The organism is Stenotrophomonas sp. STEN030 (assembly GCF_056759995.1).
This window is the reverse complement of record NZ_JBRREB010000015.1, coordinates 1-85,877: the sequence shown is the minus strand read 5'-3', so window position 1 is coordinate 85,877 and position 85,877 is coordinate 1. Positions and strand designations below refer to the sequence as shown.

General features: G+C 64.1%; 81 protein-coding genes. 25 read left to right on the top strand and 56 right to left on the bottom strand.

All coding sequences use genetic code 11. The annotated features are described in order from the left end of the window. Nucleotides 1-113: 113 nt before the first annotated feature. Both zapE and ACVOLR_RS07365 read right to left on the bottom strand, forming a co-directional pair. Entirely contained in the window at nt 114-1,208 is a 1,095-nt protein-coding gene (gene zapE, locus ACVOLR_RS07370) for a cell division protein ZapE (RefSeq protein WP_481535861.1), read from the bottom strand. Between the two features lie 2 nt (nt 1,209-1,210). Continuing rightward, the gene (locus ACVOLR_RS07365) at nt 1,211-1,882 is read right to left on the bottom strand and encodes an alpha/beta hydrolase (RefSeq protein WP_481535860.1); all 672 of its coding nucleotides are present in this window, start codon (nt 1,880-1,882) and stop codon (nt 1,211-1,213) included. Nucleotides 1,883-1,944: 62 nt separating this feature from the next. Here ACVOLR_RS07365 and ACVOLR_RS07360 point away from each other — a divergent pair, with 62 nt between their 5' ends. Beyond that, complete coding sequence (locus ACVOLR_RS07360) at nt 1,945-2,805, top strand: EamA family transporter (RefSeq protein ID WP_481535859.1); 861 nt, start codon at nt 1,945-1,947, stop codon at nt 2,803-2,805. A 153-nt stretch (nt 2,806-2,958) separates the two neighbouring features. Here the strand turns inward: ACVOLR_RS07360 and ACVOLR_RS07355 are convergent, their stop codons facing one another. From ACVOLR_RS07355 to ACVOLR_RS07345, 3 genes are all read right to left on the bottom strand, one after another. Beyond that, nucleotides 2,959-4,692 carry an ExeM/NucH family extracellular endonuclease gene (locus ACVOLR_RS07355; protein WP_481535858.1) on the bottom strand — a complete coding sequence of 578 codons (1,734 nt, stop codon included), beginning with the start codon at nt 4,690-4,692 and terminating at the stop codon, nt 2,959-2,961. Between the two features lie 107 nt (nt 4,693-4,799). Then, complete coding sequence (locus tag ACVOLR_RS07350; RefSeq protein ID WP_481530376.1) at nt 4,800-5,318, bottom strand: c-type cytochrome; 519 nt, start codon at nt 5,316-5,318, stop codon at nt 4,800-4,802. 136 nt (nt 5,319-5,454) lie between these two features. Continuing rightward, nucleotides 5,455-6,072: a TetR/AcrR family transcriptional regulator gene (locus ACVOLR_RS07345; protein ID WP_481535857.1), complete on the bottom strand. Its 618-nt coding sequence runs from the start codon at nt 6,070-6,072 to the stop codon at nt 5,455-5,457. A 143-nt stretch (nt 6,073-6,215) separates the two neighbouring features. Here ACVOLR_RS07345 and ACVOLR_RS07340 point away from each other — a divergent pair, with 143 nt between their 5' ends. The 3 genes from ACVOLR_RS07340 (at nt 6,216) to ACVOLR_RS07330 (ending at nt 11,654) form a co-directional block, all read left to right on the top strand. Continuing rightward, nucleotides 6,216-7,379 (top strand): isovaleryl-CoA dehydrogenase, encoded by a 1,164-nt coding sequence (locus tag ACVOLR_RS07340; RefSeq protein ID WP_481535856.1) that lies wholly within the window; start codon nt 6,216-6,218, stop codon nt 7,377-7,379. 372 nt (nt 7,380-7,751) lie between these two features. Further along, entirely contained in the window at nt 7,752-9,362 is a 1,611-nt protein-coding gene (locus ACVOLR_RS07335) for a carboxyl transferase domain-containing protein (protein WP_481535855.1), read from the top strand. 321 nt (nt 9,363-9,683) lie between these two features. Then, nucleotides 9,684-11,654: an acetyl/propionyl/methylcrotonyl-CoA carboxylase subunit alpha gene (locus ACVOLR_RS07330; RefSeq protein ID WP_481535854.1), complete on the top strand. Its 1,971-nt coding sequence runs from the start codon at nt 9,684-9,686 to the stop codon at nt 11,652-11,654. A 14-nt stretch (nt 11,655-11,668) separates the two neighbouring features. On the opposite strand, the gene ACVOLR_RS07325 is transcribed toward ACVOLR_RS07330, so the two are convergent. Next, complete coding sequence (locus ACVOLR_RS07325; RefSeq protein WP_481535853.1) at nt 11,669-12,838, bottom strand: putative peptide maturation dehydrogenase; 1,170 nt, start codon at nt 12,836-12,838, stop codon at nt 11,669-11,671. Between the two features lie 169 nt (nt 12,839-13,007). Here ACVOLR_RS07325 and ACVOLR_RS07320 point away from each other — a divergent pair, with 169 nt between their 5' ends. After that, on the top strand, nt 13,008-13,316 hold the full coding sequence (locus ACVOLR_RS07320) for an NHLP-related RiPP peptide (protein WP_481535852.1): 309 nt from the start codon (nt 13,008-13,010) through the stop codon (nt 13,314-13,316). 14 nt (nt 13,317-13,330) lie between these two features. Here the strand turns inward: ACVOLR_RS07320 and ACVOLR_RS07315 are convergent, their stop codons facing one another. The 4 genes from ACVOLR_RS07315 to aceB all read right to left on the bottom strand — a co-directional run bounded on the left by ACVOLR_RS07315 (nt 13,331) and on the right by aceB (nt 20,033). Then, a complete protein-coding gene (locus ACVOLR_RS07315) occupies nt 13,331-15,799 on the bottom strand; it encodes a putative peptide modification system cyclase (protein ID WP_481535851.1) in 2,469 nt (822 codons plus the stop codon). 13 nt (nt 15,800-15,812) lie between these two features. Next, entirely contained in the window at nt 15,813-16,850 is a 1,038-nt protein-coding gene (locus ACVOLR_RS07310) for a GGDEF domain-containing protein (protein ID WP_481535850.1), read from the bottom strand. Between the two features lie 171 nt (nt 16,851-17,021). Further along, on the bottom strand, nt 17,022-18,353 hold the full coding sequence (aceA, locus tag ACVOLR_RS07305; RefSeq protein WP_481535863.1) for an isocitrate lyase: 1,332 nt from the start codon (nt 18,351-18,353) through the stop codon (nt 17,022-17,024). Nucleotides 18,354-18,389: 36 nt separating this feature from the next. Continuing rightward, entirely contained in the window at nt 18,390-20,033 is a 1,644-nt protein-coding gene (gene aceB / locus ACVOLR_RS07300) for a malate synthase A (RefSeq protein WP_481535849.1), read from the bottom strand. Nucleotides 20,034-20,141: 108 nt separating this feature from the next. Between aceB and ACVOLR_RS07295 the strand changes: the two genes are divergently transcribed. Beyond that, complete coding sequence (locus tag ACVOLR_RS07295) at nt 20,142-21,110, top strand: LysR family transcriptional regulator (RefSeq protein WP_481535848.1); 969 nt, start codon at nt 20,142-20,144, stop codon at nt 21,108-21,110. A gap of 189 nt (nt 21,111-21,299) precedes the next feature. Here the strand turns inward: ACVOLR_RS07295 and dld are convergent, their stop codons facing one another. The 5 genes from dld to lepB form a co-directional block, all read right to left on the bottom strand. After that, nucleotides 21,300-23,006: a D-lactate dehydrogenase gene (gene dld, locus ACVOLR_RS07290; protein WP_481535847.1), complete on the bottom strand. Its 1,707-nt coding sequence runs from the start codon at nt 23,004-23,006 to the stop codon at nt 21,300-21,302. Beyond that, on the bottom strand, nt 23,003-24,142 hold the full coding sequence (gene lldD, locus ACVOLR_RS07285) for an FMN-dependent L-lactate dehydrogenase LldD (protein ID WP_282268288.1): 1,140 nt from the start codon (nt 24,140-24,142) through the stop codon (nt 23,003-23,005). The genes dld and lldD overlap by 4 nt, the downstream gene beginning before the upstream one ends. A 3-nt stretch (nt 24,143-24,145) precedes the next feature. Beyond that, on the bottom strand, nt 24,146-24,910 hold the full coding sequence (gene lldR, locus ACVOLR_RS07280) for a transcriptional regulator LldR (protein ID WP_481535846.1): 765 nt from the start codon (nt 24,908-24,910) through the stop codon (nt 24,146-24,148). 54 nt (nt 24,911-24,964) lie between these two features. Next, nucleotides 24,965-26,623, bottom strand: coding sequence for an L-lactate permease (lldP, locus tag ACVOLR_RS07275; protein ID WP_481535845.1), 1,659 nt, complete (start codon nt 26,621-26,623; stop codon nt 24,965-24,967). Between the two features lie 370 nt (nt 26,624-26,993). After that, nucleotides 26,994-27,614 carry a signal peptidase I gene (gene lepB, locus ACVOLR_RS07270; RefSeq protein WP_481535844.1) on the bottom strand — a complete coding sequence of 207 codons (621 nt, stop codon included), beginning with the start codon at nt 27,612-27,614 and terminating at the stop codon, nt 26,994-26,996. A gap of 193 nt (nt 27,615-27,807) precedes the next feature. On the opposite strand from lepB, the gene ACVOLR_RS07265 reads away from it, so the two are divergent. From ACVOLR_RS07265 to ACVOLR_RS07240, 6 genes are all read left to right on the top strand, one after another. Next, complete coding sequence (locus ACVOLR_RS07265) at nt 27,808-28,221, top strand: hypothetical protein (protein ID WP_481535843.1); 414 nt, start codon at nt 27,808-27,810, stop codon at nt 28,219-28,221. Nucleotides 28,222-28,224: 3 nt separating this feature from the next. Then, the gene (locus tag ACVOLR_RS07260; RefSeq protein ID WP_481535842.1) at nt 28,225-28,674 is read left to right on the top strand and encodes a 3-dehydroquinate dehydratase; all 450 of its coding nucleotides are present in this window, start codon (nt 28,225-28,227) and stop codon (nt 28,672-28,674) included. 1 nt (nt 28,675) lies between these two features. Next, complete coding sequence (locus ACVOLR_RS07255) at nt 28,676-28,882, top strand: hypothetical protein (RefSeq protein WP_481535841.1); 207 nt, start codon at nt 28,676-28,678, stop codon at nt 28,880-28,882. A gap of 174 nt (nt 28,883-29,056) precedes the next feature. Further along, complete coding sequence (locus ACVOLR_RS07250) at nt 29,057-29,401, top strand: hypothetical protein (RefSeq protein WP_481535840.1); 345 nt, start codon at nt 29,057-29,059, stop codon at nt 29,399-29,401. A 75-nt stretch (nt 29,402-29,476) separates the two neighbouring features. Then, nucleotides 29,477-29,908, top strand: a complete 432-nt coding sequence (locus ACVOLR_RS07245) for a hypothetical protein (protein WP_481535839.1) — start codon at nt 29,477-29,479, stop codon at nt 29,906-29,908. Further along, nucleotides 29,905-30,342 carry a hypothetical protein gene (locus tag ACVOLR_RS07240; RefSeq protein WP_481535838.1) on the top strand — a complete coding sequence of 146 codons (438 nt, stop codon included), beginning with the start codon at nt 29,905-29,907 and terminating at the stop codon, nt 30,340-30,342. The genes ACVOLR_RS07245 and ACVOLR_RS07240 overlap by 4 nt, the downstream gene beginning before the upstream one ends. 44 nt (nt 30,343-30,386) lie before the next feature. Here ACVOLR_RS07240 and ACVOLR_RS07235 read toward each other — a convergent pair whose 3' ends face one another. The 8 genes from ACVOLR_RS07235 to ACVOLR_RS07200 form a co-directional block, all read right to left on the bottom strand. Then, nucleotides 30,387-31,247: a PA4780 family RIO1-like protein kinase gene (locus ACVOLR_RS07235; RefSeq protein WP_481535837.1), complete on the bottom strand. Its 861-nt coding sequence runs from the start codon at nt 31,245-31,247 to the stop codon at nt 30,387-30,389. Between the two features lie 277 nt (nt 31,248-31,524). Continuing rightward, on the bottom strand, nt 31,525-33,081 hold the full coding sequence (locus tag ACVOLR_RS07230; protein WP_481535836.1) for an FAD-binding oxidoreductase: 1,557 nt from the start codon (nt 33,079-33,081) through the stop codon (nt 31,525-31,527). Nucleotides 33,082-33,095: 14 nt separating this feature from the next. Next, nucleotides 33,096-34,676 (bottom strand): alpha/beta hydrolase, encoded by a 1,581-nt coding sequence (locus ACVOLR_RS07225; RefSeq protein ID WP_481535835.1) that lies wholly within the window; start codon nt 34,674-34,676, stop codon nt 33,096-33,098. Nucleotides 34,677-34,685: 9 nt separating this feature from the next. Further along, nucleotides 34,686-35,693, bottom strand: a complete 1,008-nt coding sequence (locus ACVOLR_RS07220; protein WP_481535834.1) for an NADP-dependent oxidoreductase — start codon at nt 35,691-35,693, stop codon at nt 34,686-34,688. Next, nucleotides 35,693-36,865 carry an acyl-CoA dehydrogenase family protein gene (locus ACVOLR_RS07215; RefSeq protein WP_481535833.1) on the bottom strand — a complete coding sequence of 391 codons (1,173 nt, stop codon included), beginning with the start codon at nt 36,863-36,865 and terminating at the stop codon, nt 35,693-35,695. The genes ACVOLR_RS07220 and ACVOLR_RS07215 overlap by 1 nt, the downstream gene beginning before the upstream one ends. Nucleotides 36,866-36,920: 55 nt before the next feature. Continuing rightward, nucleotides 36,921-38,285: a flavin monoamine oxidase family protein gene (locus ACVOLR_RS07210; protein WP_481535832.1), complete on the bottom strand. Its 1,365-nt coding sequence runs from the start codon at nt 38,283-38,285 to the stop codon at nt 36,921-36,923. 207 nt (nt 38,286-38,492) lie between these two features. Then, nucleotides 38,493-40,928 (bottom strand): TonB-dependent receptor, encoded by a 2,436-nt coding sequence (locus ACVOLR_RS07205; protein ID WP_481535831.1) that lies wholly within the window; start codon nt 40,926-40,928, stop codon nt 38,493-38,495. A gap of 89 nt (nt 40,929-41,017) precedes the next feature. Continuing rightward, entirely contained in the window at nt 41,018-41,869 is an 852-nt protein-coding gene (locus ACVOLR_RS07200; RefSeq protein WP_481535830.1) for a DUF1838 family protein, read from the bottom strand. Nucleotides 41,870-42,312: 443 nt separating this feature from the next. Here ACVOLR_RS07200 and ACVOLR_RS07195 point away from each other — a divergent pair, with 443 nt between their 5' ends. From ACVOLR_RS07195 to ACVOLR_RS07185, 3 genes are read left to right on the top strand one after another with little or no spacing between them, the layout of a single operon-like run. Beyond that, a complete protein-coding gene (locus ACVOLR_RS07195) occupies nt 42,313-43,500 on the top strand; it encodes a class I SAM-dependent methyltransferase (RefSeq protein WP_481535829.1) in 1,188 nt (395 codons plus the stop codon). After that, a complete protein-coding gene (locus ACVOLR_RS07190) occupies nt 43,497-43,856 on the top strand; it encodes a hypothetical protein (RefSeq protein WP_481535828.1) in 360 nt (119 codons plus the stop codon). Before ACVOLR_RS07195 ends, ACVOLR_RS07190 begins: the two co-directional genes overlap by 4 nt. Nucleotides 43,857-43,901: 45 nt before the next feature. Next, the gene (locus tag ACVOLR_RS07185; RefSeq protein ID WP_481530408.1) at nt 43,902-44,408 is read left to right on the top strand and encodes a hypothetical protein; all 507 of its coding nucleotides are present in this window, start codon (nt 43,902-43,904) and stop codon (nt 44,406-44,408) included. Between the two features lie 97 nt (nt 44,409-44,505). On the opposite strand, the gene ACVOLR_RS07180 is transcribed toward ACVOLR_RS07185, so the two are convergent. Next, on the bottom strand, nt 44,506-44,757 hold the full coding sequence (locus ACVOLR_RS07180; protein ID WP_481535827.1) for a hypothetical protein: 252 nt from the start codon (nt 44,755-44,757) through the stop codon (nt 44,506-44,508). Between ACVOLR_RS07180 and ACVOLR_RS07175 the strand changes: the two genes are divergently transcribed. After that, a complete protein-coding gene (locus tag ACVOLR_RS07175) occupies nt 44,747-45,889 on the top strand; it encodes a nitrilase-related carbon-nitrogen hydrolase (protein ID WP_481535826.1) in 1,143 nt (380 codons plus the stop codon). The genes ACVOLR_RS07180 and ACVOLR_RS07175 overlap by 11 nt on opposite strands. Before the next feature lie 123 nt (nt 45,890-46,012). Continuing rightward, complete coding sequence (locus ACVOLR_RS07170) at nt 46,013-46,639, top strand: methyltransferase family protein (protein ID WP_481535825.1); 627 nt, start codon at nt 46,013-46,015, stop codon at nt 46,637-46,639. A gap of 5 nt (nt 46,640-46,644) precedes the next feature. Here ACVOLR_RS07170 and ACVOLR_RS07165 read toward each other — a convergent pair whose 3' ends face one another. Beyond that, nucleotides 46,645-47,400, bottom strand: a complete 756-nt coding sequence (locus ACVOLR_RS07165; protein WP_481535824.1) for a hypothetical protein — start codon at nt 47,398-47,400, stop codon at nt 46,645-46,647. Nucleotides 47,401-47,540: 140 nt separating this feature from the next. On the opposite strand from ACVOLR_RS07165, the gene ACVOLR_RS07160 reads away from it, so the two are divergent. The 5 genes from ACVOLR_RS07160 to ACVOLR_RS07140 all read left to right on the top strand — a co-directional run bounded on the left by ACVOLR_RS07160 (nt 47,541) and on the right by ACVOLR_RS07140 (nt 51,968). Then, entirely contained in the window at nt 47,541-48,917 is a 1,377-nt protein-coding gene (locus ACVOLR_RS07160; protein WP_481535823.1) for an amino acid permease, read from the top strand. Nucleotides 48,918-49,010: 93 nt separating this feature from the next. Further along, on the top strand, nt 49,011-49,595 hold the full coding sequence (locus ACVOLR_RS07155) for a YdeI/OmpD-associated family protein (RefSeq protein WP_481535822.1): 585 nt from the start codon (nt 49,011-49,013) through the stop codon (nt 49,593-49,595). 63 nt (nt 49,596-49,658) lie between these two features. After that, nucleotides 49,659-49,925, top strand: a complete 267-nt coding sequence (locus ACVOLR_RS07150) for a hypothetical protein (protein ID WP_282272864.1) — start codon at nt 49,659-49,661, stop codon at nt 49,923-49,925. 349 nt (nt 49,926-50,274) lie between these two features. After that, nucleotides 50,275-51,456 (top strand): NO-inducible flavohemoprotein, encoded by a 1,182-nt coding sequence (gene hmpA / locus ACVOLR_RS07145; protein WP_481535821.1) that lies wholly within the window; start codon nt 50,275-50,277, stop codon nt 51,454-51,456. 131 nt (nt 51,457-51,587) lie between these two features. Then, nucleotides 51,588-51,968, top strand: a complete 381-nt coding sequence (locus ACVOLR_RS07140; protein WP_481535820.1) for a DUF1761 domain-containing protein — start codon at nt 51,588-51,590, stop codon at nt 51,966-51,968. Nucleotides 51,969-52,937: 969 nt separating this feature from the next. Here the strand turns inward: ACVOLR_RS07140 and ACVOLR_RS07135 are convergent. The 4 genes from ACVOLR_RS07135 to aroE form a co-directional block, all read right to left on the bottom strand. After that, the gene (locus ACVOLR_RS07135) at nt 52,938-53,366 is read right to left on the bottom strand and encodes a hypothetical protein (protein ID WP_481535819.1); all 429 of its coding nucleotides are present in this window, start codon (nt 53,364-53,366) and stop codon (nt 52,938-52,940) included. A gap of 71 nt (nt 53,367-53,437) precedes the next feature. Then, nucleotides 53,438-55,537, bottom strand: a complete 2,100-nt coding sequence (gene dinG, locus ACVOLR_RS07130) for an ATP-dependent DNA helicase DinG (protein WP_481535818.1) — start codon at nt 55,535-55,537, stop codon at nt 53,438-53,440. Between the two features lie 74 nt (nt 55,538-55,611). Beyond that, nucleotides 55,612-55,959 carry a hypothetical protein gene (locus ACVOLR_RS07125; protein WP_481535817.1) on the bottom strand — a complete coding sequence of 116 codons (348 nt, stop codon included), beginning with the start codon at nt 55,957-55,959 and terminating at the stop codon, nt 55,612-55,614. Nucleotides 55,960-55,977: 18 nt separating this feature from the next. Then, complete coding sequence (gene aroE, locus ACVOLR_RS07120; protein WP_481535816.1) at nt 55,978-56,826, bottom strand: shikimate dehydrogenase; 849 nt, start codon at nt 56,824-56,826, stop codon at nt 55,978-55,980. Nucleotides 56,827-56,878: 52 nt separating this feature from the next. On the opposite strand from aroE, the gene ACVOLR_RS07115 reads away from it, so the two are divergent. Beyond that, complete coding sequence (locus ACVOLR_RS07115) at nt 56,879-57,757, top strand: TolB family protein (protein ID WP_481535815.1); 879 nt, start codon at nt 56,879-56,881, stop codon at nt 57,755-57,757. A gap of 184 nt (nt 57,758-57,941) precedes the next feature. Here the strand turns inward: ACVOLR_RS07115 and ACVOLR_RS07110 are convergent, their stop codons facing one another. From ACVOLR_RS07110 to ACVOLR_RS07095, 4 genes are all read right to left on the bottom strand, one after another. Then, entirely contained in the window at nt 57,942-58,223 is a 282-nt protein-coding gene (locus tag ACVOLR_RS07110) for an SHOCT domain-containing protein (protein WP_481513883.1), read from the bottom strand. Between the two features lies 1 nt (nt 58,224). Beyond that, nucleotides 58,225-59,214: a porphobilinogen synthase gene (gene hemB, locus ACVOLR_RS07105; RefSeq protein WP_481535814.1), complete on the bottom strand. Its 990-nt coding sequence runs from the start codon at nt 59,212-59,214 to the stop codon at nt 58,225-58,227. A 30-nt stretch (nt 59,215-59,244) separates the two neighbouring features. Then, a complete protein-coding gene (locus ACVOLR_RS07100; RefSeq protein WP_481535813.1) occupies nt 59,245-60,159 on the bottom strand; it encodes a bestrophin family protein in 915 nt (304 codons plus the stop codon). Nucleotides 60,160-60,269: 110 nt separating this feature from the next. Next, complete coding sequence (locus ACVOLR_RS07095; protein ID WP_481514937.1) at nt 60,270-60,518, bottom strand: hypothetical protein; 249 nt, start codon at nt 60,516-60,518, stop codon at nt 60,270-60,272. A gap of 143 nt (nt 60,519-60,661) precedes the next feature. On the opposite strand from ACVOLR_RS07095, the gene ACVOLR_RS07090 reads away from it, so the two are divergent. Beyond that, a complete protein-coding gene (locus ACVOLR_RS07090; RefSeq protein ID WP_296248354.1) occupies nt 60,662-61,090 on the top strand; it encodes a hypothetical protein in 429 nt (142 codons plus the stop codon). Nucleotides 61,091-61,156: 66 nt separating this feature from the next. Here ACVOLR_RS07090 and ACVOLR_RS07085 read toward each other — a convergent pair whose 3' ends face one another. The 21 genes from ACVOLR_RS07085 to ACVOLR_RS06985 all read right to left on the bottom strand — a co-directional run bounded on the left by ACVOLR_RS07085 (nt 61,157) and on the right by ACVOLR_RS06985 (nt 82,026). Next, nucleotides 61,157-64,498, bottom strand: coding sequence for an ankyrin repeat domain-containing protein (locus ACVOLR_RS07085; RefSeq protein WP_481535812.1), 3,342 nt, complete (start codon nt 64,496-64,498; stop codon nt 61,157-61,159). Next, complete coding sequence (locus ACVOLR_RS07080) at nt 64,491-64,766, bottom strand: YcgL domain-containing protein (protein ID WP_481514940.1); 276 nt, start codon at nt 64,764-64,766, stop codon at nt 64,491-64,493. Before ACVOLR_RS07080 ends, ACVOLR_RS07085 begins: the two co-directional genes overlap by 8 nt. A 457-nt stretch (nt 64,767-65,223) precedes the next feature. Further along, entirely contained in the window at nt 65,224-65,661 is a 438-nt protein-coding gene (locus ACVOLR_RS07075) for an excinuclease ATPase subunit (RefSeq protein ID WP_481535811.1), read from the bottom strand. A 32-nt stretch (nt 65,662-65,693) separates the two neighbouring features. Beyond that, nucleotides 65,694-66,935 carry a beta-ketoacyl-ACP synthase gene (locus tag ACVOLR_RS07070; RefSeq protein ID WP_481535810.1) on the bottom strand — a complete coding sequence of 414 codons (1,242 nt, stop codon included), beginning with the start codon at nt 66,933-66,935 and terminating at the stop codon, nt 65,694-65,696. Further along, nucleotides 66,935-67,666, bottom strand: a complete 732-nt coding sequence (locus tag ACVOLR_RS07065; protein WP_481535809.1) for a 3-ketoacyl-ACP reductase FabG2 — start codon at nt 67,664-67,666, stop codon at nt 66,935-66,937. Before ACVOLR_RS07065 ends, ACVOLR_RS07070 begins: the two co-directional genes overlap by 1 nt. After that, entirely contained in the window at nt 67,663-68,118 is a 456-nt protein-coding gene (locus ACVOLR_RS07060) for a hotdog family protein (protein WP_481535808.1), read from the bottom strand. The genes ACVOLR_RS07065 and ACVOLR_RS07060 overlap by 4 nt, the downstream gene beginning before the upstream one ends. Then, a complete protein-coding gene (locus tag ACVOLR_RS07055) occupies nt 68,111-69,301 on the bottom strand; it encodes a beta-ketoacyl-[acyl-carrier-protein] synthase family protein (protein WP_481535807.1) in 1,191 nt (396 codons plus the stop codon). The genes ACVOLR_RS07060 and ACVOLR_RS07055 overlap by 8 nt, the downstream gene beginning before the upstream one ends. After that, a complete protein-coding gene (locus ACVOLR_RS07050) occupies nt 69,298-69,786 on the bottom strand; it encodes a DUF3261 domain-containing protein (protein WP_481535862.1) in 489 nt (162 codons plus the stop codon). The genes ACVOLR_RS07055 and ACVOLR_RS07050 overlap by 4 nt, the downstream gene beginning before the upstream one ends. Before the next feature lie 47 nt (nt 69,787-69,833). Beyond that, nucleotides 69,834-71,075 (bottom strand): NAD(P)/FAD-dependent oxidoreductase, encoded by a 1,242-nt coding sequence (locus ACVOLR_RS07045; RefSeq protein ID WP_481535806.1) that lies wholly within the window; start codon nt 71,073-71,075, stop codon nt 69,834-69,836. A 36-nt stretch (nt 71,076-71,111) separates the two neighbouring features. Next, nucleotides 71,112-73,478, bottom strand: coding sequence for an MMPL family transporter (locus ACVOLR_RS07040; protein WP_481535805.1), 2,367 nt, complete (start codon nt 73,476-73,478; stop codon nt 71,112-71,114). Further along, nucleotides 73,456-74,088 carry an outer membrane lipoprotein carrier protein LolA gene (locus ACVOLR_RS07035; protein WP_481535804.1) on the bottom strand — a complete coding sequence of 211 codons (633 nt, stop codon included), beginning with the start codon at nt 74,086-74,088 and terminating at the stop codon, nt 73,456-73,458. Before ACVOLR_RS07035 ends, ACVOLR_RS07040 begins: the two co-directional genes overlap by 23 nt. Further along, entirely contained in the window at nt 74,085-74,507 is a 423-nt protein-coding gene (locus tag ACVOLR_RS07030) for an acyl-CoA thioesterase (protein WP_481509198.1), read from the bottom strand. The genes ACVOLR_RS07035 and ACVOLR_RS07030 overlap by 4 nt, the downstream gene beginning before the upstream one ends. Further along, nucleotides 74,494-76,044 carry an HAL/PAL/TAL family ammonia-lyase gene (locus ACVOLR_RS07025; protein ID WP_481535803.1) on the bottom strand — a complete coding sequence of 517 codons (1,551 nt, stop codon included), beginning with the start codon at nt 76,042-76,044 and terminating at the stop codon, nt 74,494-74,496. Before ACVOLR_RS07025 ends, ACVOLR_RS07030 begins: the two co-directional genes overlap by 14 nt. Then, nucleotides 76,034-76,972 (bottom strand): LpxL/LpxP family acyltransferase, encoded by a 939-nt coding sequence (locus ACVOLR_RS07020; RefSeq protein WP_481535802.1) that lies wholly within the window; start codon nt 76,970-76,972, stop codon nt 76,034-76,036. The genes ACVOLR_RS07025 and ACVOLR_RS07020 overlap by 11 nt, the downstream gene beginning before the upstream one ends. Further along, complete coding sequence (locus tag ACVOLR_RS07015) at nt 76,972-77,739, bottom strand: glycosyltransferase family 2 protein (protein WP_481535801.1); 768 nt, start codon at nt 77,737-77,739, stop codon at nt 76,972-76,974. Before ACVOLR_RS07015 ends, ACVOLR_RS07020 begins: the two co-directional genes overlap by 1 nt. Continuing rightward, on the bottom strand, nt 77,732-79,414 hold the full coding sequence (locus ACVOLR_RS07010; RefSeq protein WP_481535800.1) for an ApeI family dehydratase: 1,683 nt from the start codon (nt 79,412-79,414) through the stop codon (nt 77,732-77,734). The genes ACVOLR_RS07015 and ACVOLR_RS07010 overlap by 8 nt, the downstream gene beginning before the upstream one ends. Continuing rightward, complete coding sequence (locus ACVOLR_RS07005) at nt 79,407-79,958, bottom strand: COG4648 family protein (RefSeq protein ID WP_481535799.1); 552 nt, start codon at nt 79,956-79,958, stop codon at nt 79,407-79,409. The genes ACVOLR_RS07010 and ACVOLR_RS07005 overlap by 8 nt, the downstream gene beginning before the upstream one ends. Before the next feature lie 21 nt (nt 79,959-79,979). Continuing rightward, complete coding sequence (locus tag ACVOLR_RS07000) at nt 79,980-80,237, bottom strand: acyl carrier protein (RefSeq protein WP_282271713.1); 258 nt, start codon at nt 80,235-80,237, stop codon at nt 79,980-79,982. A 17-nt stretch (nt 80,238-80,254) separates the two neighbouring features. Continuing rightward, nucleotides 80,255-80,512, bottom strand: a complete 258-nt coding sequence (locus ACVOLR_RS06995; protein ID WP_282271712.1) for a phosphopantetheine-binding protein — start codon at nt 80,510-80,512, stop codon at nt 80,255-80,257. Beyond that, a complete protein-coding gene (locus ACVOLR_RS06990) occupies nt 80,499-81,299 on the bottom strand; it encodes a lysophospholipid acyltransferase family protein (RefSeq protein ID WP_481535798.1) in 801 nt (266 codons plus the stop codon). The genes ACVOLR_RS06995 and ACVOLR_RS06990 overlap by 14 nt, the downstream gene beginning before the upstream one ends. Beyond that, a complete protein-coding gene (locus tag ACVOLR_RS06985) occupies nt 81,292-82,026 on the bottom strand; it encodes a beta-ketoacyl synthase chain length factor (protein ID WP_481535797.1) in 735 nt (244 codons plus the stop codon). The genes ACVOLR_RS06990 and ACVOLR_RS06985 overlap by 8 nt, the downstream gene beginning before the upstream one ends. 181 nt (nt 82,027-82,207) lie before the next feature. Here ACVOLR_RS06985 and ACVOLR_RS06980 point away from each other — a divergent pair, with 181 nt between their 5' ends. Further along, entirely contained in the window at nt 82,208-83,212 is a 1,005-nt protein-coding gene (locus tag ACVOLR_RS06980; protein WP_481535796.1) for a chorismate transformation FkbO/Hyg5 family protein, read from the top strand. Between the two features lie 50 nt (nt 83,213-83,262). On the opposite strand, the gene cydB is transcribed toward ACVOLR_RS06980, so the two are convergent. Beyond that, nucleotides 83,263-84,276 (bottom strand): cytochrome d ubiquinol oxidase subunit II, encoded by a 1,014-nt coding sequence (gene cydB / locus ACVOLR_RS06975; protein ID WP_481535795.1) that lies wholly within the window; start codon nt 84,274-84,276, stop codon nt 83,263-83,265. Nucleotide 84,277: 1 nt separating this feature from the next. Next, nucleotides 84,278-85,672 carry a cytochrome ubiquinol oxidase subunit I gene (locus ACVOLR_RS06970; protein ID WP_481530437.1) on the bottom strand — a complete coding sequence of 465 codons (1,395 nt, stop codon included), beginning with the start codon at nt 85,670-85,672 and terminating at the stop codon, nt 84,278-84,280. Between the last annotated feature and the right edge of the window lie 205 nt (nt 85,673-85,877).

The following is an 85,877-nucleotide window of genomic DNA, read 5'->3' as shown; positions in this document are numbered from 1 at the left end:
GCCATGCTCGGCAGGGGCTCTACCGGCAATCCCTCTTGCCGAGCATGGCTCGGCACTACATTGGCATTGCTGGGAATGCCCCTGCCGAGCATGGCTCGGCACTACCAATGGCATCAATTCCTGTGCGCGGTGCCCAGGTACTCGGCGCTCTGCATCTCGATCAGACGGCTGGCGGTGCGCTCGAAGGCGCCGGCCAGGCGGGTGCCGCTGTACAGCAGCGGCGGTGCGTCCTGGGCGGTGCAGACCAGGTTGACCTGGCGGTCGTACAGCTCATCGATCAGATTGACGAAGCGGCGCGCGGCATCTTCGTTGAGACGATCGAAATGCGGGATGCCACCCAGCAGCACAGTGGTGAACTCGCGGGCGATCTCGATGTAGTCCGCCGGCCCGCGCGGGCCTTCGCACAGTGCAGCGAAATCAAACCAGGCAATACTCTTGCCGCGACCACGCACCGGGATCTTGCGCCCCTCGATCTGGATGTTGCCGCCGCGCGCTTCTTCGGCACCGCTCAGCTCCTTCCAGCGCCCGGCCAGCCACGCATCACTCTCACCATCGAGCGGCGCGCGGTAAACCGGCGAGCGGGTCAGCGCGCGCATGCGGTAATCCTCGGTGCCTTCGGCATACAGTTCGACGCAGTACTTCTCCAGCAGGGCAATTGCTGGCAGGAAGCTGTCACGTTGCAGGCCGTTGAGGTAGAGGTTCTCCACCGCCGTATTGGAGGTGGTCACCAGGGTCACACCTTCGGCGAACAGCCGCTCCAGCAGGCGTCCCAGCAACATCGCATCGCCGATATCGGTGACGAAAAACTCATCCAGCACCAGTACCCGCAGCTTGTCGCGCCACTGCTGGGCGATCTTGGCCAGCGGATCGCTCTGCCCCTGATGCAGGTGCAGCTGTTCGTGGATGCCGCGCATGAAGCGGTGGAAGTGGGTGCGGTACTTCTGCTCGATCGGCAGGCCGTCGTAGAACAGATCGACCAGGAAGGTCTTGCCGCGGCCGACGCCGCCCCAGAAATACAGGCCCTTTACCGGCTCGGGCTTCTTCCAGAACGCCGACAAACGATCAAGCCAGCCGTCCTGCGCACTGTCGACAATGGCCAGATGGATGCGATCCAACTCGGCCAGCGCGGCATGCTGGGCAACATCGTCGCGCCAATCGCCGCGGGCTACGCCGGCGGCGTAGCGTTGTGAGGGAGTCAGTGCATCCATGCTCAGTTACTGCCGTCGGGCAGCCAGCGCCGCACTTCATGCTGGATGGCGCCACGCAGATCGATCAGCTTGCGATGGAAGAAATGCGAGGTATCCGGCATGCGCACCAGCTGCGGCGGATTCGGCAGCGATTCCAGCCACTGGTACACGCCCTGTGCGTCGACCACTTCGTCAGCATCGCCCTGCACTACCAGCCAGTTGGCCGGCGGCTGTACTTCGGAGAAATCCCAGGTGCGGCGGCCAATCGGCGGTGCGATCGAGATCAGGGCCTGTGGCTGCAGCTGGCCGGCAGCACGCAGCGTTACATAGGCACCGAAGCTGAAACCGGCCAGCCACAGCGCGGCGTCCGGGCGTTCGCTGCGCACCCAGTTGACCACCGCGCGCAGGTCGTCGGCTTCGCCTTCACCGTTGTCGTAGGTACCAACCGAAGCTCCGACGCTGCGGAAATTGAAGCGCACGGTGGTAATGCCGAGGTCGCGCAGCGCGCGCGAGACCATGGTCACCACCTTGTTGTGCATGCTGCCGCCCTCGATGGACAGCGGATGGCAGATGACGGCGATGATCGGACGCGCGGCGGACTCGCCATCAGGCAGGTCGACGCCGACTTCCAGCGGACCGGCCGGGCCGTCCAACATCAGCGTCGCCGATTCGTGGGGGAATGGGAGAGTTTGCATACGGCCATAATAGCGGCCCCGTCCGGCGGCTTCACGCCCGCCCTTCACAACTGCCCAAATCCATGCATTTCCTTGTCCTGAGTGTGATCTGCAGTGTTCTGGTATCGGTGCTGCTGAAACTGGCACCGCGTCGTGGTGTCGATATCGCCCAGGCGGTGACCTGGAACTACCTCGCCGCCAGCGTGCTGTCGCTGTTGTTGCTCAAGCCGTCGCTGCAGTCACTGCAGAGCGGGCATACGCCGTGGCTGGCGCTGCTCGGACTGGCCGTGGCCCTGCCCGGCATCTTCCTGGTGCTGGCCCGCGCGGTGCGCGAGGCCGGCATCGTACGCAGCGACGTGGCCCAGCGTCTTTCCTTGTTGTTGTCGCTGGCCGCCGCCTTCCTGCTGTTCGGCGAACAGGCCAATGGCTGGAAGCTGGCTGGGTTGGGGCTGGGCTTGTTGGCCATCGTCGGTGTGACCGCGCGCGATGGCGGTACCGCAGAGCGTTCGCGCTCCAGCTGGGGCTGGCTGCTCGGGGTCTGGGCCGGCTTTGCCTTGATCGACATCCTGCTCAAGCAAGTTGCAGCGGCCGGCACGCCGTCCATCGCGGCCCTGCTGGTGAGCTTCGGCATCGCCTTCGTGCTGATGCTTGTGTGGCAGCTGCAGCGGCATTTCAGTGGCAACAGCCGGCTGACGCTGGGCAATCTCGGCTTTGGCCTGCTGCTCGGGCTGCTCAACTTCGGCAACATTCTGTTTTACGTGCGTGCGCACCAGGCACTGCCGCATAGCCCGGCGACGATTTTTGCCGGAATGAATATTGGTGTTGTGTGCCTGGGTGCGCTGGTTGGCGTGCTGATGTTCGGTGAGAAGACCAGCGTGTGGAACCGGGTGGGTCTGGCGCTGGCGGTGGTGGCGATTGGCTTGATCGCGCGCGGGACGTTTTGAGGTTTTCTGCTGGCTTTTAGCAAAAGCAAAGGCCCCCCTCCCCGGCCCTTCGCTGCGCGAAAGGGAGGGAGAAAAACTGCCCCCTCCCTTTGCCGCAGGCAAGGGGAGGGTTGGGGAGGGGTGCTCTTAAGCTTCTAGCTTCTAGCCCTCACCTTACGGCTCAAACCCCAGCAACAACGGATCATGGTCCGAGCTGCGCCACGGCCCCGGCACATTGCGGCCCTGATAACCAATCTCGTCCGCCTCATCGGCATTGATATGCCACTCGGCCGCGCCCTTCAGCCGCGCGGCCATGCCCGGGCTGAGCAAGGCGTGATCCAGACGACCGGTCATGCCGTTGTAGACGTAGCTGTAAGGCTGCTGCACGCCGGCAACCTTGAACGCGTCCTGCCAGCCATCAGCATTCAAGGTACGGATCGGGTCTTCCATCGCATAGGCGTTGAAGTCGCCCAGCAGCACCGCGTCACGGCTGCCGGTGTCGGTCGGATCTTCCTGCAGCCAGCTGTGCAGCAGCTTGGCCGATTCCACGCGGGTCGCGTTCCAGCAGCCCTGGCCGTCATTGCGATCGGCATTGTCACCGCTCGCTTCCGAGCAGCCCTTGGACTTGAAATGGTTGGCCACCACCACGAACGGGGTGCCCTTGCGGCCCATGCGGAAGGCCTGCGCCAGCGGTACGCGGCTGCGTTCGCCAAACGGCTCGCGCTCCAGCACCGCCGGCTTGCCGACCGGGCTCACCTTTGACGCGCGGTAGATGATGCCGACCCGGATCGGGTTGTCGCCCGGGCCCTTGCCGGCATCGACGAAGCGCCAGTCACCATCCTTGCCCTGCGCGGCATTGAGTGCGCGCACCAGCTGGTCGATTGCCGAGCCCGGGCCGTAGCCGTCGTTCTCCAGCTCCATCAGCGCGGCGACGTCGGCGTTGAGGCTGCCGATGGTGGTGATCAGCTTGGCCTGCTGTGCTGCCTGCTGCTCGGCGGTCTTGGCGCCACGCAGGGTCGGATAGCCACCGCCCTTGCCGTCGCCGTTGAAGTAATTCTCCAGATTGAAGGCGGCGATGCGCAGGCCGCCGGCCACGGTCGGTGGCTGCTGCGGACGCTCGGCATCCACGACCACCGGTGCGGTCAGCTGCAGGCGATAGCCGCCATCGAAACGCTGGTCGACGATGCCCTGCACGTCGCGCAGCTGCGCGCCGCTGCGCAGCAGCTGGTCCGCAGCCAGATAGGGCACCGCGCCCGGATCGCGCTTGCCGCTGGCATCGTCCAGACGCAGGCGACGGCGGTTGTTGTCGGCGATCACTGCAGCTTGTTCGGGGCTGCCGGCGGCGGCCACTTCGCTGGGCTGCCATAGGCGGCCACCGAAGGCAGCGGTCAGTTCGCCATAGCGCGACAGTTGATCCTGCCCGGCCACGGTCAGGCCGCTCGGAATCCGCACCTGCATGCCTTCCAATGCTTCCCAGTTGGCCGGTACATCGGTCAACACCAGCGGCGCCGGCAACGGCCGCGCTGCGGCCGGGCTGACGGTCTGCACCTGCAGCGTGGTCAGGCCCTGCTCGCTCTTGCCAGCGGCCTGCTCCTCGACCGTCCCGGTGATGCGCAGCCACTGGCCAACCTGTACGGCCTGCTCCTTGGGCAGGCGCACGAACAAGGCGTCGGAAGTGGCGACATCGCCATCACCTGCGTCCTGCACGAAGATGCCGCCCAGGCCGTCACGCATATCGGCGGTCACCGCGCCCTCGATGGTGACGGTCTTGCCCGCATACGGGCTGTGGTCTGCCGAGCCCTGCACGCTGCCGATCGGCAGTACGACGGGCTTGGAGGGGGCAGCCAGCGCCGCGCCGGAACAGGCGGCAGCCAAGGCCAGGGCAAGCAAGCTAGGGGTACAACGCATGGACGCACTCCGGGAAGACGGAAACACAAAGCGCCGCCCTGGTGGGGCGGCGCCGGCTATTCTGCAGCAATCGGGTCTATTGCCAGCTGCGTGAGTCTGGCGGCTTTCTATTTCAGATTGGCCAGCATCCAATCCACGGTGGCGTGGATCTGCTCCTCGCTGAGCCCGGCATTGCCACCCTTGGGCGGCATGATGCCGCCGTCCGGGCCGGTATAGCCCTCGATGGCGTGCTTGTAGAGGGTGTCCTTGCCCTGCGCCAGGCGCTTGTCCCAGTGACTGTGGTCCAAGGTCGGCGCGTTGCCCACGCCGGTGGTGTGGCAGGCGGTGCAGAGGCTGTCGAAGATGGTCTTGCCGTCCAAGGTGCCACCGTAGGCACCGCTGGCGGCTGCAGCGGCTGCAGCCGCAGCGGAGGCGGCAGCCTGCGCCGACGCACCGGTCGCGCCGGCATACACCGCACCGATGGGTGCAATGCGTTCCTCGATGCGCTTGGTCGCGGTCGGCGACACTTCTTTGGGAATGACGTGCTGCAGGTAGGACGCGAAGATGATCAAGCCAATCGTGATGATGGCCAGGATGGCGATCACGATGGAAAAGCGTTTCAGAAACTCAAGGTCGTAATTCCGCACGTCTCATCACCCCGGGCGAGTTGTCGGTGGACCAGCAGCTGCTGGGCGAGTATAGACCAGCGTCCGCCCGCTCCCGCAATGCCCATGAACACGCGCAAAAGTGCGGCATTGCAGCATCCCAAGGTGGTTACAGCACTCAGTGCGGCAGCGACGCACCGGCTGCGCGCAGGCACAGCGCACTGATCGCGCTGACCAGATGTTCGCCATCGCGCAGGCCATCGCGGCTGGGCGCGGTCGGCCCGACCAGGGCTTCAGTGAAGGCACCGACGATGCAGGCCGCGCTGATGTCCAGATCCTGCGCTGGCAGCTCGCCAGCGCGCACGCCGTCTTCGAGGATGCGCTTGAACACATCACCGAACAGGCGCCGGCAGCGGATGCGCTCGGCCTCCACTTCCGGGTCCACCGGCTCGGCGATGAAGGCATAGGCCAGGCCGGGACCGGCCATGGCACGACGCACGAATGAGGCCACCGCCAGCTGCAGCCGCTGCGGCGCCGGCAAGGGCTCATCGGCAATGGCGGCAAGGATCTCCAGCTCGTGCTCGACAGCGAAGGTCAGCACCTCCACGAACAGCTCGGCCTTGGAGGGGAAATGCCGGTAGATCAGCCCGGTCGACACCCCCGCCTCGGCCGCCACGGCGGTGATCGGCGCATTGCGGTAACCGCCTGCGGCGACCAGCCGGCGGGCCGCGACCAGGATCCGCTCGCGGTTGCCCGCAAGCCGTTTTTCCATCAATTCCGAGCGCTTGTAAGCCATTTGTTGATTCTATGTTCAATTTTTGAATTTGTATTCACTTTTTTCCCGGGAGCCGCTAGGCTGCGCGCAAACGCCCGTGCCGACGGCCCGCCCGTCCTCCCACCCGGTGCGCCCCTTATCGCCATGCAGTACCGGAGCCAGCCATGCACGTCCCCACCCTGAATTTTGATCTGGGCGAAGAAATCGACATGCTGCGCGAAAGCGTGGCGCAGTTTGCCGCCGCCCATATCGCGCCGCTGGCCGCCGAAGCCGACGCCAGCAACCACTTCCCCAACCAGCTCTGGCGCCAGCTTGGCGAACAGGGCCTGCTGGGCATGACCGTGGAAGAAGAATACGGCGGCAGCGGTATGGGTTACCTGGCGCATGTGGTGGCGATGGAAGAGATCTCGCGCGCCTCCGGCGGTATCGGCCTGTCCTACGGCGCGCATTCCAACCTGTGCCTCAACCAGCTGCGCAAGAACGCCAGCGAAGCACAGAAGCACAAGTACCTGCCCAAGCTGTGCAGCGGCGAACACGTCGGCGCGCTGGCGATGAGCGAGCCGGGTGCAGGTTCTGACGTGGTGTCGATGAAGCTGCGCGCCGACCTGCGTGGTGACCACTACGTGCTCAACGGCAACAAGATGTGGATCACCAATGGCCCCGATGCCGACGTGCTGATCGTCTATGCCAAGACCGACGCCAATGCCGGTTCGCGCGGCATCACCGCCTTCATCATCGAAAAGGGCATGAAGGGCTTCTCCACCGCGCAGAAGCTGGACAAGCTCGGCATGCGTTCGTCCAACACCTGCGAGCTGGTGTTCCAGGACTGCGAAGTGCCGGTAGAGAACGTGCTGGGCAGCGTTGGCGGCGGCGTCAAAGTGTTGATGTCCGGTTTGGACTACGAGCGTGTGGTGTTGTCCGGCGGTCCGCTCGGTTTGATGTCGGCCGCGCTGGATGTGGTTTTGCCGTACGTACATGAGCGCAAGCAGTTCGGCGAAGCAATCGGCACCTTCCAGTTGATCCAGGCCAAGCTGGCCGATATGTACGTCGGCCTCAATGCCTGCCGCGCCTATGTCTATGCGGTGGCCAAGGCCTGCGACCAGGGCCGCACCACGCGTCAGGATGCGGCTGGCGCGATCCTGTACTCGGCCGAGAAGGCGACCTGGGCAGCCGGTGAAGCGATTCAGATCCTTGGTGGCAATGGCTATATCAACGAATACCCAGCCGGGCGCTTGTGGCGTGATGCCAAGTTGTATGAGATTGGTGCGGGCACTTCGGAAATCCGCCGCATGTTGATTGGGCGGGAGTTGTTCCAGAAGACCGCATAAATGCCGCTTAAGCCCCTCTCCCGCTTGCGGGGTGAGAGGGGCAGCTTGCGAACCACTGGTTCGCTGCCCGTCGAACGACCTTGCGCCAGCGCAAGGGCCGGGGCGCGGAGCGGGGGTTGGGGTGAGGGCAGCTCCTAGCAAGCAGACCCAATGCTTTAAAAGCTCCCCTCATCCGCCCCTACGGGGCACCTTCTCTCGCAGGCGGGAGAAGGGACGCAACAGCAGAGCAAAGCAACGGCAAAAGCAAAAAGCCAAGCAAAAGCCAAGCAAGAGCAAAGCAAGAGCAAAGCAACAGCAAAGCAACAGCAAAAGCAACAGCCCTGCTGCCATGTTTCCGCGCGCAGACCAGCTCCAGAATCCAGGACTTCGGCCATGACCGTAATCACCTCCCAGCTGCAACCCGGCAGTGACAGCTTCGAAGCCAACCGCGCCGCGATGCAGGCCCAGGTCGATGATCTGCGCGCAACGCTCGCAGCCACCGCACGCGGCGGCAGTGACGCAGCGCGGGCCAAGCACAGTGCACGCGGCAAGCTGCTGGTGCGCGAGCGCATAGACGCCCTGCTCGATCCCGGCAGCCCGTTCCTGGAAGTCGCACCGCTGGCCGCGCATGGCATGTATGCCGATCCTGTGCCCGGCGCTGGCATGGTTGCTGGCATCGGCCGCGTCTCCGGGGTGGAATGCCTGATCGTCGCCAACGATGCCACGGTCAAGGGCGGCACCTATTACCCGGTGACGGTGAAGAAGCATCTGCGTGCGCAGGAAATCGCCCAGCAGAACCGCCTGCCCTGCATCTATCTGGTCGACTCCGGCGGCGCTTTCCTGCCGCTGCAGGATGAGGTCTTCCCGGACCGCGATCATTTCGGCCGCATCTTCTACAACCAGGCCAATCTGTCGGCGCAGGGTATTCCGCAGATCGCCTGCGTGATGGGCAGCTGCACGGCGGGCGGCGCCTATGTGCCGGCGATGAGCGATGAAACCGTCATCGTCAAGGAACAGGGCACCATCTTCCTCGGCGGCCCGCCGTTGGTGAAGGCCGCAACCGGCGAAGTGGTGAGTGCCGAAGAACTGGGCGGTGCCGATGTGCATACGCGCATCTCCGGCGTTGCCGACCATATGGCCGACAACGATCTGCAGGCGTTGGCACGGGTGCGCTCCATCATCGCCAACTTGAACTGGCGCAAGCCCGATGCCGGCGTCGCCTTGCAGGCCAGCGAGGCGCCGTTGCTTGATGCGCATGAGCTTTACGGCGTGATTCCAGCCGATACGCGCAAGCCCTACGATGTGCGCGAGGTGATCGCGCGCATCGTCGATGGCTCACGCTTGGATGAGTTCAAGCCGCGCTACGGCAATACCCTGGTCACCGGCTTCGCGCATGTGCATGGCCATCCGGTCGGCATCATCGCCAACAACGGCATCCTGTTCTCGGAGTCAGCGCTGAAAGGCGCGCACTTCATCGAGCTGTGCTGCCAGCGCAATATCCCGCTGCTGTTCCTGCAGAACATCACCGGCTTCATGGTTGGCCGCAAGTACGAGCATGGCGGTATCGCCAAGGATGGTGCAAAGCTCGTCATGGCGGTGGCCAATGCACGTGTGCCGAAGTACACGGTGGTGATCGGTGGTTCGTTCGGTGCCGGCAACTACGGCATGTGCGGGCGGGCCTACTCGCCGCACTTCCTGTGGATGTGGCCGAATGCGCGCATCGGGGTGATGGGCGGTGAGCAGGCGGCCAGTGTGTTGGCCACGGTCAAGCGTGATGGTATCGAGGCCAAGGGTGGTGCGTGGTCGGCCGAAGAGGAAGATGCGTTCAAGCAGCCGATCCGTGATCAGTTCGAGTTGCAGGGTCATCCGTATTACGCGAGTGCGCGCTTGTGGGATGACGGTGTGATTGATCCGGCGGATACGCGGCGGGTGCTTGGGCTGGCTTTGGCTGCCAGTCTCAATGCGCCGGCGCAGGACACGCGGTTTGGCGTGTTCCGGATGTGATGGCGTGAACGCCGCAGCAGCAGTAGCAACAGCAAAGGCTTTCACGCTCCTTCGGAGCGCGAGTCACTTTTCTTTGCTTGTGCAAAGAACAAGTAACCAAAAGAAAGCACACCCGGACGCACGCCCGACCCGCTACGCGGCTCGGGTCCGCAGTCTGGCTGGACATTTTTCGACGGCACATCCATGTACCGTCGAAAAACGACGCGCGTCCTGCGCGTCGCCCTTCGGGTATTCGTCCATCCAGCCTGCCGCGCTCTACGGGGCCCTGAAAATCCAAATCAACAGCAAAACCGTCAACTTCGGCATGCAGCGGGGAACACCATGTTCAACAAGATCCTGATCGCCAATCGCGGTGAAATTGCCTGCCGCGTTATTGCTACCTGCCGTCGTCTTGGCATCGCTACCGTCGCGGTGTACTCCGATGCAGATCGCAATGCGCGGCACGTGCGTCTTGCTGACGAAGCTATCCATATCGGTGCCGCGCCGGCTGCCGAGAGTTATCTGCGCGCCGAGGTCATTCTCGAAGCCGCGCGGCGTAGTGGTGCGCAGGCCATCCATCCGGGTTATGGCTTTCTTTCCGAGAACGCTGGCTTCGCGCGTGCCTGTGATGCTGCGGGCATCGTCTTCATCGGGCCGCCGGCCAGTGCCATCGATGCGATGGGTGACAAAAGTTCGGCCAAGGCGCTGATGCAGACTGCGAACGTGCCTCTAACACCGGGTTATCACGGCGAGCGGCAGGAGCCGGAGTTTCTGCGCGCGCAGGCCGATGCGATTGGTTATCCGGTGCTGATCAAGGCCAGTGCGGGTGGCGGCGGCAAGGGCATGCGCAAGGTTGAGGCCAGTGCTGATTTCGAGGCTGCGTTGGCCAGCTGCCAGCGCGAGGCGCAGGCTTCGTTCGGTAATGCCCATGTGCTGGTGGAGAAGTACGTCGAGCGTCCGCGCCATATCGAGATCCAGGTGTTCGGTGACAGCCACGGCAACGTGGTCTATCTGTTCGAGCGAGACTGCTCCGTGCAGCGCCGCCATCAGAAGGTCTTGGAAGAAGCACCTGCGCCTGGCATGACTGCCGAACGTCGCGCTGCGATGGGCAAGGCCGCCACCGACGCCGCGCGCGCGGTTGGTTACGTCGGCGCCGGCACGGTGGAGTTCATCGCTGGGCCGGATGGCGATTTCTACTTCATGGAAATGAATACCCGCCTGCAGGTCGAACACCCAGTCACCGAGCTGATCACCGGTACCGATCTGGTCGAATGGCAGCTGCGCGTGGCCGCTGGCCAGCCGATGCCGAAGACGCAGGAACAGCTGCAGATCCACGGCCACGCCATCGAGGCACGGCTATACGCCGAAGACGCCGACCGCGGCTTCCTGCCTTCCACCGGCACACTGCGCCATCTGCGCCTGCCACAGCCCAGTGCCAATGTGCGCGTGGACGCCGGTGTCGAGCAAGGCGATGCAATCACCCCGTACTACGACCCGATGATCGCCAAGCTGATCGTCTGGGATGTGGACCGTGCCAGCGCCCTGCAGCGCATGCAACAGGCCTTGGCGCAGTGCCAGGTCGTCGGCGTGACCACCAATGCCGCCTTCCTGCGTCGACTGGTACTGACCGACTCGTTCCGCACCGCCAATCTCGATACCGCGCTGATCGAACGCGAGCGTGAAGCGCTGGATATCCATCACGTTGCAGCCAGTGACAATGACTGGGCGCTGGCCGGCGTGCTTGCCGTAGCCAACGAAGCTACGCACGACAATGATGCATCACCGTGGGCAATCGCAGACAGCTGGCGCCTTACTGGCCCGGCCGCACGCTTGGTGACGCTGGAACACCTGGATCAGCGCAGGCAGCTGGAGGTTCGCGACAGCGCCAACGGCTGGCAGGTGCAGGTCGGCGACGCATCGATCGCCGTGACAGGGAAGACCAGCAGCGCTGGTTACACCCTGCAGCTGGGCCAACGTCTGCAGCGCGGCAACGCGATCCGCGAAGGCAATACGCTGTACGTCTTCGGCAATGAACAGCAGCAACGCTTCCACATCCACGACCCGGTCGCCGAAGCCGAAAACAGCAGCGACCACGGCGGCAGCCTGCTGGCACCGATGCCAGGCCGCGTCGTCACCTTGCTTGTGCAACCCGGCACCACCGTCAGCCGCGGTACGCCGCTGCTGGTGATGGAGGCAATGAAGATGGAGCACACCTTGCAGGCGCCGGCCGACGGTACCGTGCATGGTTTCCGCGCCAAGGCCGGTGATCAAGTGGCCGATGGCGCGGTACTGGTGGATTTCGAGGCGGGCTGATTGCCCGCCGCACCTCAGCCCACCGACTCCCAGACCGCCTGCGCAGGGTCGAATTCGGTGGTTTCCATCACCTCCGCGCGCCATCCAAAGCCGCAGATTGCCAACGGGCTCTGCGCCATTGGATCGAACCCCAAGGTCTGTTCGATCTCCTTTTCATTGATCGCCGCGGTTACATAGGCGCCGAGCCCCATCTCGGTCGCGCAGCTCAGCAGCAGTTGCGAGAGATGGCCGACATCCAGTGTCACGGCACGGTAGGCTTTGGCATGGCCCCTGTATTTCCAGTGCAGGCGATCAAAACGCGGGGCAAGCACGATCATCACGTGTGCATTGGCGAACCAATGCTGGCCTGCCACGAACTGCGCTGTGATATCCACCGGAAGCTGCGCTGCATCAGACATCAACGTGAGTGCATGCTCGATCGGATGGTAGTGATACAAGCCGGGAAGCATCCCTTCAACGTTCTGCACGATGAGATAGCTTTCAGTGGGGTGCAACCCACCTGCTGAAGGCGCGTTTCTTTTCAGGAATACGCTCTGCTCATCCAACCGATAGCTACCGGTCGCAGCGAAGCAACGCCCCATCAAGCGTGAGAAAGCTGCCATTGGCAGCGGCTTTGAAACATCGAAGTTGCGGCAGGTGCAACGCATCTGCAGACGCCGATCAAGCTCGTCCTCAGGCTCACGTGGCAACATGAGCGTGGGGCCTTCCGGTGCTACCGTTGGTGGCGGCGGCGCACCAAAGCGCTGGCGCAGCCCAGCCGCTGTCTGGATGCCCACCGAATCAATTGCAGCGACGCTATCCTGCCCTTCCCAGCGCGCCTGCCAATGCGTCATCGCTGCAGGTCCCCACCAGCCAAGCTCCCGGATCCGCTCATCCGAACGGGCAAGGCTACCTTTGTCACGGTCGCTGAACAGCAATCCCTTCTCAAGCAGCTCAAGCTGTGGCGAACTCAACGGCAGCGCAACTTCCACCCAGACATCTGCGTCAAATTCTCCCAGGATCTGCACCGCCTCCAGCGACACTTCAACTCCCTCGGACAAATGCGGAGCCAAGGCCATCCAACAGCTACGTGACACCATGCCAGCGCGACCAGCCAGGACATCGTCCAAGCTGAAGCGATCCACCCGCCTTGGCTCGATGAAAAGGTGTTTGCAGCGACGGACCAAAGCCACGGTGGAGGACATGCAGTGCTTCTTGCGAAAAGGGAAATTCTAGCGGACGTGAAACAATATGGAGGCAATCCGTCCTTGCAAAGGCCGCTAAAGTTATCGCGCCTTTTACCGCTATGTTGACCGAGCATACTCAGCCATCATCCGTGGCTGATCCCCAAAACTACCTTCTGGATCGAATGCCATGAGTAACGAAAAAAGTCCTCTCTCGCAAGAAGACGCGGTAAAGCTTCTGGACCTGCTCAGCACCGACGATGCATTCCGCGACTTGTTCGCAAAAAGCCCGTCCCAGGCACTGCTGCAGATCAGCGCTGCCGCTGCCGCATCAAGCAGCGCCTGCGAAACCACCGGTCCGCTGGCGAGCAAGGAGGAGTTCACGCGCTCGCGCGACGCACTGCTTGGCCATCTGGCCGCGAACGCATCCTTCTACACCCCGCATTGCTTTGTCTCGGGCGAAATCGACAGCTCGCTACAGCGCAAACCACAGATCTAAGGGCGTCGTGCCAATCACCGACGTGCTTGCCGCACGTCTGCCACGTTACGCGCCTTGAGCGCGTACGTGCCAGAGTTCTCCGCATAGGAAAGCCCGCGCTGACGCGCCAGCCACTGGCGCTCAGCCTCGGCCAGCTCCGGCCTGCCAAGCTTGGTGTACAGGCTCGCAAGTACTACATGAAGCTGAAGTAGTTCCGATCCATCCACCTGTTTTTTCAGGCGCGCCACTGCCTCTTCGATACGCAGCCCATCAACTTCCTGGCCCGCGTATAGCAGTTGCACAAGCTGGCGGCTGCGGGGGTCGTTTATGCGTTTGAGCAAGTCATCCAGGCGCGGCAACCACGATGCCACCAACGCCTGATGGCCTGCCCGCTGTGCCAGGTAGAGAGTCGATGCCGTCATGAACATCCACTCAACCCTGTCAACACCATCGGCCTGGATCGTTTGTTGCTGCAGACGCTGCAGTTCCTTTTCAAATACTGCATCGGCTACTGGCGAGCCCGTCTCGGGCAGAACTGCAAGCTCCTGCAACCGGAACACACTGCAGACATGGCCTTGGACCTTGCACTGGCTTGAACCTGTCCGCGCCTCGGCGAGCGCTTCTCCCGGCCTCCCCGCATCCACATTGATCGCTATGCGCTGCAGCCAGCCGGCCAAGTCATCATGCGGCAGGGCATCGAGAACCGCCCGAGCTCCTACAAAATCGTCCTGCGCCGCCAACGTGGCCGCAAGCTCACTGTCGTTATAGCGTTCGTCAGACGCCCTTATCTCCAGGAAATTCCGCTTGGCGTCATCGAGCTTGTTCTGTGCAAGCTGCGTTCGCGCGAGTTGGCGCTGCGCAAGAAGGCGCAGCGAGTTCTGTACCACCACCGCCCCGTGCGCCGCACGCTCGGCTTCCGGGTAGAGACCAAGGGTGAACAATGCATGGGAGCGATTGGAATAGGCTGCGTGATAGTCAGGGTACAGATCACCCAGCAACTTCCACTTATAGGAACTCTCTGCGGCACCTGCACCATTGATCTCGGCAGCCCACGCGTCCAGGTACAAGCCTTCGCGCGGCGTCAGGTCATCGCGGTGCGCAAGCGCTTCTGCGAGAAGCTCACGCGCGCGGATGTTATTGCCCTGCGAGTATGCGATTCGCATCTGCGCCAGATAGGCCGCTGCGAAATCCGGATCAAGGTGCTCTGCCTGCTCCAGATAGGCCAGCGCATCATCGTGCCTGTTTTCCGCATAGGCATCCACGCCCATCGCGTAGGCGTGCAGGGCATCCAGATTGCTGGTGGCGACCCGAGGCAACGGCAAGGACGTGCGTCCCAGCTCATCGTTTGCCTCACCAAGCTTCAGTCGAATGGCAGCTGCAACCTTATCCAAGGAACCCAAGGCCGAATCCAGCCCATCACCGTCCGCATATGCGGAGTACACAACCCTGCCGGACTCGGGATCCAGCACTTCCATGATGATGCGCAGCTTTCCGTGCAACTCCAGCACACCAGGCATGATCACGGCCCGCGCGCCATCGCGGATGGCGACCTCCTTGGCTGTGTCGCGATCCAGCGGCTTGGCCGGATCCCTGCGCATCTGCCGCAGGGTCTCACGCACCTTCAGGTCACTGATGACATTCACATGGCGAGATTGCTCGAGACTGATACGCAGCGCCTGCTGCAATGCATCGTCCAGCACCAGATTGCCGGTCTGGTTGCTGAAGTCGCCAACCACCACCCAATCACGCTCGACAAAAGCGATAGCTGGCTCAGGGCGTACCAATACCCACGCCACTGCGCCCACAGCGACCACCAGCAGCAACTCAGCGACCAACGCCGCCGGTCGCCGCCATAGCGGTAGACGCCGCCACGCTTTGTTCGAACGGGCCGGCATGCGCAGTGGAGCACTGCCCGCTGCGCCTATCTCAAACACTTCCTGCGGCGTCGGCAGGCCCTTGAAATACCAGCGACCGTGCGACTTCCATTGCAGGTTCGCTCCGCGTTCGCCCAGCTCACGCTGGCTTGGGCGCAACAGCGCTTCGGCGACTGATGACAGCAGAATCTGATTCGGGCGCGCCAACGCCATCAAGCGGGCCGCGGTGGGCTTGGCCACGCCTTCCACATCCACTGGCTTGGCGCCAGCAGCAACTGCATCCTCATCGTTGCGCCAGAACAGCACGTCGCCTACATGGATGCCAATCCGCGCCTGCAGCGGCAGCTTGCGCTGCTCGCCGATCTCGGCCAGCGCATCCAGGTAGTCCAAGGCAAAACCCAGGCCTTGGGTAGGCACGTCGAACAGCAGGAACATGCCATCGGAGCGATCGATCAGACGCCCTTTCCAACGCTGCAACAGCTGCAGCGCGCGCACGTCCAAGGCGCGGAACAGCTCAGCGGCTGCCGCGTCGCCAATCCGTGCCGTCAGCTCCACCGAGTCACAAAGATCGGTGAGCACCAGCGTCTTCAGCTGGCGATCAGAAGAGAGCGCGTCAGTCTCGCTCGTCATGTGTTATGCCGGGCTAGTCGTGGTCACCGGACTGCTCCAGGAACCATTGCGCGCGATTACCGCCTTCGCGCTTTGCCAAGTACAGCGCCTGATCAGCGCGCGAATAGGCGTCGTTCCAATGATGGTCCTCATCGATCAACACCATGCCTACGCTAAGCGAGCAGGCGCCGACCGTTGCACCGGGATAGGCGATCAGATGGCGCATCGCTTCCAGCACGAAATCAGCGGTGCGCGGCAGGCTCTGCGCGTCCGCTTTCATCAGCAATACGCAGAACTCGTCGCCGCCAAGACGGCAGGCGATATCGTCCTTGCCGGTCACCGAGGCGAGAATGCGACCGAAGCACTGCAGCGCGTGGTCGCCGGCAAGATGACCGTAAGAGTCATTCAGCCCCTTGAAGTCGTCGCAATCCAGTAACAGCAGCCCCTGCGGCCGATGACCGGAGCGATGCGCTTTCTGCAGGTAGGCGGTAAGCGCGCGGCGGTTGCTGAGCCCGGTCAGGTCATCGCTGTAGACCAGCTCGCGGGTGTGGTGCAACTCATGGTTGGCGCTGTAGAGATTGCCCAGCGCGGTTTCCAGCTCATGATTACGGCGACTGAGCTGTGCGATCAGGCGTTGCTCACTGGAGACCACCCGCGACAAGGTACGGCGCAGGAAGAACACCACCATCGCCGGATCCTGGTCGATCAGGCGATGGAAGTTGGCATGGGTGATTTCCAGCAGCACGCTGTCGCAGTTTGCGCGCGCATCGCAGGAACGCGGGTGGCGCTCGATCAGCAGGCCAAGCTCGCCAAAGAAGTCGTTGCTGCCCATCGGCTTGGGCGCCAGACCGGTACCGAAATCCAGGCTGACAGTGCCGCTTACGATGATGAACATCGAGCTGCCCAGATCGCCACAGCGGAACAGCACCTGGTCGGCCTGCAGTGTGCGGCGAACGCCGTACTGGGCAAACAGTGCAAATTCCACCGCTGACAATTGCGCACGCAGCACCGCGCTTCCCGCCGACGTAGCGACGGAAAGTTCAGACTCCAGTGCCAAACCCCCTGTTCCCATGCCGCTCATTCCCTGCCTCATGGACTGCTCGTCCATGTCAGACGAGTAATCTCGCGAGCCTATCATCAAAATTATCGGTTTTGTGACCCCCTACACCGTTTGATGCTGGGCCATGCCCAAAAAAAAGAAGGGGCTCGTAAGAGCCCCTTTAAAACGACCTTGTCAGCGCCCTCAGGCAGCCACTTCAGTCTGAAACTGCTCCTCTTCGGTGGAGCCGGTCAGCGCGGTCACGCTGGAGGCGCCACCCTGGATCACCGTGGTCACATCGTCGAAGTAGCCTGCGCCCACCTCCTGTTGGTGCGAGACGAAGGTGTAACCCTTGTCGCGGGCGGCGAATTCCGGCTCCTGCACCTGCTCCACGTAGTGGCGCATGCCTTCACCCCGGGCGTAGTCGTGGGCGAACTTGAAGGTGTTGAACCAGTTGATGTGGATGCCGGCCAGGGTGATGAACTGGTACTTGTAGCCCAGCGCGGCCAGCTCGTCCTGGAACCTGGCGATGGTCTTGTCGTCCAGGTTTTTCTTCCAGTTGAACGAGGGCGAGCAGTTGTAGGACAGCAGCTTGCCGGGGCTGGCGGCATGCACGGCCTGGGCGAACTCGCGGGCGAAGCCCAGGTCCGGGGTGCCGGTCTCGCACCACACCAGGTCGGCGTGCGGAGCGTAGGCGACGCCGCGGCTGATCGCCTGCTCCAGGCCATTCTTGACCTTGTAGAAGCCCTCGGCGGTGCGCTGGCCGGTGATGAACGGGGTGTCGTTCGGGTCGAAGTCGCTGGTCAGCAGGTTGGCGGCCTCGGCATCGGTACGCGCCAGCACGATGGTCGGCACGCCCAGCACATCTGCCGCCAAGCGCGCGGCGGACAGCTTCTGGATCGCTTCCTGGGTCGGCACCAGCACCTTGCCGCCCATGTGGCCGCACTTCTTCACCGCCGCCAGCTGGTCCTCAAAATGCACCGCAGCGGCACCAGCGACGATCATGTTCTTCATCAGCTCATAGGCATTCAACACGCCGCCGAAGCCGGCCTCGCCATCAGCAACGATGGGCAGGAAGAAGTCGATCGCATCCTCGGCCTTGACCTTGCCGTCGATGATGTTCTTCCACTGGATCTCGTCGGCGCGCTGGAAGGTGTTGTTGATGCGGCGGACCATGGTCGGCACCGAGTCGTAGGCGTACAGCGACTGGTCCGGGTACATGGTTTCGGAGGTATTGCCGTCGGCGGCCACCTGCCAGCCGGACAGGTATACCGCCTCCAGCCCGGCCTTGGCCTGCTGCATCGCCTGGCCGGCGCTGATCGCACCGAAGGCGTTGACGTAGCCCTTCTTCGAAGCGCCATTGACCAGTTCCCACAGGCGCTCGGCACCGCGCTTGGCCAAGGTGTGTTCCGGCTGCACGCTGCCGCGCAGGCGCACCACGTCGGCAGCGCTGTAAGTGCGCTTCAAACCCTTCCAACGCGGATTGGTATCCCAGTCATGCTGCAGGGCGTCGATCTGTTGCTGGTAGCTGCTCATCATGTCGTCCTCGAATCCAGTGCGTAGGGGGAAGGGTCAATCGATCTGCCGGTAGGCAGGCAAGGTCAGGAAGTCGGTCAGCTCGTCGGCGCGGCTGAGCTGGTCAAGCAGGCCGATGGCCTGGGTGATGCGGCTGCCACCGGGCAGTGCGGAGGTGTCGCCCAAGCGCGCCGGCAAGGCGCGCAGGGTGCTGGCGAGCAGCGCGAAATCAATCGCGGTGCCGTCGTCCAGATGCTGGTTGCCGGCATGCAGCCACTGCCAGATCTGGCTGCGGCTGATCTCGGCGGTGGCGGCGTCTTCCATCAGGTTGTGGATGGGCACGCAGCCATTGCCATCCAGCCAGGCGGCCAGGTAACGCACGCAGACTTCGACGTTGTTCTCGAAACCGGCGCGGGTAACCGTGCCGCTGCAGGGCGCGATCAATTCATCGCGGTTGGCCTGCACGTCGCGGCGCAGCACGTGATGCTGATTGGGACCGGACATGTGCTCGTCGAAGATGGCGCGCGCCACCGGAATCAGCGCCGGGTGCGCCACCCAGGTGCCGTCGTGGCCAGCGGTGACTTCGCGCAGCTTGTCGGCGCGCACCCGTGCCATCGCCTGCTCGTTGGCGGCGGCATCGTTGTTGATCGGGATCTGCGCGGCCATGCCACCCATCGCATGCGCGCCTCGGCGATGGCAGGTCTTGATCAGCAATTCCGAATACGCCTTCAGGAACGGCTGGGTCATCGTCACCTGGCCGCGCTCGGGCAGCACCTTGTCGGCGTGGCGGCGGAAGGTCTTCAGATAGGAAAAGATGTAGTCCCAGCGCCCGCAGTTCAGGCCGACGATGCGATCGCGCAGCACGTACAGGATCTCATCCATCTCGAACACCGCCGGTAGCGTCTCGATCAGCACGGTGACCTTGATCTGTCCATGCGGCAGGCACAGCATGCCTTCGATGTGCGACAGCGCGGTCTCCCACAGCGCCGCCTCTTCCATCGACTGCAGCTTGGGCAGGTAGAAGTACGGGCCGCGATCCTTGTCCATCAAGGTCTGCGCGTTGTGGAAGGCGAACAGCGCCGCATCGAACAGTCCGCCGGCAATCGGCTGGCCATCGACCAGCACGTGCTTCTCATCCAGATGCCAGCCACGCGGACGCACGATCAGCACCGCCTGTTCGTCGGCCGGGCGCAGCGTGTAGTGCTTGCCCGGGCCCTTGGCGGTGGCCGGCGCGGTGAAATCCAGATCGCCGCGCACCGCTGCCTTCATCGTCTGCTGGCCGGCCAGCACATTGCGCCAGGTCGGCGAGGTCGAATCCTCGAAGTCGGCCATGAACACCTTGGCGCCGGAGTTCAGCGCGTTGATGACCATCTTCGGGTCGGTCGGGCCGGTGATCTCGACACGACGGTCCTGCAGCGCGGCCGGGATTGGCGCCACGCTCCAGTCCTCTTCACGGATGGCGCGGGTATCGGCACGGAAATCCGGCAACCCGCCCTGGTCGAAGAAGGCCTGGCGCTCACGGCGGGCAGCCAGCCGCACCTGCCGGCCCGGCTCGACCGCACGATGCAGCGATACGAGCAGGCCCAACACGCCGGCCGGCAGCAGCGCGGACTGGCCGGCCAGCTGGGTGGTCAGGGTGATGCCCGGGGTCGGGCGGGGGGCGGACTGCGGGGTAGCGACTGCGTGGGCGACGGCGGACATCGGAGGTACCTGCGTATGTCGGGGACTCCAACGTGCGGCCGCAGGCAGGTATTTAACAAAACAGTTTTTGCAATGTTATCTATAAGTTGTGCTAATACTGGCTTCAAGATGCCAGCCAAGCCGCCCGTAACCCCGCGTTTTTCCTACAAGTCTGACCGACTCAAGCCGCTGCGGGCGTTCCTGCAGACGGTGCGCCTGGGCTCGGTTTCGCGTGCCTCGGAAGCACTTTTTGTCAGCCAACCGGCGGTGAGCCTGCAGCTGCAGGCGCTCGAGCGGGAGCTGGGAGTGGTGCTTTTCGAGCGCAGTGGGCGCCGCCTGGTGCCCACCCGCGAGGGCCAGCTGCTGTACGACATGGCGCAACCACTGGTGGAAAGCCTGGACGGACTGCTGCCGCGCTTCCGCGAGAAGGTCAGCGGGCTGGATGCAGGCGAGCTCAATATCGCCGCAAATTCGTCGACCATCCTGTATCTACTACCAAAGATCGTCGAAAACTTCCGCAGACTGCACCCGGATGTGCGCCTGACCCTGCACAACGCGATCAGCGCCGACGGCACCGACCTGCTGCGCAGCGATGCTGCCGATCTGGCCATCGGCTCGATGATGGATGTGCCGGCCGACCTCAGTTACGCACCGGTCTACCGTTTCGACCAGGTATTGATCACCCCGCCCGACCACCCGCTGGCGAAGAAGAAGAACCTGACCCTGGAAGACCTGTCGCCGTGGCCGCTGATCCTGCCGCCGCGCCGGCAGATCACCTGGCGCCTGGTCGACCTGGTGTTCCAGCAGCACCGCGTGCCGTACACGGTGGCGCTGGAAGTGGGCGGCTGGGAGGTGATCAAGCAATACGTGGCGATGGGCATGGGCATCAGTATCGTCACCGCCCTGTGCTTGAACGATGGCGACCGCGACAAGCTGGCGACGCGGGCAATGAGTGATTACTTTCCCTCGCGCAGCTATGGCGTGGTGGTGCGGCGAGGCAAGGTGCTGTCGCCGCAGGCCAGAGCGTTCGTTGAGCTGATCCAGCCGGATCTGTTTGCGCCGAGGCAGTACGACGATACCGGGCATTCGGAGCGATAAGGCTTGGGCCTGTTTGCTCTGGGCTTGTTTGCTTTTGCCTTCGCTTTTTTGTCGTCATTCCCGCCTGCGCGGGAATGACAAGCCAGCTAGAAGCTCCCCCTCACCCCAACCCCTCTCCCGTGAACGGGAGAGGGGCTCAAGCAAAGCTCAAGCAAAGCTCAAGCAAAGCTTAAGCAGATGGCTTGCGCTTCAGTGCTCCGCGCAATCACAGCCCTTCCAGCCCGGCTGCTTGCTGGTCTGGCCTATGCCCGGATTGAAGGTATTGCTCGGGTCCAGCTGCTGGTAGAACTGCGCCAGCGCAGGCTTGGCCGGATAAAGATGGCCAACGTTGTGTTCGGCCGGGTACTCGGCCCCGCGCTCATCCAGCAGCTTCCACATCGCATGCTCGATCGCCATTGGGTCTTCGCCCTTGCGCGCGATGTAGTCCTGGTGAAAAACATGGCACAGGAAGTGGCCGTAATAGAGCTTGTGCAACAGCCGCGCATTCAACTCAGCCGGTAGCTGCTCGAACCAGTCGCGATCGTCGCGGCGCAAGGCGATATCCAGAGCAACGATGTCCTGCACCTGTGCGCGATGTACTTCGCGATAGCGCACCGCGGCACCAGCCACGGCGAATCTGTGCAGGAAGGCTTTGCGACCTTCGTCAGGCGTGCAGTGAAAGTAACCACCTTCATGCTCACCAAAGAAATCACGCAACCAGCTTTCCGTCGCCGCCGCATCCTGTGCGGAAACCTTGACCAGCAGATGGTGCTCATAGCGCTGGCGGAACTCACCCATGCGCTTTGGCAGGTGCGAGGGCAACAACCCGGTCAGCAGCTGCATTGCATGATCGGTAACGCCGCGCAGCCCCAGCCGTTCGAACCAGCCATCAACCCGGCTCTTCAAGGCAAATGCCGCCGGCACCCGCGCGGTGCCGAGCTTATCGATCAGCAGGAAGGTGTCCTTGCCGTAGCGCTCGCCAATGTCATAGGCGACGCGATGGATGTATTCGCCAGAGATCGGCAGGCGCTCGAAGCCAGTCAGCAGTTGGCGGCGGATCGCGGTAAGGCAGTCGGTGCGGTTGCTGCCGATATAGAACACCTCGGCCGCTTCCTTGGCGAAGGTATCAAGGCGCACTGCGAACACCGCCAGCTTGCCAGCCGAGCCCGCAGCCTCGTAGTGACGGCTGCTGTCAGCATTGAAGCGCGCCGGCGTTTCCGCATCCACCTGCCGCACCTGCTCGGCATAGCGTGAATCGGAGCCTGCACGCTCACCACCAACACACACATCGGCAGGCTGGTAATCGCCGGCCTGCAGCCGCTGCAGAATTTCTTCTGGGCTGTCGCCCAGCGCAATACCAAGATGATTAACCAGCTGCAGCTGTCCATCACCATCAACCTGCGCGTACAGCGCCATCTCGGTATAGGCCGGGCCACGCCGCACCAGCGAGCCACCGGAGTTGTTGCAGACACCCCCCAGCACCGATGCACCGATGCACGAGGAACCAATCACCGAATGCGGTTCGCGACCCAACGGTGCCAAGGTCTGCTCCAAGCGATCCAGCGTGGCGCCGGGCAGGCACAGCACTTGTCGCCCTTCATCAAGCAACTGCACGCCGGTAAGGCGCAGCGTGCTGATCAGCACAATCGGTCGACCATAGTCGTCGCCATCCGGCGTCGAGCCGCCGGTCAAGCCGGTATTGGCTGCCTGCAGGATGATGGCCGCCCCACCCTGCACCGCGGCCTGCAGGGCACGCCACATCTCCAACAAGGTCGCCGGACGCACTACCGCCAGCACAGCGCCATCACCGAAGCGGTAGCCCTTGCGGAAACGACGCGTCGCCTTGTCGCCAGTCAATACATGGGCGTTACCAACGGCGCTGCGCAGCTGCGCCAGCAGTGCTTCGTTCGCACTCATGCCAGGTTGACCAGCGAGTCACGGCTGATATCGGCAATGCGACGTGCGCCGGTCAGCGTCATCGCCACGCGCATTTCCTTGGCGATGAGGTCCAGTAGATTGGCCACCCCGGCCTCGCCTTGCGCGGCAAGCGCGTAGACGAAGGCACGACCGAGCAGCACGCTGTCAGCGCCGAGTGCAAGCATCCGCACTACATCGAGGCCGGTGCGGATGCCCGAGTCGGCGAGAATCTTCAGATCGCCCTGCACTGCATCGGCAATCGCCGGCAAGGCGCGTGCGGTGGACAGCACGCCATCAAGCTGGCGGCCGCCATGATTGGAGACCACGATGCCATCGGCGCCAAAGCGCACCGCATCGCGGGCATCGTCCGGATCGAGAATGCCCTTGATCACCATCGGGCCTTTCCAGAACTCGCGGATCCATTCCAGGTCCTTCCACGAAATCGACGGGTCGAAGTTGTTGCCCAGCCAGCCGATGTAATCCTCCAGCCCGGTCGGGCTGCCGCGATAGGCGGAGATATTGCCCAGGTCATGTGGACGGCCGAACAGGCCAACATCCCAGGCCCAACGCGGATGGGTCATCGCCTGACCAATGCGGCGCATGCCGGCATTCGGGCCACTCATGCCCGAATGCGCATCGCGGTAGCGCGCGCCTGGCACCGGCATGTCCACGGTAAACACCAGCGTAGTGACACCGGCTGCCTGCGCGCGCTCCAGCGCATTGCGCATGAAGCCACGGTCGCGCAGCACATACAGCTGGAACCACATCGGTCGCTTGATCGCTGGTGCCACTTCCTCGATCGGGCATACCGACACCGTCGACAAGGTGAACGGAATGCCGCGGCTGTCCGCCGCACGCGCCGCCTGCACTTCACCGCGACGCGCATACATGCCGGTCAGGCCGACCGGCGCCAACGCAACCGGCATCGCCAGCTTCTCACCGAACAGCTCGGTTTCCAGGCTGAGCTCGGACATATCGCGCAGGATGCGCTGGCGCAGCGCGATGTCGGACAGGTCGGAAACATTACGTTTGAGCGTGTGTTCGGCATACGCGCCGCCATCGATGTAGTGGAACAGGAACGGCGGCAGACGACGCTGCGCGGCCGCACGGTAATCGGTGGAGGCGGAGATGATCATGGGTCAACCGTGGGGGGAAGGAAGCCGCGAAGCGCGGGCACGCCGTGCTTCGTCTTCATCGAGCGTGCGCAGCGTGGTGTGCACGAACTCAAGATGGGTATGCGCTGCGGCACGCGCACGCTCGGGGTCGCCGGCCAATACCGCATCCATCATTTCGCGATGCTGGTCGGACAAAGGGGAGAACGTAGTCGAAGCGGTGTAGAGCTTCTCGCGACTCTGCGAGATATTGGTCTGCAGCAGCTCGAACAGGCCGCGCATCACCTGCAGCAGCACCAGATTGTGCGAGGCCTCGGCAATGGACAGGTGGAAAGCGGCATCGGCGCGCGCTTCGCCGGCCGGGTCGTCCTTGCCATGCGCGTCCATCATGGTCTGAAAGGCCAGCGCGATGCGCGCGCGGTCCTCGTCGGTAGCCCGTAATGCTGCATGCCACGCGGTAGCGCCTTCCAGCGCATGGCGGATTTCCAGCACGTCGAAACGGTATTCGGGATCGCCCTGGAACAGCGGCAGATACGGCACCAACGGTTCATCCAACGCCTGCCGCGCACGTGCAGCCGGCTCGGCCACATAGGTGCCACCGCCAACCCGTGCCACCAGCAAGCCCTGGCTGCCCAGCTGCGCTATCGCCTCGCGCAGCGCCGTGCGCGAGACCCCAAGCTGCACCGCCAGTGCGCGCTCGGAAGGCAGCCGGTCACCCGGCTGCAGTTGTTGTTCGTCCACCAGCACGCGCAGCTGCGCGGCCACCTTGTCGGAAATACGTTGCGTACTCATGCCGACATTGTGGCCCGAAGCTGCTTGGCGTTGGCGGGTGCGCGCGGTCATGGCTCAGGGAATCATCCAGGTCAGCCAGTAGGCCTGCGCGGTGGTGATCAGGCCGACCATCACGGTGAAGATCAGGCTGTGCTTGACGGTGAAGCGGAACAGGTCCGACTCCTTGCCGGCCAAACCCACCGCCGCACAGGCAATGGCGATGGACTGCGGCGAGATCATCTTGCCGGTGACGCCACCGGTGGTATTGGCCGCAACCAGCAGCACCTCGGACACCCCGATCTGCTGCGCGGTGGTCGCCTGCAAGGCCGAGAACAAGGCATTGGAGGAGGTGTCCGAACCGGTCAGGAACACGCCCAGCCAGCCCAGGAACGGCGAGAAGAACGTGAATGCCTTGCCGGTATGCGCAAGCGCCAGCGCCAATGTCGCCGACAAGCCGGAGTAATTGGCAATGAAGGCGAAGGCCAGCACCATGCCGATGGAGTAAATCGGCATCTTCAGTTCATTGACGGTCTCAGCAAACGTGCGCACCGCTGCGCGTACCGGCATGCGCAGGTAGATGATGGCGATCACCGCCGCCAGCATGATCGCGGTGCCGGTAGCCGAGAACGCATCGAACTTGTACACGGCCTCGTAGGCGGTGGGCGCGCTCACGATCGGCGGCATCTTCTGCACCAGCTGGTCCAGGCCCGGCACCGGCAGCTTCAGCACCCAGTTCTCCAGCGGGCCGCCGGCAGCGAACAAGGCCTTGAACGGCTTGATGCTCCATAGCGTCACCATCGCGGTGAGGATCAGGAACGGCGACCACGCCTTGGTGATCTGGCCGGCGCTGTAACGCGGTGCAGCCGATGCCTGTGCGGCAGCGTCAGCACTGGCCTCGGTCTCGAAGCGGAAGATGCGCTTGGGCTGCCAACGGCGCAGGAACAGCGTCAGGCACACCAGCGAGGCCAGCGACGCGGTGATGTCCGGCAGCTCCGGGCCAATGAAGTTGGAGGTCAGGTACTGCGCGATGGCGAAGGAACCACCGGCAATCAGCACCGCCGGCCAGGTTTCCTTGATGCCGCGCCAGCCATCCATGATGGCCATGATCCAGAACAGCACGATGATGGTCAGGAACGGCAACTGGCGGCCGGCCATCTGCCCGATCTCGAACGCATCCAGGCCGGTGACCTGACCGGCGACGATGATCGGGATGCCCATCGCACCGAAGGCCACCGGCGCGGTGTTGACGATCAGGCACAGGCCGGCGGCGTACAGCGGTTTGAAGCCCAAGCCGACCAGCAACGCGGCGGTGATCGCCACCGGCGCACCAAAGCCTGCCGCACCTTCAAGAAATGCACCAAAGGCAAAGCCGACCATCAGCATCTGCAGGCGCTGGTCTTCGGTCACCGACAGGATCGAGGCGCGGATGATCGCGAACTGCCCGGTCTTGACCGCGATTTTGTACAGGAACACCGCGCCGATGATGATCCAGGCAATCGGCCACAACCCGTACAGGAAGCCAAACCCGGCTGCGCCCAAAGCCTGCGACACCGGCATGCGATAGAACAGCAGCGCAACCGCCAGCGCGATGGCGACGGTGATGGTGCCGGCCAGCCAGCCCTTCATGCGCAGCACGGCCAGGGCGACGAAGAAGAAAGCGATCGGTAACAGCGCGATCAGGCTGGACAGCCAGAGGTTGCCAGCGGGGTCGTACAGTTGTTCCCAGGGCTGCATGCAGGTTCTCGTCAAAGGCGAAAGGCGGCCCACCCGAAGGTGGCGTGGCGGTGGCCGGGAATATTGGTATTACCAATATTCAATCAGTCCGACCAACGAACCGCGATTGAATCGCCGTTTCCGCGAAGATCCTATTAGACCATAGGGTTAGTGAAGGCTATTGGTATTACCAATGTGCAAATTTTGTAGGAGCGGCGTAAGCCGCGAAGCCGATATCAATACAACCACCCTTCCACTTGCCACTGCATCCGTGCAGCTTGCCGGCACCGTCAGCTTCGCGGCTTACACCGCTCCTACAAGAAAAAACAAAAACAAAGGCCCAAAAAAAACGGCACGTCTCCGTGCCGGTTTTTTTCTTCGCCGTCGCCGCTTACAACCGCTGCCACTCCGGCCCTTCCCCGCGCCGCCAATACACAGCCACCGCCTTGCCGTAGACCGTATCTGCATCCACCAGTCCGAAGAAGCGACCATCAAAGCTGTTACCGCGATGATCGCCAACCACCAGTAATTTGCCGGCCGGAATGGTGATGCCATTGATATCCGGACCGCCGCCGTCTTCCAGATCCAGCTGCACCTGCTTGCTGCCGAACAGCTCACGCGCCACATCCTGCCGCAGCGGCTGTTCATTGATGGACAGATAACCGTCATGCAACTGCACGCGATCACCGGCAACAGCCACCACGCGCTTAATCAGCCGCGTGCCATCAGCCGGGGAATCAAATATCGCCACATCACCACGCTGCGGTGCCTGCCCGGCCAGCAGCTGCACATCGGTGAAGGGCAGGCGCAGGCCGTACGCACGCATATCCACCACCACCCGGTCGCCTGGCTGCAAGGTCGGCTGCATCGAGCCGCTGGGCACCCGGTAGTGATTGGCCAGGCTGTCGCGGGCCGCGAACAGCAGCAGCAACATCACGCCCAAGGGCAAGGCTTCACGTCGCAGCCAGGCCAGCACGGGATGGGGCGATGCAAGGGACTCAGTCTCACTCATGGCTGATCACCAACTCCGGAAGTCAAGCCGAATTGACCGCCCTAGGCGGCCGAAGTTCCCAGCTACCGGCTAAAGCGGCCTGCGCTTTGCTACGCAGACTTTACGCCACCCCGCCCAGCCGCCATGGCGATTTGATGTGGCCGCGGCGCATCGTGGCACCACCGCGCCGCAAGGCGCTTGGACGTGGTGCTACATGAGCGTTTTACTGATCCGGCATACCCGCAACCCAACAGTGCCGGATGCATCCCTTCTACCCGCACAGCTCGCCGACCAGCCGCTGCAATGCCAGCACTGCGGCTCACTGCCTGCGTTGGCCCAGTGCCTGGATAACGCCCGACATCAGGCACCAAGCTGGGTGCTGATCGAGAACACTGCCACCGACGAAGCGCAATGGGCGCTGCACGGCCGCAGCGTCTGCAACGCACTGGATGCGTTGCCCTCGCCGTATATCGAGATCGCCCGCAGCGATGCAGACACGCTCGAAGCCCACCTGCATCCGCATCATGCCGCGACCGCATTGGTGGTCTGCAGCACCGGTACCGACGAGGCGCGACGCCTGTCGCTGGCGATCACCACACGTCTGCTCAGCAACGGACAAGGCGCCTGAGCCATGGCCATCTTCATCGTACGTGGGCCCGATACATGTGATGCGCAGCTGCAGGCTGCTATGCCACTGCCAAGCCCGGTCATGAACGCCTTGGTGCATCGCGCACTCGATGTCGGCGTCAGCGTGGCACAGCGCAGCTGCCGCTCTGAGCAGGAGCTGCTGGACTCGCTGTGCGCGGCCGACCACAACCCCGACGACGTGATCCTGCTCGCGCCGGCAGGCTGCGTGCACAGCCTGCGCCTGCAGCGCCTGCTGCCACGCCTACGCAATGCCTACGTGGAAGTTCACGAGGACGCCAGCGATGCGCCGCAGTCCTGTCTGCCGGAGCATCTTGGCCGTCGTCTTGGCGTCGCCCAGGGCTACTGTGCGCAAAGCTATGTACTGGCCATGGAACTGGCGCTTGAACACCTGTGCTGCAGCGATGTCGGCGACCGCGTGCATGTAGGCACCTGAGATGGATGCGCATCGCTACATCGTTGGCTATGAGGTCTATCTGGATGGCCACCCGTTCTGGTGGGAGCATCTGGCACTGCGTCTGGATGAAGGCGATCCATTGCTGCTGCAGCCACAGGCACTGCTGGATCATCTGTGTGCGATGGCGGCGCAGCGACATGACGTGGCTGCGCCGCAGGTGCGGTTGAAGATGATCAGCCGGTTGTAGCGGATGGCTCCTCTCTATCGGCTTCGCGGCTTACGCCGCTCCTACAACTGCCTGGATGGCGCTTTGCCGAGCATGGCTCGGCACTACGTGCGGCGGTCCGGGCCGCTTTCGCAGTGGAGCTCTGGCCAATACACTCGGCCTGCCCTCCTTAGAACTGCACCTCATCGGATTCACATGCCTCTACTCAATGGTTTCACGCTGGGCCAGGAATTCGATATCGAAACGGATCTGGTGCAGGCATGTACGGAACAACCCAACCATATCCTGGAGCAGCTTGTTTTCAGTTCGGAACTGGACTTCGAACCGTGCCGTGAGCTGCTCCAGAGCACGCTTTCGCTCCGTTACGGACCATCTGCAGCGCCAGCCTTGAGCGTGAACGGAGATGTCTCCGTGGCCTGCTATAGCTTCGCGAAGGACGCAACTCGGGTTACCGCCCAGATTTCCTGCGAAGGACCGAATTACCGCTGCCATGGCTTCATCCATGCCACCACTTGTTGGCAGCCCGACTCAAGTTCCTGATTCGTTATCATCGGCTCGCGGGCGGGCACACGCCTGCGTGAAGCACGCACCCGATTCCCAAGGACGATCTCTGACATGAATAGTCATTCCATGCTGCTGTGCTTGCTGCTTGCCGCTACGCCGGCTGTTGCGGCCGACGCCCCGGACGAGGCTGCAACATTGGCCATCGTCACTGCCGGCCATTGGCAGTCAGGGCAACAGCAAGGGGTTTATCGGGTGCGTCTGGAGAACGTTGGCTTCGAGCACGTGTCCTGCCGCGTCTGGATTGAATGGCTGAGCGCACCGGCACCCGGAAAACCCTTCGCAACAGTTGCAAAGCTGCCATTGGCCGAGGCCTCGGACAGCTTCTGGTCGTGTCCCAACCGAAGCAGCACCGTCGTACTCAGCGATGCCACGTTGCAGCTCAATCTGGTCCATGCCTATTCGCTGGAACCGCGTGTGTTCAATGTGGTGCTGGGTACGCCGGGCCACTACCAGTTGCAGACCGAAGGGGATACATCACCGTGACGAATGGAATCTCCCGTGCTTTCATCCCGACGCCGAGCGCTTCGTGCTTGATCGGTCACAGCCTGTTGTTGCTGGGGGTGCTGCTACTGGGCGCTTGCGCAACTCGCCCAGGCCCGTTGGGCGCATTGTCGAACATCGTGGTCACCGGCAGTGGCGTCGACAACGAGCGCGATGCGCTTCTGTGCGATGGATTCAAACCTGATGCGCAGCAGCTGCGTGTGTTCTTCCGCCATGCCGTGTTGATCACCCCGCGCCAGGAACATGATTTTTTCCTGCACGGGCCCTGCTATGTGCGCGGCACGCTCACCACCCGCTATGAGAGTTGGCACTGGGAACTGCGCAACGGCGGCACCGCGCGGGTTACTTCCGCTGCGGGTGATGATTCCTTCCTGCTGGCCGATCCGCGTGAGGAATCATCGCTTGGCGATGAGTGAGGCCAGCGCCGTTCCGTAGTGCCGAGCATGGCTCGGCACTACCTTCAGTAGTCTTCTTCGGCGGCGGCTTCGCGGCCTTGCTGGCGGATCAGCGCTTCTTCGCGGGCGTCGTTGATGGCGTGACGCACGCTGTCCAGGTCCACCGCATGCTCATCCGGGGTGAACTCGCCGGTCAACACGGTATCCGGCAGCAGCTCGCCAGCCTGGAACAACTCCCACATTTCCTCGCCGTACCAGGTCTCCAGCAGCTCCGGAGCCCAGCGACCAAGGTTGGCGGTGAGGTTGTTGACGTCGCGCAGCAGCATGGTGCGGGCGGCGTTGTTGCCGCCGGCGCTGACCACCTGCGGGAAATCGATCACCACCGGGCCATCCGGCCCGACCAGCACGTTGTATGGCGACAGATCGCCGTGGATCAGGCCACAGCACAGCATCAGCTTGACCTGCTGCACCAGCACGGCGTGGAACTCACGCGCCTGTTCGGCACTGAGCTCCACCTCGCCCAGACGGGCGGCGCTGAAGCCCTCGGCATCGGTCACCAGTTCCATCACCAGCACGCCATGGAAATAGCCGAACGGTTCCGGCACGCGCACGCCGGCGTCGCGCAGCTGGTACAGCGCATCGACCTCGGTGTTCTTCCAGGCCGCTTCGGCCTGCTTGCGGCCGTAGTTGCTGGCCTTGCCGATGGCGCGGGCCTCACGGCTGCCGCGCACCTTGCGGCCTTCCTGGTACTGCACGCGCTGCTGGAAGCTGCGCTGCGCCATGTCCTTGTAGACCTTGGCACAGCGGATCTCGTCGCCGCTGCGGACCACGTAAACCGCTGCTTCCTTGCCGCTCTTGAGCGGGCGCAGGACCTCGTCGATGACGCCGTCGTCTATCAGTACCTGCAATTGTTGGGGTGTTTTCACAGTGTCTCGGTGGCTGCGGGTGGCGGCTCGATCTGCATCGAACGTGGGCCGTCCGGGTGGGATCAGGCCGGCATATTGTTGCCGATGGTACGGAAACCGGCCAGCCATGGAAGCACACAGGGTTCAGGCTGGACAGTTGCGGTGGCACATACGCGAACGGCCAGGCGTTGAGCCTGGCCGTGGGGCTGGGGCTATTGGGGGTGATGGCGGTTTGCCCAGCAGGCTGCGCCTGCCCTCTCCCCAACCCCTCTCCCGGAGAGAGAGGGGCTCAGGCGCCTCAGCGGCTCAGGACGCCGGGGTTCATCAGGCCCTTGGGGTCGAGCTGGGCCTTGACCGCGTCCAGCACCGCCAACGCGGCCGGGTCGCGGCCGGCGCGGTAGTCGTAGAACTTGCCCAGCTGCAGGTTGGCCGCGCCATGCGCGCGCATGGTGTCGGCGATCTGCCGCTTGAGCGTGTCGGCGGCAGCGCGGGCCTGCAGGTGCTCGCCCGGGCAGCCGATGCGCTCGCGGTGGTCGACATCGACGGTGCGGACGTGGAATGCATTGTGGCTGTCCGGCCAGTAGATGCAGGGCTCGATCACCACCGTCTGCGCGCCCACGCTGGACAGCAGGGTGCCGATGAAAATGCCGTGCTTGTCCATCGTCGCCTGCTCCCGCGCGAACAGGTCCTGCAATGCGTTGAACATGCTGGAGGCCTTGGAGTGCGGCACCAGCGCATGTACCGGCGCCCAGCGCTCGCCCTGTGGCCCCAGCATCGAGTTCCAGGCGGCAAACGGGTTGGCGGCCATCATCTTGGGGATCGAAGGCTCAATACTCTCGCCGAACTCAGCCACCAGCTTGCGCGCACGCGCGACCCGATCGGCGACCTCGGCAGCGCTGTCGCCTTCCAGGGTGATGTGCAGCGAGAACTGCTCCTGGTCGACGATGTCGCGGCCCTTCACCGCCAGCTTCAGGCCGGAGATCAGGCCGCCCTTCTTGATCACATTGGTCAGCGCCTTGACGTCGCTGGACAGGCCAGCCCGGCGCATGCGCACGCGGGTCAGGGCCGGATCGAAGGCCGCGGTTTCGCTGGCCAGTCCGTGGCGTGAGAGCACTCCCAAGGCGCCGAACAGACCTTCCGCAGTCGGAAACTGCCAGGACAGGTAGTCGATATGCGCATGCTTGGGGATGAGCTTGAGCACGATGCGGGTCTTGATGCCGAGCAGGCCACAATCGCCCAGGAACAGGCCGGTCAGGTCCGGGCCGTACCAGCGGAAGAACGGCGTGGTGTTGGCAGCCGCCGCCGAGCCGGTGGTGAGGATGTCGCCATTGGCGGTAACCACCTGCAGGCCCAGTACCACGTCTGCCGAGCAGCCGTAACGGGCGGTGCCGTGGAAGATCGCGCCCTGCGACATGCCGCCGCCAACCGTGGCATGCGAGCCGGACATCGGCCCGAAATACGGGGTGCGCACGCCCTTGGCGTCCAGCGCGTCCTTCAGGGCCCGCCAGGTGACGCCGGCTTCGACCACCACGTAGGCATCTTCAAGATTGATCTCGACGATGCTGTCCAGCGAACTGGTGTCCACCAATACGCTGGAGCTCTGTGCGGCGGTATAGCCGCCGGTATAGCTCATGCCGCCGCCGCGGGCGATCACCGCAACACCGGCTTCGGTAAGTTGTTTGACCGCGGCGGCCAGCTGCTGCGCGTCATTCGGACGCAGCACCGCCAGCAGCGGCAGGCCCTGCGAGTAGACGTCGGTGGCGTAGTACTCAAGCTCGCTGGCATCGGTGACGATGCTGCCGCCCCAGCTGGACTGCAGCGTGGCGATGACGGCGGTTGCGGTGTCGTTACTCATGGGGGTCCTTCAGCTCAGGCAGACAGGGCGGCAGCGCGCCCCTGGTGATCGGAATCGGCATCGGTGATCACGCGCAGCGGTACCGGCAAGGCGCGCAGGCGCGCGGTCAGATCCGCCGTGGTGACGTCGCGCAGCAGGCCGTGCAGGCGGCGGCCAAGGCGCAGCAGTTCAACAACATTGGCATGCACCAGCGCAGGTGCAGGCGCGTCCACGCGACGGCGCGCAGCAGCACTGGGGGGCAGCCACGGCCATAGCAGATGGCGCTCACGCTCCCACTGCCAGGCATCGCAGAGGTAACCGCCGGCGCGATCGATGACGGTGCTTGGCAAGCCCTGCAGCAGCAAGGCCTGTTCTTCGGCAGTGAGCAGCCATGGCGAATGCAGCACGACTTCGCTGACACGCGCACCCAGCGCATCCACCAGCGCAGGAACGTAACCGGCAGCCGCACCGTGCGCTTCGATCAGCACCGGCAGCTCGGCGCTGTCGCGCAATGCATCCAACAAGGCCGCGACCACGCTGGCGGCATCCAAGCCGGAATCACTCTCACAAGACGCGCCGTGGCCTGGAAGATCCGGCAGCACGCACGCGCTGTAATCGACATCAAGCTGTTGCGGCACCAGCGGCCGGGTGCCGGGCGCATGCAGGCATAGGCGTAGCTGGCCCTGCCCTCCCCGCTCCCACACCGCCATGTCGCCGCTGGCGGTGGCGATGATGCGTCGTTGCCACCTATTGTTCGTCGCGGCACCAGCGTTGCCAGCAACGAAGGCCGGCTCGGCAGCCAGCGTCTGTGCCAACCACGCATCCATGCTGTCGAGCATCGCCGGGATGCCCGCAGGCTCTTCGACCACGGATACGTTGGCGGGCAGACTGCGCAGGCGCGGCATATGCGCCAGCAGCGGATCGCCATGGCGGTAGACCAGCCACGACGGCATCTGCAGCTGCTGCAGCCAGAAGTGATCGTTGTGGCGGAACGCTGCCGCATAACCGGCGCGATAGGTGTCGCCAACATCCAGCACATCCATCACCGCTTCGCGGGTGCTCTCAGTGGTCTGCGGCGGTATCGTCATCGCCGCTTCGGCGCGGCCGTCGTACCAAGGGAAGTAGTACTTCTGCTCGCGCATGCGCGACCACAGCCAACGCAGGTGCGAACCGTCCCACTGCGCCACGAATGGCGGCAGATAGGCATCGCCATACAGCGCGCTTTCTTCTGGAGTAAAAGCCGCGTAGCCATCCACCACCAACGCGGCGACACGCTCGGGCGCAGCCCAAGCCAACCAGGTCGCTATCAGCCCGCCGGTATGCATGCCGAATACCGCAAAGCGCTGCAGGCCGATGGCGTCGACGAACTCCAGGGTAGCCGCACCGAACTCGGCAATCGTCATCGGGTTGCCGGGCAAGGCATCGGAATAGCCGAAGCCAGGCGTATCCGGCGCAATCACCGTATAGCGGTCGGCATAACGTTGCTGCATCGCTGCCCACATGCGCGAGTTCTGCGGCGATTGATGGATCAGCAGCAGCGCCGGGCCGCTGCCGGCAATGCGGTAGTGCACCTGCCGTCCGTTGACGGAAGCGAAGCGGCGTTGGATCTGGGTCATGCGTGTTCCTTAGAGCCGTACCAGCGCCTTGCCCAGGTTGTCGCCATTGAGCAGGCCGATGAAACCAGCCGGCGCAGTGGCCAGCCCGTCGTGAATATGTTCGCGGTAGCGCAGCGTGCCGGCGGCGATCATCTGCGCCAGTTCACTGCGGCATTGCGCGAAGTCGGCCAGATGGTCGTAGACCACCAGCCCTTCGAGCCGAGCGCGTGCGCCGATCACCGGCCCGAGATTGGGGCCAGCCGGGCGCTCGGCGCGGTTGTACTGATCACTGAGCCCGCACAACACCACCCGCGCATGCAGGCGTAGCAGCGACAGCGCGGCTTCCAGCACGGCGCCACCGACATTATCGAAATAACCATCAATGCCATCCGGGCAGGCCGCGCGCAGCGCCTTGGCGAACTCCGCATCGCGATAGCTGACGCAGGCATCAAAGCCGAAATCGTCGGTGACGATGGCGCACTTCTGCGCACTGCCGGCGATGCCAACCACGCGGCAACCTGCAGCCTTGCACAGCTGGCCGACAACGCTGCCAACCGCACCAGCGGCGGTGGATACCAGGATGGTTTGTCCGGGTTTCGGTTGCAGAATCCTGCGCACACCGGCCCACGCCGTGAGCCCGGGAATACCCAGCACGCCAACAGCGGTACTGACCGGTGCCAGCGTCGCATCGATCAGCGAAGCGGTGCCTGCATCCAGCACGGCCTGCTCGGCCCAGCCGGTCATGCCGGTCACGACATTGCCGGGCACGAAACGACCACTGCGATCTTCGATCACCGTACCGATGCCATAGCCCGGCACGATGCTACCCAGCGGCGGGCACGGCAGCGCATAGCGGCCACCAAGCTGCGCGCGCAGGAACGGGTCCAGCGACAACCATTGCACCTGCACCAACAACTGGCCGTCACCGACAACCGGCAACGGCAGCTGCTGCGTTTCAAAATCCTGCAGCTGCGGCAAGTCTTGCGGAATCTGCCGCAGGCAGACGGCCTGCATTGTGCTGTGCAGGCCGTCCATCATCAGAACGCGTTGATGCCGGTCAGCTCGCGGCCGATCACCAGCTGGTGCACGGTCTCGGTGCCTTCGTACGTGATCACCGACTCCAGGTTCAGCGCATGACGGATCGCACCGTGTTCGGTGGTGATGCCGGCACCGCCGAGCAGGTCACGGCACTCGCGGGCGATGTCGATGGCCAGGCGGCAGTTGTTCCACTTGGCCAGCGAGACCTGCTGCGGCTGCATCTGCCCGGCATCCTTCAGACGGCCGAGCTGCAACACCAGCAACTGGCCGGCAGTGATACGGCGGGCCATGTCGGCCATCTTGATCTGCGCGCTCTGGGTGGCGGCGACTGGGCGGCCGAACAGGATGCGCTCCTTGGTATAGGCCAGCACTTCGTCCAGGCAGGCAATCGCGGCGCCCAGCGGGCCCCAGGTGATGCCGTAGCGGGCCTGGGTGAGGCAGCCCAGCGGGCCCTTCAGGCCCTTCACGTTGGGCAGGCGGTTGGCATCGGGCACGCGCACGTTGTCGAAGAACAGCGCGCCGGTGACCGAGGCGCGCAGGCTCATCTTGTGCTTGATCTCCTGGGTGGTGAAACCCGGGGTGCCCTTCTCGATGACGAAGCCCTGCACGCCCTCGTCGGTATTGGCCCAGACGATGGCGATATCGGCTACAGAACCATTGGTGATCCACATCTTGGAACCGTTGATCACCCAATCGCCACCGTCCTTCACTGCACGGGTTTTCATCGCCGCCGGGTCGGAACCACCGTGGGCTTCGGTCAGGCCGAAGCAGCCGATCACCTTGCCGCGCGACATGTCCGGCAGCCAGCGCATGCGCTGCTCTTCCGAGCCGTAGGCGTAGATGGGGTACATGCACAGCGAGCTCTGCACCGAGACGAAGCTGCGGATGCCGGAATCACCGCGCTCCAGTTCCTGGCAGATCAGGCCGTAGCTGACGCTGTTCAAGCCGGCGCCGCCGTACTGTTCCGGCAGCGAGCTGCCAAGCAGGCCCATGTCGGCGATCTCATCGATCAGCTCGGTCGGGAAGCGACCCTGGTCGAAGCAGTCGCCGATGATCGGCAGCACGCGCTCATCGGTGAAACGGGCAACGGAATCCTGTACAGCGCGTTCTTCCTCGCTCAGCAGCGAACGCACGTCGAACAAATCGTAGGGGTTCAGTGTCTTCAGGCTCATTACTGTCTCTGGAAGGCGCATCCGCGCCCGGAAGGTAGGGGATAAGGTAGTTCAATCAGGCCGAAAGAATTGCTGCAGCCGCACGCTCGCCTGAAGTTACGGCCGCTTCCATGCCCGGAACCTGCAGTTCGGTCTGCTCGCCAGCGAAGTGGATGCGCCCGAACGGGGTGTTGGCCCAGCGCAGGGTTTCAGCGAAATAGCCGGGGGCAATCTCGGAGAACGCGCCATCGGACAAGGGGTCATTGCCCCAGCTGCGGGTCTCCAGCGGCAGCAGCGCGCCCTCGGACGCCGGCCGCAGCCGCTGCATGGCATTGATGGCCCAGGCGAAGCGGGCCTCGCGGTCGAGCTGGTCGGCCTGCTCGGCCATGGCGCCGTTGAGCCAGACGATCAGGCGGTTGATCTCACCATCGGCACCGGGCACGGCAAACACGCGCTGCAGCGGGCCGTCGCCCCATAGCGACAGTGGCAAACCATCGTCTTCCCAGAACCTGCGGGTGGGCTGCAGGTGGATGGTAGTGACGGCGTTGGAGCGCCGTGCCGACCAGACCTCCTGCTGCGCAACCGGCGGCGCCGGATCAATCGCAATGCGGCTGAGCGGGCCGCTGGGCAGGGCCAGCACCAGATGCGCGGCGCGGAAACGGCGACCATCGGCGCAGCGGACTTCCAGCACGCCGCGCGCGGATTCGACCCGGGTGACCTGAGCGTCGAGTACCGGCGGCTGCGACAACGAAGCAGCCATCGCCTCGGGCAGCGCCTGACTGCCGCCCTGCACCCAGCCGGTTCCCCTGGAACCGAACCGACGCAGCGCATCACGGCGCAAGGCATCGAGCGCGCTGATGGTCTGCAGCGAAGAGAAGCTATTGCCGATATCCATCCACTGCAGCGCCTGCGGCGACCAGCCCTTGCTGGCGATCAACTGTGACAGCGGGATATCCAGCGAGAGATTGGCAGGGTCGCGCCAGCTGTCCACGGCCGGCAGGCCGAGCTCGGCGATCGCGGTGGCCAGCAGCATCGGCGGTAGCAGGCCGTGTTCGCGGCCCTGCAAAGTGTTCAGCGGGCTTTCGCCCCATGATTTGGCTGGCACCAGCGTATCGCCGATGGCCAGACCCAGCCCGGCGGCCGTCGGCAAGGCAGCCGACGGCGGCACGATGCCGACACCGACGCGCTTGGCGTGGGCGTGTACACGATCGTAGGCGGTGCCGACTTCGACACCCCCGATTTCAAAGCGGATGCCATTGCGCACCACGGTCTGCAGACGGCCACCGACGCGCGGATTGGCTTCCAGCACGGTAACGCGGGCACCGCCGGCTTCCAGCGCATGGGCGGCAGACAGACCTGCCAGGCCAGCGCCGACGACGATGACATCGCTGGTCGGCACTTTGGCGTGCAGCGCACCCGGCAGCAGCGAAAGTGCGGCCATGGCGGAAACTCCGTTGATGAAATCGCGTCGTTGCATTGCTTCTGCCTGCGGAGGTGCGGGGTTGCCTTACTTGCTATTGGTTTACTTGCTTTTGCTTGAGATGCCGTCATTCCCGCGCAGGCGGGAATGACGATCTGATGGAGCATCGGTAAAGCCCATTACACGCGGGCTGGGACGCCGCGAGACATCCCGGCCCACGCAAAACTCTTAGAACTTGTAGCTGACCTCAACGCCGTACATACGCGGCAGCGAAGGCGTCAAACCAAAATCACGCAGGTTGGTCACTGCCAGCCCGGTCAATGGCGGCACTGCCGGCACAGCGACGTATGCATCCGGGTTGATGGTCCGTTGCGCGTCTTCCAGGGTGCGATCGTTGAACGCGTTGGTCACGTAGGCCGACACCTGCAGCTGCTCGGTCGGGCGGATGCTGAAGCGGAAGTTGGTGCGGGTGGAGGCGCCGATGTACGCCAGGTTGTCGACCTGGATGTAGCGCTTGCCTTCGTAGTTCACATCCATGTTGGCGGTGTATTCCCAGCCATTGGACAGCGCACCGTCATACATCAAGCCCAGCGTTGCCTTGTGCTTGGGCACGCGCGGCAAGGTAGCGCCGGCAGCATCGGCGGCCGGATCAGCCAGCGTCGGCGCATTGCTGCTGGAGAACAGATCGGCCTGGTCCTGGCTGATGAACTTCAGGATCTCGGCATCGGTGAAAGAGTACGCCAGGCTGGCCAGCCAACCCTGCGCGAACGCCCACTGGCTTTCCAACTCAAAGCCGCGAATGCGCGACTCACCGACATTGGTGGTGTAGCTGGTGGAGAACAACGAGCCGTTCTTGCGGATCACCGGACCGGTTTCGGTCAGTTGCTGGTTGGTCCAGTCGATCTGGTAGATATTGGCATTGACACGCAGAGTGCCGTCCAGCCAATCGCTCTTCATGCCCAGTTCGTAGTTCCAGGCCTCTTCTTCCTTGTACGTGTTCAAACCGCGTGCGATCAGCGCGTCGCGGTCGGCTTCGCGGAAGTCGGCGCGATAGACGTCGGTATTGAAGCCACCGGGTTTGTTGCCCTTGGAGACCAGTCCGTACAGGTTGACGTTCTCACGCGCCTGGTAGCTCAGTGTCCAACGCGGGGTGAAGCTGCTGAAGGTCTTGTCCAGCGCATACGTCTGGCGATAGGTGTTGGCGCCGAGCACGCGCACATCGGTGCCGCCCTTGCTGATTTCATCGCGCGCATAGCGGCCTTCCAGCGAGGTGGTCCATTGGTCGTTGATGCGCCAGTTGATCAGGCCGTAGAGCGCCTTGTTGACGGTCTGGTCATCCGGATTGGTCGGGATGGGCGTGACCACCTTGTTGCCACCGATGGTATAGCCGGTGAGGTCGCCGCCCCAACCCGGCTGCGCGTTCTGCTCGTAGTAGTACGCGCCGAGCATGCCCGACACCGCCAAGTTCTGGTCGGTGGTCAGGCGGATGTCCTGCGACCAGTTCTTTACACCGCTGTTGGCGAAGCTTTCGAACGCACCGCCGTAGCCACGGATGGCGCGGTAATCCTGATCGCTGGCAGCGTAGGTTTCGCTCTTGTTGTAGGCCGAGGTCGAGGTCAGGTTCCAGCCGTTGGCGAACAGATAGTCCACCACCACGCTGGTGCGCAGCAGATCGGTCTTGCGCCCGGAGAAATAACCTGCGGTCTCGAATTCCCTGGTGTTCAGTGCGTAGTCCGACGGTTCCTTCAGCTCACCGCAGTAGTAGCCGCGACGGCGCGATTCCAGGATCGGGTACAGACCGAAGTACAGGCCGCCGGTGTACTCGGGCAGGTAGCAGTTGAGGTTGTTGCTGCCCAGCCGCGCGGCGGCGAAGTGCTGGTCGCGGCTCTTCTGCTTCATCACCCGCGCGGTGATGTCCAGTGAATCGGTCGGCGACCAGGCGATGGCGGCCATGCCGCTGATGGTCTCGGTGCCATTGAGGTCTTTGCGGCCCGATGCATTGTTGTAGAACACGCCATCATTGCCACGCTTGTTCAGGCTGACGTCGTAACCGAACGAGCCGTCTTCATTCGCGCCCGAGTAGAACAGGCCCATCTTTTCCTGGCCGTAGTTGCCCACGCCCAGAGTGAGCTTGCCACCCGGCGCACTGCCCGGACGCTTGGTGATGAAGTTGACCGCACCAGAGAAGGTGCGGCGACCGAAGGCTGCCGACTGCGGGCCACGGATCACTTCCACGCGCTGGATGTTCTCCAGCCCGTAACTGGAAATGTCGCCTTCGACGTAGATGCCGTCGATGAAGAACGAGGCATTAGCCTCGCCCTGGATGTTGGACATGCCGCGGATCACCGGGCGGTCGAAACCACGGCCGTAGCCGGACTTGAACGAGAAGCTCGGCGACAGATTGGCGATGTCGCGCACATCGGTCAGGCCCTTCTTCTCGATGGTCTGCTCGGACATGGCGGTGATCGGCAGCGGCATCTGCTGCAGCGGCTCGGACACACCGCGCGCGGTCACGGTGATCTGGTCAAGACTTTGTACGGAGTCACTATTGGCGGCCGGCGGAGCGCCCGTTTCGTCGGCGGCTTCGGCCGCGGCGGTACCTGCGCACAACATCAGTGCGAGGGCGATCGAGGAGCACAGCAGGTCTGGCTTGATGATTTTCATGGAGTTCCCGACTGCAAAGTGTGATCGGAATGGATTGGGAGGATGGATGCGCCGTCTTGGGGGAGGGTTCCGTCCAGTGCTTCCGTACTTCAGTCCTGCTGTTTCGCCTTCGCACCCTGCTTGAGCTGCTTGTAGGCGCTCCAGCTGGTGACGTTGGGCTGCACCCAGGTTTCGGGTGCGCGTGCGTATTCCGGGTAGCGGTTACGCACGAGTTCCTGGATATCGGCTGGCAGTTCGCTGACCGATGCGCGCTTGTTGCCCTGCGCGATGTACAACAGGTTGCCCGGGCGCATGCCCAGCTTCATCCACGGCAACCACGGCCCGATGCGGGTCCAGCCGTAGGTGACCGGCACGCTCTTCAGCGCCGGGTTTTCAAGATCCGCGCGTGGCGCGAAGAACATGAAGTGCTCCGAGCCCATATAGGTCGGGCCACTGGATTCGGCGGGGAACTCGGCCGGCTGCAGCGGGTTGGGATAGGCCAGCGGAATATTGAGGGTCAGCATCACCTGCTCGCCGGCTTCCACCCATGGCAGCTGCAGCGGGCGGCCCGGTGCATTGAGCACGGTGTTGACCGGATCGTTGGCGACCTGCACCACCTCGTTGCGCTCACCGGACAGCGGGTTGTCCCAGCTGTCGATGATCTTGCCGGTCTTCAGATCGCGGTAGAACGTGAGCTCACGCGTATACAAACGCCACACGCCATCGGCCTGCTTTTCGGCACGGCAGATGTTGTAGCCCTCGAAGCCCATCAGCGGTGCAGCCTTCTTGCCGGGCTCCTGCGCGAACAAGGTGCCGGCCCACCACAGGATCTCTTCCTGCTTCGGGTCCAGCGAGCAGCGCAGCTTGACCATTGCTTCAACGCTGCCCGTTTCAGACTGCAGATCCAGCGCTTTTGCCTGTGGCGAAAGTGCAATTGCGGCAGCCAGCAAAACCGATGACATTCGAATCACGTCCAACCCCCGGTTGAAATGGAGCGATGAAGCCAGTGCCTTGGCCTGCTCCGGACCACGGAAGACAGGCCTGTTGACCCATCGAAGATGACATATAGCTATATCATTAGTACATGATTGTCCAATCATTTGTAGAACCTATGTCGGCGATCCCCCGGCAGCGCTGGGCGGTATGAAAACCTTGCTGCGCGGGCCACTGGCGAGACTGCGCAAGATGTTGCTTCGCAACAAAAAAGCTCCCGATCGGAGCATGAAAATCGGCACTGGCTTTTTGTCCGGACATTTGAGAAATTCGGGAATCGGGATGTGTCAGCAGGGCTGCAGCCACCGCCGCGGGGACCGTGGCGCAGGTATCAAACCGCCGCTTGACCCCGACCAGACCAACATGACATATAGATATAACTTTAGAACTTGAAGCCTTCCGAGGAATCGCCATGAGCCAGCAAGCCCTGCCCCCAAGTTGGCAGCACGTGGGCCGCCACGCGGTGTTCCCTGACAGCGCGCTCGACGACACTGCGCGCTTCGACTTCCTGGCCAACCTCAATGGCTACCTGGCCACCCAGCTCAGTCCCAAAGTCAAAGTCGCCTATGAAGGTCGGGTAAAACCCGCCTTCGAGAAGGAAAAGGGCCGTGCGCCGCAAACCCGCCATGAAGTGCGCAAAGCGATGGCCGGCGACGCGATCTACCAGACCTGGAGCGCCCTGCGCCGCAGCAGCATGGAGATGCGCCAGCAGGCCGGTCGCGGTCTGGTGCTCAAACAGGTGGATGCATTGATCGAGAAAACCCGCGCGCTCAACGCCAGCGACGACGGCCTGCAGCTCGATGCCTCGGTGCAGGTGCCACGCTATTCCAGCGCGGTCGACATCCATTGCATGCCCGGCGGCTACCACACCGAGCTGCTGGCCGATGACGTCTCCGCCGCGGCCAACTACGACTGCGGCATCTTCGCCACCACCGGCGGCATGCTCGGCCGTTACAACGACGGCGGCGGCCAGGCCTTGGCGCAGTGGCTGCAGGAACAGCACCCCGGGTTCAGGCCACGCCGCATCCTCGATATCGGCTGCACCGTCGGCCACAACATCGTGCCGCTGGCGCAGGCCTTCCCTGATGCCGAAGTGATCGCCATCGATGTAGCTGCGCCGATGCTGCGCTATGCGCATGCCCGCGCCCGTGCGCTGGGGGTCAACAACATCACGTTCCGCCAGGCCAATGGCGAAGCGCTGGACTATGCCGACGGCTCGTTCGACCTGATCACCACCGCCATGTTCTGGCATGAGAGCTCTTCCACGGCGATGCCGCGCAAGCTGCGCGAGATCCAACGCCTGCTTGCCAGCGGCGGCCTGACCGCGCATCTGGAGCAGCCGCAGTACCACGGTATGGACCCCTACGAGCAGTTCATCCGTGACTGGGATGCGTACAACAACAACGAGCCGTTTTGGAGCGTGATGCATGAGTACGACCTGCGCCAGATGATGGCGGCGGCCGGCTTTGACGCAGAGCGCTATTTCGAAACCAAGGTCCGTGGTGTGGTTGACCGCGACATCTTCCCGGTCGCCAGCGAGAGCGGCGAAGACCACGGTCGCGCCGCACTGTGGACCATGTTTGGAGCGTGGAAAGCATGAGCATCGATCCGATCGCGCTGGCTGGCAGCCGCGCCCGTGGCAAGCGTCCGTACTTCTTCAAGGACCCGGACGTGGAGCGCGTGCTGTCCATCGCCATGGCCATAGCCATGGAGAACTCCGTTACACACCAGCGCCTGGATGCGCTGGAACGCTTGATCGAACAGAAAGGCCTGCTCAGCCGCGAGGAACTGGACCAGTTCCGTCCGGACCGTGAGGCCGAAGCACAGCGCACGCTGTGGATGAAGGAATACATCGCCCGGGTGCTGCGCATCGTGCAGCAGGAAACCGAGGCGGTGGAAGGCGGTGCTATGGACGTGCCGATGGAAGAAGTCATGGATGAACTTCGCGACCAGTAAGACGCAACAGCGTCGCCCATCAAAGACCACAACCAAGGAAAGCACATGACCGATCTGGCCAAGCACATGCCCGCCCTCGCCCGCCATGAGGGCGTCTGGGATGGCGTGTACCGTTACTACGATGCCAACGGCGACAAGATTGACGAACATAAGTCGCGCCTGATCTGCCGCATCACCGGCGACGACAAAGCCCCGTACCACCAGACCAACCATTACAGCTGGGCGGACGGCAAGACCGAAGTACGCGACTTCCCGACGTCCTACCTGTTTGGCCGCATCATTTTCGACAATGAGCTGATTTACGGCTGGTGCACCGAAATTCCGGAAGACGACCATCACCGAACGCTGATGCTGTATTGGCAGCGCAAGGGTGAAGACGGTCTGGAGCTGTACGAAATGATCCAGCTGTCCGACTGCGGCCAGCTGCGCAACCGCATCTGGCATTGGTACAAGCGCGGCGTACTGGTACAGCGCACGCAGATCGACGAGAAGTTCGTCAGCCGCGACTGGCAGAAGATCAAGGGCGAGAGCTTCAACGGCGACCCGATCTGATCTGTTGCTTAAGCCCCTCTCCCGCCTGCGGGAGAGGGGTTGGGGTGAGGGGAAGCTTCTAGCAAGAAGACCAAAAGACTTGGAAGCTCTTAACGCCTTAAAAGCTCCCCTCATCCGCCCCTTCGGGGCACCTTCTCCCGCAAGCGGGAGAAGCAACAGCAACGGCACAAGCATCGGCACCAGCAACTGCATCAGCAACAGCAACAGCAACTGCAACTGCAACTGCAACTGCAACTGCAACTGCAACTGCAACTGCAACTGCAACTGCAACTGCAACTGCAACTGCAACTGCAACTGCAACCAAGATGATCCACGCCGCCCATCCATCGAGGCAAGCAATGAGCAACACCCGCAGACATTTCCTCGGCAGCGCCGCCGGCCTGGCCGCACTCGGCGCCGTCGGCCCCGCCCTGCTCGGCACATCGGCACCTGCGCAAGCGGCCATGGGCAAGGGGCCGGACTCGCTCAACGAGCGCACCGACGGCACCTACACCACGGTTGAACTGGCCAAGCCGGCGTGGACCCTGGGCCTTGTGCAATCGCGCGTGCACAGCTTCGATGCCAAGGAATGGAAGGCCGGCAGCAAGCGCAATCTTGCGCATATGCTCGAGCTCATCGACAAAGCGCATTACCACGCCAAACCCGATCTGCTGCAGTTCCACGAGTTCCCGCTCAGCGGCTGGCGCAAATGGACACGCGATGAAATCCTGAAATTCGCCATCACCATTCCCGGCGAAGAAACCGAAGCCATCGCCAGGAAGGCACGCCAGTACGGCACATGGATCGTGTTTGGCGCTTACGCCACCGATCCGGATTGGCCGGGTCACGTGTTGTCGATCACCACGATCATGAACGACAAGGGCGAGATCGTGGACAAGCACTGGAAGGCCCGCAACCTCAAGGGCGCCTTCCCGGATTTCGAACTGTTCACCACGACCACTTACGACGTGCTCGACCGCTACGTGGAAATGTACGGCCGCGATGCGGTGGTGCCGGTGACCCGCACGCCGCTGGGCAATATCTGCACCAGTTCCACCCAGCGTGAGCCGGAGCTGTTCCGGGCGATGGCATTCAAGGGCGCTGAGGTGTTCCTGCGTACCGCCTCGGGCGGTTTCTCGGACATGGATGTCGCCGCCTGCGCGATGTACAACGGCGTCTACTCGTCCATCGTCAACAACTCGATCTCGCCGGATAACGGCCCCTACTTCGACGACCCGGGTTCAGGCGGCACCGCCCTGTATGACCCCAGCGGCAAGATCGTCGCCGAGGCGCAGAGCAAGGAAGAAACCCTGGTGCTGGGCCGCGTGCCGATTGCCGAGCTGCGCGCGCGCAAGCGTCAGCCTGTCGTGCACATGGATCTGTTCCGCGATGTCTACGACACCTACCAGAACGCCTATCCGCCGAACCTGTGGTCGGAATACCTGCCCACTTCACTGGAAGATGCGGCGCGCTACATCCGCGGCAAGTCGCGCTGGAAGTAAGCTGAAACAACAACGGCGCCGCAAGGCGCCGTTGCTTCATCCAACGCCCCCTTATTCCAGGGGCTTGGAGGAAGGCCGCTTCAAGGTGCAGTGCACAGCCAATCCTACTCACGAGCAGGTGACATGGCGCGGATCAAACTGAGCGCCAGTTCTGCAACGACGGAGTCGCCGATGCCAGCGGTCTTCCATCTCGGCCTGCTGCTGTGTTGGGCGGTGGTGCTTGGTTATTGGGCCATCACCGCACTGCGCGCCAAGCAGGTGACCCGTAGCGAGTCGCGTGCCAGGCAGTTCCTGGCGTACTGGCTGCCGTTGATCATCGCGATACTGGTGCTGGGCCCGGGCCATTGGTTTGGCCATGGCTGGCTGCGTGAGCAGTTTGTGCCGCATTCACTGTCGATTTGCGCATTGGGGCTGCTGCTGTGTGTGGCCGGTGCCGCACTCGCGCTGTGGTCGCGCTGGCAGTTGGGCCGCAACTGGAGTGGCAATGTGCAGATCAAGCAGGCGCACGAGCTGATCAGCAGCGGGCCATATGCGCATGTGCGCAACCCGATCTACAGCGGTTTCCTGCTGATGTTCAGCGGCACCGCGCTGATGATTGGAGATTGGCGTGGGGTGATTGCCGTGGTGATCGTGTTCGGCTCGTTCTGGGTCAAGCTGCGTCAGGAAGAACGTTTCCTGGCTGCCCACTTCGGGCCCGCCTACAGCGCCTATGCGGCGCGCACCAAGCGCTTGATTCCCGGCCTGCTGTAGCGCCCTCAAGCGCCGCGCTCGGGATCGTCCTCGCCGCCGCGGCCTGCGCCGTAACCCAGCCCAGCGCCCATGCCCATGCCGGCGCCCATCCCGCCCATGCCACCTCCGGCACCGCCGCCACCTTTGCCAGCGCCGCCAGCGGCCTCCTTGTCGGCGCCTTTGCCGGCGCCCTTGTTGCCACCGCTACTGCCAGCCGGCCGCAACGGTCCTTGTCTGGGAATGGAGACAGCGGGCGGTATCACCTCCAGATCCAGCACGCTGCGGACGAAGTCGCGCAGCGACACCACCAGCTCGGCGGTGTGGATCGGCCGGCCCTCGACCATGTCGGTGGCAGCGCGCGCGGCCAGCCGCACCTGTTCCTCGGTGCCGAGCAGGATCACATCCGACAGCGCCGCTTCCACCGCATCGCGGATGCGCCGCGCCCGCTCGCCAGCCTCGCCCGGATCCGGGGTCGGCAGCAGCAGCGCGCCATCAGCGGTAGCCACTGCCTGCCCCTGTGCCAGCTCGGCAGCGCGTCGGCGCAGGTCGCGCAGATGGCTGGGGTCAACGCTGAGATCACCGGTAAAGGAGCCGCCCAGCGTCTTGTAGGCGGCGATCAGGGTCTTCAGCCGCTCGTTGATCTGCCGGTTGGCGGCTTCACGCTTCTGCTGCACCGCCTGCATCACCAGCAAGCGGATGCCCACACCGATCAAGGTGATGATCGCCAGGCCCAATAATGTCGACAGCAGGCCCTGCCAGGAACTGAAATCCAGACCGCGCATGCGCCCACCACTTGCTGCAGGCGCACATCGGCGCCGAAGCAATCATCGTAGCGATTTGTCAGCGCGCGTAGGCAAAACGAAGGACACGGCAGCGAAAAGACGCGGTATCGTGTCGCCCTTCTCTCCACCGAACGACATCGATGCCCGCCAATCCTTCCGCCCCGACCAACGCGTCGTCGCAGAAACTGGAACGTGCGCTCAAGCCACGCCAGCTGATCATGATGGGCCTGGGCAGCGCGATCGGCGCTGGCCTGTTCCTGGGCTCGGGCGTGGGCATCCAGGCCGCCGGGCCGGCAGTGCTGATCTCCTACCTGGTGGCCGGCACCCTGGTCATCATCATGATGCACGCCATGGGCGAGATGGCCGCCGCACGGCCGGCCAGCGGCGCGTTCTCGGTGTACGCGGCCGATGCGCTGGGTGCCACCGCCGGCGCCACCGTCGGCTGGCTGTGGTGGGCACAGCTGGTGGTGGTGATCGCCGCTGAATCGGTCGGTGCGGCCGGCCTGCTCAGTACGGTATGGCCACAATTGTCGGTACCGCTGACCTCGCTGGCATTCATGCTGGTATTTACTGCGATCAACCTGCTGGGCGTGCGCAATTTCGGCGAATTCGAGTTCTGGTTCGCCATCCTCAAGGTCGCCGCCATCGTCGCCTTCATCCTGGTTGGCATTGCCCTGCTGCTGGGCCTGCTGCCGAACGTGCCCTCGCCCGGCCTGGCCAACATCACCGGCCACGACGGCTTCATGCCCAAGGGGCTGACCGGCATTGGCGCGGCCCTGCTGGTGGTGATCTTCGCCTTCGGCGGCACCGAGATCGTCGCGGTGGCCGCGGCGGAAACCCAGGATCCGGAACGCAGCCTGGCCCGCGCCATCCGCACCGTGGCCTGGCGCATCCTGGTGTTCTACATCGGCTCGATCGGCGTGATCATCGCGGTGGTGCCGTGGAACAGCGAGACCCTGAAATCGCCGTTTGCCGCGGTACTGCAGGTAGCCAACATCCCCGGCGCCGCCACGGCCATCACCCTGATCGCGGTGATCGCCCTGCTGTCGGCGCTGAACGCCAACCTGTACGGCGCCTCGCGGATGATCTATTCGCTGGCCGAACGACGTGAAGCGCCGCGCTGGCTGGGCCTGACCAATACCCGCCAGGTACCGGTGGTAGCCGTGCTGGCCAGCGTGCTGTTCGGCTTTGTCGCCACCGTGCTGGAGCTGATCTACCCGGACAAGGTGCTGCCGGTGCTGCTCAACGTGGTCGGCTCCACCTGCCTGCTGGTGTGGACCATCACCCTGGTGTCGCAGCTGATCCTGCGCCGCCGCGCCGACCGCCTGGGTACGCCGCTGCCATTCCGCATGGCCGGTTTCCCCTACCTGACGGTGCTAGCACTGGCGATCCTGGCGCTGATTTTCGCGCTGTTGCTGGCCACCCCGGAAACCCGCCTGCAGTTCCTGTCCATGGCCGCCTTCACCGCTTTCATCGCGCTGTGCAGCGGCTTGGCAAGAAAGTCGCGCCGCGGCTGACCATGCCAAATCAGCTGGCTTCGCAGCCCATCGCCACGATGGGCTTGTTTTAACGCGAAACTAACGGCAGGCTGCGCCCATCCGAGGCCAGTCATGCCAACCCCAGACCCCCGCGTAGACGACTACATCGCCAATGCCGCCGCTTTCGCGCAGCCGATCCTGCACGAGATCCGCCAGCGTGTGCACAGCGGCTGCGGGGCGGTTGAAGAAGCCATCAAGTGGGGCATGCCGGCGTTTGTTTACAAAGGCAAGCTGCTGTGTGGCATGGCCGCATTCAAGGCGCACGCCACCCTGGGTTTCTGGCAGCGCGAGGCCGGTAGCGGCGATGACTCGGCGATGGGCCAATACGGCCGCCTGCAGTCAGCGGCCGACCTGCCCGGCAAGCGCGAATTCACAACCCAGCTACGTGCCGCCATGCAACGTATCGATGCAGGCGTAACCCGCCCCAAAGCGGCGCCGCGCGCGCCGCTGCCAATGCCACCGGCGTTCGCCGAGGCGCTGGCTGGTGCGGCGGCCGCCAAGGCACACTTTGACGGTTTCAGCCCTGGCTACCAACGCGACTATCTGGAGTGGATAGGTGAAGCCAAGCGCGACAGTACCCGCCAGCAGCGGATCGCCCAGGCCATCGAGTGGTTATCCGATGGCAAGCACCGCGGCTGGAAGCATGAGAAGCATTGACGTGGGACGCGCCAGCGATTCCACTTGCCGCAAACATCCCCCCATCAGTCCTGTTGCTACGCCATGATCGACCTAGAAGACCTCATCCAGCGCTCCATCGACCCTGAGTCCGTCAGGCTGGAAGGCACCCTGACAAATCCGCCGTCGTTCGGCGTATATGCCATCGAGAACATCGACGACGGCAGCACCCATTACCGCTTCGGCAACCACCCGGTACGCAAGCAGGAACTGGAAGACAAGTTCGGCAGCGCCGAGCTGGAATACCTGTTCCTCAGCCGCGAAGACGCAGCGGCCTTGACCGCGGCCTTGAATCGCCCCGAAGCGGACTGAGCATCCGGGTGGCAGAGCGGAGCCATGCTCCGCTGAGGCTTTGCCGTGTAGTGCCGAGCCATGCTCGGCAGGGGCTTTCCCCGTGAATTCTCATGCCGAGCATCGCTCGGCACTACGCTGTTGCTCCCCCCCTTTGGCGACGCCAAGGGGAGGGCTGGGGCGGGGTTGGCTTTTCGGGGCCGGAAGTAGCTGTGGCTTCGCGGGTGACGGCGCTCCTACACCGCGGGGAAAGCCCCTTGCCGAGCATGGCTCGGCACTACAATCGTGCGGGTTCTTGATATTAGTCATCGAGAAAACCGGCCCGGTGCGCGGAACATGGAGCTACCCCCGAAGCCGGATAGTTCGCACCATGCTCAGCCCCACCCAACGCGACCTCATCAAAGCCACTGTCCCATTGCTGGAGACCGGCGGCGAAGCGCTCACCAAGCATTTCTACGGCCGGATGCTGACCCAGAGTGATGTCGCGCGTCCGCTGTTCAACCCCAAGCACCAGAGCAGCGGCGACCAACCGCGTGCGCTGGCCAACTCGGTGTTGATGTACGCCAAGCACATCGATCGCCTGGAAGCGCTGGGTCCGCTGGTGGGGCAGATCGTCAACAAGCACGTTGCCCTGCAGATCCTGCCGGAGCACTACCCGATCGTCGGCCACCACCTGCTGGCCTCGATCCGTGAAGTACTGGGCCCGGACATTGCCACCGACGAAATCATCGACGCCTGGGGCGCCGCTTACCAGATGCTGGCCGACCTGTTGATCGGCGCCGAAGAAGAGGTGTACGCGGCCAATGAGAAAGCCCCGGGTGGCTGGCGCGGTGCACGCACTTTCCGCGTTGCCGAGAAGGTGCCCGAAAGCGCGGAAATCACCTCCTTCCACCTGGTGCCGGTCGACGGCGGCGCGGTGGTGGACTTCAAGCCGGGCCAGTACATCGGCATGAAGCTGGAGCTCGATGGCGAAGAAACCCGCCGCAACTATTCCTTGTCACGTGCGGCCAATGGCGTTGGCTACCGCATCAGCGTCAAGCGCGAAGGCAACGGTAAGGTCTCCAACCATCTGCACGACAATGTGCAGGTTGGCGACACGCTGGAGCTGTTCGCCCCGGCCGGTGATTTCACTCTGGTGCCCAGCGAGCGCCCGGTCGCCTTCATCAGCGGCGGCGTCGGCATCACCCCGACCCTGCCGATGCTGGAGCAGGCCTTGACCAGCGGTCGTCAGGTGCATTTCATCCATTGCGCACGCAATGGCGACGTACATGCGTTCCGTGAGTTCATCGCCGACAAGCAGAAGCAGCATCCGCAGCTGCACAGCTACACCTGCTACAGCGAAGCGCTGCCGGGTGATGCGGGCGACGCCGAGGGTTTCCTCAGCCGCGAGCTGCTGGAGCAGTGGTTGCCGGCCGAGCGCGATATGGACGCCTACTTCCTCGGCCCGAAGCCGTTCATGGCGCAGGTGAAGAAGCTGCTGCGTGATGTAGGCGTGCCGGAAGCACAGAGCCGTTACGAGTTCTTTGGCCCGGCTGCGGCGTTGGAAGCCTGAGCCGCGTCATAGCAAAGTGTGCGAGGTAGGAGGCCGGCGGGGAAACCCGCCGGCCTTCTTTCTTGTCACGGCTACGCAAGCGCATGCGACAGCGCTAGGATGCGGCATCGCTCACTGCTCAGGGGATACGCATGAACGTTTATGCCGTGGTGTTGGCCGCTGTATCGAGTTTCCTGCTGGGCGGGCTGTGGTATTCACCGGTCCTGTTCGGCCGCGCCTGGAACCGCGAGAACGGCGGCGAAGTGCCGCAGGGACATCCGGGCAAGGTATTCGGCGTGGCCTTTGTGTTCTCGCTGGTGGCGGCGTTCGCCTTTGCCTGGTTTATTGGCCCGCAGCCGGAGCTGCGCAAGGCGTTGTTGTGCGGCCTCGTCGCTGGCTTCGGCATGGTCGCGGCAAGCTTCGGCATCAACTATCAGTTCGCCCAGCGCAGCGGAAAGTTGTGGGCAATTGACGGCGGCTACCACACCGCACAGTTCGTGCTGTTCGGCCTGATCCTGGGCCTGTGGCACTAACCCACTAGTAGCAGCTGTTGCTGTTGCTGTTGCTGTTGCTCTAGCCCCCTCCCTTTGCCGCAGGCAAGGGGAGGGCTGGGGAGGGGTAGCCTTTGCAGTTGCAGTTGCAGTTGCAGTTGCCGTGGAAGTGGACGTGAACGTGAACGTGGATTTTGACTTTAGCTCTACCGGGCCCCTTCCGCAGCGACGGAGCTGACGGACAAGACCCCGCATGGGGCGACGTGCAGGACGCACGTCGTTTTTCGACGATACATGGATGTATCGTCGAAAAATCCCGGCAGCGGAGTGAACCTGGAGCGCGCAGCGCGGAAGGCGCGTAGGCAGGGTGTGCTTTCTTTGGGCCACGTTTCTTTGCACAAGCAAAGAAAGGTGTGCTCGCGCGCCACAGGCGGGCGAAAGCTCTGCACTTGCACTTGCACTTGTACTTGCACTTGTACTTGCACTTGCACTTGCACTTGCACTTGTACTTGTACTTGCACTTGCACTTGCACTGGCTTTGGCTTTGGCTTTGGCAGCAATGGCAATGGCAATGGCAATGGCAACGGCAACAACCGAAGCCAGGGCTTTCTCTCCCCTTCGGGGAGCGAGTTACTTTTCTTTGCTTGTGCAAAGAAAAGATAACCAAAAGAAGAGCTCCTCAACAGCCGAATGGCTGGTCAAGCACACCCTGCCTACGCGCCCACGCCGCTACGCGGCGCGGGTCCACTCCGCCAGCGGGATTTTTCGACACGACATCCCTGTCGTGGCGAAAAACGACGTGCATCCATGCACGTCGCCCTTCGGGTTCTTCCCACTGGCTCCGTCGCTGCGGAAGGGGCCCGGTAGGTCAAAAGCCGGAGCCAAAGCAAGGGCAACTGCAACTGCAACTGCAACTGCAACTGCAAAGGCTACCCCTCCCCAGCCCTCCCCTGCGCTTTGCGCAAGGGAGGGAGCTAAGCAACTTTACGCTGGGGTGGGAGCGAAGCAGCGTTACGCCAGGTTTGCGCGTAGCCAGCGCATCACGGTTTCAACCACGCCCAACTTCTGCGGCACGTCCAAAGCCAGCGCCCGCGCAAAGCCATCAGCGTTGCGGATGAACGCCTGACGGGCGATCCGCTGCGCCTGCTGCACTGTCGACTGCTGCCGACGTAGCTGCACGATCTGCACCGATGGCCGCCCCGGCGGCGCGAATTTCTGGTAACGGCGCAGCTCATCGGCAACCAGACTCACGTCATTGTCCGCCTTGAGCTGGCCCTCACCCGCCAACAACAGCTGCTCCAGCGCGGAACCTGCAGCAGTCAGCGCCTCACCTTCGACAGCGAACATCGCGTGCGTCCCCAACAGCGCCAACGCGCCATCGCGCTGCTGCAGACGCTGCAGTTGCTGCGTCCAAGGGAAGGTTGCAGAAGGAGTAGCCATGGCTGTGTTTACTGGAGAGAAGGCGGCGAACTTTACGGGTTGGTGATCGGATGTGCCAGCAAGGAGCTACCTCAGCCAATCACCCGCTTGAACGGCGGCAAGGAATCAATGATGCGCTTGCCATACCTGCGCGTCAGCAAGCGCGAATCCAGGATGATCACCCGCCCGGTATCGGTCGAGGTACGGATCAAGCGCCCGGAAAACTGGGTCAAGGTGCGCAACGCATGCGGGATCGCGATCAGGTTGAACGAATTCAGGCCACGGCTCTCGAACCACTCGCTCAAGGTCGAGGTCTGCGGGTCGGTTGGCACCGCGAACGGCACTTGGGTGATCACTACCGTGGTGCAGGCCTCGCCAGGCAAATCCAGGCCTTCACCAAACGAGTTCAAGCCAAACAACACCGAGCCCTCGCCTTCACTGGTGCGCTTGATGTGCTGGTCGATCATTTTCTGCTTGGCACCGTCGCCCTGCACAAGGATCTTCTTGCGCAGCGTCGCCGGCATCAGCTCGGCTACTTTTTCCATCTTCCAGCGTGAGGTGAACAAGACCATGCTGCCCTTGTCCCAATCCAGCTCGCTGGCCAGATACTTGGCGACTTCCTTGGGATGACGCTCGCGGTCATCCGGCGTCACCGGGAACTGCGGCACGATCAGTTCTGCCTGGTTGGGCAGGTCGAACGGTGAGGCCAGCGACACCATCTCCGCTTCTTCGGGAATGCCGTTGTCGATTGCCAGCGACTGGAAATCGCCACCGCCGGTCAGCGTCGCCGAGGTCATCACCACCGAGTCCACTTCGTCCCACAGCAGCTTGCGCAGCACCATCGCCGCCGATACCGGCGAGCAGTGCAGGATGTAGTCGCCATCGCGTGACATCGTCACCCAGCGCGCGATCGGCGGCTGGCCTTCCTTGTCCTCGCGGCGCCAGCCCGCCCACAGGTTGTACTGCTGCTCGACCATTTCCTGGGCCATGCCCAGGTTTCGCTGCAGGCGCTCGACCGCCGGATCATCCTGCTTGCCCTTGGCCACTGCAGAAGCCGCCGCCGTTGCCCAGTTGAGCAGGGTGCGGGTTTCATCGGCCAATACTTCGATAGGCTGACGCCAGGATTCAGGCAGGCGGCCGTTGGCGGCGCGCCACATCGGCTCGCGGTCATCGGGCTGCGGAATCCAGACGTTGCCGATGTCGTCGCGGAAGGCCTTGAGCAGCTTGCTGACCCGCGATGCCACATCGATGGCTTCGTTGGGCAACAGGTTGCCGATCTTGTCCTTGTCCACTGCGCGGTAGGCACCGGCAATCAGGATCTGCAGGCGACCGGTACGCTTGGCCATATCGTCCAGCGGCAGGTTGGCTGCGCCCTGGTCGATGGCGACGTTGCCGATGTGGTGGCCTTCGTCCAGCACCAGCAGCATTTCACCGGGTGGCGCGATCAAGGGCTGGCCGCTGTCGCTGTCGCCCAGCGATAGCGCAGAGAGCAGTAGCGCGTGGTTGGTGACGATGATCTGTGCATCACGCACTTCGGTGCGGGCACGCAGCACCGGGCATTGCGCGGAATACGCGCAGCGACGCCCAGCGCAAGCCGAGGCCGGTGTGGTGATGCGCATGCGCAGTGTGGGAGTGACGTTCTCCGGCGCGTTGTCCAGATCGCCGTTCCAGCGACCTTCGATGAAGGCCTTGGTCAGCTTCTCGGCGACGTCCATTTCAATCGGTGCCAACGGACGGTCGTAGAGCTGCACGTCGTCGCCGAACATGCCCTCCTGTACGCCCTCGCCCTGCGCTTCGGCCGCATTGCGGGTGCACAGGTAACGGGTGCGGCCCTTGGCCAACGCCACGGTAGCCTGCAGGCCGGTGGACTTGAGGAAGTTGGGGATGTCGCGCTCGACCAGCTGCGACTGCAGGGCCACGGTGCCGGTACTGATCACCAGCTTCTTCTTGCTGGCCAAGGCGATCGGCACGCCGGCGGTGAGGTAGCCCAGGCTCTTGCCGACGCCAGTCGGTGCTTCCACCACGCCAACGCCGCCGGTGCCCAGCGCACGCGACACCACGCCGATCATCTGGCTCTGCGAGCGGCGCGTGCTGAAGCCCGGCGTGTTTGCCTGCAGCTTGCTGTAAGCGTCACGGATGCCGGTTTTGATGTCCTCGGTCAGCGCCCGTGGTGCTTCTACTTTTTCCGTCACGCCAACCTGCCAGCAGCTCAATCAAGGCGGGTATTTTCCCATACCCGCCCGCATTCACCGAATGCGTTGCGGGCTCAGGGTTTGCCGGGGGCCTGTGGTCGCCGCAGGGCCTGCACCAGCGCCCAGGCCAGCATGATGTAGCCCACCGCTTCCAGCAGCGACAGCGCGATATGGCCAGCAGTCAGCAGCGTATTCATCGAGCCCACACTGCTGTAGTTGCCACCTGCAATCAGCAGCAGGGGCACGGCACTGAGTACGCCACCAATCATGCTCACGGCCAGCAGCAATGCCAGCGCCGACAGGGCCACGCTGCGTACCTTGCCGCGTGGGGTATCGAGCAGCATCACCAGCGCAATGCCCAAGCCAATGAGGATCGGCAGGCGGTAGCCGATGGAAACCAGCAAGGTGGTCAGCAATTCCATGGGTTGCATTGGCCGGCCTCAGTCTGCGGTGACCAACAGCGCGTCACCGGCACGCAGCTCGGCGTAGATCGCATCGGTCTCCGGGCGCATGCCATGCCACTGTTGGAAACTCTCTGCGGCCTGCTCGACCAGCATGCCCAGGCCATCGAAGCTGTTGCGGCAACCTGCCGCACGCGCCCAGGCCAGGAACGGAATCGAGGCCTCGCCGTAGTTCAGGTCCACCGCCGTGGTCATGCTGTTGACCAGTGACAGCGGCAGGTTGAAACCGCTGCCCTCGCCGCGTGCGGCCGAGGTGGCGTTGATGATCAACTCGAAATCGCCCTGCTCGCGCAGATCATCCCAATAGGCGGAGATGGCGCGGCCGGGTTCGCTCATCGCATCGACCAGCGCATCGGCGCGCTCGGGCGAACGGTTGACCACGATCAGTTCGAGAATCCCGGCATCCAGCAGCGCCGGTGCTACACCGCGCGCGGCACCACCGGCACCGAGCAGCAGCACGCGACGTCCGCGCAGATCCAGACCGTGACGACCGGTGAGATCACGTACCAGGCCGATGCCGTCGGTATTGTCGCCATGCCAGCGTTCGCCCTTGCGCAGCAGCGTGTTGACCGCACCGGCGCGATGCGCGCGTGAGGTGGTGGTGGTGCACAGGGCGAACGCGGCCTCTTTGTGCGGCAGGGTCACGTTAGCGCCGACGCCACCGTCAGCAGCAAAGGCTTCCAACGCTGCCACGAAGTCCTCCGGTGAGGCCTCGATAGCGCGGTAATCCACGGCGATGCCATGCGCCTTGCCGAACGCGGACTGGATGCGCGGCGACTGCGAATGGGCGATGGGCTGGCCGAAAACTGCGTAGCGTGGTGCGCTCATTGTGATCCTCTGCATGACCTAGACTGGACGCGACTTTATTTGCTGGACCCGTATGCGGACCCGTCATTTGCTGCTCGCGCTGACCCTGAGTTTACCCTTTAGCCCCATTGCCTCGGCGCTTTCCGAGTTCGGCATCGAAGGCATGGGGGTAGTTTCCACCCGTGCAGATGAAATCCGCGCCACGTTGTCGGCGGACGGGCAGCGCATCATCTGGGCCAGCAACCGCGAGGGCGGCGCCGGTGGCTGGGACCTGTGGCAGGCGACCCTGCAGGACAAACGCTGGATGGAGCCGCAGCCGTTGACCTTGAACAGCGCCGCAGACGAAATCGATCCCTTTCTCAGCGCGGATGGCCGTTGGTTGTACTTTGCCTCCAACCGCAAGGGTGGCCAGGGTGGCTTTGATCTGTACCGGGCGGCGGTGGCTGCCGATGGCAGTCTGGGTCAGCCGCAGAACCTGGGGCCGACGGTCAACGGCAGGCAGGACGAGCGCTCTCCTGCGCTGGCTGACGATGGTCGGCTGCTGTTTTCCAGCAATCGCAACGGTGGCAGCGGCGGTTGGGACCTGTGGCGTGCAACTGCTGCCGGTGACGGCTTTGCCGCTGCGGCAGCCATGGTCGGCATCAATACTGCCGCCGATGAGCTGGATGCGAGTTGGCTGGGTGGTGGCCGTGGGGTGGTGTTTGCCCGCGCCAATGCGGCTGGTGGTGCACAGCTGTGGCTGTCCCAGTGCCGGCAGGGAACATGGTCGGAGGCAACCGTACTGGGCTTGTCGTTCAACAGCGCCGATGGCGACACGCGCGGTGCGGTGATTGATGCCAACAAGCCCGGTGAACTGGTGGTCAGCGGCAAGGCGCGCTCGCCGCGGGCTGGCGGCATGGATCTGTATCGGATGAAGGCGCCGTTGGTTGATGGGGATGATTCGTGCCGGTGAGGTTTTGGCGGTGAAGCAAAAGCAAAAGCTCACCCCTCCCCAACCCTCCCCTTGGCCTGCGGCCAAAGGGAGGGAGACAAGCGGCGGCGCGGCAATCTGACAGCGCACCAGATCCACCCCCTCCCTTTCGCATAGCGAAGGGGAGGGTTGGGGAGGGGTGCTTCTGCTCTACCGCTTTTAGCTTTTAGCTTTTAGCTCCAGCCAACACCGCAGCGCGCAGTGCTTCGTATTCGGCCTCACCGATCTGCCCGCCCTGCTTACGCAGCTCCAGCTCACGCAGCCTGGCATCCACACCGCCACCCTGCGCTGCCTCGCGCTGCAGCCGCTCGGCCGCCGAATGCTGCTGCGGCGGGCGCTTGCCGGCACGCACGATGGCGGCGATGAACACACCGATCGCCACCGCAAACAGCAATACGCCGATCAGCCATACCGCCCAGTTGTAACCCTCAAGACCGGGAACATTCATCTCAAGCCTCCTTCAGCCAGCGCGCGATCTGCGGCGCGTAATAGGTCAATACACCATCGGCACCGGCGCGCTTGAAGCCGATCATCGTCTCCATCACGCACTTGCGCTCATCCAGCCAGCCATTGGCGGCGGCCGCCTTCAACATCGCGTACTCGCCGCTGACGTGGTACGCGAAGGTCGGTACGCCGAACTCGGTCTTCACCCGGCGCACGATATCCAGGTAGGGCATGCCCGGCTTGACCATCACCATGTCAGCGCCTTCGTCCAGGTCCAATGCGATCTCGCGCATTGCCTCGTCGCTGTTGGCCGGGTCCATCTGGTAGGTCTTCTTGTCGGCCTTGCCCAGGCTGGCCGAGCTGCCCACCGCATCGCGGAACGGGCCGTAGAAGGCCGAGGCGTACTTGGCCGAGTAGGCCATGATGCGCGCGTTGATATGACGGGCGTCATCCAGCGCGGTGCGGATCGCGCCGATGCGGCCGTCCATCATGTCCGATGGCGAAATGATGTCCACGCCCGCTTCGGCATGTGACAGCGATTGCTTGACCAGCGCTTCGACGGTGATGTCGTTGAGCACGTAGCCGGTGTCGTCGATGATGCCGTCCTGGCCGTGCGTGGTGTACGGGTCCAAGGCCACGTCGGTCATCACGCCGAGCTCGGGGAAGCGCTGCTTCAGCGCGCGCACCGCACGCTGCGCCAGGCCGTCCGGGTTCCAGGCTTCGGCCGCGTCCAGCGACTTGCGCGACGGGTCGATCACCGGGAACAGGTCGATCACCGGCACGCCCAGCTCCAGCGCCTGCTCGGCCTCGCGCAGCAGCTCGTCAATGGACATGCGGTCCACGCCCGGCATCGATGCCACCGCCGCGCGGCCTTCCAGTTCATGCACGAACACCGGCCAGATCAGGTCGTTGCTGGTCAGCGTGTTTTCGCGCATCAAACGGCGCGAGAACTCATCATGGCGCATGCGCCGTGGGCGGTACTGGGGATGGATCATCGCGGTACTCCTTGATTCCGGAAACGGGGCTTACTGCAGCCGGTAACCCTGCGGCTGCAGTGGCTCGGGCAGCGGGCGCTGGCCCAAGGCGTCGAGCAGATCGATTTCGATGGTACGCACCATGGCGTCCAGCGGCAGGTCGTTGGGTTCGGTGCCGAACGGGTCTTCCATCTCCTCGCCGAGCTGGTCCAGGCCGAAGAAGGCATAGGCCAGCAGCATCGACACCACCGGCGTGGCCCAGCCCAGCGCGCCGGCCAGACCAAACGGCAGCAGCACGCAGAACAGCCATGCACAGCGGTGCAACAGCAAGGTGTAGGCGAACGGCAGCGGTGTGCCTGAGATGCGCTCGCAGCCGGCCTGCACGCTGGCCATGGCATGCAGGCGCGCTTCGAACTGGGCGTAGAGATAGGGATGCAGACGGCCTTCGCGCAGCGGCACGGCCAGCTCGCTGGCGAGCTGGTTCAGCACGCCATCAGGAACATTGCGCCGCGCCAGCACCTCGTTCTGGTCCGGCTGCAACCACGCTGCACAGGCAGCGGCTTGATCACGGCCACGCAGGCGCGCGGCCAGGGCACTGGCAAAGCCGATCACCAGATGCGTGCTGCGCTCGCGCAGTTGCGGCTCGGCGGCCAGCAATGCAGCGGCCTCACGGCCGAAGCTGCGTGATTCGATGACCAGCTGCCCCCACAGCTTGCGGCCTTCCCACCAGCGGTCGTGGCAGGCGTTGTTGCGGAAGCTCAGGAAGATCGACAGCACCAGCCCCAGCAGGGTGAACGGCACCACCGACAAGCCACTGCCACCCAGCGGGTGCCAGCTACGGCTGAACGCCGCCACCAGCACCGCCAACACGCCGATCGCCAGCACCTTGGGGGCGATGGCCGGCACGATGGAGCCGCGCAGGATGTACAGCAGCTGCCAGCCAGTGGGACGGGGGCGGATGATCATCGGGAAGCGTTGCAGTGCCCACAACGGGCCAACGGCGCCGGAAAGCTTCCGGCCAGCCCGCCCATTTTACGCCCCCCGGCTGTACCCCGCCGGCCCCAACCATCAGCGACTCAGAAGATGCCGCCGCCCAAGCTCAGCCGGATCACCCCGACGACAATGACGATGGCATTGAGCAGCAGACCGGTCTTGGCCCGGCCGCGCTTGCTGGCATGGGTGAACAGCAGGCCGATGGCGGCGATGATCGCGCCCACGGCCGCAAACGGGATCAGGAACCAATTACCCCAGCCCAGCAGCGGAATAAACGCCAGAATCATCCATAGCAAGGCAACAATGCCCCAGATCAGGCTGATCAGCCCCATGTACTTTCCTCCACCAGGTACAGCCTGCAAGATAGCCGGGAACGGCTGTGGAGCAAAAGGCCCTCAGCTTGGCCGGAAGTTCTCGACAGATTCAGCCGGCGCCATGGATCATCCGCAATTACCGATCACCGGGGAGTGAAACCATGAAACTTCCGCTCGCTATCGCACTATCGCTTGGCGTTGCCTTGGCCGTAGGCGGCTGCGCCAGTACCTCCAAGGTCATGCTGGGCCAGGCCCGCGCGCCAGTGGACCCGGCCAGCGTGCAGATCTATTCCACGCCGCCGGCCGGCTCGGTTGAGATCGCCCAGCTCGAAAGCTCCAGCGCGGTCGGCTTTGGTACCCAGGGCCAGACCGACGCGGCCATTGCCAGACTCAAGCGCGAGGCCGCCGCACTCGGCGCCAACGGCGTGATTCTTATGGGCGTGGGCTCCGGCGGTTCGCCGGTCGGCATGTCGGTTGGTGCAGGCAGCTATGGACGCCACACCGCTGGCGGCCTCAGCGTCGGCATCCCCACCCAGCAGAAGCGCGCCGCTGGCGTGGCGATCTGGGTACCGCCGGGCGCTGGCAGGTAAGTTTTCCTGCTGGGCTTGATATGACAAGGGCGCCGTTCGGCGCCCTTGTCATGAGTGCTGCAGCGATCAGCTGTGATCGCGCAGGAAGCGGGCCATCGACGATACGCCCGGTACCGCCGGCTCGAACTCGCCAGCAACGTCGATGAAACCACGCATGATGGCGATGTCGCGCGGGGTGCGATTGATCGCATCACGCATCTCCGGATCGGCACCGGCACGCAGCAGGCGCTGCACCAGCTGCGGCAGGCCGTGCAGTGCAGCCAGGTGCAATGGGCCGAAGCCACGCGGGTCGCGTACGTCCAGCGAAACCTCTTCATCGAGCAGGCGATCCACCGCAGCCAGCACCACGGCCTCGTCGCAGGCGGTGCCCGGTTCGGCACGCGCGCCGAGCAGCAACAGCAGCGGCGTCACCGTGCCAGCCGAGGCCTGGTCCGGCTCGGCGCCGGCCAGCAGCAAGGTGTCCAGCAAGGCCAGCAAACGGGTGCGATCGCGCGAAGTGAAACCGTAGAGCGCGGCGCAATGTAACGGCGCAAGCTGTTGGTCGTCACCTGCATGCACGTCGGCGCCTGCAGTGAGCAGGCGCGCGGCGATATCAGGCAGACCCAAGGCGGCAGACAACATCAATACGGTAACGCCGCCGGGGAGACGGTGTTCAAGCTTGGCACCGGCATTGAGCAGGGCGGCCACGATCGTGGTCTGGCGCATGCTCACCGCCGCCGACAACGGCGTGGCACCACTGACAGCTGCATGCTGCGGGTCGGCGCTGCGCGACAGCAGTAGATCCACCACCGCAGCATGACCGCCACCAGCTGCACGCAGCAGGCCGGTACAGCCCTGCGCATCGACGGCGTCGACGGCAAAACCAAGATTGAGCAGACGGCGCACGGCATCGGCATCGCCGGCCATCGCCGCAGCCGCGACATCGGCATCGCGCAATGCACGCAGTGGCAGCTGCCAGCCACGCCAATCGAGCAGGTCAGCCAGGTCACGACGACCGCTGGACAGTGCAACGCCCAACGGCGTCTGCCCGTCGGCTGCACGCGCATCCGGCGATGCGCCCTGCAGCACCAGCTGCTTGAGCGCGGACTCGCGTGCCAAGGCGGTAGCCAGATGCAGGGCGGTCATACCGTGGCTGTCGCGCGCCTCGCGGTCGACGCCATTGAGCAGCAGGTGCTGCTGCAACTTCAACCAGCCCAGGCGTACTGCCAGCGACAGCGCCGGATCGCCGGCCGGCGAAGCGGCAAACGGGTCAGCACCACGCTCCAGCAGCTCCAACGCGAATTGTTCGGTGCTGCGTGCGCCGTGGTCGTGCTGGGCGCAGGCGGCAAGGAAGCGGGTCAGGCCACCGCGACCGGCGGGCGACACGCCCCGCTGCAGCAGTATCTGCAGGGTCGGGATCGCATCGACGCCGCGCGACAGCAGCGCGAACATCGGCGTATCAGCACAGGCGTCCAGCACTTCCGGCGCAGCGCCCTGCGCCAGCAACCAATCAACCACGCGCGGCTGCAAGGCCAGCTCCGGATCGTGCAGCAGGCTGCCCAGTTCGTCGGCCGCACACAGCTTGGCCAAGGGCGCCATGCCATCGACGTTGCCGAACACCAGCGCCTCGCGCAGCAAGGCCAGCGGCGCGCGGTCGTTGAGTACCGGCACAGCGTCGCCATCGGCGCCCTCGGCATTGCTGGCGGCGGCATCACTGACCGCAGCCGGCAGCGGATAGCTCGGGTCGAGCAGCGAGACGATGCTCCAACGCCCGGCCGAGGCTGCATGCTCGATGGCACGACGGCCATCGCTGCCAACCACATCGGCGGCAATACCCAGATCCAACAGGCGGCGGATCAGCGCCGCCGACACATGTTCGGCGCGGCTGGCCAGCAGCAAGGCATTGCTGCCTTCGCCATCGACGGCGTGCACGTCAGGCTTGTGCGCCAACAGGCGCTCCAGCACCGCGGCATTGCCCTGCGAGGCGGCGTCCAACCACGGCGTGCGGCCGGCGGCATCACGCGGCTCCACATTGGCGCCGGCATTGAGCAGGGTTTCAACGATATCCACGTGACCGGCCAGGGCGGCTTCGTGCAGGGCACTGCGGCGCTGTCGGTCGCGCGCATCCAGACGTGCCTTGTGCTTGAGCAGCAGCTGCACGCCGGCCGGATCATCGTCATCGGTAGCCGCAGCCTGCACCAGCACCGGTACGCCGTCGGCAGGTTCGACCTTGGCGCCGCGTTCCAGCAGGAACTTGCCCAGCCGCCAATTGCCGGCCTGGCAGGCCACCGCCAACGGGCTGTGGCCATCGTTGTTGAGGGCGTCGATCTCGGCAGCAGCATCGCGCAGCAAGGCCGCAACGCCCGGATCTGAACTACGTGCGGCGTGATGCAGCGGCGTATTGCCGTCGGCATCGGGCGTGCGCGGGTCCGCGCCATTGGCCAGCAAGGTCATTACCGCTTCCGGGCGCCCATGCCAGCTGTCGCGGGTCGCCGCCAGCAGCGGGGTCATGCCTTTGTGGGCCTGGTTGACGTCGACGCCACGGCTGATCAGCGCACGCAGCAGGCGCAGGTCGGGCAGCACCGCTGCCAGCACCGCCAGACTGCGCTGGTCACGCGACTCGGCCGGGGCCGGCGCATGCGGATCGGCACCGGCATCCAGCAGCTGCAGGGCGCGATCGATGCGGCCACCGCGCGCGGCGTCATACAGTTGCGGTACCAGCTCATGCTGGGCGATGGGTTCCAGCGGGGCCGGCTCGGCCAGCGCTTCGGCAAACGGGTCGAATGCGGGTTGTTGCAGCTCGCCAGCCTTGCCAGCGCCGGCAACCGGTGCGCTGCGCATCGACTGCAACAGGTGATGCAGCAAAGGTGCTGCGATTGCAGTGGCAATCGCCAGCGGCCAGCGCAGGCCGCTGCCAACCAGACCCGGCCAGGCTGCGGCGACGATGGCTGCGCACAACAGCAGCAGCACGGCTGCCGCGCCCAGGCCATGCCAGGAATCCAGACTACGACCGCTCAAGGCCTGCCATTGGGTGCGCAGCGAGCTGTCCTCGCGCTCCATCGCCTGCCATAGCGGCCAGGTGCGCCAGAGCGCCAACAACGCCACGCTGACCGCGATGCTCAGTGCCAACACCGCCGCCAGGCTGCCGCTGTCATGCAGCGCCGCCAACGGCCAGGACACCAATACCGCAACCACCGCCGCGCCACCGGCCCACAGCCCCAACAGGCCGGGCAGTTCGCGTTTGAATACGGCCAGTGTCGGTGTCACGCTGCGGGTGCGCCGCCACCATGACACCGCCAGGGCGTAGGCGGGCTGGGCCAGCACGCCACACACAGCCGCGGCCACGCCACCGAACGCCGTGGCCAGGGTCAGCAACACCCCCAGACCCAGCGCGGCGGCAACTACGCGGCTACGCAATGCTTCAGTCATCGCGACCGTCGATGCGGGCGATCTTCACCGGTGCCAACGGCAACGGCGGTGCCTGCAGGTGGAAACCGCGTTCGGCCAGGTTGGCGCGCACCAGCGCGACGTCGGCCTGGGCCAGACGGCGTTCCGGGGTCAGCGCCACCTCCAGCACGAAGGTATAAGGGGCCAAGGTGTTGCCCAGCACGGCCGGGATCACTTCGAAATCATCACGCTTGGCGAGGTACACGTAGGTGTCCTGCTTGCGTTGGCTTTTATAGACGTAAGCTTGCATGCCAGCGGGCTTTGCCCTGCATTGAGAGTCAGAGATTGTGTCGGAAATCTGGCGCTGTTGAAAGGCGCACAGCCAACGATCGCGGTCGTTCTCCGCCTTTTATACGTTCATTTACATCAAGATTTTGTTGAGAGCGTCCTGTATCTGCAGATTGCCGGATCCGCTCGCGACAGATTGCCGGCGCTGCGGTGCCGTGCTGAATGCGGTGCCGAGCGCCACCCCGGCGCGACGGGCGCAGACTCATCACTGGCAAGGCCTGCAGCGAACCCGCGACAAGTGCTGCCAGTCAAAGGCGAAACCTGCACGATGACAGCGGCATACTCATGCAATCGGCCGCTGCTACGGGTTTGCGCAGCCGTAATCCCCAGCCTGGGAGGGCCGGACCAACGATCAAGCTGAGGATTGGCAATCTGGCCCAGCGGGCGGCAGCGGTCGACCGCCACCGCCCTGAAAACCCTCAGGGCACCTTGGCGTAGGTGCCCTTCAATGCGACGCCCGCCAGGATGGCGCCGGCATAGCACTCATAGTTGGTGGCGCTGCGGAACTCGTTGCTCTTGTAGAAGCTGACGATATCGACCACGGCATTGGCACCACGCGCCTTTGCGCCATCCTGCAATGCCAGCAACGTCGACAACGCAACCCAGCGGCAGGCTTTTTCATCGCTCTTGTTGGCGGCGTTGGTCTTGCGGTTGCTTACATCCTCGCCCAGGCGCTCCAGCACCGTCACCGGCTGGCCCGCCAGATAGAAGCGCACGCTGCCATCAATGCCGACATCGCGTGCCTCCTGCGAGCTGAGCAGATCTGCCAGCGGCTGCTCCACGCGGGTGTCGCGTGCAAAAGCGCTACTGGAAAACGCCAGCAACGTGGCAGTGACGACAAGGCTGAAACGACGCATATCTCTTTCCTTTGAGTGTGGTGGTAACTGGGTCAAGCCTGCCAGCGACGGAAAATCAACGAGGTGTTGATGCCGCCAAATGCGAAGTTGTTGCTCATTACATATTCGGTCTGCAGCAGGCGGCCTTCACCGGCGATGTAATCCAGCTCGCCGCAGCGCGGGTCGATCTCGCTCAGGTTCAAGGTTGGTGCGAACCAACCTTCGCGCATCATTTCCATGGTCAACCAGGCTTCGAACGCGCCGCAGGCGCCAAGCATGTGGCCGACATAGCTCTTCAGCGAGCTGATCGGCAGCTTGTTGCCGAACACCTGTGCGGTGGCCTGGGTTTCGGCGATATCACCATGGTCGGTGGCGGTGCCGTGGGCATTGACGTAGCCGATCTGTGACGCGTCCAGGCCGGCATCCTGCAGCGCCAGACGCATTGCCTGGGCCATGGTGCCTGCGCTGGGCTGGGTGACGTGCTGGCCATCGCTGTTGGTGCCGTAGCCAACCACCTCGGCCAGGATGTTGGCACCGCGTGCCTGTGCGTGCTCCAGTTCCTCCAGCACCAGGGTGCAGGCACCCTCGCCCAGCACCAGGCCATCGCGGTGCGCGTCGAACGGACTGGGCGTGGTCTGCGGTGCATCGTTGCGTACGCTGGTGGCGAACAAGGTATCGAACACCGCCGCCGCGGTCGCATCCAACTGCTCGGAGCCACCGCCCAGCATCACCGTCTGCTTGCCCGAGCGGATGGCCTCATAGGCCGAACCGACGCCCTGGCTGCCCGAGGTACAGGCGCTGGAGGTGGTGTAGACGCGGCCGCACAACCCGAAGAACACGCCGATATTGACCGGCGCGGTGTGGCTCATCATCTTCAGATAGGTCGTTGCACTGATGCCTTCGGTGGTCAGCTCATGCAGCATGCGCCCGAACTCACCGGTTGCATCGTGGCAGCCCGACGAGGAACCGTAGGCAACGCCGGCCATGCCGCTGCGCAGCACCGGGTGGCCAAGCAGGCCGGCCTGCTCCAGCGCCATTTCAGTAGCCCGCACCGCCATCACCGCCACCCGCCCCATCGAACGGGTGGTCTTGCGGTTGTAGTTGGACGGCAGCTCGAACGGCTGTGCTGGTGCAGCCAGCTTGGTGTTCAGCCCTGCATAGATATCCCACTGCGGCATCGGCTGCACCGCATTGCGGTAGGAGCCAAGATGCGCCCGGATGCTGGGCCAGTCGTGGCCCAACGGGCTCAATGCGGCCGCACCGGTGACCACCACACGACGATCCTGGTACGCCATCAGACCATTCCTCCGTTGACCGAAATCACCTGCCGGGTGATGTACGCAGCCGGCTCGGACAATAGAAACGCAACCGTGGCCGCCACTTCGTCCGGCTTGCCGACGCGCCCGGCAGGAATCAACTTCAATGCATGCTCAACCACTTCTTCGTTGAGCATCTCGGTTTCTATCAGCCCAGGCGCGACACAGTTGACGGTGATGCCACGGCTGGCCAGTTCCAGTGCCAATGCCTTGGTAGCACCGATGATGCCGGCCTTGGATGCGCTGTAATTGACCTGGCCGCGGTTACCAGCCACGCCCGACACCGACGACAAGGTGACGATCCGGCCCGGCTTGCGCCGCCGCACCATCGGCATGATCAGCGGATGCAGCACGTTGTAGAACCCGTCCAGATTGGTGTGGATGACCTGATCCCAGTCATCCTCGCTCAGCGCCGGGAAGGCGCCATCGCGGGCGATGCCGGCATTGCACACCACGCCGTAATAGGCACCGTGCTGCTGCACATCGGCCTCCAATGCCGCACGCGCCGCAGCGCGGTCAGCAACATCGAATGCCAACACGCGCGCCTGCCCGCCTGCCGCCTGGATCTGCGCGACCACCGCCTGCGCCTCCTCGACGCGGCTGCGGCAATGCACCACCACAGCAAAGCCATCGCGCGCGATACGCAGCGCAATCGCCCGGCCGATACCACGACTGGCCCCGGTGACCAGTACGCTCAGATTCTCTGTCATGCCTCTCCACTCTCCAGATACGCCATCGCATCGGCCGGCTCGAACACCGACACATTGGCCACGGCCCATTGTTCATCGCCTGCCTGCAAGCTGCAGGCAAACATCCCCAGCCCATTGTCCGCCAGCAGCTCGCAGCGCGCATCAATGCGCAGGCGGGTACCGCTGGGGAAGACATCGCGTGTGCTGGTGTAACGCCTGCTGCCCAGCAGGAAACCGATATTCGGTTCCCGCCCGGCGCGGCGCGCGCGGCAGCCCGCCCAGGCCGCGATGGCCTGCGCCATGTACTCGATGCCTACCCAGGCCGGCACCCCGCCGTCTTCGACAAACAGGCCTTCATGCGGCACCACCAGCTCGGCCTGGATGGTTTCGTCGTCCCAGCGCAGCACACGGTCCAACAGGCACATGCCGTCGCGGTGCGGCACTACCTCCTCGATGGCGTAGCACTCAGCCATGTGCAGCTTTCTCCATGGCCAGCACGGCATTGCTGCCGCCAAATGCGAACGAGCTGCTCAGCACCCGCTGCGGCGGCGTCGCTGCGCGCATGCCCGGTACCACCAGAGCAAGCGCTGGCAGCGCGTCATCGGCTTCACCGTCCCACCAATGCGGCGGCAGCTGCTGCGCGGGGTTCTCAGCCAGGGTGATCCAGCACAATGCAGCTTCAATCACCCCCGACGCACCCAGCGTATGCCCGGTGAGCGGCTTGGTGGAGCTGCACGGCACGTCCAGGCCGAAGGTACCGGCCACCGCCACGCTTTCCATCGCATCGTTGTGCTGGGTCGCGGTGCCATGCAGGTTGATGTAATCGACCGACGCCGCTTCCCAGCCGGCACGCTGCAAGGCCTGGCGCATCGCCAGGGCTGCGCCCTGCCCGCTCGGATCCGGTGCCGACATATGGTGCGCGTCGGAGGTCTCCCCCCAACCCGCCAACTGCACCGGACCCGGCTCGCGGGTCATCAGGAACACGCCCGCACCTTCGCCGATATTGATGCCGGAGCGATTGCGCGAGAACGGATTGCAACGCGCCGCCGACACCGACTCCAATGCGCTGAAACCGGCAACAGTAAAGCGACACAGCGAATCCGCGCCGCCGGCAATCACCGCATCCACGACGCCGCTGCGCAGCAACCGCGCCGCCGACATCAAGGCCTTGGCACTGGACGAGCAGGCCGTGGACAGCACCCATGCCGGGCCGTCGATGCCCAGGTAGCTGCGCACGAAGCGCGCCGCCGTGCCCATCTCCTGCTGCGCGTAATCAAACTGCGGCGGCCACTCACCACTGGCGTAGTACGTAGCCAGCGCTTGTTCGGATTCACCGATGCCCGAGGTGCTGGTGCCCATCACCACCGCCACGCGTTCACTGCCATAACGGGCAATCGCCGCGCGTGCGGCCGGCTCGATCTGCTGCAGGGCGGCCAGCAACAGCGCATTGTTGCGCCCATGCAGCGCCACCGGCAGGTCATGCAACGACGGCAGCGCTGACTGCACCGCGCCCACCACCAGCGAACGCCCGGGAATCACCGTATCACTCAGCACCGAGCCAGCCAGCTGCGGCTGGAACAAGGCCTGCGCGATCTGTGCCCGATCCGCGCCCAATGCGCAGATCACACCCAGCTCGTTCAAATACACCGCACTCATGGTTGCTGCACCTGCATGTCTATCGAATGGATCTGCAACGAATAGCCTTCGGCACGATTGTCCAGCAGCAGCGTGCCATCGGCACTGCGCTGCAGCTCGAGCCAGGTCGTGTCGCCCTGGCGCAGTTGTCGACGCACACCGTCATCCAGCACCGACCAGCCGCTGGGCAATGCCGCGGCAATCGCCGCGGTAGGCCACAGCGCGAATTGCAGATCGTCCAGCACGCGTTCGGCACGGACCTGCGGCGGCAGCCATGGCGCGCGCTCCTGCTGCAGGTGTTCGCCGTCCCAGCGCAGCCGCACGCCGGTTCGGCCCATCGCCTGTACGGCCAGCTGCAGCTGCTGGGCGTCGGCCTCCAACAGCGCATCGAGCTCGCGCTCGTGGCTGCCAAAGCGGAACTGCAGCTGCTGCTGCAGCGCCAACGGTGCCGGCAGGCTGGCTGGCGACAAGCGCAGCGTCGGCAGCTCAACCAGCGGCTTGGGCATGCGGCCCGCACACGCGGCCAGCAACAAGCAGACGACAAGGCTGGTGATCAGGCGCCGCACAGTTCCTCCAGCACGCGCATGCGTCGCCCACTCTCATCGGCCACGTAGGGATTTTTGGTATCCCAGGCATAGCCGGCCAGGATCGAGCAGATCATGGCGCGGATCTCGGGCTGCTGATCGGGGTGGTAGATGATCTTCTGGAAGCCACCCTGATACCACGCCTCGACGAAGCGGCGGAAGGTCTTGACGCCAGCACGCAGCGGTACCGAGAACTCGGCTTCCCAGTCCACGCTTTCACCGGCATAGCGGCGCGCAAGACATTCACTGGCCAGCTGCGCCGACTTGAAGGCGATGGTGACGCCGGAAGAAAACACCGGATCGAGAAATTCGCCGGCATTGCCCAGCAAGGCATAGCCCGGGCCATGCAGCGAGCTGACATTGGCCGAATAACCGGTGATGCGACGTACCGGCAGCACCGCCCACTCGGCGTTGACCAGCAGCCGGCTCAGGTTGGGGTCTTCGCCGACAATGGCCTGCAGCTTCTGCAGGTCTTCACCCTCGTAGCGTTCGAAGAACGAGGGCTCGGCCACCACGCCCAGCGAGCAGCAGCCGTTGGAGAACGGAATCGTCCAATACCAGACGTCAATATGCTCGGGATGGGTGGTGATCAGGATCTTGTTGCGGTCAAAGTCCGCATCGACCGGGATGTGATCACGCACGTGGCAGAAAATCGCGCCGCGCACCGGGAAGTTGGACGGTGATTCCAGCTGCAGCAGGCGCGGCAGCAAGCGTGCAAAACCCGAGGCATCCAGAATGAAGTCGGCTTCGATGCGGTACTCGCTGCCATCCGGGCGGCGCACGGTCACCGCCGGCTGCTCGCCCGGCTCCACTGCCAGCACTTCATCGCCGAACCGAAGAGTGGTACCCATGCGCTCGGCGCCACGCGCCAGCACATTGTCGAAGTCGGCGCGCTGTACCTGGTAAGTAGTGCCCCAACCCGGCGAGAACTTGTTGCGGAAATCGAACGCGGTACGCGCCTCGCCATGCACGAAGGCCGCGCCGTTCTTGTGCTGGAAGCCAGCTTCCACCACGTCCTGCAGCAGTCCTGCCGCCTCGATGTATTCCATGCTTTGCGGCAGCAGACTCTCGCCGATGGAGAAGCGCGGGAACTGCTGGCGCTCGATCATCAACACCTGGCGGCCCTGCTTGCGCAGCATCGCCGCAGCGACCGAACCGGCCGGGCCGGCGCCGATGATCAGGATTTCAGTACGTTCCACGTTGGGTGCCATCGATGCGTCCTTGAGAGTCCAGTTACACGTTGAAGATCAATCTGCCGCAGGTGCATGCGGCGGCGGCCGGAACAGCGGCGAGATCAGCCAGACCAGGCCGATGCCGAACAACAGGGTCAAACCAAATGCACGCAACGCCGGCGTCGCCGACAAGCCCAGCAAGCCGAATGACAACCAGGTACTGGCCGCGCCCACGCATACCGCCAGCCATGCACTGGCATCGCCGCGGTGCTCAACCAGGAAGATGCCGTAGTCGATGCCCATGCCCAGCAGCAACATCAGCGCCAGCATGTTGAACAGCTGCAGCGGCTGCCCGAACAGACCCAGCAGGCCCAGGGTCAACACGCCCGCCAACAAGGTCGGCGCGAATACCCGCCACGCATTGCGCTTGTAGCGCAGCAACAGCGCGCCGAATACCAGTGCGATGCCGACCAGCAACATGCCGCCCATCAGCTTGCGGTAATGGCCAAGCAAGCGTGAGAAGTCGGCAGTGCGATCGACCCAGCGCACGCCGTCCAGGCCCTTGGCGGCATCGCCCAAGGTGGTCAGCGCATCGGCACGCGATAGATCATCCACCATCACCACGCTGGCCACCTGCTCACCCAACTGGCCAACCCACAGGTGACGGAACGGCTGCGACGCCGGCGAGGCAAGGAAGGCTTCGGCAGTCAACGGTACCGACGAGAATGCAGGCCGCGCCAAAGGCTCGCCAACCGCCTCCGAGACCATTGCCAGCACCTGCGGTTCGGCAGCACCGGTCAGCGCCGCGTCGGCCTGCTGACGTGCCGGCGACGGCAGCCAATCACTGATCGCGCGGTAGCCGCCGATCTTTCCACTGTCAGCCAACGCGCGCAGCTTTGCGGTCAACGCTTCTTCGCGCTGCAGCAGCTGCGCCGCGTCGGCACCCTGCACCAGATAGAACTGCGCCGGACTGGGCATGCCCAGCAGCTGACTGAGGCGGATCTGCTCGGCCATCAGCTGTGGCGGCGAGGACTGCAGGCTGCGCAGGTCATCGTCGGTCTGCAGACGCGCAATGCCGATGCCCGACAGCAGCACCACCGCGATCGTCACCAGCAGCATCTGCCGACCGTTCTGCAGGCGCGGCCAGCGCTCCAGCGTGTTACCCAGCCATTGCGAGAAGCGGGTGGGCGCGATCTGACCACCGTCCAGATACGGGAACCAGAAGATCACCGTGGCGAACGCTGCGGTCAGCCCCACCACCGAGAACACCGCCATCTGCCGCAACCCGGGGAATGGCGCCAGCCCCAATGCCACATAGGCCAGCGCGCTGGTCAGCAAGGCCAAGCACAGGCCAGGCAGCAGATGCCGCAGCAGCTTCCAACGGCGTTCGGCAGGCTCGGCCTGGCGCGAGGCAAACCAGTGGATGCCGTAGTCCTCGGCCACACCCACCAGCGATGCGCCGAACACCAGGGTCAGTACATGCACTTTTCCGAATACCAGCACGGTGACCGCCAGGGCCACGCCGCAACCAATCAGCAGCGAGGCGGCGACCAGCAGGATCGGCCGCAAGGAGCGGAACGCCAACCACACCAGCAGCAACACCGCGGCCAACGATCCCCAGCCAATGGTGTTGATCTCGCGGTTGGCCTGTGATGCCGCAGCTTCAGCATGCAAGGGCACGCCGGCATGCAGGATTTCCAGATCCGGCGCTGCGCTACGTGCGGCGGCGCCGGCACGTGTCAGCAGTGCATCAAGGTGGCGCTCGCCATCGAGCTGGAAGGCCGAATCGCGGGTTTCAAACTGCAGCACGGCCCAATGCCGGCCTTCGGCTTCGAGCAGGCCGTCTTCGCCCAGCTGCAGGCCGGAGGCGCGCGCCTGCTGCTGCCACCATTGCGGCCACAGCGACAGCGGGTCCTGCCGCCATTCGGTCAGGCGCGGCGCGCCCATCGGCCCGTACAGGCTGGCCAATGCCTGTTCGCCCAGCAACGCGGGATCGGCCTGCTGCAATTGCTGGCGCTGCTCGGCGGTGAGCAGGCGGTCGCGCCAAGGCGCGTAGAAGTCGCGCGCCTGCTCGAACCAGCCTTCAATCGAGCCGCTGGGCTGCAGCAAAGCGGTGTCGACGTCATTGGCCATGCTGCCGGCGAATGCGTCCTGTGCGCGCTTGGTGGCTTCACTGTCCGCGCTACCCAGCAACACCACCACCTGCCGCGCACTGCCATCGGCGATGCGGCGGGTGACGTCGGACAATAAACGGTCGTGCGCATCCTGCGGCAGCAACGCCAGGATGTCGGTATCAATGCGCGATTGCGTGCTCCACAGCTGCCATTGCTGTACACCAAGACCAATCAGCAACAGCAGCCAGGCCAAGCCCAGCCAATGCCACCAACTCCGCAGGCGCTCGGATGCTGCCACGTGCGGTTCAGTCAAAACGGCGTGCCTCATCGGCACTGAGCGCGGCCGGAGCCTCGGTCAATGCGCTGAACTGGATCAGGGTGCGGTCCTGGTTGGCCTCGATGATCTCCACCTGGCGCACGTAGCGGTCACCCTGCAAGGACAGCGACTGGAAGGCCTTGGCCAACATCGTCGACTTCGGCGTCAACTGCAGCCGCCAGCCCTGGCCTTCGCGCTGTGCCTTGATGTTGAACTGGCTGGACAAGGCCTGCACGTCGCCACTCATCAGCGCGAACATGATCGCGTTGACCGAGCGCATTGCTGGCTGCTGACGCGCATCCAGTTCCACCCGGTTGGTCCCATCACGCTGACGGCTGAGGATGCGATCTGCAGTGACCACGACTTCCGACGGGAACGGACGCTGCGTGGTCCAGATCACGCCGTGCTGGCGCGCCACCACGAACTGCCCCTGCGAGCGCAGCGGATTCTTGAAGCCGCTGACCTGCTTGTCCTGGGTGAACTGGCCACGCAGTACGTCCGGACGCGCCACCGACTGGGTGATCGCGTCCACCGCCGCATCGGCGGCATGGCTGATCGGCGCGAGCATCAGCAGCAATGCGCACAAGGCAATACGTGGATACATCGACAGACGCGTGATCATGGTGCCGGCACTCCCAGACGCTCCCACAGTACCGGCGGACTTTGGTACAGCATTTCCTTGCTGGCAGCGTCCACCGCCACCTGGATGGTGTGGGCGCGGGTCAGCAGCTGCCCATCAGCGGCATCATGGATCTGATAGTCGATTTTCAAGCGGTTCTCCCACTCGCTGATCTGCGCACGCACCCGCAAGGCCTGCTGGTACAGCAGCGGACGGATGTACTTGACCCGTGCATCCACCACCGGCCACAGATAGCCGGATTCCAGCATCTGCGGGTAGTCGTAGTCGTAGCGCTGCAACAACGCACAGCGCGCGATCTCGAAATACTTGAAGTAATTGCCGTGCCAGACCACATGCATTGGATCGCAATCATGGAAGGCCGGTGACAGCTCGATCTCGGCCACAAGTTCAACGGTCGACATACAACTCCCAACGCTGCGCGCGGATCTCCTCCAGCAGTTTCCGCAGTTCGCCATCCAGCGCGCGGTCTTCTTCGACCAGGGCGATGCGCTGCCCCAGGTCGGCGTACATATCAGCCAGACTGCCATGCAGCTGCGCGTTCATGCCAACCCTTTCGCGCAGGGCCAAGCCTTGCCGGGCGGAGATCAACATCGCCGCCACCACCTGTTCAGTCAGCTCGATCACGCGCAGGCAGTCGCGCGCGGCGATGGTGCCCATGCTGACCTTGTCCTGGTTGTGGCATTCGGTGGAACGCGAGAACACCGAGGCCGGCATGGTCTGCTTGAGCGCTTCGGCGGTCCAGGCCGAGACGCTGATCTGCAGCGCCTTCAGGCCGTGGTTGATGGCAGCACGCGGGCCAGTGGCAGCCGATAGATTGGCCGGCAGGCCGTGGTTGTAGCGTGCGTCCACCAGCAGCGCGAGCTGCCGGTCGAGCAGGTCGGCGAGATTGGCGACGGTGTTCTTCAGCGTATCCATCGCCAAAGCGATGTGGCCGCCGTAGAAGTGGCCACCGTGCAGGATGCGCTCGCCTTCGGCATCGATCAGCGGATTGTCGTTGGCACTGTTCAGCTCGGTTTCGATCAGCTGGCGCAGGAACGGCAGCGTGTCTTCCAGCACGCCGATCACGTGCGGTGCGCAACGCAACGAGTAGCGGTCCTGCAGGCGCTCGGCATTGCGCGGCGGGCGTTCGCTGTGCAGGTCCTCGCGCAGGCGCGCGGCGATGCGCATCTGCCCCGGATGCGGCTTGGCGGCAAACAGGGTTTCATCGAAGTGATGCGCGTTGCCGTCACTGGCCAACACATTGAACGCGGTCAGACGTGTAGCCAGGCGCGACAGGTAGTCGGCGCGTTGCCAGGCCAGGCAGGCCAGGCCGGTCATCACTGCTGTGCCGTTCATGATCGCCAGACCTTCCTTGGGGCGCAGCCGCAACGGGGTCATGCCGATATCGGCCAATGCGGCTGCCGCGGCCTGCACGCGTCCCTGGTAGAACACCTCGCGCTCACCACACAGCACCGCCGCCACATACGACAGCGGGGTCAGGTCACCACTTGCGCCGACCGAACCTTCGGCCGGAATCATCGGCAGCACGTCGTGCTGCAGCAGGCTGGTCAGCCCTTCCAACAGCGGCAGGCTGACACCGGACATGCCGCGCACCAACGAGGCAAGCCGCGCAGCCAGGACCGCGCGCGTTTCCACCGGGTCCAGATAACGGCCCAGGCCACAGCCGTGATAGGTGTACAGATGGTGCGGCAGTTCAGCGACCAAAGCCGGCGGAATATTGACCGTGCAGGAATCGCCGTAACCGGTGGTCACACCATAGACGACGCCGTCTTCGCGCAGCAGGCGATCCAGAAAGTCCGCCCCCTGCTGGATGCGCCCACGGAAACCGGCCTCGTCACTGAGCAGCGCGGCGCGCTTGCGCAGCGCCAGTGCGACCACGTCTTCGATGGTCAACGGTGCATCGCCGAAGCGGCACGCGGGAGCTTGCTTATTCTGCATGGGGGGCTTGGTCCCAGAAGGGGAAAAAGTTGAACCAGTCCATCGGGGACTGGATGAGTTGCCGCTCCAGCCAACAGGCAAATGCCTGCGCCTGGCCGGCCAGTGCCGCATCACGCGAGCCACGCGGCAGCACGATGCGATCACTGAAATGTTCGAATACCACGCGGTAGCCTTGGCCTTGATGCAGGCAGGCCATGGTATAGACCGGGCAGCCCAGCGCCGCCGCCAGTGCATACGCACCGATCGGGAACGGCGCGCGGTGACCGAGGAAGTCCGCCATTACCGTGCGTCCGCCATGCACCGGCACGCGATCACCAACGATGGCGACAAAGCCACCTTCGGCGACGCGGCGGCTCAGTTCCAATGCGGTGTCCGGGCCCATCGAAGTCACCTGCATCAACTCCACCTGGGCAAGCGGATCCAGCCGCTGCAGCATGCGGTTGAAGCGTTGTGCGTGCGCGGTATGCACCAGCACGGTGATGCGGAAGCCGGGCACCTGCTCGGCCAATACCTGGCACAGCTCCAGGCAGCCGATATGCGCAGTGAGCAGCAGGCCGCCTTCGCGACGGGCAATCCTGTCCAGCATCAGATCGCGCTGCAGCTGGATGCGCTCGGCCGGGTAGCGCCCACCCAGGCCAAGCATCTTGTCCAGCAAGGTGTCGGCGAAACTGAAAAAATGACGGAGGCTGTCACGCCGACGTGGCGCCCGCCCGAGCGCGCCGGTATGTGCCTGCAGCCGCTGCAGGTACTGCAGCGATGCACGCCGCCCTACCCCATTGCCCAGCCAGTGACAGAGCACCACCGGCCAAACACAGACACGGAACGGCCAGCGCCCGAACCAACGATGCACCCAGCACAGGAACAGCACGCCGGCCACCGAAGTGGACTCGCCGATATCGGCCCAGTGCGGTGTGTTGTTGGCAGCCATTACCGCGCCCCCTGCAGCCGCCGCCAAAGCAGGCGCGGGCTGCGCCACACCATGCCGAAGAACAGCCGCGTATGCATGCGGCTGATGCGCAGGTTGTCGCGCCACACATCGAAGTGCGACACACCATCGGAAGGATAGGTAACGCGGGTGGGCAGATGGATCACCGGCAGCTGCCGCCAGAACAGGCGCACCAGGATCTCGCTGTCAAAGTCCATGCGCCTGCCGATGGTTTCCTCGGCGGCAAGCCGTACTACCGGCGGCAAAGGATAGACCCGGAAGCCGCACATCGAATCGCGCAGGTGCAGCGACAAGGTATTGATCCACACCCACACATGGGTGAGGTAGCGCCCGTACAGACGCGCCTTGGGCACGCTCTCGTCGTAGACCGGTACGCCGCAGATCACTGCCTGCGGTTGTGCCTGCGACAAGGCCACGAAACGCGGCAGATCGCCGGTGTCGTGCTGGCCATCCGCATCGATCTGCACCACGTGGCTGTAGCCACGCCGCGCCGCTTCGGCGAAGCCTGCCAGCATCGCCCCGCCCTTGCCCTGGTTCTGTTCCAGCCGCAGCAGATCAACGTCGGCCTGCTCCGCCAGCGCACGCAGTACCTGCGCGCAGGCCGGGTGCGAGCCGTCGTCCACCAGCAGACACGGCAGGCCAGCAGCACGCACGCCAGCAACTACCGCGGCTATCGCCTGCTCGTGGTCGTATACGGGAATCACCACCAGCGCCGCGTAGGCGCCCTCGGCCTGCAGTGCATCACGCATCGGCAAATACCACCTTGCCGCTGGCGTGCACGCCATGCTCGGAGCTATAGCGGAAGCCCAGCACACCGCGCGCGACATCCCAGTCCAACTGCAACAACAGCAGTTGTCCCGGCCGCGCTACATGCTGGAACTTGACCGCATCCATACGCTCGAAGCGCGGCGGCATGTCGAATACCTGCCGGCCATAGCGGATGGCCCAATCCAACTGCGCGACCCCGGGCAGAATCCGCGCCTGCGGAAAATGTCCTTCGAATACCCGCAATGCCGGGTCCAATACCAGCTCGGCAACAGCGTTGCTGGGTGAACGCTGGAGCCAACGCGGCGTCGGTATCAGCGGCTGGAACAGCGCGGCCAAGGCCGCTTGGGTGACCTTGCCCTGCGCATTGAGCGGCAAGGCGCTGAGCAGGCGCCAGCGGCGCGGGCGTGTCACCGCATCATGGCTGTGCGCCAATACCGCTGCCAGATGCTGCTGGAAGGCACGACGGGCAGCATCGTCGGCAGCAATCAGCGCTGCATCCGTCGGCACCACCACCGCTGCGAGTTGCTCGCGTGCACCCGGCAATACCAGTACCCGCACATCCTCGACCTGCGCATCGGCGCGCAGCGCACGCTCCAGTGCATCCAGCGATACCCGCCGTTCTTCGATCTTGACGATGCGGTCGGCACGGCCGAGCAGGCGGAAGCGGCCTTCGGCCAAGGCTTCGACGCGATCCTGGGTCTGCCACCAATCCGTCGTCGGCAGATGCGCCGATGCCACCATCAGGCAGCCGTCTTCGATCCGCCACTGCACACCCGGGAGCGGCTGCCAGGTCGGCGCGGCATCGTGCCAGCGACGCCAGGCGACACCGCCGGTTTCGCTGCTGCCGTACACCTCGGTGGGCGCCACGCCCAACAATTGCCGCACCTGTGGCGCAGCATCGGCTGGCAACGGGCCGCCGGAGGAAAACACGGCGCGCAAGCGTCCGTGCAGCGCGGCCCAATCCAATTGCTCGGGCAGCCGTTTCAGATGCGCAGGTGTTGCCACCAGCACACTGTCGGCAGCGCTCAGCACCTTGATCAGGTCTTCATGGAAGAAACGACGCGGCTGGATTGCGCGTCCCGCGGCCAGTGGCCACAGCACCCGGAACAGCAGCCCGTAGATATGTTGATGCGAAACCGTGCCGTGAACCTGGGCACCTTCCAGCTCGGCGCCAAAGGCGGCCTGCAAGGCCTCCACTTCACGCGCCAGCTGATCCAGCCGTTTGCTGATCGCACTGGGCTCGCCAGTGCTGCCGGAGGTGAATACCACCAGCTCGCAGGCGCGCTCATCCAGGGGTTCCAATGCAATGTCGGCTGGCGCAGCCACTGCGGCCAGCGGCGCATGCACTGGATCGACGTCACCGGCAAAGCCACTCACCCGCGACTGCAGTTCGGCCAAGCTGGCCGGCAGGTTGTCGGCGGCCAGGAACACACGCTTGCCGGCATGCCAGGCACCAAACAGGGCCGCCGCAAACGGCAGCGCCTCATCAAAGTACAGCGCCCAATCGCGGCCGGGCGCGGCGGCAAATGCCTGCTGCCATGCCATTACCTGTTGGCGGAATGCAGCGTGGGTAACCGCCACGCCCTCGCACAGGCCGACGCAACGCGCCGGCTGCGGCTGCAGCAGCAACCGGTCCAGAGCGATCCACTCAGACATGGGCGTGCGCAGCCTTCACTCGCCGCCGTACCAACCATTCACCTGCAAACAACACAGCCATCATCACGTACGCCAACAATCCGTTGTACAGCGCCCAGGTCCGGTCCGACGCCCATAGCGCGGTTACCAGGGCCAGGCCCCCATTGAGAACAAAAAAACCGCACCAGACCTGGGTCACCTTACGGGTATAGGCCACCGCGAAGGGCGGCAGGTCCGGCTCCTGCAGGCGCGCCAGACGCTCCACCACCGGCGGCCCGAACCGCAGGCTGGTAGCAAACACCAACAACATCACCACGTTGACCAGCAACGGGTAAAGCTTCAATGGCAGTGCCTGATTGAGCAGGGTGGTCAACAAGGCCAGCACGCCGGCACCTGCAGCAGCAGCCATCCACAACGGCTGGCGGCTGGTCAACGCCCGCAGCAAGGCCAGCGCAAACAACAGCAAGGCCATCCAGCGGGGCTCGAAACGCCCCATCGCCAGATACACCAGCAACGGATAGGCAACCGTCAACAGGCCAAAGGCGAGCGCGCGGAACCGCGTCATGCCAGGCCTGCGCCGGTCCGGTCAGGCAGCAGCTTGATCGGGCAGCAGGCCATGCACGACGTCAACCACGTCCTGCACGGTGCGCACGGTCTTGAAGGCCTCCGGCTGCAGATTGCGGCCCAGCAACGGCTTGAGCTGCACGATCAGATCCACCGCATCGATGCTGTCGATGTCCAGGTCTTCGTACAGGCGTGCCTCGGGCTTGATCCGCTCCGGCGCAATCTCAAAACTGTCGTTGAGAATGCGAACGATATGGTCGAACAATTCACTCTTGGTCATGGCAATTCCTGGCCCGGTTACGACTGACGGGCAGCGACAAACTCGCTGAGCGCGCGCACGCTGGAAAAATGGCGGCGGGTCTCTTCCGAGTCAGCCGACAGGCTGACCCCATACTTTTTCTGCAGCGCCAAGCCAAGCTCCAATGCATCGATGGAGTCCAGGCCCAGCCCTTCGACGAACAGCGGCGCGGCGGAATCAATGTCCTCCGGCGCGATGTCTTCCAGTGACAGCGATGAAATGATCAATTCCTTGATCTCGTGCTCAAGTGCCTGCACGGTTCGGATCTCCAGCAAGATCGAAATAATGGGTGAGGTGGTCGGTGAGGCGACGCGCAGCCAGCGCATCCCCCTTTGAGTTCGGGGTATCGACCAGGAACGGGTGGATCTGAATATCTTCACCCACCTCGATCCGAACGTGGAAACGCCGCGGCGGCACAAGATACCATTTCTGCCCCTTCCCAAGGGTTGCCGGGCTGCAGCGGATGTGCACCGGGGTGACGTCCAGCCCACCCCTGACCGCGATATTTGCCGCCCCGCGCTGCAGCCGCAATGGCTGGCCAGGCACGCTGCGGGTGCCCTCGGGGAAGATCACCAGACTGCCACCGGCCTGCACCGCAGCAATGCAATCCTCCACCAGACCGGCGCCATCGTCATTGGAGATATAGCCAGCCGCACGCACCGGCCCGCGCATGAATGGATTGATGGCCACTGCGCGCTTGACCACACAGTCGGCGTTGGGCAGCAGCGATACCAGGAACACCACATCGATCAGGGTCGGGTGGTTGGCCAGCACCAGCAGACCCCGCCGCTGCAGGCGCTCAGCGCCGACGATCTCGTAGGTCAGCACGCCGAGCCGGCGCATCAGCCCGATATGCCCGGCAAAACTGAGCTGCACCAGGCGGCGGGCAATCCGGCGCCGGCGTCGCTCGTCGCGGATCAGCAGCAGCGCCGGCATCACCAGGCCACCCAGCAGCAAGCCGCCAATGCCGAAGGCAGCAAAACTGAGCCCGGTGGCGAACACCCGCCAGGCGTGGTTGAGCCAAGCGCGCCCAGCCTCAGCCATGCCGCGCCCAGACCCAGTCCTGACCATCAACGGTATTGATCATGCTGGCATCTTCCGACAAAAGGAACGCATGTGCAGCCAAGCCGCGCGGCAAAAGCAATCTCTCGGACGAACCCTGAGCAGCCCGCCAAGCCAGACTGAGCCGGGTGCCGGGCTGATCGGCCCGGCGCAGCCGCCAGCACCAGGCAAAGCCGGCATCGGGCTCATCCGCAAATCCCGCATACAGGGCCGGCAACGGCGCCTCGTACACAATCACCCGCACTTCGGGTGCGCCATCGGCCAGCAGGCCATACGCCTCCACGCAGGCTGCCTCCACCGTCGCCGCCCCGGCCGCAAGCGCCAGATAGTTGCTGCGGCTGCCGCGCATGATCGAGTACAGCGCTGCAACAGCGTTATGCACGGACAGACCAAACGCGGTCGGCGACATCGGCTCCTGCCCCACCAGCGACTGCAGCAGGGCCAGCGAGCGCGCCACATCGCCATGACGGGAGGCGAACACCAGCGGAATGTCGGCTTCATCCTCGGCCTGCTCACACCAGCAGGCTGCCTGGATTGCCATGCGCCCGAGCCGCTCGATACGCCGCCGCTGCATCGCCGGCACTTCCAACAACGCTGGCGCAGCGTCTCCCTGCGGCAGCCAGGGCCGCTCAGCCCAGGCCCGCCATTGCTCCGCCGTAGTCAGGTCCGGCGCCCACGCCGACCAACCGGCTACTGAAAATTCGATCATTGCCACCACTGCAATCCAACTACATGCCGCATGAAGCCCAGCTTGACTGAGCGACGCATTCCCCCGAATACGCCGCGACACCTGCAAAAACGGCATCTGCTGGGACCGTGAAGCGTGGCAAGCTATCATGAGACCCGGCCATTGGCAGCAGATTCACGGTATGGGCAACAGCAACCTCTTCATGCAGCAGGCTATGGCTGCCCAGCCCGGCACCCCGCATTCAGCGTTTCGCGCCAGCTATCTACCCGCCCAACAGGCCACCGCAGCGCTGGCCGACCCCAGCACACTGGCCGTATTCGGATTCAACGCCGGGCCAACACTGCACGAGGCGCCGCACTGGCTGCAGGTGCCATTGGCGATACATGGCGCCGACCGGATCGAAATCTGGCAAGGCGACACTGCCGCCGAGCATGGCAGCAGCGGTGCTGTGCGGTGGTCACGCAACGCCGAACTGCTGTTCACGTCCATCGAGGTCGCGGAAGTCGACGGCGATATCGAGGCCGCGACGGCCACGGCCTATGCCGCACTAAGCGAATTCCTGTCGCACAGCGATTACCCCTGCCTGCTGCGCACCTGGAATTACCTCGACGCCATCACCGAAGGCGACGATGACAACGAGCGCTACCGCCGCTTCTGCCTGGGACGCGTGCGCGGCCTGCAGGTGGTGAATGACGCCGCAATGCCTGCAGCCACCTGCATCGGCTGCTTTGATGGCCGCCGCCGGGTACAGGTGTATTGCCTGTCCGCCCGCCAACCGGGCTCACCGCTGGAAAACCCGCGCCAGGTCAGTGCCTATGCCTATCCGCGCCAATACGGCCCACAGTCGCCCAGCTTTGCACGCGCGATGCTGCCGCCACTTGCGACCGGCCTGCCGCTGCTGCAATCAGGCACGGCCGCCATCGTCGGCCACCGCTCACAACACCACGGCTCGGTGGCAATGCAGCTGGATGAAACCCTGACCAACCTGCAAAGCCTGATCGATCGTGCGCGCCAACAGCGGCCAGAGCTTCCCCCCCACCTTGGCGAGCAATCGCTGCTCAAGGTGTACGTCCGCAATCCGCAGGACGCGGCCGAGGTGAGCCTGCAACTGCAGCAGCGTGGCCTGGCCGAAACCGGTTTCATCGTGCTGCACGGCGAAGTCTGCCGGGCCGAGTTGCTGGTGGAAATCGAAGGCATGCACGGCTAAGGCCTGCACGACCAGGCCCGGCACAAAGGCCGGGCCAGATAAGCACAGCCTCAGTGATAGCCGGTTTCGGCCGTCACCTTGCCGCGGAACACCCGGTACGACCACACCGTATAGCCAAGGATCACCGGCAGCAGCAGCACCAGCCCGACCATGCTGAAACCCAGTGACGACGCTGGCGCAGCGGCCTGCCACAGGGTCAAATGCGGCGGCAGCAGATAGGGCCACATCCCCAGCACCAGACCGACGAAGCCGAGCACGAACAGCGCCAGGGTCAGCAGGAACGGCGGCAGGTCGCGCCGCGGGTGCATGGCGCTGCGCCACAGCGCTACCGCCACGGCCAGGGTCAACAACGGTACCGGCGACAGCCACCAGAAGTTGCCGTCGCTGAACCAGCGCTCCATCACCCGCGACTGCAGGAACGGCAGCCAGGTGCTGACCAGGCCCATGAACACGATCACCGCCACCATCAACGGCCGCGTCAGCGAGCGCGCCAAGGCCTGCTCACGGCCTTCGGTCTTGAGGATCAACCAGGTGCTGCCGAGCAGCGCATAGCCGGTGACCACCGCCACGCCGGTCAGCATCGAGAACGGGCTGAACCAACCGAATGCTCCGCCGTTGTAATGCCCGTCCTGCATCGGCAGGCCCTGCACCAGCGCGCCCAGAATCACGCCCTGCGCGAACGCCGCCAACAGCGAGCCCATCGCGAACGACACACTCCACAGCGCGCGCGAGCGATGCGCCTTGAAGCGGAACTCGAACGCCACCCCGCGGAACACCAGCCCCATCACCAGCAGCAGCACCGGCAGGTACAGGCCCGACAGCAGCACCGCATAGGCTTTGGGGAACGCCGCCATCAGACCGGCACCGCCGAGCACCAACCAGGTTTCATTGCCGTCCCAGATCGGCGCGGCGGTATTCATCATCACGTCGAGCTGCTGCTCGTCCTCGGCGAACGGCGCCAGGATGCCGATGCCGAGCACGAAGCCATCCAGCACCACGTACATCAGCACGCCGAAACCAATCACTGCGAACCATGCCACCGGCAGCCAGGTTGTCATCTCCATGTCAGCGCTCCTCCAGTGGTTCGTTGACGCCGGACAGCGGCCGCGCCGGGGTATGCATGCCGTCATCGCGCGGCGGCAGATCATGCGGCTTGGGCCCACTGCGCATGATCTTGACCAGGTACCAGATGCCCCAGCCGAACACGAACAGATAGCCGATCACGTACACCACCAACGACAACACCGTCATCCACACACTCTGCGTACCGACTGCATCAGCGGTACGCAGCACGCCATAAACCACCCAAGGCTGCCGGCCCATTTCGGTGACGAACCAACCCGCCACCAGCGCGACGAAACCGCTGGGCAACATCCAGTTCCAACCGCGCAGCAGCCACTTCGACTGCAACAGGCGTCCACGCCACAACTGGAAAGCCGAAATCCACGCAACCAACAGCATCAACGAACCGATCCCGACCATGATGCGGAACGCGTAGAACACCGGCACCACCGGCGGCCGCTCGCTGGCCGGCACCGAGGTCAGCGGCGCGAACGTGCCATCCGTGCTGTGGGTCAGGATCACGCTGCCGAGCTTGGGAATCGCAATCTCGTAATCATTGCGCTCCTCCTTTTCATTCGGCACCGCGAACACCACCAGCGGTACGCCTTCACCTGGCTTGCTTTCATGCCAGTGCGCTTCCATCGCGGCGATCTTCATCGGCTGGTGTTCCAGCGTGTTCAAACCATGCATGTCACCGACAAAGATCTGCACTGGCACCGTCAACGCCGCAAACGCGACCGCAGCGACCAACATCTTGCGGCCGGCCTCCACATGCACGCCACGGCGCAGATACCAGGCACCGACACCACCGATGACAAAGCACGTGGTGATGAACGAACCCAGCGCCATATGCGCCAAGCGATACGGGAATGACGGATTGAAAACAATCTGCCACCAATCCTGCGGATGCACGATGCCATCGACCAGCGTGTAGCCGGCCGGGGTATGCAGCCAGCTGTTGGAGGACAGGATCCAGAACGTCGAGAACAGCGTGCCCAGCGCCACCATGCAGGTGGAGAAGAAGTGCAGGCGCGGCGAGACCTTTTCCCAGCCGAACAACATCACGCCAAGGAAACTGGCTTCGAGGAAGAACGCGGTCAACACCTCGTAGGTCAGCAGCGGCCCGATCACCGTGCCAGCCACTTCACTCAGGCGCGGCCAGTTGGTGCCGAACTGGAACGCCATGACGATGCCGCTGACCACGCCCATGCCGAAGGACACCGCGAAGATCTTCTGCCAGAAGAAAAACAGCTCACGCCAGACCGGATTGCGGGTACGCAGCCAACGCCATTCGACGAAGGCCAGCCAGCTGGCCGTGCCGATGGTGAAGGCAGGAAACAGCACATGAAAACTGACGACGAATCCGAATTGGATCCGGGACAACAGCAGCGCTTCCACGGCCGCTTCTCCGCAACTCTTTAATTGGGGCGATTCTGGTCCTGTATTGGTTAAGAACGGATGTGACCGGATGTCGCAGTGCGTCAAAAAGTCGCAGCGGCTCCTGACCCTGTAGTGGGGGGGGGGGGGGGGGGGGGGGGCGCGGGGGGGGGGCGCCCCCGCCCCCGCCCCGGCCCGGCGGGGGGGCGGGGCGGCGGGATGCCGG

Excerpts from the sequence above, each read along its gene's own strand:
- aceA (WP_481535863.1), bottom strand. The coding sequence starts at position 18,353 with ATGAGCAGCTACCAGCAACAGATCGACGCCCTGCAGCATGACTGGGAT.
- ACVOLR_RS07030 (WP_481509198.1), bottom strand. The coding sequence starts at position 74,507 with ATGTCGACCGTTGAACTTGTGGCCGAGATCGAGCTGTCACCGGCCTTC.
- ACVOLR_RS07365 (WP_481535860.1), bottom strand. The coding sequence starts at position 1,882 with ATGCAAACTCTCCCATTCCCCCACGAATCGGCGACGCTGATGTTGGAC.
- ACVOLR_RS07065 (WP_481535809.1), bottom strand. The coding sequence starts at position 67,666 with ATGACAGAGAATCTGAGCGTACTGGTCACCGGGGCCAGTCGTGGTATC.
- ACVOLR_RS07125 (WP_481535817.1), bottom strand. The coding sequence starts at position 55,959 with ATGGAATTGCTGACCACCTTGCTGGTTTCCATCGGCTACCGCCTGCCG.
- ACVOLR_RS07020 (WP_481535802.1), bottom strand. The coding sequence starts at position 76,972 with ATGGCTGCCAACAACACACCGCACTGGGCCGATATCGGCGAGTCCACT.
- ACVOLR_RS07360 (WP_481535859.1), top strand. The coding sequence starts at position 1,945 with ATGCATTTCCTTGTCCTGAGTGTGATCTGCAGTGTTCTGGTATCGGTG.
- ACVOLR_RS07090 (WP_296248354.1), top strand. The coding sequence starts at position 60,662 with ATGAAACTTCCGCTCGCTATCGCACTATCGCTTGGCGTTGCCTTGGCC.
- ACVOLR_RS07150 (WP_282272864.1), top strand. The coding sequence starts at position 49,659 with ATGATCGACCTAGAAGACCTCATCCAGCGCTCCATCGACCCTGAGTCC.
- ACVOLR_RS07175 (WP_481535826.1), top strand. The coding sequence starts at position 44,747 with ATGAGCAACACCCGCAGACATTTCCTCGGCAGCGCCGCCGGCCTGGCC.
- ACVOLR_RS07075 (WP_481535811.1), bottom strand. The coding sequence starts at position 65,661 with ATGCGTCGTTTCAGCCTTGTCGTCACTGCCACGTTGCTGGCGTTTTCC.
- zapE (WP_481535861.1), bottom strand. The coding sequence starts at position 1,208 with ATGGATGCACTGACTCCCTCACAACGCTACGCCGCCGGCGTAGCCCGC.
- lepB (WP_481535844.1), bottom strand. The coding sequence starts at position 27,614 with ATGAGTGAGACTGAGTCCCTTGCATCGCCCCATCCCGTGCTGGCCTGG.
- ACVOLR_RS07230 (WP_481535836.1), bottom strand. The coding sequence starts at position 33,081 with ATGAGTAACGACACCGCAACCGCCGTCATCGCCACGCTGCAGTCCAGC.
- ACVOLR_RS07325 (WP_481535853.1), bottom strand. The coding sequence starts at position 12,838 with ATGTCCTCCACCGTGGCTTTGGTCCGTCGCTGCAAACACCTTTTCATC.
- ACVOLR_RS07160 (WP_481535823.1), top strand. The coding sequence starts at position 47,541 with ATGCCCGCCAATCCTTCCGCCCCGACCAACGCGTCGTCGCAGAAACTG.
- ACVOLR_RS07210 (WP_481535832.1), bottom strand. The coding sequence starts at position 38,285 with ATGGCCGCACTTTCGCTGCTGCCGGGTGCGCTGCACGCCAAAGTGCCG.
- ACVOLR_RS07005 (WP_481535799.1), bottom strand. The coding sequence starts at position 79,958 with ATGACGCGGTTCCGCGCGCTCGCCTTTGGCCTGTTGACGGTTGCCTAT.
- ACVOLR_RS07295 (WP_481535848.1), top strand. The coding sequence starts at position 20,142 with ATGCCAGCCAAGCCGCCCGTAACCCCGCGTTTTTCCTACAAGTCTGAC.
- ACVOLR_RS07310 (WP_481535850.1), bottom strand. The coding sequence starts at position 16,850 with ATGGGAACAGGGGGTTTGGCACTGGAGTCTGAACTTTCCGTCGCTACG.
- ACVOLR_RS07205 (WP_481535831.1), bottom strand. The coding sequence starts at position 40,928 with ATGAAAATCATCAAGCCAGACCTGCTGTGCTCCTCGATCGCCCTCGCA.
- ACVOLR_RS07195 (WP_481535829.1), top strand. The coding sequence starts at position 42,313 with ATGAGCCAGCAAGCCCTGCCCCCAAGTTGGCAGCACGTGGGCCGCCAC.
- lldP (WP_481535845.1), bottom strand. The coding sequence starts at position 26,623 with ATGCAGCCCTGGGAACAACTGTACGACCCCGCTGGCAACCTCTGGCTG.
- ACVOLR_RS07340 (WP_481535856.1), top strand. The coding sequence starts at position 6,216 with ATGCACGTCCCCACCCTGAATTTTGATCTGGGCGAAGAAATCGACATG.
- ACVOLR_RS07265 (WP_481535843.1), top strand. The coding sequence starts at position 27,808 with ATGAGCGTTTTACTGATCCGGCATACCCGCAACCCAACAGTGCCGGAT.
- ACVOLR_RS07245 (WP_481535839.1), top strand. The coding sequence starts at position 29,477 with ATGAATAGTCATTCCATGCTGCTGTGCTTGCTGCTTGCCGCTACGCCG.
- ACVOLR_RS07330 (WP_481535854.1), top strand. The coding sequence starts at position 9,684 with ATGTTCAACAAGATCCTGATCGCCAATCGCGGTGAAATTGCCTGCCGC.
- ACVOLR_RS07080 (WP_481514940.1), bottom strand. The coding sequence starts at position 64,766 with ATGCAAGCTTACGTCTATAAAAGCCAACGCAAGCAGGACACCTACGTG.
- ACVOLR_RS07215 (WP_481535833.1), bottom strand. The coding sequence starts at position 36,865 with ATGAGCCTGAAGACACTGAACCCCTACGATTTGTTCGACGTGCGTTCG.
- hemB (WP_481535814.1), bottom strand. The coding sequence starts at position 59,214 with ATGATCCATCCCCAGTACCGCCCACGGCGCATGCGCCATGATGAGTTC.
- ACVOLR_RS07155 (WP_481535822.1), top strand. The coding sequence starts at position 49,011 with ATGCCAACCCCAGACCCCCGCGTAGACGACTACATCGCCAATGCCGCC.
- ACVOLR_RS07110 (WP_481513883.1), bottom strand. The coding sequence starts at position 58,223 with ATGAATGTTCCCGGTCTTGAGGGTTACAACTGGGCGGTATGGCTGATC.
- aceB (WP_481535849.1), bottom strand. The coding sequence starts at position 20,033 with ATGTCCGCCGTCGCCCACGCAGTCGCTACCCCGCAGTCCGCCCCCCGC.
- ACVOLR_RS07085 (WP_481535812.1), bottom strand. The coding sequence starts at position 64,498 with ATGACTGAAGCATTGCGTAGCCGCGTAGTTGCCGCCGCGCTGGGTCTG.
- ACVOLR_RS07170 (WP_481535825.1), top strand. The coding sequence starts at position 46,013 with ATGGCGCGGATCAAACTGAGCGCCAGTTCTGCAACGACGGAGTCGCCG.
- ACVOLR_RS07070 (WP_481535810.1), bottom strand. The coding sequence starts at position 66,935 with ATGGCGTACCAGGATCGTCGTGTGGTGGTCACCGGTGCGGCCGCATTG.
- ACVOLR_RS07050 (WP_481535862.1), bottom strand. The coding sequence starts at position 69,786 with ATGCCCAAGCCGCTGGTTGAGCTGCCGACGCTGCGCTTGTCGCCAGCC.
- ACVOLR_RS07135 (WP_481535819.1), bottom strand. The coding sequence starts at position 53,366 with ATGGCTACTCCTTCTGCAACCTTCCCTTGGACGCAGCAACTGCAGCGT.
- ACVOLR_RS07185 (WP_481530408.1), top strand. The coding sequence starts at position 43,902 with ATGACCGATCTGGCCAAGCACATGCCCGCCCTCGCCCGCCATGAGGGC.
- ACVOLR_RS07250 (WP_481535840.1), top strand. The coding sequence starts at position 29,057 with ATGCCTCTACTCAATGGTTTCACGCTGGGCCAGGAATTCGATATCGAA.
- ACVOLR_RS07220 (WP_481535834.1), bottom strand. The coding sequence starts at position 35,693 with ATGATGGACGGCCTGCACAGCACAATGCAGGCCGTCTGCCTGCGGCAG.
- ACVOLR_RS07225 (WP_481535835.1), bottom strand. The coding sequence starts at position 34,676 with ATGACCCAGATCCAACGCCGCTTCGCTTCCGTCAACGGACGGCAGGTG.
- ACVOLR_RS07190 (WP_481535828.1), top strand. The coding sequence starts at position 43,497 with ATGAGCATCGATCCGATCGCGCTGGCTGGCAGCCGCGCCCGTGGCAAG.
- ACVOLR_RS07315 (WP_481535851.1), bottom strand. The coding sequence starts at position 15,799 with ATGACGAGCGAGACTGACGCGCTCTCTTCTGATCGCCAGCTGAAGACG.
- ACVOLR_RS06985 (WP_481535797.1), bottom strand. The coding sequence starts at position 82,026 with ATGATCGAATTTTCAGTAGCCGGTTGGTCGGCGTGGGCGCCGGACCTG.
- ACVOLR_RS07095 (WP_481514937.1), bottom strand. The coding sequence starts at position 60,518 with ATGGGGCTGATCAGCCTGATCTGGGGCATTGTTGCCTTGCTATGGATG.
- ACVOLR_RS07345 (WP_481535857.1), bottom strand. The coding sequence starts at position 6,072 with ATGGCTTACAAGCGCTCGGAATTGATGGAAAAACGGCTTGCGGGCAAC.
- lldR (WP_481535846.1), bottom strand. The coding sequence starts at position 24,910 with ATGAGTACGCAACGTATTTCCGACAAGGTGGCCGCGCAGCTGCGCGTG.
- ACVOLR_RS07260 (WP_481535842.1), top strand. The coding sequence starts at position 28,225 with ATGGCCATCTTCATCGTACGTGGGCCCGATACATGTGATGCGCAGCTG.
- dld (WP_481535847.1), bottom strand. The coding sequence starts at position 23,006 with ATGAGTGCGAACGAAGCACTGCTGGCGCAGCTGCGCAGCGCCGTTGGT.
- ACVOLR_RS07035 (WP_481535804.1), bottom strand. The coding sequence starts at position 74,088 with ATGATCACGCGTCTGTCGATGTATCCACGTATTGCCTTGTGCGCATTG.
- ACVOLR_RS07010 (WP_481535800.1), bottom strand. The coding sequence starts at position 79,414 with ATGTCTGAGTGGATCGCTCTGGACCGGTTGCTGCTGCAGCCGCAGCCG.
- ACVOLR_RS07045 (WP_481535806.1), bottom strand. The coding sequence starts at position 71,075 with ATGGCACCCAACGTGGAACGTACTGAAATCCTGATCATCGGCGCCGGC.
- ACVOLR_RS07055 (WP_481535807.1), bottom strand. The coding sequence starts at position 69,301 with ATGAGTGCGGTGTATTTGAACGAGCTGGGTGTGATCTGCGCATTGGGC.
- hmpA (WP_481535821.1), top strand. The coding sequence starts at position 50,275 with ATGCTCAGCCCCACCCAACGCGACCTCATCAAAGCCACTGTCCCATTG.
- ACVOLR_RS07025 (WP_481535803.1), bottom strand. The coding sequence starts at position 76,044 with ATGCAGAATAAGCAAGCTCCCGCGTGCCGCTTCGGCGATGCACCGTTG.
- lldD (WP_282268288.1), bottom strand. The coding sequence starts at position 24,142 with ATGATCATCTCCGCCTCCACCGATTACCGTGCGGCCGCGCAGCGTCGT.
- ACVOLR_RS07355 (WP_481535858.1), bottom strand. The coding sequence starts at position 4,692 with ATGCGTTGTACCCCTAGCTTGCTTGCCCTGGCCTTGGCTGCCGCCTGT.
- ACVOLR_RS07320 (WP_481535852.1), top strand. The coding sequence starts at position 13,008 with ATGAGTAACGAAAAAAGTCCTCTCTCGCAAGAAGACGCGGTAAAGCTT.
- ACVOLR_RS06990 (WP_481535798.1), bottom strand. The coding sequence starts at position 81,299 with ATGGCTGAGGCTGGGCGCGCTTGGCTCAACCACGCCTGGCGGGTGTTC.
- ACVOLR_RS07000 (WP_282271713.1), bottom strand. The coding sequence starts at position 80,237 with ATGACCAAGAGTGAATTGTTCGACCATATCGTTCGCATTCTCAACGAC.
- aroE (WP_481535816.1), bottom strand. The coding sequence starts at position 56,826 with ATGAGCGCACCACGCTACGCAGTTTTCGGCCAGCCCATCGCCCATTCG.
- ACVOLR_RS07165 (WP_481535824.1), bottom strand. The coding sequence starts at position 47,400 with ATGCGCGGTCTGGATTTCAGTTCCTGGCAGGGCCTGCTGTCGACATTA.
- ACVOLR_RS07115 (WP_481535815.1), top strand. The coding sequence starts at position 56,879 with ATGCGGACCCGTCATTTGCTGCTCGCGCTGACCCTGAGTTTACCCTTT.
- cydB (WP_481535795.1), bottom strand. The coding sequence starts at position 84,276 with ATGGAGATGACAACCTGGCTGCCGGTGGCATGGTTCGCAGTGATTGGT.
- ACVOLR_RS07015 (WP_481535801.1), bottom strand. The coding sequence starts at position 77,739 with ATGCGTGATGCACTGCAGGCCGAGGGCGCCTACGCGGCGCTGGTGGTG.
- ACVOLR_RS07335 (WP_481535855.1), top strand. The coding sequence starts at position 7,752 with ATGACCGTAATCACCTCCCAGCTGCAACCCGGCAGTGACAGCTTCGAA.
- ACVOLR_RS07255 (WP_481535841.1), top strand. The coding sequence starts at position 28,676 with ATGGATGCGCATCGCTACATCGTTGGCTATGAGGTCTATCTGGATGGC.
- ACVOLR_RS06980 (WP_481535796.1), top strand. The coding sequence starts at position 82,208 with ATGCAGCAGGCTATGGCTGCCCAGCCCGGCACCCCGCATTCAGCGTTT.
- ACVOLR_RS07200 (WP_481535830.1), bottom strand. The coding sequence starts at position 41,869 with ATGTCATCGGTTTTGCTGGCTGCCGCAATTGCACTTTCGCCACAGGCA.
- ACVOLR_RS07040 (WP_481535805.1), bottom strand. The coding sequence starts at position 73,478 with ATGAGGCACGCCGTTTTGACTGAACCGCACGTGGCAGCATCCGAGCGC.
- ACVOLR_RS07100 (WP_481535813.1), bottom strand. The coding sequence starts at position 60,159 with ATGATCATCCGCCCCCGTCCCACTGGCTGGCAGCTGCTGTACATCCTG.
- ACVOLR_RS07060 (WP_481535808.1), bottom strand. The coding sequence starts at position 68,118 with ATGGCTGAGTGCTACGCCATCGAGGAGGTAGTGCCGCACCGCGACGGC.
- ACVOLR_RS07140 (WP_481535820.1), top strand. The coding sequence starts at position 51,588 with ATGAACGTTTATGCCGTGGTGTTGGCCGCTGTATCGAGTTTCCTGCTG.